The sequence below is a fragment of the Streptoalloteichus hindustanus genome, from assembly GCF_900129375.1.
GTDB lineage: Bacteria > Actinomycetota > Actinomycetes > Mycobacteriales > Pseudonocardiaceae > Streptoalloteichus > Streptoalloteichus hindustanus.
Genome location: NZ_FQVN01000002.1, coordinates 283768 through 399110, shown reverse-complemented (window position 1 = coordinate 399110; position 115343 = coordinate 283768). Strand labels below are relative to the sequence as shown.

Genomic DNA, 115343 nt, shown 5'->3' with positions numbered 1-115343 from the left:
GGGACGGTCGTGCTGCATGTCGGCACCCTCCTCCCGTGCTACGTACACCCACGGTACCGGCGATCACCGACTAGAGCGGGTTCGTACATGCCGAGCAAACGAGCGCTCACCCTAAACCGCTCACTTGGCGGGACGAACTACTCCGTCTCGGTGTCCTGTGGAACCGGCTACCCACTACCGTGCGTCCTAGCCCTCGGCCCTGCCGGCCACCGTCCGGGCAGTGTCCCCAACCGCTCCCTGGAGCCTCAAGGAGATCGTGATGTCCGTCCCCCCGCAGCAGCCAGGGCCGTTCGGCCAGCAGCCGGGCGAGTGGCCGCAGCAGCCCGGTCAGCCCCAGCCCGGCGGCTGGGGTCAGCAGCCGGCCCAGCCCGGCCAGCCGCACGGCACCCCGCCGGGCGGGTTCGGCCAGCCGGGCCAACCAGGCCAGTTCGGTCAGCCGGGTCAGCCCGGTCAGTTCGGGCAACCGGGCCAGTTCGACCCGTCGGCCCCGCAGGGCCAGCCCGGTCAGTTCGGGCAACCGGGTCAGTTCGGCCAGCCCGGCCAGTTCGGTCAGTTCGACCCCTCCGCGCAGGCGGGCCAGTTCGGCCAGCCGGGCGCGTTCCCCGGTCAGCCCGGCTTCCCGGGTCAGCCGGGCCAGTTCGGCCAGCAGCCCTTCGGCGCTCCCGCGCCCGCGCCCAAGAAGAAGGCCCTGCCCTGGATCCTGGCCGGCGGCGGTGTCGTGGTCGTCGGCGTGGCCGTCGCGTTGGTCCTCCTCCTCACCGGAGGCTCGTCGGCTCGCAGCGTCGCCGAGTCCTTCGCGAAGGAGGTCAGCAACAACGACTACGACGCCGCGTCCAAGTACACGTGCGCCGCCAAGCGCGACGACATCAAGAAGACCAAGGAGAACCAGGAGAAGCGGATCAGGGACCTGGAGGAGCGCCTGGCGAAGCTCCCGGCGGGAGAGGCGCGCAAGAAGGCCGAGGAGAAGGTGAACGAGGCCAAGAACACCAAGGTGAAGTTCACGGTCCTCGACGTGCAGGAGAACGGCGACAAGGCCACTGTCAAGCTCAAGGCGGAGAAGGTCACTCCCAGCAAGAGCGACAGTGACGATCTGAAGCTGGACATGACCAAGGAGGACGGCGAGTGGCGGGTCTGCGGCTGACCTGTCGCGTCCTTCGGTGATCGGCTCCGCTGACGTCCTCGCGGCACCGGCGGTCACCGCTCCGGAACTCTCCGCACCCGACCACCTCGCAGGTGGTCGGGTGCGCGTGTTTCTGATGCCGCGGGTTCGCCCGAACTCGACCCAAACGCCTGTCCGACCCCTTAGGTTGGGCAGGTCCGCGCGCGTTTTCCCAGATCCGAACCCGGAGCATCACCGTGACCTACCCGTCGCAGCCGGGGCCGTACGACCCGCAGCAGCCGGGCGGCTGGCCGCAGCAGCCCACCGGACCGCAGTCCGGTGGTTTCCCCCAGCCCGGCCAACCGCAGCCGGGGGGCTGGGGCCAGCAGCCGGGACAGCCCCACGGTGGCGCGCCCGGCGGGTTCGGCCAGCCGGACCCCTACGGCCAGCAGGGTCAGCCCGGCCAGTTCGGGCAACCGGGGCAGCCCGGCCAGTTCGACCCCTCCGCGCAGCAGGGCCAGTTCGGCCAGCAGGGCGCGTTCCCCGGTCAGCCGGGGCCGTACGGGCAGCCGGGCCAACCCGGTCAGTTCGGCCAGCAGCCGTTCGGCGCTCCGGGCTTCCCCGGCGGTGGTGGCACGCCTCCGCCGCCGAAGAAGCGGACCGGCCTGGTGATCGGCATCGTGGCCGCGGTGCTGGTGCTGGTCGGCGGTGGCGTCACCGCGGTGGTGCTGCTCACCGGCAAGAAGGACGAGCCGGCCGCGGCGAGTGGGCCCAGCGAGACCACGAGCTCGTCACCGGCCCCGACGTCCGGCAGCTCGCTGCCGAAGTCCAGCTCCACCCGGTCCGCGGTGCCCACGCCGAAGGGCGGCGGCGACTCGGCCGACCCGGCGGCCCGCGAGCTGGGCACGAAGGTCGCCTCGCTGCTGCAGACGGTCATCCACCGGGGCAAGAACTGGTCCGAGGACGAGCTCCGGCCGCTGGTCTGCGCCAAGACGTTCGAGGAGAGCAAGAACGCCGGCCTGCTCGGCAAGGCCGGCGACCCCGACCCCAGCGCCAAGGTGACCATGACGAGCGTCACCACGACCGGCGGCAGCGGGTCGTTCAAGCTGAAGATCGAGTCGACCAAGCAGCAGGGCGGCGAGCTCTCCAACCCGATCGTCAAGGAGTCGGGCGGCTGGGTCATCTGCGACAAGAAGTGAGTCGCTGACCACGAACCAGAACCAGGAGTGGCCGGTCACCGCGAACGGTGACCGGCCACTCCTTATATCTGTATGTCTGTCGCGCGGTCAGCCCCGGCTGGGCCGGCGCTGCGGCTTCGGCGGGACCACGCCCTCGGCGAGGCGACGCGCGGTCAGCAGGAACGCGGTGTGGGCGACCATGCGGTGCTCGGGGCGCACCGCCAGGCCCACGACGTGCCACGGGCGCAGCAACGTCTCCCACGCCTGCGGCTCGGTCCAGCACTGCTGCTCCCGCAGCGCCTCGGTGACCTTGGACAACTGGGTGGTCGTGGCGACGTAGACGACCAGCACACCGCCGGGCACCAGCGCCTTGGACACGCTGTCCAGCACGTCCCACGGCGCGAGCATGTCGAGCACGACCCGGTCGACCTCGCCGGTGTGCTCGGTGACGTCGCCGACGTGCAGCGTCCAGTTCGCCGGCCGCTCGCCGAAGAAGCGGTCCACGTTGCGGACGGCGTGCTCGGCGTGGTCCTCGCGCACCTCGTAGGAGGTGACGCTGCCGTGCTCGCCGACGGCCCGCAGCAGGGAGCAGGTCAGCGCGCCGGAGCCGGCTCCGGCCTCCAGCACGCGGGCCCCGGGGAAGATGTCGCCCCACATGACGATCTGGGCGGCGTCCTTGGGGTAGATGACCTGGGCACCGCGCGGCATCGACAGCACGTAGTCGGCCAGCAGCGGGCGCAGCGCGAGGAACTGGGTGCCGCCGGCGGAGGTCACCACGGAGCCCTCGGGCCGGCCGATCAGCTCGTCGTGGGCGAGCACGCCGCGGTGGGTGTGGTACTGGCCACCGGGTTCGAGCAGGACGGTGTAGCGCCGACCCTTCGGGTCGGTCAGCTGCACCCGGTCGCCCGCCCGGAAGGGGCCGCTGGCAGTGCTCACGCGCGTCGAACCTCCACGTTCACCATCGGTCGAACCAGCGGGCCATCGTCGCAGACGAGCCGGACCGGGGCGAAATCCCACCGGCCGGTCAGCGGCGGCTGAGCGCGGCCCGCAGGTCCTCCCTGCGCAGCACGCCCGCCGGTCGGCCCTCGGCGTCGACGACGAGGAACTGGAACGCCGGGGTGGTGCTCACCCGGTCGGCGACCTCCTCGCCGGGCTCGGAGTCCAGCAGCACGGTCTCCGGCCGGATCGGCTCGGCGGCGCGCTCGGCGGGGGCCAGCGGTGTGACGGCGGCCAGCTCGGCGGCGGCGTGCTGGTCGAGCAGGCCGGCGGCGACGCCGTCGGCGCGCACCAGCACCACGCCCCGGCCGGCGGAGGCGGCCAGCGCGTCGGCCACCGGGCTCTCGGCCGGGAGTTGCAGCACCGGCCGGACCAGTTCGGACAACGCCAGACCGTCCGGCCAGCGCCGGCGTTGCTCCGCCGCCAGCTCCGCACCGGCGCCGACCACGATGAACCAGGCCATGAGGGCGCACACGCCCAGCCGGAGCCACTGGTCCTCCACGCCCTCGGCCAGCCCGAGCACGGCCCACCAGACCAGCCCGACGGCCACGACGCCGGCGCCCACCACGCCGGCCCTGGTGCCCGCGCCCCTCCTGCCGGTGACGGCCCACACCGCCGCCCGCAACACCCGCCCCCCGTCCAGGGGCAGGCCGGGCAGCAGGTTGGACACGGCGACCAGCCCGTTGGCGACGGCGGTCTGCAGCACGAGCAGGCGCAGCGGCGTGAGGCCCGGTTCGATCAGGAAGAACAGGCCGAGCGGCACGGCGGCGAGCACGACGGACACCGCCGGCCCGGCGACCGCCACCACCCCCTCGTGCCGGGGCTGGGTCGGGGTTCGGGCGATCTCGGTGAGCCCGCCGAGCAGGTACAGCCGCACGCGGTGCACGGGCAGCCCGAGCCGGAGCGCCACCACGCAGTGCCCCAGCTCGTGCAGCAGCACCGAGGCGCCGAGGAGCAGCGCGAACGCGACGGCGAGGAACACCGCCGTCCACCACCCCGAGCCGGGCAGCAACCGCTCGACGAACGGGACGTACAGCAGGACGACCACCGCCGCGCCCAGCCACCAGGACGGCGCGAGCAGCACCGGAACGCCGGACACCCGGCACAGCACCAGTCCGCCGACCGGCTGAGTCGGTTGCTGCGAACGGCTGGCGCTGGGCACGTTCGAAAGCGTAGGCCGGCGGGTGTGGGATGGCCGTGACACGACGCCGCGGCGACCGCGGTGGACACTCCCGCCTCCACTTCTCACCCGAACGTGCTCGTCCGTGCCGCGCTCGTGGTTCCGGCCGGACGCGGGTGAGCTCTGGGCCACTGCGCGGGGTCGGCCACGCCTGGCGAGGGTCGGGAGTGTCGCCGGGGTGGCCTAGGGTGCCAGGCATGGCAGATGTGGTCGGGGAGGTCAGGTCGTCGGCGGGCAGCGCGAACGGCGACGCCGACGACGCGGGGAGGCGGCGTCCGCGCCGCCCGGCCCTCTCCCCCTCCCGGGCCAGCGACTTCAAGCAGTGCCCGCTGCTCTACCGCTTCCGGGCCGTGGACCGGCTGCCGGAGAAGCCCACCAGGGCGCAGGCGCGGGGCACCGTGGTGCACGCCGTGCTGGAGCGCCTCTTCACCCTGCCGGCCGTGCGGCGGGTGCCGGACGAGGCCAGGGCGCTGCTCGAACCGGCGTGGCGGGAGCTGCGCGACACCCGCCCCGAGCTGGCCGGGCTGTTCGACGACGCGGCGGACGCCGAGGCCGAGCTGGCCGAGTGGCTGTCCTCGGCGGGCCGGCTGCTGGACCACTACTTCGGGTTGGAGGACCCGCGCCGGCTGGAGCCGGAGGCGTGCGAGCTGCTGGTGGAGGCCGAGCTCGCCTCCGGCGTGCTGCTGCGCGGCTACATCGACCGGATCGACGTGGCCCCCACCGGCGAGATCAGGGTGGTGGACTACAAGACGGGCACGGCGCCGAGGGAGATCGGCGAGGCCAAGGCGCTGTTCCAGATGAAGTTCTACGCCCTGGTGCTGTGGCGCACGCGGGGCGTGGTGCCGCGCCAGCTCCGCCTGATGTACCTCGCGGACCGGCAGTCGCTGGCCTACGCCCCGGACGAGGGGGAGCTGCGTCGGTTCGAGCGCACGCTGGAGGCCGTGTGGCAGGCGATCCTGCGGGCCGGCCGCACCGGGGACTTCCGCCCCAACCCCAGCCGGTTGTGCGACTGGTGCGACCACAAGGCGTTCTGCCCGTCGTTCGGCGGGACGCCGCCGGAGTACCCGGGGTGGCCGGACCCGTCGGGCCTGGGCGTGGAGACCGCCCTGGACCGCGTGGACTGAACGGGCGGACCGAACGGGGCGGGCCCGAGCAGGAGGGACCCGAGCAGGACGGGCCGAGCGGGGTCACCGCGCGGCCGGGACGAGCCGGACCTGCCCGGCGCTCCGGTGCAGGGTGCTGACGAGCCACGCGTAGAGCGGCAGCATCAGGGCGTTGGTCGCGAACAGGTACCAGGGGGCGTCGCCGGCGGAGCCGTCGAGCCCGAGCTGGTCCGTGGCGGCGGCGAGCAGGAACACCATGAGGTTGCCCGTCGCGTGCAGCGCGATGCCGGCCTCCAGCCCGCCGGTGCGGACAGCGAGCCAGCCGAGCACGACGGCGTAGAGCATGAGGTCGGCGGCGCCCCACACCTGGCTGACGGAGTGCAACGCGACGAAGACCAGACCGCCGGCGAGGATGCCCGGCCACGGCGTGCCGAACCAGGCGCCGAACGCCTGGATGAACCACCCCCGCGCCAGGTACTCCTCACCCGCCGCCTGCAACGGCACCACGACGACCAGCAGGCACGCGCTCACCGCGAAGCGGGGCCACCCCGTCCAGCGCACCGCGGTCTGCTCCGCCGGTTCGGCCGTCACGAGGGCGGCCAGCACCACGAGCAGCAGCAGCGAGACGACCATCACCGGGATGGCGACCAGCAAGCACCGCCCGAACCAGCCCCAGCGCAGGTGGCCGACCACCGAGGACAGCGTGCCGGGTCGGCGGCGCTGCGCGATCCGGGCGGCGAGGAACACCACAGGGAGGACGGCCGCGATCGACAGCAGGCCGACGACGGTGTCCCAGAGCGGGTCGGCGAACAGGTGGCTGTCGACCAGTCGGACCGGCGCCGCGGCCAGCTCCGCCGCCACGACGCCCAGCACGACGACCACGACCATCGCGACGACCCAGCCGACCCCGATCACCACCGTGCCGACGACCGGCCGCCACCAGCAGTGGCACGCGGTGCGCGCCATCCGGTCGTAGCCGACGCCGGGCGGCGGGTCAGCCAGCCGCGCGGGGCCCCGGGTGGACGCCGACGCTGGTCGGAACGGCTGACCGTGGGGGTCCGTCATCGGTCGGAGTATCACGTGCCGCCCGGGTTCCCGCACGGGTGCGTCCGCTCCTGCCCGGTATCCCCAAGGACACGGCCTGTGGGCGCGCTCGCGGGAGGAGGCGGGGGGACGCTCCCGCGGAACCGCCGAACGCCGAGGGCCCCGCGCGGCGCCGCCGGAGGCGGCACGACGCGGGGCCCTGGTGACGACGAAGGGCCTCGTCTCCTCGACCGAGGGGTCAGAGGCGGCAGGACCGGATGTCGGAGGCGAGCACCGCCTTGGCGCCCAGGCTTGCCAGCCGGTCCATGACCACGTTGGCCTCCTTGCGCAGCACCATCGACCGCACGGCCACCCAGTCCGGGTCGGCCAGCGGGGCGACCGTCGGCGACTCCAGGCCGGGCGTGAGCTCGATCGCGGCGTCGAGCAGCCGGCGGGGGCAGTCGTAGTCGAGCATCAGGTACTGCTGGGCGAACACCACGCCCTGGAGGCGGGCGGTCATCTGCGCCCTCTCCGGCGAGTTCGGGGCGCCCTCGCGCTCGATCAGCACGGCCTCGGACCTGCAGATCGGGTCGCCGAAGGCGACCAGGCCGTGCTGGCGCAGCGTGCGGCCGGAGCCGACCACGTCGGCGATGGCGTCGGCCACGCCGAGCTGCACCGAGATCTCCACCGCGCCGTCGAGCCGGATGACCTCGGCGTCCACGCCGTGCCGGGCGAGGTCGCCGCGCACCAGGCGGGGGTACGCGGTGGCGACCCGCCGGCCCTCCAGGTCGCCGACCTTCCAGTCCTTGCCGCCGGGGGCGGCGTAGCGGAAGGTCGAGCCGCCGAAGCCGAGGGAGAGCCGGGCGCCGACCGGCGCGCCGGACTCCAGCGCGAGGTCGCGGCCGGTGATGCCCAGGTCCAGCTCGCCGGAGCCGACGTAGATCGCGATGTCCTTGGGCCGGAGGAAGAAGAACTCGACCTCGTTGGCGTCGTCGACCACGGTCAGGTCGCGCTGCTCATGGCGCTGCCGGTAGCCAGCCTCGACGAGCATCTCGGACGCCGGTTGGGCCAGCGTTCCCTTGTTCGGCACGGCGACACGCAGCATGGCAGTTCGCTCCAGGTCGGGGATGGTTCGTGTGGGCCGGGGGCTCACAGGTAGCGGTAGACGTCGTCCAGGGTCAGGCCGCGGCCGAGCATGAGGACCTGCACCCGGTAGAGGAGCTGGGAGATCTCCTCGGCGAGCTGCTCGTCGGTCTCGTGCTCGGCGGCCAGCCACACCTCGCCGGCCTCCTCCAGCACCTTCTTGCCCTGGGCGTGCACGCCGGCGTCGAGCGCGGCGACGGTGCCGGAGCCGGCGGGGCGGGTCCTGGCCCGCTCGGTGAGCTCGGCGAACAACTCGTCGAACGTCTTCACGGGCCGGAATCCTCCCATCCCGGCCCCGGCGGACCCCAGCCGGCCCACCCCGGGTCGCCACCCACCCCGCGCTCATCCATCCAGGTGAACGCCAGTCCACCGCGGACCAACCATCTCACTACGAAGCGTCATCAATCGCGCCGCGTGCGGCCGATATCCCCCAAAAATCACCAACCCCCCACATGCGACCAACCCGTTTGGCGGATTCCGACTACTGGGAGTTGATGCTTTGCCGCGCCGATCCTGATTGGATGGGCGCGTGCCACCAATGGCTGATGATGACCTCGCGGAGCGCCTGCTGGAGCTGTCCGACGTGATCACCCCCATGGCGATCCGCGTCGCGGCCACGCTGCGGCTGGCCGACCGGATCGCCGAGGGGCGGACCACGGTGCCCGCGCTGGCCGAGGCGACCGGGACCCAGCCCGACGCCCTCGGCCGGCTGATGCGGCACCTCGTCACGGCCGGCCTGCTCGTCGAGCGGCCCGACGGGGAGTTCGCGCTGACCGGGCTGGGCGCGAAACTGCGGGACGCCGTCGGGCTGCGGGCCTGGCTGGACGTCCGGGGCGCGGTCGGACGGGCGGACCTGTCCTTCGTGCGCCTGCTCGACGTGGTCACCACCGGGAAACCGGCCTACCCCGAGGTCTACGGGCGGGGCTTCTGGGACGACCTGGCCGGCGACCCGGCGCTCGCCGGGTCCTTCGACGCGCTGATGGCCGGCCAGATCCACGCCGAGGCCGCCGCGATCCTCGCCGGCTACGACTGGGGCTCGGTCGGGCACGTGGTGGACGTCGGCGGCGGCAACGGCGCGTTGCTCACCGCGCTGGCCACCGCGTACCCGGAACTGCGGGGCACGCTGGTCGACCTCCCGGGTCCGGCCCAGGCGGCGGCCAGGACGTTCGCCGAGGCCGGGGTCGCTGACCGGTGCCGGGTCGCGCCGGGCAACTTCTTCGACCCGTTGCCCGCCGGCGGCGACGTCTACGTCCTGTCGTCGATCATCCACGACTGGGACGACGAGCGGAGTGCGGCCATCCTGCGGCGCTGCGCGGCGGCGGCCGGGTCCGGCGGACGCGTGCTGCTGGTCGAGGGGCTCGTCGACGCCGGCCGGGACCAGCTCCCCCGCAGCCCGATGGACCTGCGGATGCTGACGTTCATCGGCGGCCGGGAGCGCAGCGCGGCCCAACTCGCGGCGCTGGGCGCGACCGCCGGCCTCACCCAGCGCTCGGTCCGCACCATCTCGCCCTACCGCTCCCTTGTGGAGTTCACCGTCGACTGAACGGGTTGGGCTGAGCAGGTTCGACTGAACAGGTTCGGCTGGGCAAGTTCGGTTGGGGCGGGGTGACGGGGCGCGACGGCGCAGCTCCGGGGCGCGTGCGGGGCGCGTCACCAGTGGGCGGGGTGGCGCAGCCCCTCGGGCAGCCTGGTCCGCGCGTCGCCCCTGGCCGCGTTGAGCTGGGCCTGCGTGAGGAAGACGGCCCCGGTGAGGTCGGCGCCGGACAGGTCGGCGTCCCGCAGGTCCGCGCCGATCAGGTCGGCTGAGCGGAGGTCGGCGTCCCTGAGGTCGGCGGCGATGAGGTAGGCCCCGCGCAGGCTCGCGCCCCGCAGGTTGGCCTTGCGGAGCTTCGCCCCGATGAGGTCGGCGCCCCGGTGGTTCTTCTTGCGGCCGGGCACCTCGGCCCGCACCAGCTCGCTGGCGCGCAGCAACACCGCGTTGACCTCGTGCCGGAGCTCCGCCACGTCCAGCTCCAGGATCGCCTCGGCGTTCTCCCAGCTCCGGCGCTCGACCTCGTCCCGCGCGCGGCGGAGGTCGGCGTGGACGGGGCGGGCGGCCGGCAGCGACAACGCCTCGCCCAGGTACCACAGCAGCTCGTGGAGCTGGCGCATCACGGGGAACACGGCGAACATCCGCCGCGCCTCGCCGGGTCGCTTCCGCCAGTCCTGGCCGCCGAAGGTGATCTGGGAGACCTTCTGGCCCGCGCCGAAGCAGTCGAAGACGGTGCAGCCGGAGAAGCCCTTCTCGCGGAGCTGGCTGTGGATGCCGCAGCGGAAGTCCGCCAACAGGTTCGAGCACGGCTTGCCGGCGTCCTTGTTGACCGCGAAGTCGGCCGACGCGGCGAAGGGCAGGGCCACGCAGCAGAGGCCGAAGCAGTTCGCGCAGTCGGCCCGGAGCTCCTGCTGATCACCGGCGGTGGACGGGGCTTCGCGCTTCTGGGACACCGTGCCTGATCTCCTGCTGCCAGCTGGGCACCGCCTCGCGGTCGGCACCGGGGTCGAACCTCCATTCTCCCCCAACCACGGGTGGCGAATGCCGTCCTTGTTGGACAGGCGGCGCGGAGGCCCCACCGCACGAGCGCGTCAGCGACGCCAACTGTGCCCCTTCTCACGGCTCTCCCCAGAGAAGCCCGGTGTCAGCACCGCAGCCACTGCCCCGCCCCCAACCGAATGTGACCCCACAAGCACAATCAGTACTCAGTGGACAGTCGGAGCGGGAGACGGGGCATGAAGCGATGGTCGACTCGTCGAAGTTCATGACGGACGCGGCGCAGCGGCCGATCACGCTCTCTCAGCCGGTCCCGGTCTCCGCGTCCCCTGGGCTGGCCCAGGACCTCTGGGCAACCTAGGCCAACAGGGTGGACAGCTCGTCCAGGTCGACACCGACGAGGGAGTCGCGCAGCACCCGGCGCTCGCCCGGCTCGACGGGCACCTCGCACGGCACGACCAGCACCGTGCAGCCCGCGGCGACGGCGGCGGCCGTCCCGGTCGGCGAGTCCTCGACCGCGACGCAGTCGGCCGCGGACACGCCGAGCAGGCGGGCGGCCTTCAGGTAGGGCTCCGGCAGCGGCTTGTTCCGGCCGTCCACCTCGTCGCCGCACACCGTGACGTCGAAGAAGTCCCGGCCGATGGTGTCCAGCGCCACCTCGGTCAACCGGCGCTCGGTGGAGGTCACCAACGCCATCGGCGCCCCGGCCGACCGGATCGCGCGCAGCGCCTCCGCCGCGCCGGGCCGCCACGGCAGGCCCGCCCGGAACAGCTCCGCGGTCCGCGCGGTGATCCACTCCGCCGCCTCCGCCATGGCCGCCGGCTCCGGCTCCCTGCCCACCTCGGTGAACAGCATGGTGAGCGTGGCGGTCATGTTGGAGCCGACCATGGCCTCGCGGGTGGCCGGGGACAGCGCGCCGCCCATGCGCTCGGCCAGCTCGTAGAGCGGCACGTCCCACAGCTTCTCGGAGTCGACCAGCGTGCCGTCCATGTCCCACAGCACCGCGGCCGGCGGCCTGCGTCCGTCCGAAGTGGACAGTCCAGGCAACGCGCTCTCCCCTCGTGTCCGGCCCGGTGGCGGGGCCGCGCGGCCCGCCCGCCACCGGCGGGCGCGGTCACGTGTTGAAGTACTTGGCCTCGGGGTGGTGGGCGATCAACGCGTCCGTCGACTGCTCGGGGTGGAGCTGGAACTCCTCGGAGAGCTTCACCCCGATCCGCTCCGGCTGGAGCAGGTCGACGACCTTCGCCCGGTCCTCCAGGTCAGGGCAGGCGCCGTAACCCAGCGAGTACCGCGCCCCACGGTAACCGAGCTTGAAGAACTCCTCGACGTCCTCCGGGTCCTCCTCGGCCACTGCCCGGCCGGAGGACCAGTGCAGCTCCTCGCGGACCCGCTTGTGCCAGTACTCGGCCAACGCCTCGGTGAGCTGCACGCCCAGGCCGTGAACCTCCAGGTAGTCGCGGTAGGCGTCGCCGGCGAACAGCTCGTTGGCGAAGTCGGCGATGGGCTGGCCCATGGTCACCAGGTGGAAGGCGACGACGTCGACCTCGCCGGTGGCGAGAGCGAGATCACGCGGCCGGAAGAAGTCCGCCAGGCAGAGCCGGCGGTCGCGCCGCTGCCGGGGGAAGGTGAACCGGCAGCGCTCCGCGGCGTCCGGGCGCGGCGCGTCCAGGATGACCAGCGACTCGCCCTCGGCCACGCACGGGAAGTAGCCGTAGACGACCGCGGCGTGGGCCAGCACGCCCTCGGTCGCCAGCCGGTCCAGCCAGTACCGCAGCCGCGGCCGGCCCTCGGTCTCCACCAGCTCCTCGTAGCTCGGGCCGGAGCCGCCCCTGGCGCCGCGCAGCCCCCACTGCCCCATGAAGGTCGCGCGCTCGTCCAGCAACGCGGAGTAGTCGGCGACCGGGATGCCCTTGACGACCCGCGTGCCCCAGAACGGCGGCGTCGGGACCGGCGCGTCGGTGGCGACGTCGGAGCGCGCCGGCGGCTCCTCCCGCACCTCCTCCTCGCCCCGCGCCCTGCAGGCCTCGGCGATGCGCAGCGAGCGCTCCCGGCGGGCCTTCCGCTCGGCGATCCTGGCCCGCTCGCGCTCGTCCAGCTCCACCGAGCCGCCCCGCTTGCGGGTCATGATCGCGTCCATCAGGCGCAGGCCCTCGAAGGCGTCCCTGGCGTAGCGGACGTCGCCCCGGTAGATGTCGGAGAGGTCGTTCTCCACATAGGAGCGGGTCAGCGCGGCGCCGCCGAGCAGCACCGGCCACCGGTCGGCCACCCCCCTGGAGTTCATCTCCTCCAGGTTCTCCTTCATGATCACCGTGGACTTGACCAGCAGGCCGGACATGCCGATCGCGTCGGCGTCGTGCTCGCCGGCGGCGTCCAGGATCGCGCCGATCGGCTGCTTGATCCCGAGGTTGACCACCTCGTACCCGTTGTTGGACAGGATGATGTCCACCAGGTTCTTGCCGATGTCGTGCACGTCGCCCTTGACGGTGGCCAGCACGATGCGGCCCTTGCCCGCCGTGTCCGCCTTGTCCATGTGCGGCTCCAGGTGGGCCACGGCCGTCTTCATGACCTCGGCCGACTGGAGCACGAACGGGAGCTGCATCTGGCCGGAGCCGAACAGGTCGCCGACGGTCTTCATGCCGGAGAGCAGCGTGTCGTTGATGATCGCGAGCGCGGACCGCTCGGTGAGCGCCGCGTCGAGGTCGGCCTCCAGGCCGTTGCGCTCGCCGTCGACGATGCGCCGCTCCAGCCGCTCGAACAGCGGCAGCGCGGCCAGCTCCTGGGCCCGGGACGCCTTCGACGCCTTGGCGGTGACGCCCTCGAAGAGCTGCATGAACCGCTGGAGCGGGTCGTAGCCCTCGCGGCGCCGGTCGTGCACCAGGTCGAGCGCGACCTCGCGCTGCTCGTCCGGGATGCGGGCCATCGGCAGGATCTTGCTCGCGTGCACGATGGCGGTGTCCAGCCCGGCCTCGACGCACTCGTGCAGGAACACCGAGTTGAGCACCTGCCGCGCCGCCGCGTTCAGGCCGAAGGAGATGTTGGAGACGCCGAGGGTGGTGTGCACCTCGGGGTGGCGGCGCTTGAGCTCCCTGATCGCCTCGATCGTCTCGATCCCGTCCCGCCGCACCTCCTCCTGGCCGGTGGAGATGGGGAAGGTCAGGCAGTCGATGATGATGTCGCTGGGGCGCAGGCCCCAGTTGGTGGTGATGTCCTCGATCAGCCGGCTGGCGACCCGGACCTTCCACTCGGCGGTCCTGGCCTGGCCCTCCTCGTCGATGCACATGCCGACGACGGACGCGCCGTGCTCGCGGACGAGCTCCATCGTGCGCCGGAACCGGGAGCCGGGGCCGTCGCCGTCCTCGTAGTTGACCGAGTTCACCGCGCACCGGCCGCCGAGCCGCTCCAGGCCGGCGCGCAGCACCTCCGGCTCGGTGGAGTCGAGCATGATCGGCAGGGTGGAGGCGGTGGCCAGCCGCTCGGCCAGCTCCGACATGTCGGCGGCGCCGTCCCGGCCGACGTAGTCCACGCACAGGTCGATGACGTGCGCGCCGTCCCTGGTCTGCTGGCGGGCGATCTCGACGCAGTCGTCGAGCCGGCCGGCGAGCATCGCCTCGCGGAACGCCTTCGAGCCGTTGGCGTTGGTCCGCTCGCCGATCATCAGCACGCTGGCGTCCTGGTGGAACGGCACCGCCTGGTAGAGGGAGGACACGCCCGGCTCGGGGTGGGGCCGGCGCGGGGTCGCCGGCAGGTCGCGCACGGCCGCGGCGAGCTGGCGGACGTGCTCGGCGGTGGTGCCGCAGCAGCCGCCGACCAGCCGGGCGCCGAACTCGGTGACGAAGCCGGCCAGCGCCTCCGCCAGCGCCTCGGGGCCCAGCGGGTAGACGGCGCCGTTCGGGCCGAGCTCGGGCAGGCCGGCGTTGGGCATCACCGAGATCGGCACCGCGGAGTGCTTGGCCAGGTGGCGCAGGTGCTCGCTCATCTCGGCCGGGCCGGTGGCGCAGTTGAGGCCCACCAGGTCGATGCCCAGCGGCTCCAGCGCGGTCAGCGCCGCGCCGATCTCGGTGCCGAGCAGCATCGTGCCGGTGGTCTCGACGGTGACCTGCGCGATGATCGGCACCCGGCGGCCCTCGGCCGCCATGGCGCGGTGCGCCGCGATGACGGCGGCCTTGGCCTGGAGCACGTCCTGGCAGGTCTCGATGATGACGGCGTCGACCCCGCCGGCGAGCATGCCCCGCACCTGTTCGACGTAGGCATCCCGCAACCGGGCGAACGGGACGTGACCCAGCGTGGGCAGCTTGGTGCCGGGGCCGACCGAGCCCAGCACGAACCGCGGGCGCCCCGGCTCGCCGAACTCGTCGGCGGCCTCCCTGGCCAGGCGGGCCCCGGCCTCGGCCAGCTCGTGGATGCGGTCGGCGATGTCGTACTCGGCCAGGTTGGCCAGGTTGGCGCCGAAGGTGTTGGTCTCGACGGCGTCGGCCCCGGCCTCCAGGTAGCCGCGGTGCACCGCGCGCACCACGTCGGGCCGCGTGACGTTGAGGATCTCGTTGCAGCCCTCCAGCCCGGCGAAGTCGTCCAGCGTCAACGGCCAGGACTGCAGCATGGTGCCCATCGCGCCATCGGCGACGACCACGCGCTCGGCGAGCGCTTCCAGCAGCGGCGACCCGGGACACTCGGACATGGCCCCAGGGTAGGGGCATCGCCCGGACCGGCCACGACGGTGACAGCCCGCCGTCCAGACACTGGGACGACGCACGAACGGCCGGTGGGGCGCCAGACCCGCCCGCCGGGTCGTAGGCTTGCGCGGTGACCGATCCCGACCTGCGCCCCGGACCCGATGACCTCCCGGCGGACCAGCCGAGGCTCACCAACCCGGTCATGGTGGCGGCGTTCGAGGGTTGGAACGACGCCGGCGACGCCGCCAGCACCGCCGTCGAGCACCTCCAGCTCACCTGGGACGCCACCCCGCTGGCGGAGATCGACCCCGACGACTACTACGACTTCCAGGTCAGCCGACCCACCGTTCGGATGGTGGACGGCGTCACCCGCCGCGTCGAGTGGCCCACCACCCGGCTCACCGTCTGCCGCCCGCCGGGCGCGGCGTTCGACGTCGTGCTCGTGCACGGTATCGAACCGAACATGCGGTGGCGGAAGTTCTGCGGTGAGCTGCTGGAGCACATCGAGCGACTGGGCGTGACCACCGTGGTCGTGCTCGGCGCGTTGCTCGCCGACACGCCGCACACCCGGCCGGTGCCGGTGACCGGAGCCGCCTTCGACGCCGACGCGGCCGCCAAGTTCGGGCTGGAGCACTCCCGCTACGAGGGGCCGACCGGCATCGTGGGCGTCTTCCAGGACGCCTGCGTCCAGGCCGGCGTGCCGGCCATCTCCTTCTGGGCCGCCGTGCCGCACTACGTCTCCAGTCCGCCCTCCCCCAAGGCCACGCTGGCCCTGCTGCACCGGGTCGAGGAGGTCCTCGACCTGGAGGTCCCGCTCGGCGCGCTGCCCGAGCAGGCCGAGGAGTGGGAGCAGACGGTCAGCGAGATGGCCGAGGAGGACGAGGACGTGCGCAACTACGTGCGCGCGTTGGAGGAGCGCGGCGACGCCGAGATCCGGCTCACCGAGGCCAGCGGGGACGCCATCGCCGCCGAGTTCGAGCGCTACCTGCGGCGGCGGGGCGGCCGGGGGCCGGGCGGCCCCGGGCCCACGGCGGGCCCGCCGGCGCGGTGACCGGCACGGCGGTGGCGGACGCCCCCGGCAGGTCCGGTTCCCGGCTGGCCGTCCTCGGCCTGTACGCCGGGGGCTTCCTGGGGCCGTTCGGGGGCGGGGTCGTCGCGTCGATGCTGCCCGAGCTGGGCACGGCGTTCGCGGTCTCGCCGGGCACGGCGTCGCTGTCGCTGACCAGCTACATGATCCCGTTCGCCGGGCTGATGCTGTTCTCCGGCACGCTCGGCGAACGCTGGGGCGCCCGGCGCACGGTGCGGGTCGCCTACCTGGTGTACGTGCTGGCCTCGGTGGTCTGCGCCGTGGCCGCCACCTCGACGGTCTTCCTGGCCGGTCGGGCGGTGCAGGGCGCGGCGAACGCGTTCACCACCCCGCTGCTGCTGGCCGCGCTCGCCGCGGTCACCCCGCGTGAGCGCCTGGGCCGCACCCTCGGCCTGTTCGCCTCGCTCCAGGCCGCGGGGCAGACCACGGCCCCGCTGGTCGGCGGGCTGGCCGCGGAGGCCGACTGGCGGTGGGCGTTCGCCGGCGTGGCGGTGGTCGCCGGCCTGCTCGCCGTCCTCGGGCTGCCGGACACCACGCGTCCGGCGCCGTCCGCCCACGGGGACCAGCGGGAGCGGGCCCCGGGGGCGACCGCGCGCCTGCGCACCGCGTGGCGACCGGCGGTACTGCGGGTCGGCCTGGTGGCGTTGACCGGCTGGGGATGCCTCGGCGGCCTGTCGTTCCTGGTCGCGATGCGACTGGACGACCACTTCGGGCTCGGCGCCGGCGAGCGCGGGCTGCTGTTGACCGGCTACGGCGTCGCCGCGCTGCTCACCGCGCGGGCGGTGGGACGCGCCGTGGACCGGGTGGGGCCGCGCCGGTGCGTGCTGCTCGGCACGGCGGCCGGGGCCGTCCTGCTCGTCGGTGTCGGCCTCGTGCCCTGGCTGCCGGTGGTGGCGGTGGGGTGGGCGGCGGCCGGGGTGGCGACCCAGCTCATCCTGGTCGGGCTCAACACCCTGGTGCTGTCGGCCGCGGCGGGCAACCGGGGTGGCGCGGTGTCGGTCGTGCAGGCGTTCCGCTTCCTCGGCGGCGCGCTCGCGCCCACCGCGTTCGTCCCCGCCTACGCCCTCCACCCGGCGGTGGCCTTCCTCGTGCCCGCCGTCGTCGTGGCCGTCACCGCTCCCGCGGCGCTTCCGCACCAGGAGAAGCTGCACCAGCGCTGAACCTCGTCGGGCAGCCGCTGGGCAGCCGCTGAACAGCGTCAACGCTCCCCGCAGCAGTCAGTGACCGCCACGGGGAGCGTCAGCACACCGCCTGGATCAACCGACGGGGATCAGCCGGCGGCGATCAGTTGGCGGGGATCAGCCGGCGGCGACCGCCGGCGCCCCGGCGAGCCCGTCCGGCAGCGAGGTGACGTCGACCACGTTCAGCGAGTCGGAGCGGTCCGCGAACTGCGTGCGGTGCAGCTCGGCGTACCGGCCGTCCAGGGCGAGCAGCTCGGCGTGCGTGCCGCGCTCGACGATCCGGCCGGCCTCCACCACGAGGATCTGGTCGGCCGCCCGGATCGTGGACAACCGGTGCGCGATGACCAGCGCCGTGCGGCCGGCCAACGCCTCGGTCAGCGCGGCCTGCACGGCGGCCTCGGACTCCGAGTCCAGGTGCGCGGTCGCCTCGTCGAGGATCACCACCCTGGGCTGGGCCAGCAGCAGCCGGGCGATGGTCAGCCGCTGCCGCTCGCCGCCGGACAGCCGGTAGCCCCGCTCCCCCACGACCGTGTCCAGCCCGTCGGGCAGCGAGCGGACCAGCGCCTCCAGCCGGGCCCGGCGCAGCGCGTCCCACAGCTCGTCGTCGCTGGCCTCCGGCCGCCCGTACCGCAGGTTTGCCGCGATGGTGTCGTGGAACAGGTGACCGTCCTGGGTGACCACGCCGACAGCCTGGCGCAGCGAGGCGAACCCCAGGTCCCGCACGTCCACGCCGGACAGTCGCACCGAGCCGGAGTCGACGTCGTACAGCCGGGGCACCAGCGAGGCCAGAGTGGACTTGCCGGCGCCCGAGGAGCCGACCAGCGCGACGAGCTGGCCCGGCTCGGCGTGGAAGTCGACGCCGCGCAGCACCTCCTCGCCGCCCCGGCCGTCGAGCACCGCGACCTCCTCCAGCGAGGCCAGCGACACCTTGTCCGCCGACGGGTAGCTGAACCGCACGTTCTCGAACCGCACCGAGACCGGCCCGTCCGGCACCGCCAGCGGCCGCTCCCGCTCCTGGATCATCGGCGGCAGGTCCAGCACCTCGAACACCCGCTCGAAGGAGACCAGGGCGGTCATCACGTCCACCCGGGCGTTGGCCAGCGCGGTGAGCGGGGTGTACAGCCGGGTGAGCAGCAGCGCCAGCGTGACGACGGTGCCGGCGGCGAGACCGCCGGTCAGCGCCAGCCAGCCGCCCAACCCGTAAACCAGGGCCAGCGCCAGCGCCGACACCAGGGTCAGCGAGGTCATGAAGATCCGGGTGGCCATCGCGTTGCGCACCCCGATGTCCCGCACCCGCTCGGCCCGCCCGCCGAACTCCTCGGCCTCCCGCTCCGGCTGGCCGAACAGCTTCACCAGGGTCGCCCCCGGCGCCGAGAACCGCTCGGTCATCTGCGTCGTCATCGCCGCGTTCAGCGTGGCCGCCTCGCGCTGCAGGTGCGCGATCCGACTCCCGACCCGCCGCGCGGGCAGCACGAACACCGGCAGCAGCACCATCGCCAGCAGGGTCACCTGCCAGGAGAGCGTGATCATCACGCCGACCGCCAGCGCGAGCTGGATCACGTTGGTGACCACACCGGACAGCGTGGAGGTGAACGCGCGCTGCGCGCCGATCACGTCGTTGTTCAGGCGGCTCACCAGCGCGCCGGTCCGCGTCCTGGTGAAGAAGGCGACCGGCATGCGCTGCACGTGCTCGAACACCGCGCGCCGAAGGTCGAGGATGAGCCCCTCGCCGATCCGCGCGGAGAACCAGCGCTCGGCGAGCCCGACGGCGGCGTCCACCACCGCCAGGGCGGCGATCACCACGGCGAGCGTGACGACCACGCCCACCTCCCGCCGGCCGATGATCGCGTCGACCACCCGGCCGGCGAGCAGCGGCGTGGCCACGCCGACGACCGCGGAGAACACGGTGAGCACGAGGAACACCACGAGCGCCGTGCGATGGGGGCGGGCGAAGGTCAACACCCGCCGCAGGGTGCCCCGTCGCACGCCACGCGGGGCGTCCGCCCGCCGCATGGCGCTGACCATGAGCATCCAGGTCGAATCCACGTCTTCCAGTCCTCCTCGCGCCCGCCCCGCGCACACTCCGGTGGCTTGGTCAACGCGGTGGTGTCGGTGTTGCTTCCCCGGCCGCGCTTCTCGTCGGCGACCACGTCGCGCGGGCCACCCGAGCCCGGTCGACGTCCGACCCCGGCCGTGTCCATTCAGGACCCGCCCCGAGGGACACGACCCCGGGAAGCGCACCCCGCGCCGACTCGGCCCGGTGTCCGACAGCGACCGAAGACCGATCATGCCGATTGACACCGACAGTCAGCGGGAAGCCCACCCCTGAGGGACGACGCGGAACACGCCGCGCGACCCGCGACAGGACCCGCGACAGGACAACGTCATGTCACGAGTGATGCTGGGACAGCGGAGCGACCCACGCCCGACGATCCTGCCCCGGGGACACCACCCGGGGCCGGCCGAGCGACAGCGGCACAGGCCGGAGCCGGGGCACTGGGGCGAGCCCGCCGCATGCCAGCACCTCACGCGACAGGGCACCGGGCGACAGAACACCGCACGACAGAACGCCGTGCGACAGAACACTGTGTGCGGGAACACAGCCCACGACGGCTCACCCGGCGACCAACGAGGACAACGGGACATGCCCGTGTCCCCACCGAGCACCCGCACCCGGCCCGGGACGAAGGGGAACCGCGAGCGTCCCAGTGGCACACGGGACACCCGCACCGGATCGCCGGCCGCGGGCAGGACGTCCACAGTCTCCCGTGGCCACCGGTCGTGGGAGCCAGAGGCGGGTGTGGACGTCGCGCTCGGATCAGCGGGTGATCATCGCGGCCAGGTCGGCCAGCCTCCTGGCCTGGGCCGCCCGTTCCGCCGCCATCTGCCGCTCCAGGGCCGAACCGCCCCCGCCCCCGCCGACGCCATTGACGCCGTCAGCGCGGTCGGCGGCGTCCGCGAGGAGGGCGAGCGTCTCGCGCACGGCTCCGGCCGGCGGCCGGAGCAGGTCCGCGACGAGGTCGTCGACCGCCCGGTCGAGCTCCTCGCCCGGCACCACGCGGTTCGCCAACCCGATCCGCAGCGCCTCCTCGGCGTCGACCCGGCGGCCGGTCACGCAGATCTCCGCCGCCCTGGCGTAGCCGACGCACCGCACCAGCGGGAGGGTGCCGCCCAGGTCCGGGACGATGCCCAGGCTGGTCTCGGCCATCGAGAACCGGGCGTCGTCGGCGAGGACGCGCAGGTCGCACGCGAGCGCGAGCTGGAAGCCCGCGCCGATCGCGTGGCCGCGCACCGCGGCGACCGTCACCCGCGCCGGATCGCGCAGCCAGGCGAAACCGCGCTGGAACTCGGCGATCGCCGCCTCGATCCGCTCCGACGGCTCGGTGGCCAGCGCGAACAGGCCGGGAACGCCGTCGAAGCCGTCCGGGGTGAACAACCGACGGTCCAGGCCGGCCGAGAACGATCGGCCGGCGCCGCGGACCACCACCACGCGCACCTCGGGGGCGAGCCCCTCCCCCACCGCTCGCAGCGCCTCCCACGTCAGCGGGGTCTGCGCGTTGAGCACCTCCTGGCGATCCAGCGTGATGGTCGCCCGGGCCCCCTCGACGTCCAGCCGGACGCCACCACGGGCCAACAGATCCGATTCGATTGTCGAACCCGGCAAGCCGGTCTCCGATTCGATGTCGTAAACGGTTACTTGTTCACTTCTTCTTGGTCCGGGTGGCGCCACCGCGGCCGCGGAGCTGCACCCCTGACTCCGTGAGCACGCGGTGCACGAACCCGTAGGACCGGCCGGTGGACTCCGCCAGCGAACGGATGCTCGCGCCCTTCTCGTACTTCTTCTTCAGGTCAGCGGCCAGCTTGTCCCGCGCGGCGCCGGTAATGCGGGCGCCCTTCTTCAGGTCAGCCACCATGTCCCGCCTTCCTTCCGAGCAGGTCGGGCCACACTCGCGGCCCCTGTCGCCGCAATGATCGAACACGAAAGCCGTAAACGCCAGGTGATCATGGAAAATCATCGGTGCGTGGTCATCGTGTTACCGCGTGCCGATCATCGGGGCAACAAGATCAACAAAACAGCAACCGGATGTGCGAACCCCGTGCACCAACCGGTTCAGGCGCTGCCCGTCGATCGGGTGGCCCGGTCAGGCCAGCTGGACCAGCTCCAGGTAGTCAGCCGACCAGTGGTCCTCCGTCCCGTCGGGCAGCAGGATCACCCGCTCCGGTTCCAGCGCCTCCACGGCGCCCGGGTCGTGGGTCACCAGCACGACGGCGCCCTGGTAGCCGCGCAGCGCGTCGAGCACCTGCTCCCGGCTGGCCGGGTCGAGGTTGTTGGTCGGCTCGTCCAGCAGCAGCACGTTGGCCGCGCTGGAGACCAGGCCGGCCAGCGCCAGCCGGGTCTTCTCACCGCCGGAGAGCGTTCCCGCCGGCTGGTCGAGCTGCTCGCCGGTGAACAGGAACGTGCCCAGCAGGTTGCGCAGCTGCTGCTCCGGGGCGTCCGGCGCGGCGTGCCGGATGTTGGCCCACACGCTCGCCGAGTGGTCGAGCGTCTCGTGCTCCTGCGCGTAGTAGCCCAGCCGCAGGCCGTGCCCGGCCACGACCTCGCCGGTGTCGGGCTGCTCCATGCCGGCCAGCAGGCGCAGCAGGGTGGTCTTGCCCGCGCCGTTGAGGCCCAGCACGACGACCCGGGAGCCCCGGTCGATCGCCAGGTCCACCCCGGTGAAGATCTCCAACGAGCCGTAGCTCTTGGCCAGCCCCTCGGCGGTGAGCGGGGTGCGCCCGCACGGGGCCGGGTCGGGGAACCGGATCCTGGCGACCCGGTCGGCGGTCCGCTCGGCGTCCAGGCCGGCGAGCAGCTTCTCGGCGCGCTTGGCCATGTTCTGCGCGGCGACCGCCTTGGTGGCCTTGGCCCGCATCTTGTCGGCCTGCGCCATCAGCGCCGACGCCTTCTTCTCGGCGTTGGCCCGCTCGCGGCGGCGGCGCTTCTCGTCGGCCGCGCGCGCCTCCAGGTAGCGCTGCCAGCCCATGTTGTAGACGTCGACCTCGCCGCGGGTGGCGTCGAGGAACCAGACCTTGTTGACCACGGCGGCCAGCAGCTCGACGTCGTGGCTGATCACGATGAGGCCGCCGGTGTGCGCCTTGAGGAAGCCGCGCAGCCAGGCGATCGAGTCGGCGTCGAGGTGGTTGGTCGGCTCGTCCAGCAGCAGCGTGGTGCCGGACTTGCCGCCGGCGCCGGCCTCGGCGGCCGCGAACAGGATGCGCGCCAGCTCCACGCGGCGGCGCTGACCGCCGGAGAGGGTGCCCACCTCCTGGGCGAGCACGCGCTCGGGGAGCCCCAGGTTCGCGCAGATCCGCGCCGCCTCGCTCTCCGCGGCGTAGCCGCCGAGGGCGGCGAACCGCTCCTCCAGCCGGCCGTAGCGGCGGACGGCGGACTCCCGCTCGCGGTCGTCGACCAGCTCGGCCATCGCCGTCTGGGCCTTCTCCATGTCCCGCAGCAGCTCGTCGAGGCCGCGGGCGGACAGCACGCGGTCCTTGGCGGTGATGTGGAGGTCGCCCTCCCTCGGGTCCTGGGGCAGGTAGCCCAGCTCGCCGGCGCGGCGCACCTCGCCGCCGTAGGGCTGGCCCTCGCCGGCCAGGACGCGCAGCGTCGTCGTCTTGCCGGCGCCGTTGCGGCCCACCAGGCCGATCCGGTCGCCGGGCTGGACGCGCAGGGTGGCGTCGGACAGCAGGATCCGGGATCCGGCCCGCAGTTCGAGGTCGGTCACAGTGATCAAGAGAAGACTCCGAGAGATCGTGGCGTCGGGCGGGTAGCGGCATGACCCCCACCGACCGTGACCGGTGGGCTCGACCCGGGCCTAGTCCGACAGCAGAACCACCAACGGGCCAGTGTACGGAGGGTGTTCAACGGATTTTGTGTGCCACCGGTCGCACCGATCCTGGCTACTGGACGGTAACCGGCTCTACAGTGCCGGGTATGACGCAGCCCACCCAGGACTTCTCCGGCCGGTCCGCGCTGGTCACCGGGGCCAGCAGGGGCATCGGCCACGCGATCGCCGCCGAGCTGCTCGCCAGGGGCGCGAGCGTGACCATCACCGCACGGAAGGCCGACGAGCTGCGGGCCGCCGCCGGGACACTCGCCGCGACCGTCCCGGACGGGGCGGAGCGGGTGCTCGCGGTCGCGGGCAACGCGGGGAGGGCGGAGGACCGCGCGGCGGCCGTGGAGCGCGTGGTCGAGCGGTTCGGCCGGCTCGACGTGCTGGTGAACAACACGGGCATCAACCCGGTGTTCGGGTTCCTGATGGAGGCCGACCTCGACGCGGTGCGCAAGATCTTCGACGTGAACGTGGTGGGCGCCCTGGGGTTCGTCCAGCTCGCGTGGCGGGCGTGGATGGCCGAGCACGGCGGCGCGGTGGTCAACGTCGCCTCGGTGGCCGGGCTGCGCTCCTCCGGGGTGCTCGGGGCCTACGGCGCGAGCAAGGCCGCGCTGGTGCGGCTCACCGAGGAGCTGGCGTGGCAGCTCGGGCCGAAGGTGCGGGTCAACGCGGTCGCGCCGGCGGTGGTGAAGACGCGGTTCGCGGAGGCGCTGTACACCGGGCGGGAGGAGGAAGCGAGCGCGGCCTACCCGATGAAGCGGCTGGGTTCGCCGGAGGACGTGGCGCGGCTGGTGGCCTTCCTGGCCTCCGACGGCGCCTCGTGGATCACCGGGGAGACCGTCCGGGTGGACGGCGGGCTGCTGGCCACCGGCTCCCTCGGCTGACCTCGCCGTCCCCGGTACAGCCCCCACCCGCCCTGGGGGGCGACCCCGCGTCCAGCCTATTCCCCCGACCCGAGCGCCCGCGACACCCGAACACCAACTTGTGGACAACCCGGGAGCCTGTGGACAACCTCCGCCACGAGCAGGTGATTTCCCCACCGCACCGGGTGGAACCACACCGCGAGGGGTTCACGGCTCGAAGACGACGACCTCGGCACAGCGGGCGCGTTCCGCGGCCTCGTCGAGGACGGCCCGGCGGGGCTCGGGCACGTCGAGCACCCGGGGCTCGGCGCGGGCGAACAGGGCGGCGAGGCGGCGGTCCTCGCGCAGCGCGGCCAGGGCGGTGCGGTCGCCGCCGAGCACCACCGCGTCCAGCTCCGCCGCGACCGGGAGCAGCACGCGGGCCGCGGTGTCGGCCGCCGCGCGCAGGGATTCCCTGGCCTGCCCCTCCCTGCGGCGCGCGAACCGCTGCTGGGACCAGCCACCGGCCTTGTTCCTGCCGTGGACCTGCCGGCGCTCGGTGGAGGACAGCGCCACCCGTCCGCCCTCCGCGACGCCGACGCTGCACCCACCCAGTCTGACCAGCACCAACCCGATCCGACGCGGGCGCAGCAGGTGCGCAACGAGCGGCTCGACCGCCAGGCCGTCCTCCTCGCGGGGCACCACGTCGAGCGGCCCGAACGGGACGTCGACCTCGACCCGCGCGCCGTCAGCCCCGTGCACCTCCACCCGCTCCGGGGCGAGAACGGTGCGGCGCACGCCGTCGTGCCGCTGCGCGAACCGGTCGAACCAGCTGGCCAGCCGCTCCGGAGCGACCTCCACCGCCCGGCCGCCCCCGGCGACCTGCCTGGTCCGGCTCATCGGGCGGCGACCGCGACCCACACGGGCAGCGGGTGGCCGCTCTCCCCGGGGGTGAGCCGCTGCACGGCGGCGAACCCGGCCTCGGTCAACGCCGAGGACACCTCGTCCGCGGTCAGCACCCGGTGCCGGGTGGAGACCGTCCGCGCGACCTCCCAGCCGCCCTGGTGGCGGACGAGCTGCACGACCTCCAGCCCGTAGCAGGAGCCGTCGTCGGTCCAGTCCCAGAGCTGGACGGTGACCTGCCGCTGCTCGCCGTGGCCGATCACCCGGGGCGGCGGCGCGGTGGGGCGCAGCCGGCGCAGGCCGCCCAGCTCGGGCACGGCCGCGACCAGCAGCCCGCCCGGCCGCAGGGCGCTCCTGGCCGCGCCCAGCGCCTCGGCCAACGCGCCCTCGTGGGCGAGCCGGGGCAGCAGGTCGTCGCCGGCCCGCACGACGTCGACCGGCGCCTCGACCGCGCCGTCGACGAGGTCGAGCAGGTCGACGGCGTGGAGGGGGCCGTCGCCGAGCACGCAGTGCGCGACCTCGACCAGCGCGTCGCCGGGCTCATCCACCGGCAGCACGTCGTCCCCCTGGCCGACGCCGCCGGCACCGAGGGTGTCGGGGGCGGGCCGTTGGTCGAGGGCGGACGCGGTCGCGGTCACACCCCACAGCGTATGGGCCCCCCTCGGCGGGGCGGGCGCGGCCCCGCGAACGCCCACGACTGTCCACTGTGGACTCCGATTCGGCGGCTGGGTCGGCGGCCGAACCACCCTAGGAGCGCGGTGACCGCGCCGGCAGCCGCTGTCCGGGTGATCACGGTGATCACGGTGATCAACACCGGCGGTCAGAGCACGAACGCGTCCGTCCAGAGCTGGCCGGTGCGGCCGGACAACGCCTCCATCATCGCCACGGCCTGCGTGTCGGTGAGCGAGGCGACGAAGTCCACCACCCCGCGGCCCCTGGCCAGAGCCCGCACGGCGTCCGCTCCCCTCGGCGCCTCGCCGGTCGCCCCGACCAGCAGGTCCGGCTCGGCGGCGGCCAGCCGCGCGTACTCGTCCCCCGCCAGCTCCACCAGGTCGTGCAGGCGGCGCGGCAGCCGGGACGCCTCGTGCCGGTCGGTGAGCCACTGGTCCAGCGCCTCCACCAACGCGGTGAGCAGCCGGGCCTGCCCCCGCTGGTGCAGCGCCAGGTCGGGCCGGGCGAGCACGAACCGGTGGTGGACGAACTTCAGCACCTGCACCTCGTGCCAGTGCTCGGTGGTGAGCACGACGTGCGCGGCCCGGGGATGCGGCTCGGCCAGCACGGCCACGCCCTCGCACAGGCGCGCGGTCCAGCGCGCCGAGAAGTCGGCCACGGCCTGCTCGGCCTCCACCGAGCCGTCGAACGGCACGGCGAGCAGCCCGTCGACCAGCTCCTTGCGCACCGTGGAGACGGCCGCGGCGAACGCCTCGTCGTCGACCAGCCACGAGTCCTTGCCGTGCAGCTTCCGCCGCAGCAGCTCCAGCGACCGGCCGGGCCGGCGGGACTGGGCCTCCAGGCCGGCGCGGTCGAGGCCGGCCAGCTCCAGCGCGCCCTCCTGCCACGCGCCCAGCTCGGCGGAGACGGTGGCGTGCTGGAGGACGCCGACCCGGTGGAAGTCCTCCAGGTCGTGGATCGCGTAGGCGACGTCGTCGGCGATGTCCATGACCGCCGCCTCCACCGTCTGCTGCCAGGGGTCGACCCGGCCGGCGAACGCGGCGCGGCACTGGACGAGGTCGTCCAGCTCGGTGACGTAGACCGAGAACTTCGCCGACCCGGTGCCCGGCAGGTCCGGCGGCTCGCCCGCGCCTCGGGGCGGGACGGGCATCGAGCGGGGGTGCGGCCGGGGGTGCGACAGCCGGGTCCAGGGGTACTTGAGCGTGGCGGCCCTGGTCGCCGCGGTCAGGTCGAGGCCGACGGCCGAGGGGCCGCGCACGTCGGTGGTGGTGATGATCCGGAAGGACTGGGCGTTGCCCTCGAAGCCGTCGGGCAGGCCGAACCGGTGCCGGGCCACCCGGTCGAGGACCTGCTCGCCGAGGTGGCCGAACGGCGGGTGGCCGAGGTCGTGCGCCAGGGCCGCGGCCTCCACGACGTCCGGGTGACAGCCGCCCAGTCCGCGCAGCAGGTCGGCGGTGCCCGGGTCGGCGGCGAGCCGCTCGGCGACCGCCCTGGCGACCTGCGCGACCTTGAGGCTGTGCGTGAGCCGGTTGTGCACCAGCAGGCCGGAGCCGGTTGGGCTGACCACCTGGGTCACCCCACCCAGCCGGGCGAAGAACGGCGAGCTGGCCACCCGGTCGCGGTCGACCCGGAACGGGCTCGCCACCAGGTCCGCCGGCGCGGAGGCGCGTGCGCGTCGCTCGCCCGTGGAGCGACGCACCACCCGCGGATCGACCCCGTGATCGCTCATGCCCCGACGTTAGTCCGCCAACCGGGCGAACGCGGGGCGGGGCCGCGCGGCGTCGGCCGTCTCACCGGGCGGGCCGCAGCGGCCCGGGACGACGTCCTGGATCGTCCTGGATCCCCGCGCGACGGGCAAACAGAACCGTCTCCGACGGCGAAAAAACATCCCATCATCGTTTGATTAACCGTCAGAAGGTCACACATCCGAGCGGCGGGCAGTTCCACGCCAAGCGGGGCCGCCCCAGAACGAGGCCACGACTCCTTTCGGATGTCGTATACGATGTGCGGCTAGTTTTTGTTGCAACCAACCCCAAAACCGGGGCATCGCGGGAAATGTCACCGCTTCCCCGGGCGCGACCGGACGGACAGATTTCGGAAACGTCACCAGGCCGACCGGGGAACGCCCGGAAGCGTCATCACCTGACGCCGACGGGTGGGGGCGCACCGTTTCGGTGAACGATGCCTCGTTCGGAGGACCGCTCCCCTACGCTCCTCGGATTTCCGGGTCGGGTCGGGGAAACACCCGCCCCGGCCACCGCCGGCGCCCGCCCCGCCCCCGTGATCTCATGCCGGGGTGGACGTGCTCGTCATCGGCGCCGGCCCCGCCGGCACCGCGCTCGCCGGGGCCTGCGCCCGGCAGGGTCTGCGCACCGGCCTGCTCGACCCCGCCCCCGACCGACCGTGGCGGGCCACCTACGCCGCCTGGCACGAGGAGCTGCCGCCCGAGCTGCCCGCCGACGCCATCGCGGTCACCGCGCACCGCACACGCGCCGTCGCGGTCGGCCCCCACGCCCTCCCGCCCTACGCCGTGTTGGACAACGAGCGGCTGCGTGCCCACCTCCGCCACCCGGGCATCACCGTCCACACCGGACGGGCGACCCGCGTGGTCCACTCCGCCACCGACAGCACCGTGCACATATCCAGCGGGCACCACCTCGTCGCCGCGGTCGTGGTCGACGCGACCGGGGCCGGCCGCTCGCTCACCGGCGGCCCGCCCCGCGGCGACGTCGCCGAGCAGACCGCCGTGGGCGTCACCGTGCCCCGGGAGTGGGCGGCTCCCCTGCTCGACGACGCCGACGCCCTGTTCATGGACTGGCGGCCCGCGCCGAACCAGAGCGGCGGCGCCCCCACCTTTCTCTACGCGTTGCCGATGCCGGGCGACCGCGTCCTCGTCGAGGAGACGTCCCTGGCCCGGCGGCCCGGCCTGCCGCTGTCCGTCCTGCGCCGGCGGCTGCGCGCCCGGTTCGCGGCGATGGGCCGGGACCTCGACCAGCTCGACGGCCCCGAGGAGCGGGTCCGGTTCCCGCTGGACCTGCCGGCGCCCGGCCCCAGCCGGGTGGTGGCCTTCGGCGCGGCCTCCGCCCTGGTGCACCCGGCGACCGGGTACAGCCTGGCCACGGCGCTGACGTTGGCGCCGAGGGTGGCGCGCGCGGTCGCGGAGGCGCTGCCATCGGGCCCCTCCGCCGCGGCCGCCGCCGCCCGGCGCGTCGTGTGGCCACCCGCCGCGCTCGCCGTGCACCTGCTGCGCCGGCGCGGGCTGGAGGTGGTGCTCGGGCTCCCGCCGTCCGGCCTGCCGCCCTTCTTCGAGGCGTTCTTCCGGTTGCGCCCCGACCACCGGCGGGCCTACCTGTCGCACCGGGAGGACCTCCAGGGGACGGTCGCGGCGATGGCCGGGCTGTTCGGGTCCGCCTCGTGGCGTCTGCGGGCGCACCTGGCGCTGGGCGTGCTCGGTCTGCGGCTGCCCGACCTTCCCGGGGTCCGCCCCTGAGAGTCCGCCCCTGAGCCCGAGCAGCTGGGCCGCGCCCGTTCACCAGGCAGATCAGGCCTCACGCCCACCACCGGTCACCCGGACAGAGCAGCGCCCGATGGGCCAACGGAACGCTTCGGTAAACAGATGGTGAAACCGCAGGCGGAGGGCTCGATACCCCCTGGTGGGTTGGGCAGCATGGGCACGTGCCTGCGGTGCTGGATCAGGTCCGCTTCGCCTTCCAGCCACTGGTCAACCTCAACACCGGCGGTGTCGTGGCCATGGAGGTCCTGGCCCGCCCGGCCAGCGGTCACGTCTACGACCTGCTGCGTGACGCGGCCGAGGATGACCGGTTGGCCGAGACCGACGTCGAGCTCGCCGTGCGCGCCCTGGCGGCCGCCGGCGAGCACGAGACACTGCTGCCCCTGCACCTCAACGTGCTCGCGGACACGGCGAGCCTGGGGGTGGTGGCGTTCGAGCCGCTGCGCGCGGCCGTGGCCGACCAGGGCCGGAGTCTGCGCGAGATCACGCTGGACATCGGCGGGGTGTTCGCGCACCTGCCGAGGAACCGGCTGCTCGACGGGCTGGCCGAGCTGCGGGAGGCCGGCTTCCGGCTGTCATGGGACGGGGTCGGCGAGGTGGACTGCCCGCTGAACCTGCTCGCCGAGGTCGCCCCCGACCTGGTCAAGATCGACCGGTTCCTGGTCGGCGGCCTGCCCCACGACCCGGCGCGGACGGCGCTCATCGAGGCGCTGCTGCACTTCACCCAGCGCACGCACGCCGGCCTGGTCGCCAAGGGTGTGGAGGCCGAGCACCAGCTCGCCAGTCTGCGCCGGCTGGGCGTGCACCTGGTGCAGGGCAGCCTGCTGGCCCCGGCCGCGCGTCGCCCGGTCGAGCGGGTGTCCATCGCCACGCCGGTGGTCGAGGCCACCGACACCGGACTCATCCGGGCGCCCGTGGTGATGGCCGGGCCGAGGGTGACCGAGTTCCTGCAGCCCGCGGTCGCGCTGCCCGTCTCGGCCACGGCCGAGGCGGTCCGGAAGGTGCTCGCCGACCGGCCGACGGTCACCGGCGTCGTGCTCGTCGACCCCGAAGACCGTCCACTGTGGACGATCGACCGGAACCGGTTCCTGCTCGCGGTGACCGGCCCGTACGGGCACGCCCTGCACGCCAAGCGCGGCGCGGAGCGCCTGGCCGACCGGCCCCGCGCCGTCGGCAGCGCCGCCACCGCGATGGAGTTGCTGGACGCGGTGGCCCGGAGCGAGCCGGACCGGCGCTACGACGACGTGGTGGTGGTCGACGACGCCGGGCGGTGCCTCGGCGTGGTGCGGATCAGCGACATCGTGCGCGGCGTGGCCGAGCTGAAGGTCGAGGAGGCCGCCGCGCTCAACCCGCTGACCCGGCTGCCGGGCAGTGACGCGATCAACCGCGACGTGCACCGGCGCATCGCCGCCGGCGAGGTGTTCGCGGCGTGCTGGCTGGACGTGGACGGCTTCAAGCGGGTCAACGACGGCGCGGGCTTCGCCGCCGGCGACGACCTGATCCGCTCGATCGGCAGGAGCCTCACCGACGCGGCCGCGCCGTTGCGGTCGGTGTTCGTCGGCCACGTGGGCGGCGACGACTTCCTGGTCGTGGCCGACCTGGACGACCTCGTGCCGTTCGCGACGGCCGTGCTCGACGTGCCGAGGTCGGTCGACGACATCGCGGTCTCGCTGTCGCTGGCGACCCTGGTGTGCGCGCCGGGCAGCGTGGCCGACCACCGGGAGGTCTCCCGGCTGCTCGCGCCCCTGAAGCACCAGGCGAAGGCGCTGCGCGGGTCGAGCTGGGTGCTGGGCCGCCCGGGGTCGCCGAGGGTCGACGTGCTGCGCGGAGCGCCCACCGGCACGCACGCCCGCCAATCCGCACGCGCCAGCCGGCCGGTCGGCGGCGTGGCCTGAGGGAGGCGCGGCTAGCGCCCGAGTGACTCGCGGAGCGCGCGGAACTCGGCGGCGAGGTCGTCGAGCTGGTAGTTGGCGTTGAGCCCGCTGGGGTTGGGCAGCACCCACACACCGGCGTCGGCGAGGTGTTCCGGCTGGGGGCCGGTGCGCGCCCTCCGGTTGCCGAAGGCGGTGCGGTAGGCGGTGATGCCCACCATCGCCACGATCTTGGGCCGGTACTGGCGCGCGAGCTCGGCGAGGCGGACCGCGCCCGCGCGCAGCTCGTCGTCGGACAGCTCGTCGGCGCGGGCGGTCGCCCGGTTGACCATGTTGGTGATGCCCAGCCCGCAGTCGAGCAGGAGGTGCTGCTCCTCGGGGCGCAGGAGGCGGGGCGTGAAGCCGGACCGGTGCAGGGTGGGCCAGAACCGGTTGCCGGGCCGGGCGAAGTGGTGGCCGGTGGCCCCGGAGTACAGGCTCGGGTTGATCCCGCAGAACACCACGTCCAGGCCGGGTGCGATGACCTCGGGGATCGCCCGGTCGCGGGCGGCCTCAAGCTGGTCACGTGTCGGACGGGTCACTGGAGGCAGTCTCGCACGACCCGCCCGCCGACGGGGCGCCGCCCGCCGGCCCGGTGCGAGCCCCCGCACATCACCGACCCGGGGACGGGTTTCACCCGGCCAGGGCTGCCCCCGAGCGCCCGAAATGTCAGACCCGCGCGCCATGATCTAAAAAGGGGGTTCCCCCCGCTTCAGGCCAGTAGATGGTCCCCCGGGCACGGCTGCGGGTCTCGGGGCACGGGCGGGTCGCGGTGGCGAACCGGCGCGAGCGACACTCCGCGCGGACCGGCCCACTGTCGACTGTGGACCGATTCAGCGGACTACCGCTCGCTCAGAAGGCGTCGCCGCCGGCGAACTGCTCCTCCAACTGGTCCGCGGTGCCGGCCACCAGGCTCATCGGGTCGACGAACTCGTTGAGGTCGAGGTTCTCCAGGGGCAGCGAGTGCCGGACCACGACGTGGTCCCCCATGATCGCCGCGCCGCCGGCCACCGTCGCGCTGCCGATCTCCTCCAGCAGCCCGACCAGGTCGACGTTGGCGACCAGACCGCACGGCGAGGCGATCTGCACCCACTCGTGCCGGCGGTCCAGCACCTCCCGGCTGAGCACGACGAGCTGGCTGCGCTCGTCCTCGAACTCGACCAGGACGCGCACCTCCCCCTCGGTCGCCGCGACCACCGTGTACTCCTCGTACACGAACCTGACCAGGTCGTCCCACGACGCCATGCCGCGTCCCCCTTGGCGCTCAATGATCAACAAAAGCCCCGGCGGCCCGAGAGTAGCCGCCATATCCGATCACGGAAAGCAACTGATGGGGCGGCACGCGGTGACCATGGTGTGACCAGTCCCACGCCACCGTCGGCGGCGCGCGTGACGTTGCGGACGGGGGCCACTGGCCAGCGCGGACGGGGACTAGCATCCCCGCCAAAAGCATCCCTTGAGGGGAAAGGAAGTCATGGCCAAGGCTCCTGTCAACGTCACCGTCACGGGTGCGGCCGGCCAGATCGGCTACGCCCTGCTGTTCCGCATCGCCTCGGGTCAGCTCCTCGGCCCCGACACGCCGGTGAAGCTGCGACTGCTGGAGATCCCGCAGGCGGTGAAGGCCGCCGAGGGGACCGCGATGGAGCTCGAGGACTGCGCGTTCCCGCTGCTTCAGGGCATCGACATCACCGACGACCTGGCGAAGGCGTTCGACGGCACCAACGTCGCGCTGCTCGTCGGCGCGCGCCCGCGCACCAAGGGCATGGAGCGCGGCGACCTGCTCCAGGCCAACGGCGGCATCTTCAAGCCGCAGGGCCGCGCGATCAACGACCACGCCGCCGACGACGTCCGCGTGCTGGTCGTGGGCAACCCGGCGAACACCAACGCGCTCATCGCGCAGGCCAACGCCCCGGACGTGCCGGCCGAGCGGTTCACCGCGATGACCCGGTTGGACCACAACCGCGCGCTGTCGCAGCTCGCCGGCAAGCTCCAGGTGCCGGTGTCCGAGATCCGGAAGATGACGATCTGGGGCAACCACTCGGCCACCCAGTACCCGGACCTCTTCCACACCGAGGTCAACGGCAAGACCGCCGCGGAGCAGGTCGAGCAGGAGTGGCTGCGCGACACCTTCATCCCGACGGTCGCCAAGCGCGGCGCGGCCATCATCGAGGCCCGGGGCGCGTCCTCGGCGGCGTCGGCGGCCAACGCGGCCATCGACCACGTCTTCGACTGGGTCAACGGCACCCCCGAGGGTGACTGGACCTCGGCCGCCATCCCGTCGGACGGCTCCTACGGCGTGCCGGAGGGCCTGATCTCCTCGTTCCCGGTCGTGTCCCGCGACGGCCGCTGGGAGATCGTCCAGGGCCTGGAGATCGACGCCTTCTCCCGCGAGAAGATCGACGCCTCGGTCGCGGAGCTGGCCGAGGAGCGCGACGCCGTCAAGGAGCTCGGCCTGGTCTGAGCCGCCCACCGGCGCAGCACGTCCGTGCCGCCGGCGAGGTCGTCCTCGCCGGCGGCACGTTCACGTCAGCCACCAGAAGCGCCGTGCCCCAACCCCTCTGACACCTCTGTCCACTGTGGACATCCGTCCACAGTGGAGGCTCGACGGTCAGAGCAGGGGACGCAGGACGGAGTAGGCCCACGACGCGAGAGTGGTCGGCGTCGTCGTGACGACGGTTCGCGACTGCTCGCGGACGAACCCGTCCCGCTGCCCGGTGGACATCCCCATGATCCCCTCGACGAGTCCGTCGCTCATGCCCGCTCCCCGCAGGGCGCGACGCATCTCGTCGTCAGGAATCTCCTGGGCGCGCAACGGAACACCCGTGGCCTCGGCGACGATGGCGGCGGCCTGCTCCCAGCTGAGGTCCTCGGGCCCCTGCACACCCTGCACCTGACGACCCGACCAGTCGGTGGCCAGCAGGCGCAGCGTGGCGACCTCGGCGATGTCACGCGGGTCGACCCACGCCATCGGGTGATCCACCGGCAGGACGATCGGGATCACCCCGGCGCGGATCGCGTCGAGCTGCATCAGCAGGTTGGTGAAGAAGAACCCGCAGCGCAAGTGCAGCACGGAAGCGCCCGTGTCGTCGAGCGCCTCCTCGGTCCGCGCGAGCCCGTCGATCTCGCCCATGCCGTGCCGCTTCTCGGCGCCGATGCTGCTGAGGAAGACCGTGCGGGCGATGCTGTTCTCCCGCACGGCCGCCGCCGCGTTCGCGCCGACGCGGGCGTACTCCCCCGCCGGGTCGTCGGAGCCGGCGGGCGGGTTGACCCAGAACAGGGCCTCCACACCCTCGGTCGCGGTCACGACCGCGTCGCGGTCCCGCTGGTCGACCACGGCGACGTCCACCCGCTCCCGGACCGCCGGGTCCAGCCGCGCGGGATCGCGCACCAGGACGGTGGGACGGAGGCCGCCACGCAACAACATCCGGACGACGTGCTGGCCGACGTTGCCGGTCGGTGTGGTGACCGCGATACGCATCAGTGCGACTCCTCACTGTTGGGATTCGGCCCGACGCTAGAAGGAGATCCGGTCACCACCTGTCCGCGACCGCATCCGCGCGCCGTGATTCGCACAACGCCCCGTCCGGCCCCACGTGACGATCTGTCCCCCCGATGTGCTGGGCCGTCCGTGCCACATCTCTGCGCCGTCTGACGGAAAACCGGGCTACGACAGGGGTTGCCCTCCCGAACTCGGAGGAAACTCACCTCACGCGCCTCCCGGCGCCCCTCACTGCACAAGGGGGTGATGCTCGTGCCCACAGTCACCGCGTCGAGCAACCAGGGAAGCATCGAGCACCCGCGAGGTGCGCGATGAGCGACAGAGTGGTCTCGCTCGTGCGCACCCTCGTCCCCAGCGTCTGGGGAACCGTCGTCGCCTGGCTCGTCGGCGTCGGCCTGCTGCCCACCAACCTGGCCGACGACGCCCGCGGCCTCGCCACCACCGTCCTCGTCCCGGTCGCCATCAGCGGCGTCTACGCGGGAGCCCGCTGGCTCGAATCCCGCCCCTGGATGCCGACCTGGCTCTCCCGCCTCCTCCTCGGCTCCACCCGCCAACCCACCTACGCGCCACCCGCCGCCTAGCCCACCACCCGACAACCCTGACAGAGACGGCAGAAGAACGAACCCCAAGAAGACGACGGCGGCGAGGACCACCGAGGTCCCCGCCGCCGAACTTCGAGTCAGCCCAGGTCCAACCGCCCGGACTTCACCTTGCCCACGAACGCCACGAACGCGGTCCGAGGGAAGAGCAACATGGGACCCGAGCGGTTCTTCGAGTCCCGCACCGCCACCTCTGCCGTCACCGGGGCCACCTCAACGCAGTTGCCCCCACCAGTGGTACGAGACGAAGTCCTCCACCTGGCCATCTCCATCTACTCCAGCTCCTTCAGGCGGCACTCGACTACCCGACGGGACTCGTCGACGTCCAAGGCACGGTCGGAGAGCTGCTCCGCAACCGTCTCGTACCTGGCGACGTCCGGTGCCTCGTCGACGTAGATTCCACCAGTCAGAGTGTCCATGTAGACGATCGGTGTCGAGATCGGAAACCTCAGCAGCGTGTACGGCGTAGCGAGAGCAGCATGAGCACCGACAGCGGTAGGAAGCACTTGTAGGACGATGTTCGGCGCTGTGGTCACGTCGAGCAGGTGACGAAGCTGCGCTTGCATCTGTTCGGGACCACCTATCGGCCGACTCAGCGCGTACTCGTCCAGAACCACGGTGAGGGCCATGCCTTCCAACAGGCGCGACTGTCTCTTCATGCGGACGGCGACGCGTGCGTCGAGAACAGCTGGGTCGAGGTCGGGAGCCCAAGCCGAGATGACCTGACGGGCGTACCGCTCCGTCTGGAGCAACCCAGGGATCGCGTCGATCTCGAACTCGAAGACGCTGGTGGCCTCCGCCTCCAAGGAGACGTAGTCGACGAACCAGCCAGTGAGGGCGCTGACGTAGCTGGACCACCAGCCGCGTCGAACGGCCGCACGCGCCAGCTCCAGGAGTTGTTCGCGGATCTCGGCTGGCGCCGAGTAGAGCTGGCACAGCGCGATGACATCGGGGAGGGAGACCTTGGTGGCGTCCTCCGTGTTCTCGATCCGGTACACCTTCGCCCTGCTCATGTTGAGCTCGTGCATCACGTCCTCGATGGACGCGCCTGCCTGCTCGCGGAGCTTCCGCAGTCCGAGCGCGAGACGACGTCGCCGTACTGAAGGTCGCTTGCCTTGGGGCACGTGCACACAGTACGGGCCCCGGCTTTTCACGAACGGGTGATGACCTGCGAAATCTCATGCGAAGACGTTGCACAGCAAGACTTCGCATGGGAGCTTACTCGCCATGAGACGCCGGACGCGGCTCCTCACCTTCTGTTGAGGCTTCTGCGGCTCCTCCAGCCGCGCACCCACTGCCATAGGGGCAACCTCATGGACCTCGATAGCTGGCACCTGCTTGAGTACTTCCACCTCAACCGCGGGGTGCGCGTGCTCGTGCACCGCGAGCGGATCAACGACAGCGGCTTCTACATCGGTCGCACAGCGGCGAGGCAGGCCGGCACCACCGCCAAGGACTACGCGCGGGATCTCGCCGAGGAGTTCTTCCAGAAGCACCCGCACCTCTGCGCCGACAAGCAGAGATGGCTGCTCGTCGTGTGGCGTCTGGACCGGAAGAACGACCAGCAGCGCGACAAGGTCTGCGAGGTGAGGGGCACCAGTGGGCAGGCACCACCCGAAACCGAGCTGGCTGGACCGGCGTTGGCGGGAGGAACCCCGCCGTGAGGGAATCTTCCACCTGGGCGGTATTCCGTGGGCGGAGGCTGACGCCCCCATGCCCGTCCACCACTGCCGTCCGCAGACCGTGGACCTTCCCCGCGACGTCCAGATCTGCGCGTGCGGCGGATTGTCCGATGTGGACGGATCACGCTGGCACGACGTGAACAGCCGCAGAAGGCGTTAGTATCCAACGACTTCAAGGGTAGAGCGGGTCATTCCCACCCTCGGCACTGCTCGCGCCGATGCTGCCACGTTGCCGATGTCGCAACCGCGGCTCAGACCTGCACATCCCTCGAATCGGTGACACGAGCAGCTTTGCCAGTCTGACATATGGATTAATGCGCTACACCCTTCGCGGGAATGTTCCTCGCGGGGAAACACCACAGCACGCGAGTGCGATAGACAGGAGACGTTTCCCGTGTCACCAGAGGTGTCACGCTGCCAGGCGGGACGGGACATGCGCGAAGCGAGCGGCGAGGGCGACGACGCGACCCTTGGGTCCACTGTGGACAACTTTGCGCGCGCTCGCCTGATCGGCACGAACGTCCAGACCGGCAACATCCAGGGTGGTTTCCACCTCCATCCTGGAACCACCCCACCGACGCCCCCGGTGCCGCGTCAGCTTCCCGCGCCCCCGTTGACGTTCACCAACCGGGACGAGGAACTCGACCAGCTCGACGAGTGGTTCCACCACTCCCCGACCGGGCCACTCCTGGTGGTGATCACCGGGATCGGGGGGATCGGCAAGACCGCTCTCGCCCTCCGATGGCTGAGCCTGCACAGGAACGGCCTGCGCGACGGACAGTTGTTCGTCGACCTGAACGGGTTCGCCCCGGTTGGCGTGGCCGCCAAACCGAGCGACGTACTCGGTGGTTTTCTTCGGGCGCTCGGGGTGTTTCCCGAGAACCTGCCCGCCACCCTGGCTGACCGGGCGTCGCTCTACCGCAGTCTCACCGCCGACAGCTCCCTCGCGATCTTCCTGGACAACGCCAGAACAGCGGCCCAGGTCCGTCCGTTGCTGCCCGCGTCGCCGCACAGCATCGCTCTCGTGACGAGCCGGTGGCGCCTGGGCGGTCTGGCGCTGGACGGAGCCCGCTTCCTCGACGTGGTCCCGCTGGAGGACGACGCCTCCGTCGACCTGTTGAGCAAGGCGGTCGGCGCCCGCGTCAACCAGGAGCCGGATCCGGCCCAGGAGCTGGCCCGGCTCTGTGCCGGCCTGCCGATCGCCCTGTCACTCCTGTCCGCCCGACTGTCGGACCGTCCCGGCTGGCCACTCTCACGCGTGGTACGGGAACTTCACGACGAACGACGTCGGCTCTCCTCCCTCGCGTCCGAGGACGACCTCTCCCTGAAGGCGGTGTTCGACCTGTCCTACCGCACGCTTCCGCCAGAACTGGCCCGTGCCGCCCGACTGCTCGCACTTCACCCCGGTCCCGCTTTCGGGCTGGAAGCGGCCACAGCCCTCCTCGGGACCGACAGGGACGACGCGCTGCACCAGGTCACGGAGCTCGTCCGCGTCAACCTGCTGCACGAGGACGTCCCCGAACGCTTCCGGTTCCACGACCTGGTGCGGATCGACGCCGCAGAGCGCGCAGAGGCCGAGGACCCGGTCGAGGAGCGGGACGAGGCTCACCGCCGCGTCCTGAACTGGTACCTGGAACGAACGATCGCCGCCGACCTCGTCGTGCGCCCAACGCGGGTTCGGGTCGGGCCCGGTTACCAGAACGCCCGCGACGCCGAACCCGGGTTCAACTCCCGCAACGAGGCGTTGGCCTGGTTGGGGCTTGAGCGCTCCGCTCTGTTCGCCGCCGTCCGGCTGGCCACGAGCAAAGGATGGGGCTCGCTGGTCTGGCAGTTCTGCGAGGCGCTGTGGAGCGTGTTCCTCCAGTACCGGCCCTACAGCGACTGGATCGCGTCCCACCGCTCCGCGATCGACGCCGCGAGGCGTGAGCGGGACCCGTTGGCCGAGGCCCGCATGCGCTGCCAACTCGCGGCCGCGTACCTCGACCTGGAGCGCTTCGGCGACGCCGAGGGCGAGGGCCGGGTCGCCCTGCGCCTCGCCCGTGAGATCGGGCATCCGCCCACCGAGTCGACGGCGCTGGAACAGCTCGGCGTGGCGGCGTGGGGGCGCGGCGACCTCCCGCTCGCCCTCGACCACCTACGGCGATCCGTCGTCATCTCCGAGGCGCGGAACCAGACTCGCGCCGTGGCGATGCGACGCCGCCAGATCGGACAGGTGCTCGTCGCACTGGATCGCTGCGAAGAGGCTGTCCAGGAGCTCACCACCGCGCGCGACATGCTCGTCGGAGTCGGGGACCAGTTGGGCGAGGCCCGGGTCCTCACCTCTCTCGGCGCTGCCCACTTCCGCGCCGGCGACACGGATCGCGCCACGGCCCTCCTCGAACGCGCCGTGGCCATCCTGACCGAGCACGGCACACCCTTCTTCGAGGCCGAGGCCCGAGTCGAGCTGGGTGAGGTCGCCGCGGCAACCGGCGACCTCACCACCGCTCACGAGCACTGGACGACGGCCGAGCGTTACTACCGCCGCTGGGGCAACCCGCTCGCCGAGCGTCTCCGACACCGGATGGGGTGGGAGACGGACGACGTGCGCCAGGACCCGAGCTGACAACCAGCCCCTTCCACGTCTCCCCAGGCCAAGGGAGCCTGGACGACATCGGACGGGCGAAGAGCCGCCAGGTGGTGCCCGGCCAGAAGCCAGGCGTAGGCGACCGCCCCTACTGCCGCGGCATCGAGCCGGCGCCCAGGCCCGCCACGCAGAACGGCACGCTGGCCGTCCCTGCTGTGTGTGATGACTCGGGCGCCCCCACAGGAGGTCGCGACAACCAGGCACCCCGGGTAGTTCGACAACGTCTCCCTTGCCGCGTGGTCGACCAGGGCCTCGTCAGGCTGAGGCGACAGGACGATGACGTCAGCCAGTTCTCCGTCGCCGGCGCTCGCGTGATCCAGGTACACCACGACGAATCCGGCCCGCTCGTCACCGACCACGTCGTCTTCCGAGAAGGCGCAGACCGCGCAGAGCGTTCCCCGCGCAGCTGGGGGAGGAGACAGCGAGGCCATCAGTGTCCTTCCTCCCCCCGAAGCGTCCCGCGCCGCGTCGAGGTGACACGTCGGCGCTGCGGCGGGCGGCTGGACGGACGCCCGCCCCGGGATCGTCGAAGGGACCGACGACAGCTCCGCGACGGGGGGACGTGCGGCCCGCAGGTTCCGGTCACCCAGTTCGCTTCGCCGTCGGCGATGTCCAGAACCGGCACCGGCAGGGAGCGGACCAAGGGCGCCACCTGGGTGTGCCTGGTCAACACGACCGCCACGTCAACACCTGCGACGTCGCTCAACGGAACGGAACGCAGCACGGCGCCGTCGGGCAACCGCAGCTCGGGAACGAAGGGGTCGTGGTAGCACACGGTCGCCTCGGTGCGCAGACTGACGAGCACCCGCACCGCGGCCGACTGCCGGGCCTCGGCCACGTCGGGCTTGTAGCTGACGCCGATCACGAGGATTCTCCCGTTCCGCAACGGGATTCCCCGGGAGTTCAGGGCCCCGCGCAGCCTTGCCACCACCCGCCCGGGCATCACCGCGTTGACCGCGAGGGCGGCGTCCACCACCTCGGTTCGCACTCCGCGCCGCCGCGCCCAGGCGCTCAGGAACCCGGGCACCACCGGGATGCAGACGCCGCCGGCGCCGATTCCCGGGCGGTGGGGGAGGAATCCGAACGGCTTGGTCGCCGCGGCGTCCAGCACCTCCGCCACCTCGACGTCGCAGGAGCGGCACAGGTCGGCCAGCTCGTTGACGAGCGAGATGTTGACCAGGCGGAACGTGTTCTCGAAGGTCTTGACGAACTCGGCGGTTCGGCAGGTGCTCACGGGCACCACGCGCTCGACGAGTTGGCACAGGAACTCGGCCGCGACCCGGGTGCACCGCGGGGTCAGGCCGCCGACCACGCGCGGGATGCGGGTGGCGGGCACGGACTGGTTGCCGGGGTCGATGCGGTCGGGCGCGTGGGCCAGGTGGAAGTCGACGCCGGGCGTGAGGCCCGAGGCGTCCGCCAGCCCTCGGGCGACCGGGCCCTCCACGGTCCCCGGCGGGCAGGTGCTCTGCACCACGACGAGCCCGCCTCGCCGCAACCCGCGCCCCACCGCGCGGGCGGCGCGGGCGAGCGGCGCGAGGTCCGCCCCGTCGTCGCCCCCCGGCGGCGTCGGGACGCACAACAGGTGCGCCCGGGCGGCCGGCGCCGCCGCTCCGGCCAAGCGAACGCGCACCCGGCGCGCGGACAGGCGCGCGCCCAGCTCGCGGACGCGGGCCGGGTCGGCGTCCACGCCGACGACGGCCATTCCCGCGTCGGCGGCCGCGAGCGCCATGGGCACGCCCGTAACGCCCAGGCCGATCACCACGACATCAACGTTGTTCACCCTGAACCTCCCCCTGCCGGTCGCGAGCCCCGTCGGGCATCGCCTCGGGAACACCCCGAGCACCGGTCGCGAGCGAGGATGAGGGCCGGCGCTTGCCACAGCGCCGGTCACGCCCTCGTCTGTTCGCTTGACGTCGCGCGTCACCTCGGGCGGGGGCGAGTTCACTGGTCAGGACTGCGAACGCACGCTCCGCTTGACGTGCGCTTGCCACGAGCTTGCCAGCGCTTGTGACGTTTCTCAGCCAAGTGCACTACTGGTTGTAACAGTGCCGTCACTTTGTGCATCCAAACGACATGGGTGAGGTGTGACGCAGGACACTTGCGAGCGACGTCGGTCGGGAGTCCGACAGGGGGCTCGCGTGAAGCTCGTCTTCAAGATCTTCGGACCTACACGACTACGCATGGGCGGACGATTCGTCGGGAACTGGGGCCGCGCCAAGGACCGCGCCCTGCTGGCGATACTCCTGCTCCGGCGGGGCGGTCCCGTCACCACGGAGGAGTTGATCCGGTGGTTGTGGGACGACCCGCCAGCCGCGGTGCGGAAGACGCTGCACAGCACTGTGACCAGGGTGCGCAAAGCCGTCGCCGCCCTGGTTCCGTCGCTCCAGCTGAGCCACGACAACGGGCGCTACCGACTGGAGATCGACGAGACCTGCGTCGACTACTGGCAGTTCCGCTCACTGGTCGGCGACGCGGAGCGGGCCGCGCGGCACGGGGAGTACGAGGACGCCCGCGTGCTGCTGCGCAGGGCGCTGGAGATGTGGGACGTCCCGCTGGCCGACCTCCGCACCCGTTGGGCGGACTTCCAGCGGCAGAGACTCACGGCGGAGGTCCTCCTCCCCACGCAGTACGCGCTCCTGGACAGCCACCACCGGCTGGGAGACCACCGCGCGGTGCTGGAACTCCTCGACGAGATCCAGGCTGACCACCTCCTCGACCAGAAGCTCGCGGCGCACCGGATCAGGGCGCTCCACGGGTTCGGGCGGTACGACGAGGCGAACCAGTACTACCGGGACTTCCGCCGACGGTTCGTGGCGGAGACGGGAAGGAATCCCTGCGCGGAACTCCAGGCCCTGCAACAGAAGTCCATCGAGGGCGATGACAGCCCGGCCCCCACGTCAACCGCGCGGAACACGCCGGCGGCCGAGGCCCCGGGGCCGCGTGACGGGGTCGAGCTGTGCCCGATGGGCGACCTGCCGCACGATCTCTGGAACTTCGTCGGGCGGGAGAACCTCCTCGCCGAGCTGGACGAGTGCCTGGACAGGTGGATCGCCAACCGAGGGGGCGGCGTGATCGCCCTGGACGGCTTCCCCGGCATCGGCAAGACGTCCCTGGTCATCCACTGGGCGCACCGGGTGCGGGACAGGTTCCCCGACGGGCAGCTCTACCTCGACCTGCGGGGGTTCGCGTCCGAGTCCCGGATCGAACCCGCCGACGCGGTGGTTCACCTGCTCGTCGCCCTCGGTGCGGCGGTGGAGTTGGTACCCGCGGGTGAAGCCAGGCGGAAGAAACTCCGTTCCCTGCTGGCCGGTCGCCGGGTGCTCCTCATCCTGGACAACGCCGCGAACGCCGCGCACGTTCGCCCGCTGCTGCCGCTGCTGACGAACTGCCTCATCCTGGTCACGAGCCGCAACCAGCTCACCGGCCTCGCTGTGTGGCACGGAGCCCAGCGGATGACGGTGCTCCCGCTCAGCGATGACCAGTCCACCGAGTGGTTGGGCAACCACCTGGGAACCCGAGCTCGGGGGGAGCCCAGGGCGCTCCACACACTGGCCTCCATGTGCGGTGGCCTCCCGCTCGCCATGCAGATCGTCGGTCAACACGTGAGCAGCCACCACGAGCGGCGCCTCGCCGATCTCGTCGCGGAGCTCCGCGACCAACGTTCCATGCTGTCCATTGGGGACGGACACGAGAACGCCATCCTGCGCACCGTCTTCTCCTGGAGCTACACGACACTCACCGACGACTCGAAGCGGCTCTTCCGCCTGCTGGGAATCCACCCCGGGCCCGAGTTCGGCGTCGAGGTCGCCGCCGCCCTCCTCGGCTCGTCCACACCGGACACCCGGGTTCAACTCGACGAGCTGGTCGGCGCGCACCTGGTCCACCAGACCGCCATCGACCGCTACCGGATGCACGATCTCCTGTGGGAGTACGCGAGGGGCCGCGTGCTCGACGAGAACACCGAGAGCCGGAGCGACGCGACGGCGCGGATGCTCGACTGGTACCTCCACACCTCGAACAACGCGGACGAGGCGATCGCACCGCTGATCGAGCGGGTCCCCGTGCCGCCTCCCCGCGCGGAAGTGCGCCCCGGCCGCTTCGATGACGACCGCAGCGCGATGCGCTGGTTCCGGCGGGAGAAGACGAACCTCATCGACGTGACCCACCTGGCGGCACGCCTGGGGTTCCACCGGCACGCCGCTCCCCTGCCGAGCACCTTCATCGACGCCTTCCGCCGGATGGGCTTCTGCGAGGATCTCGTCCCGGTGTTCGACATCGCCGTCCGCGCGGCCAAGGTCCTTCAGGACAAGGACAGGGAGGCGTCGTCGTTCAACAACCTGGGCAGCACACTGGAGTCGTTGCGGGAGTTCGACAGGGCGGGGCAGTGCTTCCAGACGGCGTACGACCTCTACGCCGAGCTCGGTGACCGGGCCGGGTGCTCCGCCGCGCTCCACAACCTGGGCACCCACCGCGTCAGGACCCGGCAGTACGATGAGGGAATCGAGTTCTACCGCCGGTCCTGGTCGCTGTCCACCGGGATCGGGTTGCCCGGCGAGGAAGTGCGGGCGTCGCGGCGGCTCGCCTGGGCGTACGTCCAAGCGGGACGCCACCTCGACGCCATGCCGCAGTACGAGCACGCGCTGGGCCTCAGCAGGACGATCGACGACCTCCGGATGCAGGGCACGATTCTGGCCGAGCTGGGCGAACTCCACTACACCACTGGTGACAGCGGCGCGGCGGCGCGCTGCTGCCGAGAGGCGCTCACCCTGTACCGCAAGTCCTTCCACCCGTCGGGCGCCGGGCTCGCCCACACCGTGCTCGCACTCGTCGCGGCCGACAGGAAGGAGTGGCGGGAAGCCAGACTGGACGCGCGCAAGGCGGTCGAGTTCTGGCAGCGGGCTCGGGATGACGAAGGCACGGCGCGTGCCCTGGACGTCCTCGGCCGTGCGCTCCTCGCGCTCGGACAACCCGAGGCCGCGATCGAGGAGTGGAGTCGAGCGCTGTCCCTGTTCCGCGCGCTCGACCATCCCCGCGCCGAAACGCTCCGGACCGAACTGGACCGGTTGATGGAGAGCATTCCCCGCCTGCGCTCGACGTGGACTGCGTGACGGGTCAACAGATCCGGGCTTCCCTCGCAGGTGACGCGGTGCTCACTTGCCGATATGGAAACCCTGGCCGCGGGGCACCTGAAACGCTCCAGTAACTTTCGGGAGCGTGCAATCCACACAAAGGTTGTCACGTCACCACATCGGGCCGCTCCCCATCAGGTCGCTGGTCCTCGTGGTCGCGCTGGCAGTCGCGCCCATCATCACAACGGACGTACCCGATCGTACGACCACCTCGTCGACCCGATCGGTCGCGGCGGAGGAAGACCCGGGCGACGCCGAAGGGAAGAACGACAGGACGAAGCAGCCCGGTAGGGGTTGATCGATCAGTTCGTGCCGCCGGTCGTGGTGGTGAGGAGGGTGAGGGCGGTGGCTGAGGGGGATCGCTGTTCGGCGTGGAACAGGACCAGGCGTTGGCCGTCCTCGTCGGGGAGGGTGAGCAGTTCGTCGGTGAGGGTGAGGGTGCCGACGAGGGGGTGCCGGTAGTCGCGCGTGTGGTGCGCGCAGCCGCGCACGGGGTGGGCGGACCACAGCGCGGCGAAGTCGGGGCTGTGCATCGTGAGTTCGCCGATCAGCTCCGCGAGGGAGGGATCGTGCGGGCGGCGGCCGGCGATCTGCCGGAGGTCGGCGACGGTGTCCCTGGCCTTGTCCTGCCAGGGGGAGAACAGCTCGCGGACGTGTGGGTCCAGGAAGAACAGGCGGGCCCAGTTCGGTCGGGTGGTGGCGCTCTCCGGCGCGCGGCGGTCGAGGTGTCCGGCGAGGAGCGCGTGGGCCATGCGGTTCCAGGCGAGGACGTCGGTCGTGCGGCCGAGCACCAGGGCGGGAACCGGGTCGAGGGCGTCGACGAGCGCCCGGACGCGGGGGCGCAGTCGCTCGGGTCGGGGGCGACGGCGGGTTTTGTGAGTGGGGCGCGCCAAAGCGCGGAGGTGCGCGCGTTCGTCGTCGTCCAGGCGCAGCGCGCGGGCGATCGCGTCGAGGACGGCGTCGGAGGCGTTCTGGCTCTGCCCCTGTTCGAGCCGGGTGTAGTAGCCGACGCTCACCCCGGCCAGGTGCGCCAGCTCCTCGCGGCGCAGACCGGGCACGCGGCGGCGCTCGCCGTAGTCGGTCAGGCCCACGTCGACGGGGAGGAGGGCGCCCCGGCGGGAGCGGAGGAACTCCCCCAGCTCGGATCGGTGATCCATCGCTCCAGGATGCGCGATCGCCGGCCGTGATGCCTACACCTGGCAGGGGCAGGCACGCGGGCGCGGGTGGACGCACGATCGATCTCGTCGAGTGACGACGAGTGTCGCGGAGTGATCAGGATGCGTGCGATCGTGGCCCACCGCTACGGCGGTCCCGAGGTTCTGGAGCTCACCACGCTGCCCCGACCTGCGCCGGGCCCCGGCGAGGTGTTGGTGCGCGTGGTGGCGGCGGGCACGAACCCGGTCGACGCCCACGCACGGTCCGGCGCGGTGCCGGGCTGGTTCGGGCCCGGCCCGCACGTGTGGGGCTGGGACGTCTCCGGTGTGGTCGAGGCAGTCGGGCCGGGCGTGACCGCCTTCGGCCCTGGCGAGGCGGTGTTCGGGATGCCGCGCTTCCCGGGGGTCGCCGGCGGCTACGCCGAGTACCTCTCGGCTCCGGTCGGGGAGTTGGCGGCCGTGCCGGACGGCGTCGACCACGTGGGCGCGGCGGCGCTGCCCCTGGCCGGGCTCACCGCTCTCCAGACCTGGGAACGCGCTGGGCTGGCCGAGGGACAACGGGTTCTCGTGCACGGCGCGGCCGGCGGGGTCGGGCATCTCGCGGTGCGGATCGCGAAGGCGCGGGGCGCGCGGGTGGTCGCGTCGGCCCGGCCGAAGCACCACGACTTCCTCCACCGTCTGGGGGCCGACGACGTGGTCAGCGTCCCGGAGAGCGGTGAGCCGGTGGACGTGGTGTTCGACTGCGTCGGAGACGACAGGCTGCTCTCGGTCGTCCGGCCGGGCGGCGTGATCGCCGTGGTGCCCGGCGCCGCGCGGGGCGCGATGGCACTGGAGGCGACGGCCGGCCAGGTGGGGGTACGCGTGGTGCGCCACGTCGTCCACCCCGACGGGCGCGGCCTCGCGCAGCTCGCGGCGCTGGTCGACGCGGGTCGGCTCGCGGCGGAGGTCTCCCGCGCGCTCCCCCTCGCGGAGGCTGCCGAGGCGCACCGGTTGCTGGAGGCCGGCCACGGTCGGGGCAAGCTCGTCCTGGTCGTCGACCCGGAGGGGGTCGGCCGGTGAAGATCGTGGTGATCGGCGCGAGCGGGACCATCGGCCGGGCGGTCTGCGCCGCGCTTCGCGCTCGGGGCCACGCGGTCGTCGCCGCGTCCCGCTCGGCGGCGGTGCGGGTCGACGTGGAGCGACCGGACACAGTGGACGCTCTTTTCGCGACTGTGTCAGGGATCGACGCGGTGGTGTGCTGCGCGGCCAGCGGCGGGCTGACCACGGTCGACGCGGGAAGCGACGAGGAGTTCACGTTGGGACTCCACGGAAAGCTGCTCGGCCAGGTCCTGCTGCTGCGCCGCGCGGTGCACCACCTCCGCGACAACGGCTCGGTCACCCTGACCGCCGGCACGTTCGAGACACCGATGCGCGGCAGCGCGTTCGGCGTCCTGGTCAACTCCGGCCTTGAGGCGTTCGTCGGCGCCGCGGCGCGCGAGATGCCGCGTGGCCTGAGGGTCAACGTCGTGAGCCCTGGGTGGGTGCGCGAGACACTGGCCGCCGTGGGGCGCGAGGGCGGGACTCCGGCCGCCGACGTGGCCCGCGCCTACGTGGACGCCGTCGAGAACAGCGGAATCACCGGAAGGACCCTGATCCCCACCGTCCACTGAGGACAGTGAGGGCAGTGGGGGCAGTGGGGGTCACGCGAGGAGGGCGGGGAAGCGGGGTTCGCCGAGCCGGGCTCCGTGGCGGGGGATCCACAGGCGCTTGGCGACGTCGAGGACGACCGAGACCTCCGCCTGCACCACTTCGTCCACACCGGACAGTTGCTCGTCCATGAAGTCGGCGAGGGCGGTCTCGTCCCGGAAGACGGCCTGGCACAACAGGCTCGCCGTGCCCGCGACCCTGGCCAGGTACCGGGTGCCCGGGTAGCGGGCGAGGGCGTCGGCCACGGCCGTGGTCCGGCCGAACCGGGTGTTCAGGCTGATGATCGCCTCGGTGCGGTAGCCGAGCACGCAGGGCTCGATGTCCACCCGGGGCCGGACCAGCCCCTCGTCGAACAGGCCCAGCACCAGCCGGCGCGCCCGCGGCTGGGTCATGTCCAGGGCGCGGGCCAGGTCGGCGAAGGCGAGCCGGGCGTCGGCCCGCAGGAGCTCCACGGCCCGGCGCTCCTCCGCCGACAGCGGGCGCGGCCGGAGCGCGAACTCCCCCTCCGGCCGGGCCAACTCCCGGCGCTGGGCGGCGGTGAGCCGGGGCAGGCTCCAGGACGACGCCTTGCGCAGCACCCGCAACTCGATCTCGCTGCGGGTGGACAGGATGCCGGGGACGGCGGGCAGCCGGGCGGTCAGGAACTCGGCGCGGGCGCCGCCGCCCGGCACCGCCGTGCAGTAGACGCTGGCCCGGCCCGCCGTCGTGCAGCAGAAGGCGACCTCGGGCATCTCGGCCAACGCCCGCGCGACGTCGTTGATGCGCTGCGGCTCGGTCCGGACGAAGCTGTGCACGCGGGTGCCCTCGGACAGCAGCGACCGGTGCACCTCGCCGACGAACCGCAGGATGCCGGCCTCGACCATCCGCTCGACCCGGCGGGCGACGGTGCGGCCCGACCCGCCGAGCACGTCGGCGATGCGGTCGAAGGGCGCGCGCGGGTCGAGCTGGAGCGCCGCGATGACGTCCAGGTCCACCTCGTCGAGGTCCACGGCGTTCCGGTCGATCCGCGCCGGGGCGAGCTCGACGGCCTCCGCGTCCCGCCGACGTGCCGCACCACCCATGCGCCGATCTTAGGACGCACCGATGCGATGTCGAAATCGAACGAATCGCGGATACCTATTGACGCTTCGGTACGCAGGTGCTTCCCTTCCCGTCCATATCGTACGTCGAGGGCTGTCACGAGGAGTGATGCATGGCTGACACCGGGCTACGACGGCGGGAGCCGGCGCTCCTCCGCTTCCTCGGCGCCGTCGAGCGCGCCGGCAACCGGCTGCCCGACGCGTTCTGGCTGTTCTGGATCCTCAGCGGCCTGCTGCTGGTGGTCAGCGCCCTGGCGGCGGGCGCGACGGCGCAGGCGCCCGGCCAGAGCAAGACGATCGTGGTGCGCAGCCTGCTCTCCGGCGAGGGCCTGCGCTCGATGGTGGGCGACGCGGTGGAGAACTTCGTGTCGTTCCCGCCGCTCGGGCTGATCCTCGTCGTGATGCTCGGCGTCGCACTGGCCACCGAGACCGGACTGCTGCACGCCCTGCTGCGGGCCAGCATCGTGCGGGTCCCCGCCGGCTGGCTCACCTTCGCGCTGGCGTTCACCGGCATGACGGCGCACGTGCTGGGCGACAGCGCCTACGTGGTGCTGGTCCCGCTGGGCGGCGTCGTGTTCGCGGTGCGCGGCCGCAACCCCCTGCTGGGCGTCGTGGTGGCCTTCGTGTCGCTGTCGGCCGGCTACGACGCGAGCCCGCTGGTGACGCCGACCGACACCCTGCTGGCCGGGCTGACCACCTCCGCCGCCCACCTCATCGACCCCGGGTACACGGTGTCGCCGCTGGCCAACTACTTCTTCGCACTGGCCTCCTCGGCCGTGCTGGCCGGGGTGATCACGCTGGTCACGGAGAAGGTCCTGGTGCGCAGGGCCGACGCGGTCGGCATCGACGAGGAGGCCGCCAGGACCGCGACCGCCGAGGCCGGCGAGGAGATCCGGCTGTCCCCGGTCGAGCGGCGCGGCCTGCGGTGGGCGGGCCTCGCGGCCGGGCTGGTGCTGCTGGCCTGCGTGGCGGCGCTGGTTCCCTCGGGCTCGCCGCTGCGGGGCAAGAACGGCGGCATCCTCGACTCCCCGCTGCTGAAGGACGTCGCCGTCGTCATCTTCGTGCTCTTCTTCCTGGCCGGTCTGGCCTACGGCCTCGCGGTCGGGAAGGTGCGGCGCGGCGGCGACGTGCCCCGGCTGATGGCCGAGGGCACCAAGCCGCTGGCCCCCGCGCTGGTGCTGTTCTTCTCCATCTCCCAGTTCCTCGCCTACTTCAAGTGGACGAACCTGGGCCCCTACGTGGCGGTGAAGGGCGCTGGCTTCCTGCACGGCGGCGCGATCCCCGCCCCGGTGCTGCTGCTGGGCATGATGGTCGTGGTCACCTTCATCAACCTCGTCGTGACCAGCGGCTCGGCCCAGTGGGCCCTGATCGGCCCGATCTTCGTCCCGATGTTCATGGTGCTCGGCGTCTCCCCGGAGCTCACCCAGGCGGCCTACCGGATCGCGGACTCCTGCACGAACGCGATCACTCCGATGAGCGCCTACTTCGTGATGACGTTGGGGTTCATGCGGCAGTACCGCAGGGACGTCGGGATCGGCACGCTGACCTCGATGACCCTGCCGGTCGTCGCCGCGATGTTCGCCGCATGGGTCGCGATCCTGATGGCCTGGTGGGGTCTGGGCCTGCCGCTGGGCCCCGGAGTGCCGATCCGCTGAGCAGCCGCCGCCCGTTCCCGAGACCGCACGCAGCCGCCGCCCCTTCCGCAACGCCGCCTTCCCCGAGCACGAGGAGGACTCCCATGACGTCGGCGACGCCGACGAACCAGCCGCTGGGCTGGCTGACCGCGCACACGGACGACCTGGTGGCCGACCTGGCGCTGCTGGTGGCGAGCGAGTCGCCCAGCACCGACCCCGACCGGCTCGACCGCACCGCCGACCTGCTGCACGACTGGCTGACCACCCGGCTGCCCGACGTGGCTGTCCGCCGCGTCCGCCCGCTCGGCGACGACCGGGGCGGGATCGTGGAGGCGGTGGTCGACAGCGACGCCGCCGAGAGCGCCGGCGAGGTCCTGGTGCTCGGCCACTACGACACCGTGTGGCCGGCGGGCACGTTGGCCGACTGGCCGTTCACCGTCACCGACGGGGTGGCCACCGGGCCGGGGGCCTTCGACATGAAGGCGGGCCTGGTCCAGGCGGTGTGGGCGGTCGCGGCCCTGCGCCGGTTCGGGATCGCGCGCCCGAGGGTGCGGTTCCTGTTCACCCCGGACGAGGAGGTCGGCAGCCACGGCTCCCGGCCGGTGATCGAGCACGCGGCCGCGGCGGCGGTCGCCACCCTGGTGCCGGAGCCCGGGGTCGACGGGCGGGTGAAGACCCGCCGCAAGGGCATCGGCCTGTTCCGGGTGGAGGCCAGGGGCGTGGAGGTGCACGCCGGCCTCGAACCGGAGAAGGGCGCGAGCGCGGTGACCGCGCTGGCCGAGGCGCTGCTCGCCCTGCGCGGCATCGCCAACCCCGCGGTGGGCACCACGCTGAACCCGGGCGTGGTCGAGGGCGGCACCCGGCCCAACGTCGTGGCCGGTCGCGCCCACGCCGAGGTCGACGTCCGGGTGAGCACCGACGCGGAGATGCGCCGGGTGGAGCGCGAGCTGTCCCGGCTGCGCGCCGGCGACGACCGGGTCGAGCTGCGGGTCACCGGCGGCTGGAACCGGCCGCCGATGACGCCCAACCTCGGCAGCATGGGGCTGCTGGGGATCGCCCGCGACGTCGCCGGGGAGCTCGGCGGCGTCCTGGACGAGGTCAGCGTGGGCGGCGCCAGCGACGGCAACTTCGTCTCGGCCCTCGGCCGGCCGGTGCTCGACGGCGTCGGCGCGGTCGGCGGCGGCGCGCACGCCAGGACGGAGCACGTCATCGTCGACCGGATGCCGTACCAGTCCGCGTTGGTCGCCGGCGTCATCGCCCGGCTCGCGGTCACCCAACCGCAGGACGTCATCACCAGCGCCGACGACAACTGAGCCAGCCGCGTCAGGTGCGGGCCGGGGCGGCGCTCCGGCCCGCACGGCGTTGTTCGGTTCCGATCGGCGCTGTCCGGCGCCCGACCGGCATCGCCCGGTCGCGGGAACGCGTCGGGTTTCCCGACCATGGCCGCCGGGTAGGCCCCTTCCGGCGCGCGTGGCGCCGCCGCGCGCGGACGCACGTTGCCGCCGTCCACCGGGGTGGTCGGCGTCGCGGGTCGCGGGTCGCGACCACGACGCCCTCCCCCGGTCCGACACGCGAGCTGCGTGACAACGGCCAGATCTCACGGGAGGCCCGCATGTCAACCTCGTCCGATCGACGGGACAACGGCCCTGGCGGCGCGGACGACAAACAACGCCAGCTCGACGCGGTCCGGGTCGACCTGACCGGCACCGAGCTGACCACCAACCAAGGGGTGAAGATCGACCACACCGACGACTCGCTGACCGTCGGTGAACGCGGTCCCACTCTCCTGGATGACTTCCACGCCCGGGAGAAGATCACCCACTTCGACCACGAGCGCATTCCGGAACGGGTCGTGCACGCGCGCGGCTCCGGCGCGTACGGGTACTTCCAGCCCTACGACGACTGGCTCGCCCCGTACACGGTCGCGGAGTTCCTCACCAACCCGTCCGTGCAGACCCCCACGTTCGTGCGGTTCTCCACCGTCGCCGGCTCGCGCGGCTCGGCCGACACGGTGCGCGACGTGCGCGGGTTCGCCACGAAGTTCTACACCCGTCAGGGGAACTACGACCTGGTCGGCAACAACATGCCGGTGTTCTTCATCCAGGACGGCATCAAGTTCCCCGACTTCGTGCACGCGGTGAAACCCGAACCGCACAACGAGATCCCGCAGGCGCAGTCGGCGCACGACACGTTGTGGGACTTCGTCGCGCAGCAGCCCGAGACGCTGCACATGATCATGTGGCTGATGTCGGACCGGGCGCTGCCCCGCAGCTTCCGGATGATGCAGGGCTTCGGCGTGCACACGTTCCGGCTGGTCAACGCCGAGGGGCGCGGCACCTTCGTGAAGTTCCACTGGAAGCCCATCCTCGGCGTGCACTCGCTGGTGTGGGACGAGTGCCAGAAGATCGCCGGCAAGGACCCGGACTTCAACCGGCGGGACCTGTGGGAGTCGATCGAGGCCGGGAACTTCCCGGAGTACGAGCTGGGCGTGCAGCTCGTGCCGGAGAGCGACGAGTTCGCGTTCGACTTCGACCTGCTGGACGCCACCAAGATCATCCCCGAGGAGCAGGTCCCGGTCCGGCCGGTGGGCCGGATGACGTTGAACCACAACCCGGACAACTTCTTCGCCGAGACCGAGCAGGTCGCCTTCCACACCGCGAACATCGTGCCCGGCATCGACTTCACCAACGACCCGCTGTTGCAGACGCGCAACTTCTCCTACCTGGACACCCAGCTCATCCGGCTGGGCGGCCCGAACTTCCCGTTCATCCCGGTGAACCAGGCGATCACGCCGGTGACCAACAACCAGCGCGACGGCTACCACCAGACGATGATCCACAAAGGACGGACGAGCTACTTCAAGAACACCCTCAGCGGCGGCTGCCCCGCGCTGGGCGGGCCGTGGCCGGACGTCTTCTCGCACTACCAGGAGAAGGTCGAGGGTCACAAGATCCGCAAGCGCAGCGAGAGCTTCAAGGACTTCTACAGCCAGGCCACGCTGTTCTGGAACAGCATGTCCGATCCGGAGAAAAAGCACATCGTCGCGGCGTTCCGGTTCGAGCTCGGGCACGTGGCGCACAAGCACGTGCGCCAGGCCGTCGTCGACCAGCTCAACCACGTCGACCACAACCTGGCGGTCATGGTGGCCGGCGGGATCGGGGTGAACCCGCCGGAGCGCGAGGTCCAGCCCAACCACGGGCGCAGCTCGCCGGCGTTGAGCCAGCTCAACACCGCCATGGACAGCGCGTTCAGCCGGAAGGTGGCGATCCTCGTCGCGGAGGGCGTCGACGGTGTCGCGGTGCGCGCGCTCGTGGACCAGCTCAAGGAGCACGGCGCGATTCCCGAGTTGCTGGCCCCGCACGACGGGGCGGTGCGCACGGCGGACGGCGACGAGCTCCAGGTCGACGCGGCCATCAACACGATGGCCTCGGTGCTCTACGACGGCGTGGTGGTGCCCTGCGGCCCGCAGAGCGTGCAGATGCTGGCCTCGGACGGCTACGCCGTGCACTTCGTGACCGAGGCGTACAAGCACCACAAGGCGGTCGCCGCGTTCGGGGCGGGCGTGGACCTGCTCGACCAGCCGTGGGCGAGCGTCCAGTTGGCGCGCGACGACGAGCCGGTGGTCGTCGACCAGGGTGTGGTGACGTCCGCGAAGGCCAGGAACGACCTGCCGGCCGAGTTCGCCACCGCGTTCTGCGACGCGCTCGCCAAGCACCGGGCCTGGGAGCGCAGCACCGACGGCGTGCCGGCCTGAGGAGAAGCGCCTCCGGTTCCCTGCCCCTGTGGCGCCTCTCGGCCACAGGGGCAGGGACCTTCTCGCCCTTCATCCAGTGCCCTTTGCGCACAGCCCTTCGTGTGCCGTCCTTCGTGTGCCGTCGTCCTTCGGGCGCCGTCCTTCGTGCGCCGTCCTTCGTGCGCCGTCCTTCGTGCACTGTCCTATGTTCACTGTCGTCTGGCTTCTTTCAGGCCGTTCGCCCGGCCGTCATCTGACCTGCCCATCGACTTCCGTCGCGCCACAGAGCTCTCCGTCACCGCCGTTCTGTCCGAAGTGGACTCCCTGTTCGGGTGAGCGCCACCTGCTCCAACACGGACGCCGTCCGCTCCGCCATGCGCTCGACAGCGAAGTCCCGCACCGCGCGTTCCCGCGCCCTGGCGCCCAACTCCGCGCGGAGCGCGGGTTCGCGAAGCAGGCGGGCGAGTGCCCGGACCAGCGCGGGCCGGTCCTCGGGCGGGATGATCAGCGCGGCGCCGGTCAGCGCGGCCCGGTGGTCCCCGACGTCGGTGGCGACCGACGGCACGCCCGCGGCCACCGCCTCCAGCAACGCCAACGACAACGCCTCACGGCGGGAGGGCAGGCAGAACACGTCGCACGAGGCGAGCAGGCCGGGCACGTCCCGACAGTGGCCGACGAACTCGACCGGCAGCCCGGCCGCACGCCGCCGGAGCGCCGCCGCGTCGCGGCCGTCTCCCGCGATCACGACCCGAAGTTCCTGCCCCTGGGAACACAGCTCGGCGACGGCGTCGAGCAACAGGTCGAACCCCTTCTGCGCCGTCAATCGGCCGACCGAGGCGACGACGGGCGGACTGTTGTCGACGGGTTTCCGGGGGTGGGGTGGAATCTCCACGCCGTGCCGAACTCTGACCACCCGGGCAGGTGAAACGCCCAGTGGGCCAACGAGTTGCTCCGCGATCGGCTCCGAAGGCGCGATGACGGCGGCGAGACGCCCGTAGGTCTCCCGGAGCCGGTCCCGGCCGATCCCGTTCCCGATGTGGCCCTCCAGGTGCAGGGTGGCGACCGTGGGCGCGGCGCGGAGCGCGGTGGTCACCGCCGCGTGGTCGCTGGCCGGGTCGACGAGGTTGACGTGCACGACGTCCGGCCGCAGCGCGGCCAACGCCTCCGCGGTCGCCGGCGCGGACCACCGGTGTCGCCGGAGGGGCACGACCACGACGTCCGAGAACGGCAGGCAGTCGACGAAGTGCTCGGCGACGTCCTTGCTGACCACCACCGAGCAACGGAGCCACGGCGGCGCGAACCGCACGACGCGGCGGACGTACACCTCCGCTCCGCCGAACGCATCGCTGTCGACGACGAACACCGCGTGGAGCCGGGGAAAGACGGAGGGCCGACCGAAGCTGTCCGGTCCACTGAGGACAGAGGCGTCACGGATCACCGGACATCACCTCGATCCGCGCCGTGCCGGTTCGTACTCCCGCACCACGCGCTGGTAGACGTCGAGCACCCGTTCGGCCAAGCTGTCCCAGGTGTAGCTGGCCGCGCGCCGGCGGGCCCGCGAGGCGAGCACGTCGGCCAGCACCGGGTCGTCGACCAGGCGTTGCAGCGCGCCGGCCAACGCCACGATGTCGCCCGGCGGGACGAGCAGGCCGTCGACCCCGTCGCGGACCACGTCCGGGATGCCGCCCACCCGCGTCGCGACGACCGGCACCCCGACGTGCCGGGCCTCCACCAGCGCCGTGCCCAACTCCTCGTACCGCGAGGGCATGACCAGCAGGTCCACGTCCCGCAGCAACGCCGGAACCTGGTCGTGCGGAACGAAACCGAGGAACCGCACCCGGTGCGCCAGGCCCAACACCCCGGCCAGCCGGGACAGCCGGGCGCGCTCGGGGCCGTCACCGGCCAGCACCAGGTGGGCCGATGGCACCAGGGCGAGCGCGCGGACCAGGTCGGCGACGCCCTTCTGCCGGTGCAGCCGGCCGAGGAAGAGCACGCGGGGCCGGGGCACGTCGACCAGGTGCGCGCCGTCGGCCGAGTGGAACAACGCGCGGCGCACCCCGGAGGGGATCACGTGGAGCCGGTCGGCGGGCACACCGTGCGCCGCGAGCAGCCGCGCGAGCCGGGTCGTCAGGGTGATCACGGCCTGCGCGCGGCGTTCCCCGTACCGCTCCAGGGTTCCGCCCAGGACCCGCAACACGGCGGAGCGCGCGCCGCTGATCGGCAGGGTGTGACGCATGCTGCTGTGGACGGTGAGCACCAGCGGTAGCCGGTGCCGCCACGCGGCCGACAGCGCCAGTGGCACGATCGCGATGTCCTCGCCCAGGTGCGCGTGCACGAGGTCGGCGCGGGCCGCGAGCCGGTGCACGACCCGCGCGGCCGGCACCGCGTAGCACTGGCGGAACACCGGGAAGCGGGCGCCGAGCCGGACGAGCGCCGCGTGCCGTCCGAAGGAGGAGCACCGCACGCCGCCCGGCGGCCCCGTGGTCACCACCGTCTGCCACACGCCCAGGGCATCGAGCGCACGGGTGAGCTCACCCGTGTGGGTCTGCATCCCGCCGACCGGGTCGAACCGGGGCGGGGGCAGGGCGCCGGCGGGCGCCGGCTCGAAGACCGAGGACAACCGCAGGACACGCATCGGGTCACGCATCGGGTCCCCCTTCCGGTCACCCGGACCGTCACGACGACGGGTGGCGCCCCGGGCTACGACCCGCCCCGACGGGGTGAGCCGTCCCACTGGCGGGACAGCGCCGGTTCTGGGTATCCCGCCCCTGCCGAACTACGCACGTCCTCACTCACCCGGGGCCGGCCGCCCCGGCGGACGGGGGATGTCGGTGCGGGGCGGCACCGCGGAACAACGATGGAGGGAAACCCACATGAGTGAGCTCCAGGGCCTGCCGCCGCAACAGCAGGAGCCGCCGGGCCACACCGGGGAGATGCGCCCCCAGCCGAGGGACTCCATGGCCGACTACGTGGGCAGGGGCCTGCTCGCCGGGCGCCGGGCCCTGATCACCGGGGGCGACTCCGGGATCGGCCGCGCCGTCGCCATCGCCTTCGCCAAGGAGGGCGCGGACGTCGCGGTCGCCTACCTCAACGAGCACGAGGACGCCCAGCACACCGCGGAGCTGGTCGGCGAGGCGGGGCGACGGTGCGTGCTCATCCCCGGCGACCTCGCGCACGCCGAGCAGTGCCAGCGCGCGGTGCGCCAGACCGTCGACGAGCTCGGCGGGCTCGACCTGCTGGTCAACAACATCGCCGTGCAGAGCCCGGTGTCGGCGCCCGAGGAGATCACCGAGGAGCAGTGGATGCGCACCTTCGACGTGAACATCCACAGCTTCTTCCGCACGACATGGGCGGCGCTCCCGCACCTGTCCGACGGCTCGTGCGTCATCAACACCGCCTCGGTCAACGGCCTGCGCGGCAACAAGTCGCTCATCGACTACTCCGCCACCAAGGGCGCGGTCATCGCGTTGACCTACGCGCTCGCGCAGGCGCTGGCCGACCGCGGAATTCGCGTGAACTGCGTGGCCCCCGGTCCGGTGTGGACACCGCTGATCCCGTCGACCTTCGACGAGGAGAAGGTGGAGAGCTTCGGCCAGAAGGTGCCCCTCGGCCGAGCCGCCCACCCCGACGAGATCGCGCCTTCCTACGTGTTCCTCGCCGCGAACCGGCTCTCCTCGTACTACACGGGCGAAGTGATGGCGCCGCTCGGCGGGGAGACCATGCCGGGCTGAGACACCTGACCCCCAGCTACCGTCCACAGTAGACAGACCTGGCACCTGACAACCGGTCCCCGCTGGGCGCCTGGTTCCCACCCACCTGAGGACAGCCCCCACCCGTCCCGGGGGGCGAGCCCCGCTCCAGCCTATCGATCAGCGAAGAACGGGGCCAACACACCGCCGAAAACCTGTGGACAACTCGGGAAATGGCATCGCCCGACCGGGTTAGATCGGCCCAACTGTGGACAACTCCCGCTTCTCGACTTGCGGGGATGCCCGACCGATGAGACAAGGAAGGGTTGCCAACATCCAGCGCCCGGCTCGCGATCGACATCACCGCGCCCAGGCTGATCCCGGTCGCCTCCGCGATCTCGACCTCGGGCAACCCGCCGCAGTAGCGCAAGCCCCCCCCCGCGCCTACCTGCGCGGCTCCGGAATGTGCCGCACCACCATCAGTCCGAAGCGCACGCACCGGACGGGCTGGACACCGTGCTGGCTGCCTCTCTGCTGGGCGCACAGGGCCGCGAGACCGCGGTGCGCCCCGGTCTGTCCACAGTGGTCCTGACCGAGGCACGGGAACTCCAGCCCGTTCTCCCCGCTGCCGACGGGAAGGAACGGGTGAGCGCCGGCGTGGCCGGGGAACCGCCCCGGACGGCACAGAGAGGCGGGCTCCTCGTCCGACCGACCCGACGCCAGCACGAGCCTCCCGGCGACCGGCCGGTCGTGGCGGTTTTCGCCGCGCCACCGGTCAACGCTCTCGGCCCACGCCAGGCGGCTCGCCGCCCGGTGCCACCCCCGCTCGGCCGCCAGTTTCCGCACCGCGGTCAGGCACCGCCGCTCCGCGTCGAACCAGGCGCGCGCCGCCGACGGGCTCGTGAGGCGTTCCGGCCACACGCCGGGCGCGAGCGGGTCGTCCTCGCCCCAAGGCTGACCCGGGGCGAGAAGGCGGACACCTGCCGTGGCGGCGTGCACGTAGTGGTCGACCACTCGCCGGAGGGCCGCGGTGCGGAGATCCGCGCGGAGGTCGTCCTGCGCTCGTTCGGCGGCGTAGAGGCGGACGAGATCGTGCACGCGGTAGCGGCCCGACGCGCTCTGCTGGACCAGGTGGGCGTTCGCCAGGTTCGCGAGCAGCGACCGGACTCGCCGAACGGGCAGGGCCGCGAGGCTCGCCACCGCCGGCAGGCCGATGTCCGGACCCGGTGCGAGGGCCACCAACCGGAGCAGGTCGGCGCTGTCCGGTTCGAGAGCGCGCCAGGAGGAGTCGAACACCGATCGGAGGTCGACGCCGAGCTCACCCGCGTCCAGGGCGTCGAGCCGGGTCGCGCCGTCGCGGAGTTCGGCGGCCAGCGCCGCCAACGGGAAGTCGGGGCGGGTTGCGGTGCGGGCGGCGACGATGCCGATGGCCAGGGGCAGACCGGCGCAGCGGTCGAGCAGTTCGGCGACCGCCTCGGGCTCGGCCAGCATCCGCGCCTGGTCGAGGTGGCCGGCCAGCAACGTCCGGGACTCGGCCGGAGTCAACGGGTCCAGCTCCAACAACCGCGCGCCCTGGGTCGTGGCCAGCGCGGTGAGCCGGCGGCGGCTGGTGACCAGCACGGCGCAGGAGGGGCTGCCCGGCAGCAGCGGGCGGACCTGCTCGCTGTCGGCGGCGTTGTCCAGCACGACCAACACGCGCCGCTCGGCGAGCAGACTCCGGTACAGCCCGACCTGACTGTCCACATCGGACGGAACGGCGGTGGGGGCGACGCCGAGGGCGTGGAGGAAGCTCCGCAACACCGCGGTCGGGGCCACCGGCCGCTCGCGCGCGTCGTACCCGCGCAGGTTGACGAACAACTGCCCGTCGGGGAACCGGTCGAGGTTCTCGTGCGCCCAGCGCAGGGCCAGCCAGGTCTTGCCCACGCCGCCGACACCGCCGACGACAGCGACCGCCACCGGGCCGCTCCCCCGCCCCGGCCCACTCCCCCACTCCGGCCCGCCCGACGCCCCACCCAGCACCGCGTCCAGCCGGCCGAGTTCGGCGGCCCGGCCGGTGAACCGCGCGGGCAGGCCCGGTAACTGGCGGGGCGCCGGTGGCGCGCTCGATTGCGGCGCGACGCGCGCGGGCGTGGCCAGTCTCGGATCGCCGTCGAGGATTCTCTGGTGCAGCCGCTGGAGGTCCGGCCGGGGATCGGCGCCGAGCTGCTCGGCCAGGCGACATCGGAACTGCCGGTAGTGGTCCAGCGCCTCGGCCGGACGGCCGCACCGGTGGAGCGCCAGCATGAGCTGCCCCGCCAGCCGCTCGTCCAGGTCGTGCCGGGCGGCCATGGCGGTCATCGCCGGCAGCAGCGCGTGGTGGTCGCCCAGCCGCAGCCCGATGTCGTTGCGGTCCAGCTCCGCGCACCAGCGCTCGCGCTCCAGCGTCCGGCGCTGGTCGTCGGCCCAGGGCGTGTCCAGTCCGGTGAAGGGGTCGCCCCGCCACAGCGCGAACGCCTCCGACAGCAGCACCAGGGCGTCGGCGTCGGCGGCCGAGCGCGCCTTCGCCACGAGGTGGCGGAAGCGGTGCAGGTCCACCGCCTGCTCCTCCACCGCGAGGGTGTAGCCGCCCGGCCCGCGCGTGATCACCACGTCCGCGGCGGCGAGCGCCCGCCGCAGCCGGTACAGGTAGCCGTACAGGGTGTCCCTGGCCTGCCGGGGCGGGTGCTCGGCCCACACCCGGTCGACCAGTCGGCCGACCGGCACCAGCCCGTTCGCCTCCGCCAGCAACACGGCCAACACGCTCCGCTGCCGCGCGTGCCCCAGCTGCACCGGCTCACCGTCGACCAGGGCCTCGACCGCGCCGAGCACCCGGAACTCCACCCGTCCGCCAACCCGCACCACCCGACCGTCCCAGAGCGGCCCCAGATTCGTCCCAGGTTTGACCCAACCCCGTTGATCACACTCCCGGGCGTCCCCCGTTCAGGGGTGTCCCCGTCGCCTGCCCTACGAGGAGTGATGAGATGCCGCGCACTCTGGCCCGCCGTCTTGTGACGACTGTCGCACTGGTGGTCACGGCCTCCGCCGCGCTGGTCGGCCCCGCGTTCGCCGACCCCGGCCAGCCGACCGAGGACGTCCAGCAGGTCCAGGAACTCGCCGGGCTGCTGGACGCGGCGGCAGCCGAGGACGACCAGGCCGCCGCGCCCGAGGCGACCGAGGACGACCAGGCCCCCGCCGCCGAGGTGGCCGAGGCCGACCTGGAGGCCCTCGCCGCCTCGTGCGGCAGCGGCAGCGACACCGCGAAGGTGGCCGACCCGACCAACTCCCGGTACAAGGTCACCCGGCGCATGTGCGTGGCCTACAAGGCCACCGAGAAGCACGCCAAGGACAAGAAGATCCGCTGGAGCAAGGGCCAGCACTGCTTCCGGAACAAGGACGGCAAGAACTACCACTACGACGGCGTGGCCTGCGACCTGATGTACGTCTCGGGCGGCGGCAAGGCGACCGGGTCGACCCTGACCAAGGGCAACAACCTGAAGAAGTGGCTCGTCGCCAACCACAAGCGCCTGAAGCTGGACCACGTGATGTGGCAGGGCCGCATCTACTCGCCGCGCACCAACTGGAGCCAGAGCGGTCGGCCGCAGCCCGGCTGCGCCGACGGCAAGGGCGGCAACACCGTCTGCCACCGCGACCACATCCACGTGGCCGTCAAGCGCTGACCCCCGCGCCGCACGGCACGCGCCGCGGCCCGGCCACCAGGTGTCCCCTGGTGGCCGGGCCGTGCCGTTCTCAGCCACCCGCAGATAACCGACCAGTTGGTATGCCGCGCCGGTGGCCCGAGACGGTAAGGCCGGCGTCCTGTCGTTGGGCAGGCCCGACAGAATCCGCGGCTCCGCCCTACCCGGTCGGCGACAAAAACCGGAGAAGCGGGCACCTTTTCGTGGTTCCGTCGCGTTAGGTGGTGCGCGGCGGTGGCACGCGCCGCGCCACCGCCGGCGAATTCGGGCGATCCGAGGACATCTGAGGGGACATGAAGCACTTCGCGTTCGTCAGCCCACCCGCCTACGGCCACGTCAACCCCACCCTGCCGCTGGTCGAGGAGCTCGTCGAGCGGGGCCACCGCGTCAGCTACGCGACCGGCGAGGCCCTGATCCGCACCGTGACCGACGCCGGGGCCGCACCCGTCCCGCTGCCCTCCGAGCCGCCGTCCAACGCTTTGAACGACATGCGGTTCACCGCCGACGGCCTGGCGGCGATCCTGCGCGACGTCGTCGCCGACACCCGGGCCGAGCTGCCGATCCTGCTCGACGTGTTCGGCGCGGACCGGCCCGACGCCGTGTGCCACGACCTGATGAGCCTGTCCGGCCCGATCCTGGCCGACAAGCTGGGGGTGCCGAACATCGCGCTGGTGCCCATGTTCGCCGGCAACGAGACGTTCTCCCTGTCCCGTGTGCTGATGCCGGAGACCTTCGACGCCAACCACCCCGACCTCGTCGAGGCGAGCCAGCGGATGGCCGCGTTGGCCACCGAGTTCGAGCTGGGGATCGACCCGCGCCCGCTGGAGGGCAGCGTTCCCGACCTGAACCTCGTCGCCATCCCCCGGGAGTTCCAGATCGCCGGGGACAGCTTCGACGAGCGGTTCGTGTTCGTCGGCCCGTCGCTGGGCTCCCGGGAGCAGGTCCGCGGCTGGGAGCCGCCGGCCGACGGCCGCCCGGTGCTGTTCGTCTCGCTCGGCACCGCCTTCAACGACCGCCCCGACTTCTTCCGGCTGTGCCTGGAGGCGTTCGGCGGGACCGAGTGGCACGTGGCGATGGCCGTCGGCGAGCACGTCACCCGGGACGACCTGGGGGACGTCCCGGCGAACGTCGACGTCCGGCCGTTCTTCCCCCAGCCGGCGGTGCTGCGCCACGCATCGGTGTTCCTCACCCACGCCGGGATGAACTCCACGATGGAGGCGCTGTACTTCGGCGTGCCGCTGGTGGCCGCGCCCCAGGTGCCCGAGCAGCGGGTCAACGCCCAGCGGGCGGAGGAACTGGGGCTGGGCCGCTGCCTCACCGCCGACGACATGACCGCGACCGGGCTGCGGTCGGTCGTGACGGAGATCCACCGCGACGACCGGGTTCGGGCCAACCTCGCCCGCATGCGCGAGATCGTCCGGAACTGCGGCGGCGCCCGCCTTGGCGCGGACCGCATCGAGGCGCACCTGGACGCCCGCACCGCTGGCAGTGAAAAGATTTCGCGTCATTCGGGAGTGAGTGGAGACTAACCGGTCCGAGTTGGCCTGAACAGCCAGCCACGTCCACGTGCCTGTCGCCCGCGTCCGCCGGACGCGGGCGACAGGCGTTTCTTTCCACAAATAACCGCATCATCGCCGCCCGATAGGCGTATTGCCCACTCCCACCCCAGCTGTCAAGGTGCTCCCGACGACACCGCCGTTTCTCGGGGAGGGAATTCATGGGGCGCCACGACAACAACCGCGACGGTGCCGGGGAGCTGCAAACCGACAAACTCGCCAGTTGGGCCGCCGACGACGACGGCAACGCGCACGAGGCACAGGACACCGGCGACAACACCGGCGACGAATAGGCAATCATTGATGACTCACTGGCGCGAACGGCTTCCCGTTCCGCGCGACCAGTTCGTTCCGCCCGTGGTGTGGGTTGACGACCTCATCACGGGCGGATACGTCTCCGTTTCGCGCGAGGACGACGAACCCGCATGGCGGAAACTGGTCGACGCGGACGAACCGATCATCACTCAGGTCGACGACGGGAAAACCCCGCCCGGCGGTGTCGGGCAACAGATCTCCAGCTCGTGCAGTGCGCCCTCGGTCGTGGCGGACATGCTCGACGCGCTGGACGCACGGCCCGGACACGACGTGCTCGAAATCGGCACCGGAACGGGATGGAACGCCGCCCTGTTGTCCCGGCGAGTAGGCGGGTCGGGGCGCGTCGTCACGGTCGAGGTGGACGCCGCCCTCGCCACCGCCGCCCGAGCCGCCCTGCACGAGGCGGGGTACGAGCCGCTCGTCGTCGCGGCCGACGGCACCGAGGGCTACCCGTCGGGCGCGCCCTATGACCGGGTGATCGCGACCGCGTCCGTGCGCGCCATCCCCCGGGCCTGGATCGAGCAGACCCGACCGGGCGGCGCGATCGTCGTTCCCTGGGGGTCGGACTACTGCAACGGCACCCTGATGCGGTTGGACGTCCGCTACGACGGGTCGGCTGTCGGCCGGTGCGGATCGCACGTCGAATTCATGCGGGTGCGATCCGCACGGCGCTACTACATGGAACCTGCGGCGGACGAACAGGCAGCGGCGGACACCACGACGACCACGCTCACGGTGCGGGACATGCGGGACATGACGGTGTACGGGCGTGGCGCGATGATCATCGGTCTCCGCGTTCCGCGCTGCTACCTCACCGTGGAGGACCCGGACGACGATCACCGACGCTACGAGCTGCACGACGTCGGGTCAGGCTCGTGGGCGGCCGTCGACCTCGTGCGCGGCGAGCACCCGTGGACGGTCCGCCAGCTCGGCCCACGCCGGCTGTGGGACGAGGTGACAGCGGCACACGCCTGGTGGACCAGCGAGGGGCGCCCAGGACCCGAACACCTCACCCTCACGATCGACACCGAGGGCGGACACTGGCTGTCACTGGACAACCCCGGCGGCACCAGATGGCTACTCACTCCGTGAGAGTTGTGCGGCGGACCGCACCTGAGCCCATCGATCGCCTGGAGCGCCGGCTGTACCGCAGCGAATCTGTCCACTGTGGACTTATCAGCGGCGGGTCGCGAATGTGGTGGAAGGTGGTGCCGACATGAACGACGCTCGGCCTCTTGTTCTCGCGCCACCTGGCTGGATCACGCCCACGGAGCGGTGGAGGTGTTGGCGCACCGCCCTCGTGGCCGCCGACACCGTGCTCCACGTCGCGGTGATCATTGATCCGGTTCCCGTCAAGGTCGGCGACGAACCGGAAGGTCAGTGGGCCGTCGAGTTCGAGTCCGACCAAACCCGGAGTGCAGCCCTCCCTTCCCCGGCCGAGATCGCCTCGTCGGTGCGGCTGGAGATCACCGATCCGGACGGTCGGACGGTCGCCGTGTTCGAACGGGCGACTCTGGTGGGAGAACGCCACGTCACGGTCAGCGGAACCGCCAACTACGCGCCGCACCCGGGCGAGTACCAGCTCCGCATCACCATTGGCGCTGTCCACGCCCAGTACAGCGGCGGCTTTCGCGTCCTCCCGTGACGGTCCGCGCATGAGTCCCGTGGCGCGGGGTACCTCTGGGGCGGGACGGAGCGGAGGCGGACATGGGCGCGGAACATCGGCTGGCTCGGGCGCACGGCGTGTTCAACGTCCTGGCCGGGCTGTGGCCGCTCGTGAGCATGCGCAGCTTCGAGTGGGTCTTCGGGCCCAAGGCGGACCGGTGGCTGGAGCACACCGTCGCCGGACTGCTGATCACGACCGGGTGCGCCCAGCTGCGCGCGGCCGACGGGGCTCCCGAGCTGGCCAGGGCGCTCGGGGTCGGCGCCGCGGGCACCCTGCTCGCCGTCGACCTGGTGTACGTGCCGCTGGGCCGGCTGCGGCCGACCTACCTACTCGACGCCGCGATGGAGATCGCGTGGATCGTGGCGTGGGCGCGAAGGCGCCGGGGGGTGACGGGCTACCGCTCGGCGGCGGGTCGGACCGGGGTCGGGTGCTGGCCGGCGATGCCGTGGACGATGCCCAGGGCGAGGAGGTCCTGGGGGCGCAGGCGGAGCTGGTCGGCCGTGCGGGCGACGTCCTCGGGCTCCCGCTTGAGGATCGCGGTCGCGGCCTCCGGCGCGATCACCGAGAAGTAGCCGTCCGGCGTGATCCACACCGTGTCCCTGGAGGCGAGGGCGAGCGCGCCGCCGGAGCCGCCCTCGCCGATGACCAGGGTGGTGACCGGCACGCGGGCCTCCGCGACGGCGACGAACACCTCGGCGATCGCCGGGCCGACCGCCGCGCGTTCCGCGCCGGCGTCGTTCGCCGCGCCGGGGGTGTCGACCAGGGTCAGCACCGGCAGGCGGAGCCGGTCGGCGAGGCGGATCACCCGGGCCGCGGTGCGGAAGCCCGCCGGGGTGTTGGCGGCGCCGCTCTGCGCGACGTAGACGACCGATTTCCCTTGCCTGCGCCCGATTCCGCACAGCATCCCCGCATCGGCGCCGCCGGCCCGGTCACCGCTGAGCGCGTATCGCAGGTCGAAGTAGTCGTCGAGATAGGCGCTGGCGCGCGGACGCGCCGGGTCACGGGCGTTGCGCACCGCGTCGGCGCCGGTTGCCGGAAGTTCTCTTCTCCCCAACGCGCGGGGCACGTCCGGCGGGGCTGGTTCCGGTGCGGTACGGGGTGGGAGAAGGCCGAGCGCGGTCCCGAGATCCGCCCCCAGCCGGTCGACCGGCACGATCCGGTCGACCTGTCCGTACTCGAACTTTCCCTTGCTGGCAAAGAAATCCGCCTCTTCTCGCCCACCACCGCGAACCCGTGCTCCGGCGAACGCGACCGTGGCGTCGGGCAGCGCGAGGACGACGTCCGCGCTCGCCGAGACCGACGCCCACGCGCCACCCGAGGTGGGATGGCGCAGCACGGTGATGTGGGGCAGCCCGGCGGCCCGCAGTCGGGTCGCCGCATGCGCGATGCGCTGCATCTGCACCAGGGAGCGCATGCCCTCCTGCATCCGGCTGCCGCCCGACGCGACCAACGAGACGACCGGCAGACGACGTCGGATTGCCACCTCGAAGGCATCGACGATCCGTTGCCCGGCAAGGGAACCGATCGACCCGCCGAAGTAGCCGAAGTCGAACGCGACGAGCACGCACTCGTACCCGCCGACCTCGGCTTCCCCGCAGCGAACCGACTCCGACTCCCCCGTCTCCGCACGTAGCCGGTCCTGACGCTCGCGGTAGCCGGGCCAGCCCAGCGGATCGGCCGGTCCGGCGTCGCAGTGCGGAAACTCGGTGAAGCGGCTGGCGACCACGCGGATGACGTCGAGCGCCCGACGTGCGTCCATGGCCGCTCCTTCCGACCGGGAACACCCCTCCCCACCTTGCCCACCCAGGGGTTGCCGACGAGCCCGGAATAACGCAGATCACGAAACTCGCGGCTGGCTCACCCGGTACATCGCGACGCCGTGGCCGGGCACGGACGCGCTGATGACGCCGGTGGTGGAGGTCTCCTCCCCGGTCCAGAGATCGCGCAGGGCACGGGGACCGCCGCCCGCCAGACCGATCTCCTCCGCGGTCGTGCTGATCGTCGTCGGGTCGGCCGCCCGGTTGAACAGCACGACAGCCGTGGAGCCGTCGGACATCGGCTTGCCCCAGACCTGGGCCCCGTCGCCGGAGTCGCGCAGCAGTCGCCCCTGGGAGCCGCCCCAGTCCTGGTTCACGGCGATCACGTCGCGGTTGGTGAGGATCGCCCTGGTCCCGTCGCTCATCGCCGTGAGGTCGTTGCCCGCGATGAGCGGCGCGTTGAGCAGCGCCCACAGGCTGAAGTGCGCCACGTACTCCGTGTCGGTCATGCCGCCGTTGCCGACCTCCAGCATGTCCGGGTCGTTCCAGTGGCCGGGCCGCGCGAAGTCCGCCAGCTCGCGCTGCCGGTCGAGGATGTTGACCACCCCCAGGAACCACGAGTCGGGCGGGGTCTCCCAGGCGTCGACGATGTCCGGCGTGGTGCGCCACAGGTTCCCGCCGACGACGGGGCCGAACGACCAGGGCGACTCCTCGCCCCAGTTGCAGATGCTGTAGACGATCTCGCGACCGCTGGCCCGCAGCGCCTCGCCCATCCTGCGGTACCGCTCGGCGGCGGGCCGGCCCTGGTGGTGGCAGTTGTCGTACTTCAGGTAGTCCACGCCCCACTCGGCGAACGCGCGGGCGTCGACCTCCTCGTGGTCGAGCGAGCCGGGCATGGTCCTCTGGCAGGTCATGGTGCCGGCGCTGCTGTAGATGCCGAGCTTCAGCCCCCTGGCGTGGACGAAGTCGGCCAGGGCTCCGATCCCGCCGGGGAACTTCGTCCGGTGCGGCCGGAGCCGGCCCGAGGCCGGGTCCCGGTCCGGTTCGGCCCAGCAGTCGTCGATGTTGACGTACTCGTACCCGGCGTCCCGCATGCCCGAGGACACCAACGCGTCGGCGGTCCTCCTGACCACGTCCTCGGTGACGTCGCAGCCGAACTTGTTCCAGCTGTTCCACCCCATCGGCGGGGTCCTGGCCAGCACGCCGGCCGGAACACCGGCGGCGGCCGCCGCCGGCAGGGCGGACTCGGGAGACGCGACGACAACGCCCCCGACGAAGACGCTGAGAAGGACGACGACCAGGGAAAACAGGCCACGGGTTCCTGCCCCTGCGCTCGGCGACGACCACGCGCGCCCCACGCCCACCACCTCCTGCGCCGTCCCCTGGTCATGATGCACGCGGCGCCTGCGGCCGGCCCGTCGCCGCCGTGCCCGGTGTCCGAGCCGGTGAACGACGAACGGGGGGGTGCGGCCGTGCTCGGCCGCACCCCCGTCGGAGGTCGTCAGCAGTAGAGGTTGCCGCCCGGGTCGACCCCGAGGATCCGGGTGAAGTTCCGGTAGGCGTTGACCCGGCTCTCCACCTGCGCGGGGTTGCGCCCGTTGCACTCCAGGGCGCCGTTGATGCTGCGGATGGTCTCGCCGAAGCCGCGGTTGTTGACCATCGCGTCGTGCGGGGTCATGGTGCCGGGGCCCCGCTGGGTGTTCCAGTACCACAGCGCGGTCTTCCAAGACACCGCCGCGTCCCGCTCGACCAGCCACGGGTTCCGGAGCAGGTCGATCCCGAGGGCGTCGCCGGCCGCCTTGTAGTTGAAGTTCCAGCTCAGCTGGATCGGCCCGCGGCCGTAGTAGGCGGCCTGACCGGCGGGACAGCCGTAGGGCTGGTTCCGGTCGCAGTAGTGCGGGTAGTTGCCGGTGTTCTGCTCGACGATGTGGACCAGGCCGCCGGTCTCGTGGTTGACGTTGGCCAGGAACGCCGCGGCCTCCCGCTTCCGGGTGGCGTCGTCACCCGTCCTGGCGAAGCCCGGGTACGCGCTCAGCGCCGCGGTGAGGCCCTGGTAGGTGTAGAAGGAGTTCCGCCGCGGGAACATCTGGTTGAACTGGCCCTCGCTGACCACGAACTTCGTGTTGCCGCCGCCGTCGTCGCAGCGGTGCGGCTCCCAGTACCAGGTGCTGATCACCGGGTCGTAGCCCGGGTTGGCGTGCTTGGCGCGGTAGTACTGGCCGTTGGTGTAGCGCACGATCGACCCGGCCTCGTACCACTTGCCGGCGACCCAGTTGGGGGCGTTGCACGCCGCGGCGACCGAGGGCTGCTCGGCGGCGGATGCGGCCACGGGGATGCCGATCGCCAGCGCGACCGCGACCGCCAGGGCGGACAACGACGCGAAGAGACGCCGTCTCAACACTTGACCACTCCTTGTGTCGGGGGCGGAGCCGCGCCACAGGGGGAGGCGCGACTGTCTGGCAGATCAGCAGTTTGGTCTGAACCAGTCAAGGGCTCCGGCGGGGTTGCCTCGCACATTGAGCCACATGGACCCGCGAACACCTGCCGCACGGACTCCCACTTCGCGTCCCCGACACCGACGAATGCCGAGAGACGGACAGAAATGTGTTATTTCACCCGACGTTGACCCGTTTTTCCCCAACGCGCCGGGCCCGGCCGACTCCGTCGGAAGCACCAGGAGAACCCCGTCACCAGGACTGATGGAGCCGCGAGCGGCGCGACGGCCCGGCACCTGCCAGAGAAGATCTCCACGCGCTCTGGCGGGACAAACGAGATTGAGGCCCGGCCGCCGACGTCGACGGTGATCCGACAGGATTTTCCGGAACTTTTCCGCGCGAGCGGGGTCCGGGGAGACGGGGTTTCGGCGCGAATACACCGCGAAAAGATGTGGAATCGGCGGGTCGAGCTCGTCGCCCGCCGGGACGGACGCGGCCGTGCTGCCCAACCGGAGCGACAGCACGACCGCGTCCCGGACCCGCCGCCGGGGCGGAAAACCCCGGCGGGTTCCGCGGCGTCAGGCGAGCAGGCTTAGCACGGCGTCCGCGAACGCCTCCGGCCACTCCTGCGGAGCGTTGTGGCCCACTCCGGGCAGAACGCGGTACTCGAACGGCCCGGTGAAGAACTCGCGGTCGTCGAGCACGTCCGGCCCGCCGATTCCGTCGTCCTCGCCCACCATCACGACGGACGGGACGGTGATGCGCGGCTGGCGCGCGATGCGGTCCTCCAGCTCCTGGTACCGGGGGTCTCCCTCCACCAGGCCGTACCGGTGCCGGTAGGAGTGGATCACGACGTCGACGAAGTCCGGGTTGTGCAGGCTCGGCGCGCTGGCGGGGAAGGCCTCCGACGCCTCCTCCCAGGTCGGCGACCAGGTGCGCCACAGCAGCTCGCAGAGCTGCTCGCGGTTGCGCTCCAGCCCGCGGCGCCCGCGCTCGGAGTGGAAGTAGTACTGGTACCAGTAGGTGCGCTCCCACTCCGGGTTGGTGGGCTCACCGGAGTGGGCGATGTCCTGGACGTTGTAGCCGTCGACGGTGACGAGACCGAGCACGCGCTCGGGGAACAGCGCGGACACGATGCACGCGGCCCGGCCACCCCAGTCGTAGCCCCCGACGACGGCCTTCTCGATGCCCAGCGCGTCCATGAAGTCGACCAGGTCCTGCGCCAACGCCGCCTGTTGCCCCGACCGGGGCGTGCTCTCGTCCCGGAACCGGGTCGCGCCGAAACCGCGCAGGTAGGGGGCGAGCACGTGGGCGCCCCGCTCGGCGAGGACCGGGGCGACGTCGTCGTACGCCCGCACGTCGTACGGGAAGCCGTGCAGGAGGATCACCGGCGTCCCGCCGCTCTCGCCCGCCTGCTCGTACGCGATGTCGAGCACCGGGGTCGTGACGTGGCCTGACGAGGAAAAACTCATGTCCGGATCATGTCACCGCGCACCGACAGCCTTCCCTGTGTTTCCCGACTCCCCACCCGGCCCCGCCGGGGAGGGCGCGTCGGCTTGGGCGGTGCGGGGGCCGGGTATCCGCAGGGCGTGGAACACGAGCGGCGTGAACAGCGGGAACAGGCCGACGAGGAGAAGTACGACCAGGACAGTCGCACGTCGCTGGCGGAGAACGCGCCCGAGGCGTTCGACGAGGGCGAGACCATTCCCGGGCGCAGCGACTCCACGTCGCGTCACGACGAGGCGAGCCCGACGGGCAACGTCGGGACGACGGACTTCGCGCCAGGGCGGGGGCGCGAGAAGCGTTAGGCGCCGCCCGGAAAGCCGCTGTCCGGAAAGCCGAGGCCGGCAGCCGTCAGTACCTGTCGTACCCCTCGGCGTCCTCGACGCGGTAGTCGTCCTCGTCCTCCTGGACGACGCGCTCCTGCTCGGCCAGGTCGGCCTCGTTGGCGTCGGAGCGGACGCCGGACGCCACGTCGCCCCCGACCCGGTCCCGGTCGTCGACGAGGTCGCGGCGCTGTTCCTCCCGGTCCGCCACGGGCTCCTCCAGGTCCAACCCGGTCCCCGGCGCGAGCCTGGTCTCCCGTCGGGCGTCCTCGGCGTCGTGCGCGTCCTCGGCCCGCACGTCGTCCGGAACGGTGGGTTCGGTCATCGCCGCCGTCCTCTCGGTGCCAGTTGTCGCCAGTTGTCGGTTGTCGCCGGTCGTCGCCGGTGATGGTTGGTCGGGGGCAGTCCCGCGCCGGCCTCCGTCGGATTTCCGACACCCGCCGCATACCTCCGCCCAGGGCGCGCCAAACCCGGACCGGCCGGGGGGTGCGCCCCGTTTGTCCCGGGGAGCGCCGGGGTAGGCCGGGACCGGGCGCGTCACCGGGCCGGTGCCCGCGTGCGCCGGGGCCGGGGGCCGCACGTCAGGTCGACACCGCATCGGATCCACAGGAGCGGGGAGGACTGCCATGCCGGACCCAGGCAGCCACAAGTACGACATCCAGCGGGCGCGGCTGCGCGCCCGGTACGACGACCAGGGCGTCCCCGACCAGAACGCCGACCGGGCCGCGAACGAGGAGTTGCAGCGCGAGCACCCGCCCCGCCGGGTGGGCTCGCCCGAGCGCGCGGCCGGGCCGCTGGGCACGAGGGGCACCAGCCGGGGAGACCCCTCGCTGGAGGACGTGGCGAAGGCCCCGGAGGGCGGCGGGATCGGGCTGCACAGCGCGGCCTTCAACGACCACACCATGATCCCGAACCACTACGCCCTCGACGGTGACAACGCCAGCCCGCCCCTCCAGTGGGACCACGTCCCGGACGGGGCCGAGGAGCTGGCGCTGGTGGTCGAGGACCCGGACGCCCCGGGCCGCACGTTCGTGCACTGGGTCGTCACCGGCATCGACCCCTCGGTCACCGAGGTCGGCGAGGGCGCGGTGCCGGAGGGCGCGTCCGCCGGGCGCAACGACTTCGGCGACGTCGGCTGGGACGGCCCCCGGCCACCGGTGGGCGAGACGCACCGCTACTTCTTCCACCTCTACGCGGCGGACCAGCCGCTCGGGCTCGGCGAGGGCTGCACGGCGGACGACGTGCGGACGGCGTTGGCGGGCCACGAGGTGGCCAGCGGCACGCTCGTCGGGCTGTTCGGCCGCTGACGCCGGGGACCGGCGCCGCCGATCCGCCGCTATCTCACCCGGTTGTGCCGCGACGACACCCACGCGAGCAAGGGCGTCGGGCCTAGCGTCTGGAGATGACGGCAGCGGCGTCGCGAACCGCTGCCGAGCACAGGGGTTCCACGGGGGACGAGCGGGAGGCCTCCTCCCGGCGCGACTCGTCCGTCGCGGGGCCTCGCCGGCTGGACCGACAGACCCGGTGGCCGCGCCGTCGCACCACGGCACGGCTGCCCGGACGCCCGCGAGGGCGTCCCGCCCGGCCGTCACGACGCGCGGAACCCCAAGCCAGGGGTGGTCGCCAGCGCCGGATCGGTCCAGCCGGCGCTGAGCTCTCCCCGGGGTCGCGCCGGCGCTTTCCCGGAGGGCGGCGCGGCACCTCCGGAGGCCAGAAGCCTCAGCCGGGCGGCGGGACCGGGTCCGCGTAGACCACGAGGTTGTCCGGGTATCCCGCGCCCACCTCGTCGAACGGCCCCGCGCAGGTCACCAGCGCGAGCCGGTGCGGGCCGTTCGGGTCGAACAGGGCACGCGGGAGCGCCCACTTCGGGTGGGTGCGGCGGGCGACGACCCGGTAGTGGTGCCGGCCCGCGGGGGTGTCGACCTCCACCGGTGCGCCGAGGGGGAGGTTCCTGAGCTGGAAGAACGCCCCTTCTCCCGTCCACACGTCGTCGACGTGGCCGGCGATCATCATCGTGCCGGTCGCGGACGTGGGCGCCGCCCCGCCGGTCCACCAGCCGACCTTCCTCGGGTCGCGGGGCACCGCGAGGGACCCGTCGGGGTGCACCCGCGCCGGTTCGACGAACGCGGTGATGCCGAGGGTGGGCAGGCGCAGCCAGGACGGAGCCACCCGGGTCGGGGGCGGGGGCGCGGACGTCGGCGGCGCGGACGCGGAGGTCCCGGTCGGGACCGGGAGGGAGGTCGGGGGCAGCGGCCCCACCATGGGGCGGGTCGATGTGGCCGGGGTGGGCCGCGCGACGGACAGCTCCCCGATGTCCTCGGTCCGGGCCGGGGACAGCACGAGAACCGTGCCGAGGGCGGCGAGCGCCGCCCCCAGCGCCGAGACGGTCGTGGCCGCCCCGGGGCGGCCACGACCGAGCAGGGCGTGGGTCACCGCACCGGTCACCGCACGACGCGGTCCCGACGGGAGAAGCCCCGACGCAGGACGACCCCGGCGACGACGAGGAGCAACCCCACCGCGAGCAGGACCACCCCCGGCCCCTGCCAGGCGGAGCCGGCGGCCAGGCCCGCGCTGCCCGCGTTGATCGTCGTCGGCGCGCCGACCTCCCCGGCCGCGCCGAGCAGCGCGTCGTGGTGGGCCTTGACCACCGGCGCGGCGTCGGCGGCGACCTTCCTGGCCTCCGGCGAGGACCCCTGCGCCAGCTCGGTCTCGCCGAGCCGCATCGCCTTGGTGTGGGCCTCGGTCTGGGTGCGCACGAAGAGGGCGTCGAACTCCTCCGCGGTGGCGTTCTGCAGGCGCTCGTGCGTCGCCTTCTGGTCCGCGTCGGGAGCGTCGGGCAGGGCCACGCCCAGGGCGACGGCGGTCTGCGTGAGCGCCTCGTCCAGGCGGGTGTGGTCCTCCTCGAAGCGGGCGCCGAGGTCGCGGACGAGGGGGCGGGAGCCCCGGCTGCGCGCCAGCCGCCCGGCGTCGATCTCGGCGAGGTTGGCCTGGTGCGCCTGCTGGAGGAACTGGCGGTCCTGCTCGGACACACCGGGATCGGCCTGGGCGACGCCGGCCGACGCGGCGAGAGCGATGACGACGGCGCTGACCAGCCGGCCGAGCCGTGGCAGGGTGAGCATCAGGAACGTGTCCTTTCTGGCAGGCGGATCGGCGTGCGTCCGGTCGGTCCACCCCCTCCGACTGCGAGCCCGGTCGGCGGGGAGCGGCCTACCTCGTCCCCCGTTGCCCTGGCTCCCGGCCGTCCCCGCCGCGGCGGACCAAACCCGCGCGCCGACGACCGGCCGGTGTCACCGGGATCATCCTTCTGGCCACCGACGACGAGACGGCGGGACGACACGCGCACCACACATCGCCCATTCCGGTCTTCTTGCCCCGCCGGACTCCTCCCCGGCGCGCTCGCCCGGCCTCCCGACCATGAAGGGACGGCCTGCTCACCGCTCGACCCACCGGTCGCGCGGAGCGGTTCTCCGTCCGATTTGGACTTCGATTCGGGCTCCGACTCGGACGCGGTGAACACTGTGGACACCCGCCGGACTTCCTTGATCAGCAAGGAATCCGAGCGGAGCGGCGCGGGGCCGCTCCCCGCCGGACCCGACTTGTCCGGCAGAGTGGGAAAAAGGCCCGGACCGGGTACCTCCACCCCATGGCGCTCAACACGAACACCCCCATCGCCCCGGTCTCCGCGGAGCTCGGCGACTTCCCGCGCACCGCGATCGTCACCGGCGCCGACTCCGGCATCGGGCGCGCCATCGCCAGCGCGCTGGCCCGCGACGGCGTGCGCGTCGGCATCACGTACAACACCGACGTCGAGGGGGCGAGGGGCACGGCCGAGGAGGTCACCGAACGCGGGGGCACGGCGGTGGTCCGGCACCTCGACCTCACCCGCCTGCCGGCGGCCGCCGACGTCGTCGACGACCTGGCCGAGGAACTGGGCGGCGTCGACGTGTTCGTGAACAACGCGGGCACCGGCAGCAGCGCCCTCGCGGTCGACACCGACTTCGACGCCTGGCGGCACGTGGTCTCGGTGAACCTCGACGGCGTCTTCCTGTGCTCGGTGCGCGCGGCGAGGCGGATGGTGGCGGCGGGCCGCGGCGGGCGCATCATCACCATCACGAGCGTCCACGAGCACACCCCGCTCGTCGGGTCCGCGCCCTACTGCGCGGCCAAGGCCGGAGCCGGGCTGCTCATGCGGACGCTCGCGCTGGAACTCGCCGAGCACGGCATCACGGTGAACTCGGTGGCGCCGGGGGAGATCTCCACGCCGATGACCGGGCAGACCGACGTCGACCCGCGCACGCGGTCCCGGCCCGGCATCCCGTTGGGTCGGCCCGGCGACGCGCGCGAGGTCGCCTCGGTGGTGGCGTTCCTGGCCTCACCGGCGGCCAGTTACGTCACCGGCGCGTCCTGGCCGGTCGACGGCGGCCTGTTGTTGATGGGCGCCGTGGGGGCGCACCACCTGAAGAGCACCGACTGGCGACAACCCTGAGCCGGAATCCCCGGCAGGGAAGGGGAAAACGCGAGCCAGGGCCGTGGGTGGACGCGTCCCCCGCGCGCGTCCACCCACGGCCCCACCTCACCTCGGCTCCCCCGCGGCCCGGTCACGTGCCGGCCGGCGGGGAAGCGTCCTCCGGCATGGCCTCCCGCAGTTTCGCCAGCGTTCGGCTCAGCAGCCGGGAGACGTGCATCTGCGAGACCCCCACCCGCTCGGCGATCTGCGTCTGGGTCATCCCCTCGAAGAACCTCAGCACGAGGATCGTCCGCTCCCGCTCGGGCAACGAGGCGAGCAGCGGCCCGACGGTCTGCTGGGCCTCCACGTGGTCGAAACCGGTGTCGTGCTCGCCCAGCCGGTCGGCCAGCGCCATCCCGTCGCCGTCGGCGCCGACCAGCTCGGCGTCCAACGAGTCCGCGCGGTAGGCCACGGCCGCGCGCAGCCCCTCGAAGATCTCCTCCTTGGGCACCCCGAGGTGCTCGGCCAGCTCGCTCGGCCGGGCCGCGCGCCCCAGCCGCTGGGACAGCTCCCGGTTGGCCTTGTTCAGCGACAGCGACAGCTCCTTGAGCCGCCGGGGCATCCGGACCGCCCAGGTCCCGTCCCGGAAGTGCCGACGCAGCTCGCCGCTGATCGTGGGGATCGCGAAGCTGAGGAAGTCCGAGCCGCGGTCGGGCTCGAACCGGTCCACCGCGTGGATCAGGCCCACGGTGGCGACCTGCGCCAGGTCCTCCTCGGGCTCGCCGCGCCGGGCGAAGCGCCGGGCCAGGTTGCGCGCGACCGGCAGGAAGCCGGTGACCAGGTGGTCGCGCAGCTCCGCCCGGCGCGGGTCGTCCGGGTCCAGCGCGGCCAGCTCCCGCAGCGCCGGGACGAGGTGCTCGTACTCCCCCCGGCCCGCGCCGCCGGTCGACTCGGCCCCGTCCGCCGCCGGCTCGGCGTCGTCCAGCGGCGCGCCGGTCGGGTCGGCGGCCGTCGCGTCGGTCCTGTCGACCGTGTCCGCCGCGTTGACGTCCGCCGTGTCGATGTCCCCTGTGCGGATGTCCGCCGCGTTGATCTCGTCGGTCGCACCTGTCGTGTTGGTCGTGTTCTCGGATGTGCCAGTGACGGTCACGGCGCCTCCGAACCGGCCGGGGTCCTGGTGAACTCGACGCACACCCGGTGCCCGCCCCCGGCGGCGGCCGTCACCGAGACCCGGACCACGTCGACCAGCGCGGTCAGCAGCCGCCAGCCCAGCGAGTCCTGGTCCGGCCCCGCCGGGGCCGCCGACCACGCCTCCAGCGACACCCGGACCGCGTCCGGGGCCGCCTCGAACCGGCAGCACAGGGTGTCCGAGCCGACGATCACCTCCAGCAGCGCGGCGGCGGCCTCGTCGACCGCCATCTGCACGTCGGAGATCGTGTCCAGGTCGTGGTCGCGCCGCATCGCCAGGTCGCCGGCGACCAGGCGGAGCAGCGGCAGGTTCTCCACCGCCGCGTCCAGTCGCAGCTCGACCCTGGTCACCGGGTCCGTGCGCCAGGCCCGCCCGTTGGTCACCGCGGTGTGGCCGCCGTCGCCGTGCCCGTTCGTCGCCGCGCGCCCGGAGTCCGTCGCCGTGCCCGGACGGCCATCGCCCCGCCTCACGACGCCCGCACCTGCCCCTCGATCGCGAACACCGCGTCCAGGCCGGTCAGCTCCAGGATGCGCAGCGCGTACCGGTTGACGTCGCTGAGCACGACCCGGCCGCCCCGCTCGACCACCGCCTCCCTGGCCCGCACCAGCGCGGCCAGGCAGGCGGAGTCGAAGAAGGTGACCGAGCCGAACGACACCGCGACCTCGGTCACGCCGGCCGCGAGGACCTTCGCCACGTGGGCGTCCAGCTCGCCGACGGAGGCGTGGTCGATCTCCCCGTGCAACACGATGACGCCCCGGGAGCCGTCGACCCGCGATGTGGCCGACGCCCCCGCGCCGCTCGATCCGGCGCCGCTCGATCCAACGCTGCCCGGTCCGACGCCGTTGGACCCCACGCCTGTCGGCGCGGCGCCGTTCGTCCCGATGCGGTCGTCCCTCGTCATCCGGTCGTCTCCCCGGTCACGTCCGGCCGCGCCCGGCCTCGGGCGCGGCGGCTCCCGTGGCCGGGAGCCCCCCGCCCTACTTCCCGGGCGGGGGTGCCCGCTAAACCCGATGGGCGGAACGAGACGCACGTCTCACTCCACGCGCGTTTGCCCGGGCCCCGCGCGGGCCACCTCCTAGCCCAGAAGCGTGGGAGGGCGAGTGGGGATGAGAACGGGGGAACGTCGATGTCCGGACACCGCCGACAGCCGGGGCGGGGACGGGGAAGACACCGGTCACGGGCCGGTGGCCGGCGGACCGGGACGGGGCGCGGCGGAGGGCGGACAAGCGCGCGCCCTTCTGCGTACCCTGACGCGCGATCGTGTGGTCCCGCCCCGGGTCCGCGGCGGCGACCGCCCCGAACCGCGCGCCACCGCGTGCGTGGCACGCGCCGCGCGCCGGCCGAAGGAGCCATGACGGAACTGCGACGCCCCGCGCCGGCCCTGGCACGGATTCCGCTGGTGGACGGAATTCCGCCGTTGCGGCAACTCCGCGAGTTCGCCACCGTGCGGCTGGCGGGCGCTCCACCCGAGCTGGTGCAGGACGTGCACCTCGTGTTGACCGAACTGGTCACCAACGCCTACCTGCACGCGAGCGCGCCCCGCTCGGTGGGTCTCGGCCGTCTGGGGGACGGGGCGGGGGTGCGCGTCGAGGTGAGCGACGGGAGCGCCGCGCCGCCCAGTGTCCAGCCGTTCTCGTCCACCCGCCTGGGCGGGCGCGGGATGCGGATCGTCGACCAGCTCGCCGACGAGTGGGGCGTGCTGCACAGCGACGGCGGCGGCAAGACCGTGTGGGCCGTGATCCGGGGCGCCGCCTCCGCCCGCGGCCGCGTGGGCGGGGCGTCCGACTCGTCCCGTCCGGGCGATCCGCCCGCCCCCGGCGCACCACTGTCCACAGAGGAATGAGGAACCCGGTGAGCGGCGGAGTCCTCGGCGCTCACCGGGTTCCTGGCGTTGAGCGCCCGTCAACCGATGCCCTAGATTTGCCGCGCGGCAAACAAATGCCCGCCCACCAGGCGGGCGGCGAACACCGCGACGAACACCGAGCCCACCCCCGACCCGCCGGAGCTGTGCACACGATGGCCATGACGTTCGACCAGAACGCCAACGACGACGTCGCGGACTTCCTTCTGGAGCACGAGGAACGCATCACCGAGGACTGGTTGCGGGCGGGGTTCTTCGCACAGCACGGCGGTCAGGAGCCGGAGCAGGCCAGAGCCGACTGCCGCGCCGTGCTGGCCGCCGTGGCCGACGCCGCGCGCACCGGCCGGGCGCACGACCCCGCCGCGCCCGGGTTCCTCCAGGTGCGCGCGCTGCTCGGCGACCTCGTCGCGATGCGCACCCGGCACGGCGAGTCGCCCAGCCAGACCGCGCTGGAGCTGAGCCGGCTCAAGCAGCCGGTGCTCGACCTGTGGACGCGGCACCGGCGGGGCGACGACGACCTCACCGCGCACGCCGTGCTGCTGAGCACGGCGCTCGACACGCTGCGGCTGGCCGTGGTGGAGACCGCGCTGAGCGCGGGCGCCGACATCATCGCCTACCAACAGCAACAGCTCATGGAGCTGTCCACGCCGGTGATCAAGCTGTGGGACAACGTGCTCGCGGTCCCGCTGATCGGCACCCTGGACAGCGCGCGCAGCCAGGTCGCCATGGAGAGCCTGCTGCAGGCCATCGTCGACCACCAGGCCGCGGTGGCGATCCTGGACATCACCGGTGTGCCCACCATCGACACCATGGTCGCCCAGCACCTGCTCAAGACCGCGATGGCCGCCCGGCTGATGGGCGCCGAGTGCGTGATCAGCGGCATCCGCCCGCAGATCGCCCAGACGATGGTGCAGCTCGGCATCGAGCTGGGCGAGGTGAACACCCAGGGCACCCTCGCCGACGCCCTCGCCTACGCGCTGCGCCGCATCGGCCTGTTGGTGGCCAGGGCGGAGAACGCGTAGTGCGGCCAACGGGAGCGGTTCCCGTCCTCACCCTCGGCGACGTGGTGCTGGTCAGCATCCAGGTCGAGCTGCACGACGAGCTGGCGCTGCGGCTCCAGCAGGACCTGGCCGAGCGGGTGGCGGCGACCGGAGCGCGGGGCGTGGTGATCGACGTGTCGGCGATCGACATCGTCGACTCGTTCCTGGCCAAGGTGCTGCACGACATCAGCGCGACGGCGGCGATGCTCGCCTCGACCGCGGTCGTCGTCGGCATCCGGCCCGCCGTGGCGATCACCCTGGTGGAGTTGGGGTTGCCGCTGCGCGGGCTGCGCACCGCGCCGTCGGTGGACGTCGCCTTCACCATGCTGGGTGTGCGACAGTCCGCGGGATCGCCCGCGTCGACGGTCCCGCCGCCCGCCGCGGAGCACCCGTCGTCGGACGTCGGCCGTGGGCGGAGGGAGAACGTGGGCGCCCACGAGCAACTCCCGCCGAGCCCCCGGGTGCGGGAGATGGGGTGAGCACCGCGATGGAGGCCAGGGTGGTGACGATCGCCACCGAGCTGGACATCGTGCGGGTGCGACAGACGGTGCGGGACATCGCGGTGCGGGGGCGGTTCTCCCTCGTGGAGCAGACGAAGCTGGTCACCGCGGCGAGCGAGCTGGCCCGCAACGCCCTGGTGCACGGCGGGGGCGGCGAGGTCTCGGTGAGCGCCGAGCCGGCCGGCCCCGGCGTGCGCGTGCGGCTGGTGTTCGTCGACCACGGCCCGGGCATCGCCGACCTCGACCAGGCCCTGACCGACGGGTTCACCACCGGCTCCGGGCTGGGCCTCGGGCTGGGCGGCGCGCGGCGGCTGGTCGACGAGTTCCACATCGAGTCCACGCCGGGCCGGGGCACCACGGTGACGATCAGCTCGACCTCCGGCGGCGTCGTCCGATGAGCCGACCCGACCTGCGGATCGACCAGCCGGGCCACGTGGGCCCGGCCAGGGCGCTGGCGGTGCGGGCCGCGCACGTCGCCGGGCTGCCGCAGGCCGTGGTCGACCGGGTGGCGCTGGCCGCCACCGAGCTGGCCAGCAACCTGGTCCGGCACGCCGGCGGCGGCAGCCTGCTGGCGCAGCAGGGCCCGGCCGGGCTGGAGCTGCTGGCGCTCGACCTCGGCCCGGGCATCGCCCGGGTCAGCGACAGCATGCGGGACGGCTTCTCCACGGCGGGCACGCTCGGGGCCGGCCTGGGCACCGTGCGCAGGGCGGCCGACGAGTTCGACCTGTTCTCGCTGCCCGGCGCCGGCACGGTCGTGCTCGCCCGGTGGCGGCGCGCCGAGCGGCTCGGTCCGGTCGTGGGCGCGGTGGGCGTGCCCGCGCCGGGCGAGGACGTCTCCGGCGACGCCTGGACCGCGGTCCGGGGCTCGGGCGTGCTCACCGTGCTCGTCAGCGACGGGCTCGGGCACGGCCCGGCCGCGGCCGCGGCGAGCCGGCGGGCGGTCGCCCTGGTCCGGGAGCACCCCGACGCCGACCCCGCCGCCCTGCTCGGCACGCTGCGGTCCGGGCTGGCCGGCACCAGGGGGGCCGCGGTCGCGGTGGCCCAGGTGCACCACGGCACCGGCCGGCTCCGGTTCGTCGGGATGGGCAACGTCGCGGCGCGGCTGCACGCCGACCGGTCGGCCGGCGCGCGGCGCCTGGTCTCCCGGCCCGGCATCGTCGGGGTCGGCCAGAACCGGCCGGCGCTGATCGACACGGTGCACCCGTGGGGTCCGGAGAGCCTGCTCGTGCTGTCCACCGACGGGGTCAGCGACCGCTGGTCGCTGGCCGACTGGCCGGGGCTGACGCGCCACGACCCCACGACCGTGGCAGCGTGGGTGCTGTGGCACGCGAACCGACGGCGCGACGACGTGTGCGTGCTGGCGCTGGCCGGGGCCCGGTGGTAGCGCCGTGACCGATCTCCACTACCGGGTGACCGGCGCGGCCGAGGCGGACCGCGCCCGCGAGGGGCTGGCCCAGACCGCGGCCCGGCTCCCGCTGGACGCCGCGCACCGGGCCCGGCTGCTGGCCGAGACGGCGCCCTGGCTGCGCCGGCTGGCCAGGGAGGGCGGCACCGTCCGGGTGCGCGTGGAGGGCGACGCGCCGGAGGCGCGGCGGCAGCTCGCCGAGATCGCCGCCGGCGCCCCGGTGGACGACCGGGTGCTGCGCCCGCTGCTGGACCTGCTCGACCAGCAGACCGACGCGCTGGCCTGGCACCAGACCGAGCTGGAGCAGACCAACGCCGGCCTGCTGGCGCTGCACGCCCAACTGGAGGAGCAGCGCCGGCGGCTGGCGTTCCTCGACCGGATCAGCCGGGAGCTCGCGGTGTCGCTGGACCCCGAGCAGGTGCTGGGCACGCTGGTCCGCCTGCTGCGGCAGCAGGAGTTCGCCGACGAGGTGCACATCTGGACCGTCGACGAGCGGGGACGGCTGCACCAGCCGCTGGCCGACCCGACGACCGACGGGCAGGCCGCCGGCGTCGACACCGCGCAGGTGCTGCGGTCCGACGCGGCGCGCCTGGACCACGCCGACCGGCGGCTGTGCCTGCCGCTGCGCGTGGGGCCGCAGCCGCTGGGCGTGCTCGCGCTGTGCCGCACCGCGACGCCGTTCCGCCCCGACGAGCAGGACCTGGCCGCGCACATCGCGAGCCGGGCCGCGTTGGCCCTGCGCAACGCGCGGGAGTACGAGCGGGAGCGCGAGCTGGCCGAGACGCTCCAGCGCGCCATGCTCCCGACGCTGCCGCCCCGCGACCGCGCGCACGTGTGGGCCGAGTACCGCCCGGCGACGCGCGGCGTGAACATCGGCGGCGACTGGTACGACGCCTTCTTCCGCGCGGACGGCTCGTTGGTGCTGGCCATCGGCGACGTGACCGGCCACGGCCTGGAGGCGGCGGTGCTGATGGGCGAGCTGCAGAACGCGCTGCGCGCCTACGCCGTGGAGGGGCACGGGCCCGGCATGACGCTCCGGCTCGTGCACGACCTGCTCCGCCAGCAGCGGACCGGGCTGTTCGCCACCGCCCAGGTCGCCGTGCTCGACCCCGGGGCGTCTGTCGTGCGGTGGGCCAGCGCGGGGCACCTGCCGTTGCTGCTGCGCGGCCCGGACGGCCGGGTGACGTCGGTGGAGCGGCCCCAGGCGCCCCTGCTGGGCGTGCCGGTCGACGTGTCGGTGCCCGAGCACGAGACCGAGCTGCCGCCCGGCGGGGAGGTGCTGCTCTACACCGACGGGCTGGTGGAGCGGCGCGACAGCGACCTGGACGCCGGGCTCGCCCGGCTCGTCGCGGCCTGGAGCGCCGCCCCGTGCGGGCCGGCGGAGCGGACCACCCAGCACCTGCTGGACGCGCTGCTCGGCGCCGGCCGGCACGAGGACGACGTCTGCCTGCTGCTGTACCGCCACCCGGACCCGTCCGGCCAGTCCGATCGGCCCGGCCAGTCCGGCCGGTCCGACGCGGCCTGACGGCTCCCCCGCCGCCGCGCCGGGCCGGGTCAGTTCGCCGAGGGCGGCGGGTCGGCCAACGCGGCCGGCAGGTCGGGGTAGAGCGCGAGGGCCGTGGTCAGCCCGGTGAGCGCGAGCGGCCGGGACACCGCCCGGTTGCGCACCACCAGGCGGAGCTGCGCGCCGCGCGCGGCCAGCTCGCTGTGCGCGGTGACGAGGACCGCCAGGCCGCTGGAGGCGAGGAACCCGACACCGCCGAGGTCCACCACCACGACCCGGGCGCCGGCGGACTGGTGGCCGGCCAGCTCGTCCCGCAGCGTCGGCGCGGTCAGCATGTCGATCTCGCCGTCGGCGGCGACCACCACCACGTCCGCGCCGCGCCACTGGCTGCGCAGTCTCAGCAGCGAGCCGGCCGTGGCGTCCTGGTCCGGTGACGTGCCCGGCGACGCCGGGGGCGCGGCGCCCGGTGGCTCCTGCGTCCCGCTTCCGTCCTGGCGGCTGGTCGGCTCCATGGAATCGCCTCACGTGTCCTTTCGCACGGCAGCTTGATCGGGTGCGCCCGTCGCGGGCAACCGACCGTAACGCCGATTCTTGCCCAGGGACAACAAAGCCTGGTCGGGGCGGTCACGCACCGTGGTGGGCGGGTCGGTCGCCGGCCGGTCGTCCGCTACGCTTTTGCCGCACGACAAAGACCGTGGCCGAGGAGGTGACGGATGCGGGGCCCGCGTTCCGCCGCGTCCACCCTGGCCGAACCGCCCGCCCCCTGGGACGGCGGCGTCGGGCGCGCCCGCGGCGCGGGGCGCCGTGGCGGCAACGCCGTTCTCGTCGCGGTGGCGGAGCTAACCGGGGTCCTGGCGGACCAGTCCCAGCTCGACCGCGACCGCCCGGAACTCCTCCAGCCCCGCCAGCAGCGCGGACCGGCCGACGAGGGTCATCGCGTCGAGGACCCGGCCCAGCTCGGCGCGTCGAGCGGTGCGCAGGTGGTTGAGCACGCGTTGGCCGTCCCCGGTCAACGTCAGCGTGACCTCCCGCCGGTCGGCCCGCCCGCCCCGTCTGGCCAGCAGGCCGGCCGCCTGGAGCCGGTCGCACAGCCGGCTCGCCGAGGACGGGATCGCACCCAGCTCCTCCGCGAGGCCGCCGAGGTTGATGTCGTGGTGTCTCTCCACCACCAGCAGGGCGCGCAGCTGGGACGGCGAGACCTTCGGGTGAGTGGTCTCCGTCCCGTGCCCCCAGGCGGTCACCAGCGCCTCGGCCGCGGCGGCCACCGCGGCGGGCAGGTCGGCGGGAAGAGGATGGGGATCTCGAACCTGCGCCATTCTCCGCTCAAACACGTCAGCTGATCACGGGCTCGCCGGTGCGCCGGAGGACGCGGACGTCGACGTGGGGGGCAGCCCCCGCGCCCCCGGCGCCCGCCGCCGGCCGGTGTCGCGGTCGCCCGACCCCGACCCACCGGCGACCTCGCCCGCTCCGCGCACCGCTGGCCTCCTTTCGGGGCACATTGTCCACGCCCGCGATCTCGGCATCGACAACAGCGCTCACCAGCCCGTTCCGTGCCCGGTCCGCCGGGGCGACCCGTGCGGCCCGGCTCGTCGGCGGCGCTGGCGGCAGCCCGCGCGGACCGACCGGGACGGCCTCCGCCACCTGCCGCGTCGACCAGTCGTGCGACTCCTCGCCAGTGGCGCGACCGCGTGCGGCCGGACCGCCCTCATCGTCCACAGTGGACAGAACGGCGGGGGCGCGCGGCCGCCGGGCGCGTCGGGAAGCGGCCGGACGGACCACGCCCCCGGTCCGCCAGGAGCAGGACGGTGCTGTCACCGATCCAACACAGGGAGTAGTGTCAGGAGCGATGGAGGACGTGGGGACCGGAACCCGCGACGCCGTGCGGCTGGACCCGCTCCAGCCAGGTGATCACGTGGGTTGGATCGTGGGCTCTGCCGAGGAGTACGAACGCCTCTCCCGCTGGTGCCTGGCCGACGGCGCCCGGGCCGGGGACAAGCTGTTCGTCCTCGGCTCACGGGCCGGTGGAGCGGCGCGCGCGACGCACCTGCCCGAGCTGCCCGAGCACACGAGACTGTCCCCCCTCCGGTCCGACGCGCTCGACCCGGACGCGATGGGTCAGGTGTTCGCCAGGGAGACGGCCGCCGCCTGCCACGAGGGCTACCGCGGCGTCCGGGTGCTGGCCGACATGGAGTGGCTGCTGGACCACCCGCCCGCCCCGACCCTGGAGACCCTGGTCGACTTCGAGCTGCGCCTGGGCCGCATGGTGGCCGAGATGGGCGCGATCGTGGTCTGCGCCTACCGCGCCCGCCGGTTCGACCCCGGCACGGTGGCGCAGGTGATGTGCGTGCACGGGCTGGAGATCGGGGAGAACCGGCCCGACCGCGGTTTCCGCATGTGGAGCAACGGGCAGAATGTCTGGGAGGTGCACGGCGAGGTTGACCTGTCCAACGCGGCGGCCTTCCGGGCCGCTCTGGAGACGGCGTTGTCCGACGGCGACTCGCCCGACGGGCCGGCGCGGGAGCCCAACGGTGACGCGGCGGCCACGGTGCGGTTGCGGTTGTCCGGGTTGCGGTTCATCGACGTGACCGGGATGCGCACACTGGCGCTGGCCGCCCAGTCACGTCGTCCCGGCGTGCGCCTGGTGGTGCAGGCCGCGCCGAGGAAGTTCCGTAGGTGGTGGGAACTCCTCGGCTACGACCAGGACGGCGACTGTGGAGTGGAGATCCAGGCATGACCGGCCCGCGCGTGAGGGCCCGGTCCCCGCGTGTCCACCCGCGTCCGGCGCGGCGGGCTCCAGGAGGTGGCGCATGACCACGACCACCGGCCCGGGGGCTCCGCCCACGCCGACCGAGTTCCGCCACGAGGCGTACCTCTACCGGGGCGAGGCCGAGTTCCTCGCCGGCATCGTGCCGTTCGTCAGGGACGCCGTGGCCGCCGCCGAGCCGATCCTGGTCGTCGTGCCGCGACCGAAGATCGACATGCTGCGCGCCGCGCTGGGCGGCGACGCCGAGCGGGTGTGCTTCGCCGACATGGCGGAGCTGGGCCGCAACCCGGGGCGGATCATCTCCGCCTGGCAGGACTTCCTCGCCGAGCAGGCTCCGGACGGCCGCCGGGTCCGGGGCATCGGCGAGCCCGCCTACGCCGGCCGCAGCGAGGACGAGTTCGTCGAGTGCGAGCGGCACGAGTTCCTGCTCAACCTCGCGTTCCACGACTCGCCCGCCTGGTGGCTGCTGTGCCCCTACGACATGTCCGCGCTGGACGCCGGGGTGGTCGACCGGTCCCGGCAGACCCACCCCTACGTGCTGCAGGACGGCGAGCACCGGCCCAGCCTGGGCTGGGTGGGCCTGGCGGAGGCGGCCGGGCAGCTGCTCGACCACCCGCTGCCGCCGGCCCCCGACGACGCGGCCGAGCTCACCTTCCGCGACGGCGGCCTGCGGGCCGTCCGGGAGCTGGTGACGCGGCGGGCGGCCAGCGCGGGCCTGCCCGTCGACCGCGCCGGCGACCTGGTCCTGGCGGCCAACGAGGTGGCCGCCAACAGCGTGCGGCACGGCGGGGGCCGGGGCCGGCTGCGCCTGTGGGTGGCGGCGCACGCCGCCGGCCCGGTGCTCGTGTGCGAGGTCAGCGACCGGGGCCGGATCGCGGACCCGCTGGTGGGCCGGCGCCGCCCGACGCTGGTCCAGGACGGCGGCCGCGGCATGTGGATGGTCAACCAGCTCTGCGACCTCGTCCAGGTCCGCACGTCGGGCCGGGGCACGGTGGTCCGCCTGCACATGGCGGTGGACTGACCGCCTCGCCGCCGTCGAGCGGCGAGGCGGGCCACGCGTCCCGTCGCGTCCCGTCCTCAGCCCCCGCTCGTCCGGCCGCGCCTGAACGAGTGGTTCCGAAGTCGAAGCGGTGACCGGAAGCAGCCAGAAGGCCGCTCAAGACCAGCTCGTGCCGACCCGCCCGATCACCCTTCCCACCGCACTCCGCGTCGACATCGACAACTCCCCGAAGGGCGGCCCCGGGAAGCTCAACCACCCAAGCTGTCCCCACGCGGAGCTGGTCACTCCCACGGTGGCGTAAGCACTTTTGGGGTCCGGGCCCGCTGGTTGCGGTTTCCACCCGCCCGGATGCCCGGCGCGATCCGAACATCTGCCGGGCCGGCCCAACGACAACCGTCGCCCGCCCGCCGCCTCGTCGCCCCACCGCCGGCCAAGCAGGTCACACGCCTGTCCGCCCGCCGACCCCACCCCGTGAACCGGCCACCGTCTGGATCACCGACTCCGCACCGGCAGAGCGCGCCCGGCCCCGCCCGAGGTGAAGCGCCCGCAGTGGGCCGACTGAGCGAAACAAGACGCTCCCCCGGCACTCACGCTGGTTGTGGGGACCGCGGCCACACCTGGTCCGCACCTCCGCCGGGCTCCCAGCCACCTGAACACCGGCCGACGTCAGGACCGACGAGCGACAGGACTCATGGCGGCCCGCGACCGCCAGCCCTGCCCGCTCACCGACCGCCTCGGCCTGCTGACCACCGCCGACAAGGGCTACGTCTCCCACGAAGTCGACCGCTACCCCGCGAGGCGTCCGGAGTGCTCCGCACGACGGGCGTTCGAGATCAGTTCGGGATGATTTTCTGACCGCACTCCACGACAGGACCGACAACTACCGGCAGGCAGACCCCGACGAGGTCGACCGTCGACAGCACACCGACGCGGAGCCGGTCGCCCTCGCGGTCGCCCAGGCGTTGTTGGGCTTCGCCTCCAGGCTCGCTGGCCGCGGTTCCCGCCGGTCCGCGTGCCCACGGCGTTCCGCTCTCCGCCAGGCCGGTCCGGCGACAACAACGCCTGCGCGCCGCGCTGCCTCTGATCGAGGTGACGCGGCTGATGGCGCCTGACACCCACCCGTGACCCGACCCGGACGGAACCACCGACTGCACGCCGGCAGAGCCCGTTCGTCGCCCGAGGTGAAGCGCCCGCAGTGGGCCGACTGAGCGAAACAAGACGCTCCCCCGGCACTCACGCTGGTTGTGGGGACTGCGGCCACACCTGGTCCGCACCTCCGCCGGGCTCCCGACCACCTGAGCACCGACCGACGTCAGGACCGACGAGCGACAGGACTCATGGCCACCCAGCTCAACGAGGCATCCGGCGAAGGCGTCGCAGTCCTTACCGCCCAACGTCTCCTGGCCCTGACCTCCGACCACTGACGACGCGTTCGGCCGCATTGCGGGAAAACCCGGACGCGCCAGGCATTTCGCCCCTGCGGCGAGAGCGCCGGTCAGGAGCGGTGGGGACCGCTGAAGGTCTGCTCCCGGCGTTCGCCGTCGGCGGTCTCGCCGAACACCCGCGCGTCGCCGTCGGAGCCCGACGCCGCGGCCGGCGGGGTCGGCGCGGCGGCCGAGTCGGACCGCGACGGCCGGTCGGGCGCGGCCACCCGGACGCGCGGCAGGGAGTCGGGGTGCTCGCGGCGGAGCCAGTCCACCAGGCCCTCCCGCACCAGGCAGCGCAGGTCCCACAGGGTGGGGCCGTCCGCGGCGCTGACCAGGGCGCGCACCCGCACCAGCGCGTGCGTCGCCTCGGTCACCTGGAGCACGCACACCCGGCCGTCCCACAGGTCGGTGCCCTCCGCCACGCGGCGCAGCTCGTCCCGCATCGCGGCGACCGGGGCCGTCCAGTCCAGGTCGATCTCGACGGTGCCCAGCAACGCCGACTCGCGGCGGGTCCAGTTCTCGAAGGGCGTCTTCATGAAGTACGACGTCGGCAGGATCAGCCGTCGGTCGTCCCACACGTGCACCACGACGTAGGTGAGCGTGATGTCCTCGATCCGCCCCCACTGCCCCTCGACGACCACGACGTCGTCGAGCCGGATCGCGTCGCTGAAGGCGATCTGCATGCCGGCGAACACGTTGCCCAGCAACGACTGCGCGGCCAGCGCGGCGATGGCGCCGATGACGCTGGCCGAGGCGAGCAGGGTGGTGCCGGCGGCGCGCGCCGAGGGGAAGGTCACCAGCATCGTCCCGCCGGCCAGCACCGCGACCACGACCACGGTGACCCTGCGGATCAGGGTGATCTGGGTGTGCATGCGCCGCGCGTGCCTGTTGTCCCGGACGTCGGTGCGGATGCGGGCCAGCGCGACGTCCTCGACGACCATCAGCAGCGCGGCCACCAGCCACGCGGTCGCCCCGATCGACACCAGGAGCAGGGCGTGCAGCAGGGGGTCGCGCCAGGCTCCGGTGGTGGTGCCGCCCAGCAGCACGAGGTGGACGGCCAGCGCCACGGCCAGGACCTGCCCGGGGCGGTAGGCGCGGGCGGCCAGCTCGGCGACCAGCTCCGCCCGCCGGCCGATCCGGCGGAGCACCCGGTGCAGCAGGGCGACCGCGGCGAGCGCGACGAGCGCGCTGGCCACCACCAACGCCACCAGCACGACCAGGTCCTGCCACCGCGCGGACAAACCGGGGACTCCTTCCGCTCACCGAAGCCGATCGGGGCGGCGGCCAGCGGTCGGCCGGCCGTCAGTCGGCCAGCAGCGGGCCAGCACCGCCACCCTTCGGTGAGCCCTACCCGTTCGGGGCGGACCGGTCACACGGTCGGCCCGCCGCGCCCCGCCCCCGGGAGATCCATACCCCGCCTGACCTGGAATTCACCCGCGACGGTGAAGTACGCCACGCCCACCCGCGACCAACCTCCTGCGGCCGCCGGCGGGGTTCCCCCGGTGTTGGGTGGAACCGCGTCACCCGGACCGGCGGTGCTGCAGCGGCGGCCTTGCGTCGCGGAATCGGACGTTTCGACACTGATCCGGCCCTCGGGCGACCCCGCCAGGGGGCGCCCTCCGGCCACCGGGTGAGGAGAGACATGGGCAAGGCGCTCGTCACGCTCGTCAACCCGAACAAGGTGCACCCGCCGATCGCGCCCTACGCCCTGGACATCCTGAGCACCTCGCTGGAGGCGGACGGGTTCTCGGTGGAGGTGCTCGACCTGACCTTCGACCGAGACGACTGGCGGCCGCTGGTGCGGGCCTACTTCGCGACCCGGCGCCCGCTGCTGGTCGGCATCACCATCCGCAACACCGACACCGTCTACGCGCAGCAGCAACGCGGGTTCGTCGACGAGCACCGCGAGATCGTCGACGAGATCCGGGCGGCCACGGCGGCGCCGGTCGTCGGCGGCGGCGTGGGGTTCTCCTCCCTGCCGTTCGCCCTGGTGGACCACCTGGACCTCGACTTCGGGATCAAGGGGCCCGGCGAGGTCCCCCTGGTCCTGCTGGCCAACGCCGTGCTGCGGGGCGACCCGCCCGACCGGGTGCCCGGGCTGATCATCAACGAGGGCGGCGCGGTGCGCCAGGCGCGACCGGACCTCGACGACGCCGGCCGCGTGGGACAGGTGAACCGGGGCGCCGCCTACACCCGGACCTCCGGCCAGCCGTGGCGGGTCGACAACCTCCGGTACTACCAGCGCGGCGGGCTCGGCGTCGTGCTGACCAAGAACGGCTGCCCGTTCGCCTGCTCCTACTGCGTGGAGCCGGACGCCAAGGGCAACCGGTTCGCCCGCCGCGAGGTCGGCGCGGTGGTCGACGAGATGGAGGCGCTGCTCCGCCAGGGCGTGCTCGACCTGCACACCGCCGACAGCGAGTTCAACCTCAACATCGCGCACAGCAAGGCGGTGCTGCGGGAGGTCGTCCGGCGCAGACGCGCCGACCCCGGGTCCCCGCTGCGCGACATGCGGTTGTGGGTCTACATCCAGCCCGCGCCGTTCGACGAGGAGTTCGCCGACCTGCTGCTGGCGGCCGGGTGCGCCGGCATCAACGTCGCGCCCGACCATGTGCGGGACGAGCTGCTGGACGTCTGGAAGGTCACCAGGGGCGGCGCGCGCTACCACACCTGGGCTGACCTGGAGCGGGTCTGCGCGCTGGGCGCGGAGCGGGGGATCGCCACCATGGTGGAGGTCCTGCTCGGGATGCCCGGCGAGACCGCGGAGACCATGGCGGACTGCGTGCGCCGCACGCTGGCCCTGGACGCCACGGTGGTCGGCTACACCCTCGGCATCCGGATCTTCCCCTACGCCCCGCTGGGAATGCAGCTCGCCGAGCAGTGCGGCGGCCTGCGAACCGTGCCCGGCCTCCAGTCCAACACCGCCCTGGACCCGATCGTGCTCACCCCGCTCGCCGCCTGCCCCGACCGGGTCTCGTACGAGCGCCAGTTCCTCTTCGACGCCCGCGGCCGGTTCCGGCCGGTGTGCTACTTCTCCCCCGAGCTGCCGGAGGACGACGCGACCCTGCGCGCCCCGGCCGGGCGGTGGCGCAACAGTCTGCGGCTCCTGCGGTCGCTCGTCCCGCCCGACGAGCACCACCGGGTCATGCTCCCCACCGAGCCGGGGCTGACCGAGGAGGACAACAACTACGCCGACAACCCGTTCCTGCTGCACCTGACCGCGCTGGAGTACCGGGGGGCGTACTGGTCCCACTGGCGTGACCGGGACCGGATCATGCGGGAAGCCGCCGCGCCCACGGTCCCGGTGTCCGGGACGTGACCCACCGGGTGGCCGGGCCGGTCGCCGCCGTGGTGAGCAACGCGACCAGCACCAGCACGGTGAACCCGAAGGTGTCGACGAGGTGGAACCGCAACCCGATGCTGGCCACGACCAGCTCGGTGACGCCCCGGCAGTTCAGCAGCACCCCGAGGCACACCGCCTCGCCCCTCGGCGCTCCGGCCAGGCCGGCCGCCACGCCCGCGCCGACGAACTTCGTCGCGCTGGCCACCACGAGCACCGCGACGAACACCAGCCAGTGCGCGGGGGAGCTCCCGAACGCCCCGAGCGAGACGCCCAGCCCGACGCCGGCGAAGAACAGCGGGAGCAGGACCGTCACGGTGAAGCCCCGCAGCAGCTCGTCCACCCGATCCACGACCCCGGAGTGGCGGGGAACGACCGTGCCGAACAGGAACGCGCCGATCACCGGGTGCAGGCCGATGAGCTGGGTCGCGGCGGCCGCGCCGAGCGCCCCCGCAGCCAGCAGCGGCAGGAGCAGGTGCCGCGAGGACGGACGGGACACCACCCGCCGGACGACGGCGTCCAGCGCCGGCCGCACGCACCCGACGACGAACGCCACGAACGCGACGGTCAACACCACCGTCGTCGTCCAGGAGCCGTGGTCGGCCGTCGTCGCGGCGAGCAGGACCGTGAGCGCGCCCCACGCGAGCGCGTCGCCGACGGCGGCGCAGCCCAGGGCGAGCGTGCCGACCGGGGTCCCGGCCAGGTCCACGTCGGTCAGGATGCGGGCGAGCACCGGGAGCGCGGTGATCGACAGCGCCACCCCGAGGAACACGGCCGAGGCCGGCCCGCGCGTGCCCAGGACGTCGTCGGCGAGCACCGAGAGGGCCACGCCCGCGACGAAGGGCAGTCCGGTCGCGCCCGCGACGACGGCGCCCAGAGCCCGGCGACGCGCTCGCACCTGGTCGACGCGCAGTTCGCAGCCGACGAGGAACACGAAGGTCACCAGGCCGAGTTGGGCGGCGAGCCCGACCGCGGGCAGCACGGTCGGCGGGAACAGCCAGTCCCGCGCCGCCGGCCAGGCCAGTCCGAGCCCGGACGGGCCGAGCGCCACCCCGCCCAGGATCTCCCCGATCACCGGCGGGTGCCCCAGCCGGGCGCACAGCGCGCCGAGGAGGTGGCAGACGACCAGGACGACGGTCACCGCCAGCAGCAGCCGGGCGACCGGATCACTGTCCACTGTGGACTTTTCCTCGGGCGCGAGCGACCACGGGACGAGCGCGACCAGGAGCGCCCCGACCGCCAGCGCGGGCGCGACCAGCCGCGGCCACAGGGCCCTTCGCCCGCCAGCCACCGCGCCTACCGCGTTCTCCTGTCCGCTGTCCACGCCGCCCCCTCCTCCTCGCCACCCGACGCCGGGTTCTCCCAGGAGGCGCCCACGGCCGTGCCCTCCCCGTCCGGGGCCGGGGCCGGGTCCGGACGGGGAGGCGGGGAGTCCGTCAACCAGGAGGCGAAGGACCGCAACCCGTAGAGCAGCGGCACGTCGGAGGTCTGCGTCACGTGGACCACCTCGCCCAGCACCAACGTGTGGTCCCCGACCTCGACGGTGCCGGTCAGCCGGCACTCGGCCAGCGCGAAGGCGTCATGCGCCAGCCACGGCAGCCGGGCCAACCCGGCGGGCCGCCAGCACACCTCGGCGAACCGGTCCAGGCCGGGCGAGGAGAACACCTCGGCGGCGCGCCGTCCCCGGTCGTGCAACAGGTTCACCGCGAAGCCGCGCCGTCCGCACAACGCGCGCAGCGTGCCGCTCGCGCTGTGCAGGCTGACCAGCAGAGTGGGCGGAACCAGGGTGACGCTCGACAACGACGTGCAGGTCAGCCCCCGAGGACGGTCGTTCTCGTCCCGGGTCGTCACCACGGCGACCCCGGTCGGGAAGGCGCTCATCAACCGGCGGAAGGCGTCCGCGGCCACCGCCGGCGCGGTGTTGGACGGAACGGTGCTGGACGGAACGGTGCCGGACAGAACGGTGTTGGACGGAATGGTGGCCGGTCGGGGCGGACGCGGCGCGACACCCACGGTTTCCCCCTGCTCCCCACCGGTTCGGCGGCGGCCACCGGTGGCAACGTGGGAGGCTCGTGCCGTCCAGGGTAGGGATCACCGTGCCGGACGGACCCGAACCGTTCGGATTCCAGTCTCACCAACCCGCGCGCGACGGGCGATCCGCGCCCGGAAAACCCCTGTCCGCCCTCACTTCGCGTGGAGGCGACGCAGGTAGTCGTAGTTGGAGGGCAGCGTCGCGACGAGCTCCCGCTGCCGGTCGCGGACCGTCGAGAACCGGCTCTCCACCGAGTCGAGCGACCGGGGCCGGTGGAGCAGCAGCGGCAGCGGGCGGTCGGGCAGCACTCCGAGTCCGGCGAGGACGCAGTAGTAGTTGCCGTTCGTCCACACCTTCCGGAAGTCCAGGTCGACGCTGCCGTAGACCGTGCTCTCGTCGTCGCTCGCCGGCGGGTTGACGACCATGCCCGCCCGGTACATCGCCACCTTCTCCTGGATGCCCTCGGCCAGCCGCAGTTCCTTGTTGGCCTTCCAGAACGGGGTGTCCACGCGCGGGGAGAAGTAGAAGTGCGCCTGGATGAAGTCCCGGGTGTCGTCGAACATCGTCTCGATCTCGTGGTTGAACCGGTCGATCAGCGCCTGGTCGAAGCGCCGGTCCGGGAAGTGCGTGACCAGCCGGTGGATCGCGGCGGTGATGAAGTAGATCCCGGTGGACTCCAGGGGTTCCAGGAAGCACGACGACAGGCCGATGCCGACGCAGTTGCGCACCCACGCGCGCCGGTTCCTGCCGACCCGGAACCTGATCCGGTTGAGGCGCGCGGTCTCCGGGTCGAGCCCCCACAGCGCGCAGAAGTCCCGCACCGCCTCGTCGGGCTCGGCGAACCGGCTGGAGTAGACGTACCCGGTGCCGAACCGGCCGAGCATCGGGATCCGCCACGTCCAGCCGGACTTCATGGCGATCGCCGAGGTGTAGGGCTCCACGCCCTCGCGCGCGCTGTCCTGGGGCACGGCCGCGGCGACGGCGCTGTCGCACAGCAGGTGGTCGCTCATGTCGACGAACGGCTCGCCCATCGCCTGGTTGATCAACAGGCCGCGGAACCCGGAGCAGTCCACGAACAGGTCGCCGTCCAGCCGCCGCCCCTGCCGGGTCCGCAGCGCGGTGATGAAGCCCCGCTCGTCGAACTCCACGTCCACCAGCTCGTCCTGCACGTGCTCGACGCCCTGCCGAGCGGTGGCGAAGCGCCGCAGGAAGTCGGCGACGAGGTGGGCGTCGAAGTGCCACGCGTAGGGCATCGCCCGGTTGCCGTCGAACCAGCGGGGCGCGCGCTTCGCGTCCATCGCCGGTGTCTCGCGCAGACAGGCGTAGTCGAACGGGTCGTCCGTGCGCCCCCGCAGTCGGTCGTGGACCCAGTAGTGCGACAGCGGGATGCCGTCGTGGCTCGGCAGCGTCCCGAAGGAGTGGTAGAAGTGGTCGGGGCGGCCGTCCACCCACCGCGCGGTCGGCTCCCCCTCCCCCGGGGTGCGCCAGTTCACGAACTTCACGGCCATCTTGAAGCTCGCGTTGCACTCGGGCATCCACTCCTCCTCGGGCAGGCCAAGGAAGTCGAACAGCAGCTTCTGCAGGTTCGGCACGGTCGCCTCGCCGACGCCGATCTTCGGGATGGTCGGGGCCTCCAGCACCGTCACGGACACCGTGCCGTGCAACGCCTTCCCGAGGTACGCGGCGGTCATCCAGCCCGCGGTGCCACCGCCGAGCACGACGACCTTTCTGATCCGGTGGTCCATCTGCCTCCCGTCTCCGCGTGGGTGGTTCACCAGCGCTCCGCGTCGCCGGTGCGGTTCCGCACCCGCACGGGGAGTTCGCGCAGGTGGTTGGCGAACACGCTCCACCCCCTGCGGGGCGGGCCGGCCAGCTCCAGCCGGGGTCCGGCGGTGAACAGCTCCGTCAGCAGGACCCGCGCCTCCAGCCGGGCCAGGTGGCTGCCGAGGCAGTAGTGCGGACCGCCGCCGCCGAACGTCACGTGCGGACGACGGCGGGTGCTGTCGAAGCGGTGCGGGTCCGGGAAGACCTCCGGGTCGCGGTTCGCCGCGACGTACCACAGCAGCACCATGTCGCCCGCGGCGATCACACGGTCCCCGATCCGCACGTCGCGCCGCGCGTGGCGCGCCATGTGCATCACCGGCGAGACGTGCCGCAGCAGCTCCTCGACCACGCCCTCCATGCGGCCCGCTCCGGCCGCGGCGCGGAGCTGCCGCTCGACCGCGGGCTCCTCCAGCGCCAGCCGCACCGCCTGCCCGAGCAGGGTGTGCGTGCTCTCGATGCCGGCCGTGACCAGCAGCAGGAAGTACGCGTTGTAGTCGGCGGAGCGCAACCGCTCCCCGTCGACGTCGGCCCAGGCCAGCTCGGTCATCACGTCCGCGGCCGGCTGGCGCAGCTTCTGCTCGCGCAGCCAGTCCGCGTACTCGAACGCCTCCAACGCCGCCTGGAGCGAGGCGTCGACGCCGTTCTCGTCCACCCCGCCGAAGACCATCGCGTGCGCCCAGCGCACCATGTGGTCCAAATCGGCGTCGGGCACGCCGAGCAGGGCCGCGATCACCTGCGCCGGCAGGGCGGCGGCGACCTCGGCGACGAAGTCGAGCACGCCCGGTCGGCGCAGCCCGGCGACCAGCGGCGCGGCCAGGTCGCGGACCCACCCCTCCAGGCGGGCGACGCCGCGGCGGCCGAAGCCCCTGGCGGTCAGCAGCCGCAGCCGGGTGTGCTCCGGCGGGTCGTGCAGGATCATCGCGCCCTTCTGCAGGGCGACCGTCTCCGGGCAGCTCGGGTACATCGCGCCGAGCGCGGAGGTGAAGTTCTCCTGGTCCTGGGAGACCGCGACGACGTCGGCGTGCCGGGTGAGGGACCAGAAGCCGCCGGTGGGGGCGCCCCAGTCGGTCCCGGTCCAGTGCACCGGGTCGTCGGCGCGCAGGCGGTCGAACACCGCGTGCGGGACACCGTCCGCGAAGGACCGGGGATCGGACAGGTCGACGAGCGTGTCCTGGAGGCCACCGCCCACGAGGTGCTCCCGTTCGGCCGTAGGGTGTGGTTCCGGCATGGGGCGTCAGGCCGACGCCGTGGGGACGGACTCCGTGACGAACTCGGTGAGCAGGCAGACGCCGGCGACGACCTGGGTGGAGGCCGGCGCCAGCCCCACCGTCGCGGCCAGGCGCACCAGGTCCTCGGCGCTGCGCAGCCGGCCGGCGAACAACGCCAGCACCATGAGGTCGAGCCGGGTGGTGAGCTCCCGTTCGACCGGGGCGTCCAGCGGCAGGCCGGAGACCAGGACCCGGCCCCGGCGCCCCGCCGCCTCCGCGCAGCGCCGCAGGATGCGCTCCGCCTCCAGGTCGTCCCAGTCGTGCAGGATGTTCGACAGGACGTAGACGTCGGCGCCCGAGGGCAGCGGGTCGAAGAAGCTGCCCGGCACGACGACGCAGCGGTCGGCGACCCCGGCCCGGACGAGGTTGGCGCGGGCCGCGGACGCGGTGTGCGGGAGGTCCACCAGCGTGCCCAACAGGTGCGGGTGGGCCCGCAGGAGCTCGATGAGCAGGGTGCCGTCGCCGCCGCCCACGTCCACCACCTGGCCGACCTGCGACCAGTCGTGGCAGGCGGCCAGCCGGGGCGCGACCACCGAGGTCGACGCGCCCATGACCGCGTTGAAGCCGTCGCCGAGGTCGGGCTCGGTCGCCAGGTCCTTCCAGAACGACCGGCCGAACAGCAGCGGGTAGACCGCCTCCCCGGTGCGGATCGAGTGCGTCATGGCCAGCAGCGCCTGGTCCATCCGGGAGCTGATCCCCTCCGGGTCGATCCAGTCCATCCGGCTGCCCCGGTGCTCGTCCCGCAGCAGCCGGCCGACGTCGGTGAGCGCGAAGACCCGCGGGGAGGGCTCGGCGAACACCCCGCAGCCGACGAGGTGCCGCAGCAGCCGCTCCAGGGCGCCGGCGTCCGCGCCGGACCGCTCGGCCAGGTCGGCCAGCCGGGTCGGGCCGCCGGCCGCCAGCTCCACCACGCCCAGCCGGACCACCGCGCGCACCGCGGCGGGCGTGACGAGGTCGGTGAGCCGGCGCAGCGCGGGCGCCCCGCCGAAGACCCTCGCCGCGTCCTCGGCCACCACCTCCACGAGCAGGCCGGCCGGGTCCACGACCACGAAGGACCGGCGGACGCCCTCGGTCACCAGCGGCCGGGCCAGCCGCATGCCCTGCCGGACCACCTCGGCGTGCGCCCGGTCCAGGTCCAGCACCTCGACGGTGAGCTGGAACCCCTTCCGCTCCGCGCCGGCGCCGTCGACCCGCTGGAAGTCGAGCCGGAGCCGGGGGTCCACCGGTGAGGCCAGGCGCAGCACCGACTCGCTCTGGGTGGTGGCGGTGAACCCGAGCACGTCGACGTAGAAGGCGCGGAGCTGGCGCAGCGCGTCGGGGCGGTCCACGGGGATGGTGGGGCACAGGGCGGTGGTGGTCACGAAAACTCCAGTGGGGGCGAGGGAGTGGGCGGGGAATTCCGGGGGCGCGACCTTCCCGGAATCCACCGGTTCCCGGGAGGAACGTTTCCTCCCCGATCCCGGCAAACACCGTCGGCGGGATCGGGGAGGAATGGTTGTTCGAACGGGTTCGGCGAGCGGAACGGCATTCCTCGGGCCTTCCAGACAATCAGTCGGGCGTCAATCTCGCCGACCCCGGTCGGGCACTTCACCAAGAGCGGCCCGCCCCTCGGTCGATTCGTCGGTCGGCGTCGAGCACGGCGGCGGCGTGCACGGCGGCGCCGGGCGCGGCCGCGCCGCCCGCGCGGCTCAGATCCGGCCGATCAGCTCGTTGCCGATGGCCTTGGCGTCGGTGCCGGCGAAGAAGTCGTACATGTTGCGCGCGAACTCGTTCCTGGACAGCTCGCCGTCACCGTCGACGTCCATCCGCTGGAACACGTTGCCGGCCTCGTCGGCCGGGACGCCCAGCGCCCTGCCGTACCGCACGAACTCGTCCTTGGAGATCTTGTTGTTCCGGTCCGAGTCGACGACCTCGAACAACGCCTCGGAGTACTGCGTCATCGCCTTCCGGATCTCCTGCTGCCGGATGCTCGTGACGCCCTGCACGTACTCGTCCAGGGTGAGCTCCTGCTCTGGGCTCTTGCCCACGGCCTTGACCAGCTCCTGCCATGCGCGGCGGTCCGCGTCGAACAGCTTCACGGACTGCGGCGCGTCGACGGGCACACCGAACTCGGCCGCGATCCGCCGGACCTGGTCCTCCAGGTCGCTGAGCGACACCGTGCCCCGACCGGTCACGTCGAGGGCCTCGAAACTCTTGGCGATCTTGCGCTGCCGCAGGTCGCCCGATGCCACTGCCATGATTTCCTCCCTGTGTCCCGAAACGGAGCGCATCGGCCCTCGGCGGGCCGGCGTCTCCGCCATCACCCCGGCGCCAACACAACCACGGTGTTCGGGGCCGGGCAAGCGACGACGGAGTGCACCGCTGCCGGTCGTCGGAAAATGCCGCTCGTGGGTGAACTAATCACCGAACATCGCACCGAGGGACACGGAGAATCCCGCGAAAGTGCCGTCGTCGCCATTCCTGATCTCGGTTCGCCGCCCCGAAGGTGGGCGGGGCGGCCCCGGTGCGTCGTGGCGGGGGACGGCGGGGTTCCTGTGGGTGACGCCCCGAGATCGGCCCACCCCGCGCCGGCCCTCAGGCCAACCCCCCGGTCGCCCGCAGGTTCTGGCCGGTCATCCAGCGCGCGTCCGGGCCGGCGAGGAAGGCGACGACGTCGGCGATGTCACCGGGCCGGCCGAGCCGGGCCAGCGGCGTCATCCGCACCGCCGCGGCCAGGACCTCCTCCGGGTTCCCCGACCGCAGCAGGTCGGTGTCGGTGGCCCCCGGCGAGACGGTGTTGACCGTGATCCGCCTGCCGGCCAGCTCCCACGCGGCGACCCGGGTGAACTGCTCGACCGCCGCCTTGCTCGCGGCGTAGACGGCCACGCCCGGCTCCGGCATCACGGTGTTCGCCGTGGAGATGTTGATGATCGCGCCCTCGTCGCGCAGCCGCTGGGCCGCCTGTTGGATGGCGAAGAAGGTTCCCCTGGCGTTGACGGCCATCAGCCGGTCGTAGATCTGCTCGGTGGTCTCGGTGATCGGCGCCGCCACGACCTCGCCGGCGTTGTTCACCAGCACGTCCACCCCGCCGAACGCCTGCTCCGCGGTGTCGAAGAGCCGCGCCACGTCGCCCGGGTTCGCCAGGTCGGCGCGCACCGCGCGCACCCGGCCGCCGGCGGCGCCCGCGTCGGCGACGGCCCGGCGGGCCAGGTCCTCGTTGCGCAGGTAGCTGAGCACGACGGCCGCGCCGTCCCTGGCGAACCGCTGCACCACCGCCCGCCCGATCCCGCGCGAGCCGCCCGTCACCACCGCCACTTTTCCGTCAAGGACACGCATTCCGACCTGCCCTCCCGCGACGTCTCAGGTTGTCGGGTCCGGTTCGGCGCCGACGCCGGGGGCGACGTAGACGGCCACCCGCGCCGGCCGGCCGCGCTGGTCCGCCGGCCGGCAGGAGACGAGCGTCTGGGTCCTGGTCACCACCCACGGCCGGTCGGTGATCGCGCCGAGCGCCGTCGAGTAGGGGTGCGGGTCGACCCCCTGCGTGATCATCAGTCGGGAGACCCTGCCGTGCGCCCACGCGTCGTTGTGCGCGGCGAGCGGGATGTCCACCGCCGCCGAGTCGGGCACCGGGTCGCCGGGCGCGAGGGTGAACCACAGCGTCGGCGGGCTCGCCCAGCCCGGCCCGCGCCCGCCGGTGGCCACCCGGAGCGCCGAGGAGATCCGGCCCGGGACGTGACCCCTGGCGATCCCCGCGTGCGCGTCCAGGGCCGCGGCGTCGCAGCCGGTCGCGACGTACACCCGGACCCGCCCCCGGTCGGGGCCGGACAGCCGCAGGGCGAGGCCGACCGGCTCCCCGCGGGGCGCGTCCAGTCGCTCCAGGTGGGTCAGCACCGCACGCCACGCCCGCGCCACGCCCAGCCGGGCCAGCGCCTCGGCCGTCACCTCCCCGGCCAGGCGCGGACCGTGGACCCCGGGGTTGAGGTAGACGTGGAACACCGGCGCGCCCTCGGCCAGCCAGGAGACGCCCTGCCACAACGGGAAGAGCCCCTGCGGCCAGTCGGTGGCGAACAGCTCCTCCACCCGCAGGTAGGCGTCCAGCGCGGTGCCGGGCCAGCCGGTGAGGCGGCGGAGGAACTCCCGGCCGGCGTCCTGGTTGGCCGGCGGCGACGGCCGGTCCGCCTGCGTCTCGAAGTCCACCAGGACCTCGGCCACCCGGCCCCGCCAGACCAGGGCCAGCTCGAACGGGACGCCCTCGGGCGAGATCGCCGAGCGGTAGCGGGTCCGCTGCCGCACCGGGACGTCGCCCCACGACGCCCACAACCGCCGCAGCTCCCCCACCACGGCCGAGCACCGGGCCGGCGGCCAGCCCAGGGCGCGGCAGGCCCGGCGCAGCTTGTCGCACGCGAGGTCCGTGACGCTGGTGTCCGCCCGCGCGGCGCCCGGTCGAGGCGCCGGCGCCTCGGCCTCGGCTTCCGCGGCGGGGTCCGCGGTCGGGTCGGGCGGGCTCACCCCGCGCCCCGATCCGCCCCGACGGCCGCCGCCGCCCGCTCGCCACCGCCCCAGGTGACCGGCAGCCGGAGCGGGCTGCGCGCCTGCATGCCGCGCGTCCACGGCACCTCGTCGGGCGGCGCCGCCAGCGCCAGGTCGGGGAAGCGGCCCAGCAGCATGGTCAGCGCCACCTCCATCTGCACCCGGACCAGGGAGGCGCCCAGGCAGTGGTGCAGGCCGTGGCCGAACGCCAGGTGCGGGTTGTGCCGCCGGGTGAGGTCCAGCCGGTCCGGCTCGTCGAACACCTCGGCGTCCCGGTTGGCCGACGGCACCGCCGGCAACACCGCCTCACCCGCCCTGACCAGCGTCCCGCCCAGCCACACGTCCTCGGTCGCGTAGCGGGCGAACGTCACGTGCGCGATCAGCGGCACGTACCGCAACAACTCCTCCACCGCGCGCGGCGCCAGCTCCGGCCGGGACCGCAGCAGCTCCGCGTGCTCCGGCTGGGTCAACAACACGAACAGCGAGGAGGCGAGCTGGGAGGCGGTGGTGTGGTAGCCGGCGAGGAGCAGCACGTTCGCCAGGTCCACGAGCTCCTCCTCGGAGCAGCTCCCGTCCCGGTCGCGGGCGCGGACGAGCCCGCCGAGGAGGTCCTCGGTCGGCTCCGCGCGGCGCAGCGCGACGAGCTCGGCGATGTAGCCGTACATCGCCTCGATCCGGACGGCCACCTCGTCGGCCGGCAGCGCCGTGATGCTGAAGAACGCCTCCAGCCAGTGCCGGAACCGGCTCCGGTCGGCGTAGGGGACCCCGAGCAGGTCGCAGATCACCAGGCCGGACAACGGGGTGACGAACGACCGGACCAGGTCGACCGGCGGCCCCTGCCCGACCATGTCGTCGGTGAGCCGGCGGACCAGCGCGGTGATCCCCGGCCGCAGGTGCTCCACGCCGCGCCGGGAGAAGGCGGTGGCCACCAGCCGGCGCAGGCGGGTGTGGTCCGGCGGGTCGACGCCCATGACGCTGGTCCTGATCACCAGCGGCGTCAGCCGGGCCTCGTCGCGGCCGGCGGCCGCGGCCCGGCTGAACCGGGGGTCGGTCAGCACGGTCCGCACGTCCTCGTGCCGGGTGACCAGCCAGGCGTCGTCGCCGTGCGGGACGCGGACCCGCAGCAGGGTGCGGCGCTCGCGCAGCTCCGCGTAGGTCGGGTGCAGGTCCAGCCGGACGGCCTCGCCGAACGGGTAGCGGACCGGCGCGGGGGTCCCGGTCATCGGCCGTTCCCCCTCCCCCAGGTCACGGGCAGGCGGTCCACCGTCCTGGCCTGGATGCCGGTGGCCCACGTGATCTCCTCGGCGGGCACCGCCAGCTCCAGGTCGGGTAGGCGGGACAGCACCGCCGGCACCGCCACCCGCATCTCCATCCGCACCAGCGCCGCCCCCAGGCAGCGGTGCGGGCCGAACCCGAAGCCGAGGTGCGGGTTGGACTCCCGGTGGAAGTCGAGCTCGTCGGGACGGGCGAACACCTCGGCGTCCCGGTTGGCCGACGGCACCGCCGGCAGCACCGCCTCACCCGCCCTGACCAGCGTCCCGCCCAGGTACAGGTCCTCGGTCGCGTAGCGAGCGAACGTCACGTGCGCGATCAGCGGCACGTACCGCAACAGCTCCTCGACGGCGTTGGACGCCAGCTCCGGCCGCCGCCGCAACGCCTCCGCGTGCTCCGGCTGGGTCAACAGCACGTACATCGACGCGGACAGCTGGGCGGCGGTCGTGTCGTGGCCGGCGATGAGCAGGATGCTGACCAGCCCGACCAGCTCCTCCTCGGTGCACCGGCGTTCCTCGTCGCACGCCCGGACCAGCGCGGTCACCAGGTCCTCGCCCGGCTCCCGCCGCCGGCGCTCGACCAGCTCGGCGAGGTAGCCGCGCAACGCCGCCATCCGGGCCGCCACCTCGTCGGCCGGCAGCGCGGTGGTGCTGAAGTAGGCGTGCAGCCAGACCTGGAACTTCGCCCGGTCCTGGAAGGGGATGCCGAGCAGCGCGCAGACGACCCGGCCGGCCAGTGGCACGCAGAAGGCGCCCACCAGGTCCTGGGGCGGGCCCTGCTCGACCATCCGGTCGAGCAGTTGGTCGGCCAAGGCGTGCACCCAGGGCCGCAGGTTCTCCACCCGGCGCATGGTGAAGGCGTGGGCGATCACCGCGCGCAGTCGCGTGTGGTCGGGTGGGTCCAGGCCCATGACGCTGGTCCGCAGCGGCAACGGCGTCAGCCGCGGCTCGTCGTCGGGGTCTCCGGCCGCCCGGCTGAACCGGGGGTCGCCGAGCACGATCCGGACGTCCTCGTGCCGGGTGGCCAGCCAGGCGTCCTGCCCGTGGGGCAGGCTCACCCGGACCAGCGGTCGCCGCGCCCGCAACTCGGCGTAGGCCGGGTCGAGCTCCAGGCCGATCAGGTCGCTGAACGGGAACGGGACGGGGTCGGCGGCAGCCACTCCGTCGGGGGCCCACGACAGTTCGCTCATCCGGTCCCTCTCCCTCTCGTGTCCCCCCGCGTGTCCCCTCGTGCGTCACTGCTCCGCGTGCTTCCCGACCCTGGCGCGGGCGGCAGGAACCCGGTCTCGCCGAACCAGCGGAGGTAGCGGCCGACCAGGGCCGCGTCGAGGTCGGGGAACCGGACCGGCGAGCCGGCCAGGCCCCGCTCGGTGTTCGTCCGGTCGAAGCGGAGCCGGGCCAGGCCGACCAGGCGGGGCAGCGCCTCGCCGAGCAGCGCGCCCGCGCCCAGCGCCTCGCCGCCGGGCTCGTGGGCGCGCTCCTCCAGCAGGCGCACCCACCGGTGGTAGGGCGTCGGGGTCAGCTCGTGGCCGAGGGCCCGGAGCTGGTCGAGGACCACGCCGAGCGCGAGCGGCCGGGGGCAGGTGAGGTGGTGCGCCCGGCCGAGGGAACCCGGCGACCGGGCGAGGTGGACAACGGCGGCGGCCACGTGGTCGACGGGCACGAGGTCGACCACCGGCTCGTCGACGTGCGGCAGGTCCGGCGCCGCGCCCAGGAGCACCATCGCCCGGACGAGGTGCCAGAACGCGTCGTCGGCCCCGCCGACCCCGGTGCCGGAGTGCCCGCTGACGCGGCCCGGCCGGTGCACGGTGACCGGAATCCCCCTGGCGTGGGCGTTCCACACGTGCTGCTCGGCCATCCACTTGCTCGTCACGTAGCCGTGCGGCAGCAGGGATCGCGGCGGGACGTGGTGATCCTCGCGGACGACGTCCTGCTCCCCGTCGACGGCGACGACCACCGCCGCGGTGGAGACGTGGTGCACGGGCGTGACCCGGTGGCGGGCCGCGAGCCGCAGGACCTCCTGGGTGCCCAGCACGTTCGCCGGCCGCAGGCGGGAGTGCGGCTCGACCCCGCTGACCCACGCCCCGTTGTGGTAGATCGCGTCCAGGTCGGCGGCCAGCTCGTCGAACGCCGCGCTCGACAGGCCGAGCAGGGGTTGGGCGAGGTCGCCCACCAGGGGCGTGATCCGGGCCGTCGCGGCGTCGTCCCCGAGCCGGTACCGCGCCAGCGTCGCCCGCAGCCGGGCCGCCGCCTCCGCCTCGCCGGCCGCGCGGACCAGGCAGACCACCTCGGCGCTGGTGCGGTCGAGGAGCTCCCGCAGCAGGAACGCGCCGAGGAAGCCGGTCGCGCCGGTGAGCAGCACCCGGCGGGGGTCGCGGTTGCGGTCCAGGTCGGCGGGGGCGCCGCGGGCGACGGCGATGTCCGGGGCGAGGGGCGGCTCCGCCGCGAGGTCGGCCACCGGGCCGCTCCGCTCGGGGCCGGCGGTGTCCGCGCCGGGCGGCGTCCACACCGGCGGACGGGCGCGGCCCGCCTCCGGCGTCCTGCCGGTGGCCCGCACCGCCTCGACGGCGGCGACCAGCTCGGCGACGGTGGGCCGCTCGAAGACCACGCGCACCGGCAGTCGGACGCCGAGCTGGCGGTGGACGCGGCCGACCAGCCGGGTCGCCAGCAACGAGTGGCCGCCCAGGTCGAAGAAGTTGTCGTCGACCGTGACCGACGCCCGGCCCAGCAACTCGGCGAAGACCGCGCAGAGGATGCGTTCCGCCGGCGTCCTCGGCGCGCGCCCGCCGACCGAGCGTCCGAAGTCCGGAGTGGACAGTCGGCCGTGGTCGACCTTCCCGTTGGCGGTCAGCGGAAGCGCGTCCAGGACGACCACGGCCGAGGGCACGAGGTACTCCGGCAGCGCGGCGGCGGCGTGCGCGCGCAACGCGGTCTCGTCGACGGCGCGGTCGGTTCCGCCGCGCACCACGTAGGCGACCAGGCGTTTCTCCCCGGAGCGGTCCTCCCGCGCCAGCACGACGGCCTGCGCGACGCCGGGGTGCCCGGTGAGCACCGACTCGATCTCCCCTGGCTCGACCCGGAAGCCCCGGATCTTGACCTGGCCGTCGGCGCGGCCGACGAACTCCAGCTCGCCGTCCGGCCGCCACCGCACGAGGTCGCCGGTGCGGTACATCCGGGTGCCGGGAGCACCGAACGGGTTGGCCACGAACCGGCCGGCGGTGAGCCCCGGCTGGCGCAGGTACCCCCGCGCCAGGCACGGTCCGGTCACGTACAGCTCGCCGGCCACGCCGGGCGGCACCGGCCGCAGGCGGTCGTCGAGGACGTGCGCGCCGGCGTTCACCGTGGGCCGTCCGATCGGCGGGACCCGGTCGCCGGACAGCGGCCGGCTGAGCGCGGCGCACACCGTGGTCTCGGTCGGCCCGTACCCGTTGAGCAGGGCGCGTCCGGCCGCCCACCGCCGGGCCAGGCCGCCCGGCAGCGGCTCGCCGGAGACGATCAGCCAGCCCGGCCCCGGCAGGTCCTCGGGCGCCATCACCGCGAGCGCGGCCGGGGGCAGGGTCGCGTGCGTGATCCGCCGCTCCCCGACCAGCTCGGCCAGCGCCGCGCCCGGCACCAGCCGGGCGGCCGGGGCGGTCACCAGCGCGGCCCCGGTCAGCAGGCTGCCGCACAGCTCCCAGACGGTGCCGTCGAAGCTGGGGGAGGCGAACAGCAGGACCCGGCTGTCCGGGGTGACGCCGAACCGCTCCACCTGGACCGCGGCCACCCCCGCGAGCCCGGCGTGGGTGACCACGACCCCCTTGGGCCGCCCGGTCGATCCGGAGGTGTAGATGACGTACGCGGGGTTCGCCGGCGAGAGCGGGGCGCGTCTGTCCACATCGGACAGATTTTCGTCCACACAGGACTCGATGTCGGCCGCCGTCTCCGGGCCGTCCAGGACGATCCAGCGGAGATCCCGCCCGCCGTCGCGCGCCCGGCCCGGGCGGGGCATCCGGTCCAGCGCCGCCCTGGTCGTCACGCCGAGCGCGATCCCGGCGTCCTCGACGATCAGGGCGAGCCGCGCGGCCGGGCAGTCCGGGTCCAGCGGCACGTAGGCCGCGCCGGCCTTGAGCACGGCCAGGATCGCCACGACCAGCTCGGCCGAGCGCGGCAGCGCGACGGCCACCAGCCGCTCCGGGCCGACGCCGTGCCGGACCAGGTGCCGCGCGAGGCGGTTCGCCCGGCGGTTCAGCTCCCGGTAGGACAGCGACTCGCCCGCGGGCGCCGCCACCGACTCCACCGCGAGCGCGTCGGGAGTGCGCTCGACCTGGGCTTCGAACAGCGCGGGGAAGGGCAGTTCGGGCAGGGCGCGCGCGGTGTCGTTCCACTCGACGAGGCGACGCCGCTCCCGCGCGCCGAGGACGTCCAGCTCGCTGACCCGTTGGTCGGGGTCGGCCACCACGGCCCGCAGCACCCGCAGGAACCGGGCCACCACGGACTCGGCCGTGCCGTGGTCGAACAGCTCCGCGTCGTACTCCAGCACTCCACTGACACCGCCCGGACCGCCGTCCGGCGCCGGCCGCTCCGCGAGGCTGAACACGAGATCGAGCCGACACGTGCCCAGGTGCGCGCGCTCGGGCCGGGCCCGCAGCCCCGGCAGCCGGAACTCGCCGGCGGGGGCGTTCTGCACCGCGAGCATGACCTGGATCAGCGGGTGGCGGGCCAGCGACCGGGTCGGCATCAGCGCCTCCACCAGCCGCTCGAACGGCAGGTCCTGGTGCGCGTACGCCGCCAGGTCCAGTTCGCGCACCTTGGCGAGCAGGTCGCGGAACCGGGGGTCGCCCGAGGTGTCCGTGCGCAGCACGAGGTTGTTGACGAAGAACCCGACGAGTTGCTCCAGCGCGTCGTCGGTGCGCCCGGCGATCGGGGTGCCGATCGGCAGGTCCGTGCCCGCGCCCATCCTGGTCAGCAGGGCGGCGAGCCCGGCGTGCAGCACCATGAACAGGCTGGTCCCCGTGCGCTGGGCGAGGTCGAGCAGACCGGCGTGCAGCGCGGGGTCGATCTCGACCGGCGCGGCGCCGCCCCGGTACGACGAGACCGCCGGCCGGGGCCGGTCGGTGGGCAGGGTGACCTCCTCCGGCAGCCCGGCGAGCTTGTCGGTCCAGTACGCGAGCTGACCGGAGGCCTGGCCGCGCGGGTCCTGGTGATCACCGTCGACCCCGAGCAGATCCCGTTGCCACGCCGTGAAGTCCGCGTACTGCACCGGCAACGGCTCCCAGTCGGGCGCGACGCCGACCACGCGCGCCGCGTAGGCGGTGGCCAGGTCCCTCCACAGTGGACCAAGCGACCATCCGTCGCACGCGATGTGGTGCAGGGTCAACAACAACACGTGCTCGGATTCGCTGCCGGGCGGCCGGTCGTCCAACTCGAACAGCGCGGCGCGAATCGGGATCTCGGCGCGCAGGTCGAAGCCCCGGCGTCCCTCGTCCCGCACCAGTCGCGCCAACGTCGCCTCGGTCGCACGCCGCACCACGACCTCGGGGCGCGCGTCGGCCAGCACCACCTGCCGAGGGTTTCCCCCGTCGTCGCTGAGGATCGTCCGCAGGCTCTCGTGCCGATCGAGGACATCCCGCAGCGCGGCGGTGAGCGCGGCGCGGTCCAGCCGGCCGGACAACCGCATCGCCAGCGGGACGTTGTAGGTCGCGCTCGGGCCTTCGAGGCAGTGCAGGAACCACAACCGTCGCTGGGCGAAGGACAGCGGCACGACGTCCGGGCGGGGTCGGCGCGCGAGCGGCGGGCGGAGCGGGCGGTCGCCCAGCCGGTCCACCAGGGCGGCGACCGTCGGCGCCTCGAACACGGCGCGGACGGGCAGCTCCGCGCCCAGCACCGCGCGGATGCGGCTGACCAGCCGGGTCGCGGACAGCGAGTGCCCGCCCAGGTCGGTGAAGCTGTCGTCGATCGTCACCCCGGGCACGCCGAGGATCTCGGCGAACAGGGCGCAGAGCCGGGCCTCGACCGGCGTCCGGGGCGCCCGGCCGCCGACGGTCGCCGGAATCCCGGGTGCCGGCAACGACTTCCGGTCCACCTTGCCGCTGACCGTCAGCGGCAGCGCGTCCAGCACGACCACGGTGGCCGGCACCATGTGCTCGGGAAGGCACTCGCGCAGGTGGGCGCGCAGCCGCGCGGGCAGTCCCCTCGCGTGGCGGGCCGCCGAAGGATTGTTGGTGTAGCGGGAGAACCAGCGCGCCGACATTCGTCCAATCGGGACAATCGATCCGTTGTCCCTGCCTCCGGGGTCGGCGCCCGCCGTCCGGTCCACCGGGAACCAGGACATGTCCAGGCACAACGAGGACGCGCGGGTGTCGGCCTCCATGAGGACGTCCAGCCGCCCCTCGTCGTCCGCCGGAGCCCAGGTCGTGGCCACCCGGTAGCCCAGGGCCGCGCCGAGGTCGTGGAACGCCTCGGGGTCCACGGCGTCCACGGTGCCCACCGGGTCAACCATGTCCACTTTGGACATCTCGTCGGCGGAGAGGTGGGCCGGTCTCGCCAGGTCCGGGAACTCCCCGCGGGCCAGGGCCCGCACCGCGTCGAGCGCCGGCCGGAGCCGGGCGTTGGGCACACCGGTGAGCCACAGCCGCGTGGGTCGGAGCCGGATGAGCCGGTCGGACAGCGCCCGCAGGTCGCCGACCTCCCGTTCCCAGCACAGCTTCTCGCCCTCCCAACACCGCTCGTGCTCCGCCGGCGCCGGCTTCCGGCGCAGCACGACGTCGTAGCGGTAGCGCGACATCTCGTTGTGGTGCCGTCCGCGCCGCACCCGCAGGTCGACCCCGGCGACCAGGGAGTTCCGCGCCGCGAACGCGGCGAAGAAGTCCGGGTCGACCAGCAGTTCCCGGTCCGTCGCCACGGCCCGGTCGACGGCGGCGCGCAGGGCGGCGGGGTCGGACCGCTCGCCCCCGGCGTGCCGCCGGAGCTGGACCTCGGTGTGGAAACACCGGTGCAGCCGCCGGTTCCGCACGTCTCCCACGAAGACCGCGCCGCCCTCGGCCACCAGGCCGAGGACCCGGCCCAGGACGTCGACCAGGTAGTCGCCGTGCGGGAAGTACTGGGCCACCGAGTTGAGGACGACCGTGTCGAAGTGGCCGGCGGGCAGTCCGTCGAGCACGTCGGCGGGTTGGGCCCGCAGTTCCACGCGAGCGGCGAGCTCCGGGTCCCCGGCGACCTGCCGTCGCAGGTTCTCGATGACGGCGGCGGAGAAGTCGGTTCCCCAGTACGACTCACAACGCGGCGCGAGGTGCGCCAACAGCAGGCCAGCGCCGACGCCGATCTCCAGCACCCTCCGGGGCCGCAGCCGCGCGATCCGTTCCACGGTGACCGCGCGCCACTCCCGCATCTGCTCCAGCGGGATGGGCTCGCCGTCGTAGCTGCTGCGCCACCCGGAGAAGTCCTCACCGAGCGGGCTGTCCGTGCCGTCGACGCCGTATGTGCTGTTGACGCCGTATGTGCTGCTGGTGCTCGCTGGCCCCCGCGCGTACAACGCCTCGTAGACCTCGCGCCACTCCGCCACGTGCTCGTCGGCCGCGGCGGCCAGGCCGGCGACCGCGGCCCGGTCGGGGACGACGTAGCCCACGAGCCGGGGGTCGCCCGCCGCGTCCTCCCGCAGCACCACCGCGGCGCGCGCGACAGCGGGGTGGTCGACGAGCGCCGCCTCCACCTCGCCGGGCTCGACCCGGAACCCGCGCACCTTCACCTGGTCGTCCGCCCGGCCGACGAACTCCAGCTCGCCGTCCGCCCGACGCCGGACCAGATCTCCCGTGCGGTACATCCGCGTTCCCCGCGGTCCGAACGGATCGGCGACGAAGCGCTCCGCCGTGCGGGCCGGCCGTCCCCGGTACCCCCGCGCCAGGCCGGGACCCGCCACGTACAGCTCCCCGGTCTCGCCGGGGGCCACCGGGGTCAGGTCCGGGCCGAGCACCCGGACGCGGGTGCCGCGCACCGGCCGCCCGATCGGTGGGTTCTCCTTACCCGACAAGGGATCGCTCATCGTCGCGCAGACCGTGGTCTCGCTCGGTCCGTACGCGTTGACGACCCGGCGGCCGGGCGCCCAGCGGCGGGCGAGGTCGGCGGGGAACGCCTCGCCGGCGACGACCACGGTGGCGTCGGCCAGCACGTCGTCGTGGGGCGACAGCTCGGCGAGCGCCGAGGGCGGCAGCGTGAGGTGCGTGATCCGGTGCTCGGTGAGCGTCCTGGCGAGGGGACGGCCCGGCAGCGTCCGGTCGGCCGGCGCGAGGACGAGGGCCGCCCCGGTCAGCAAACCCATGCAGATCTCCCAGAACGCCGCGTCGACGCTCACCGGGGCGAACTGCAGAACGCGACTTCCCGGACCGACGCCCAGTCGCTCGCGCTGGCTCGCCACCAGCGCGCCCACCCCGGTGTGGCTGACGACCACGCCCTTCGGCTCGCCCGTCGAACCGGAGGTGTGCACGACGTAGGCCGCGTGCCACGGGCTCAGCGGCGCCCGCCGCTCGGACTCGGCCAGGTCGGTGGCCGGAAGCCCGCGCAGTTCTCCGACGACGCCCGGGTCGTCCAGCGACCAACAGGGGGCCGCCTGGTCCGGCAGGGCCTGGGCGGTGCGCCCGGTGGCGAGAACGAGGGCGGGCGCGCCGTCCTCGACCAGGTGCGCCAGCCGGCGGGCGGGCAGGTCCGGGTCCAACGGGAGGTACGCGCCGCCCGCCTTGAGCACCGCGAGCAGGGAGACCACCAGCTCGACCGACCGGGGCAGGGCGAGCCCGACGGTCCACTCCGGACCCACGCCCCTGGCGACCAGCCAGCGGGCGAGCCGGTTGGCCCGACCGTTGAGGTCCACATAGGACAATGAAGTCAGCTCGGCCAGACCAGTTGGTTCGCCGGTTGGTTTCTCGGCCCCGAGGACGACGAGCGCCGGCGCGTCCGGTGTCCGGATCACCTGTTCCTCGAACAGGTTCGACACCGTCCGCGACGCCGTCCCCGGCGTCGCGTCCGCCCCTCCGGTCGACGTCGCCAAGCCGGAGGGCGACACCTGGCCTTCGACCACCCGCATCCCGGGTTCCTCCCCCGCTCGTCCGGCCGGGTCAGGCGGCGGAAACCCGCGACGGGGAACAGGAACGGCAGGACCGGCATCGCTCGCGCATGGCTACCAGGGTCGCACCGCGCGCGGGGAACTCCGCGTCTCCCGCCGGGACTTCACCCCCTGAACAGGGAACCAACCCCGTGGGGGTGTACTGGCGTGCCGGCGGGCCACGGGCCGCGACAAGACGTTCACCCGCTCACGCCGGCGCCACACCTCCGCAGTCTGAATCATCCTCGCGTGTCGCGCACCCCGACCGGTTCTCCGACGGTCTGCTCGAAGACCTCCGCCACCGGGCGCCGGGGCGTGACCAGGGGCGGCAGGCTCCCCGCCGGCCGGACGCCCACCCGCAGCACGAGCTGCGGGAAACCCTTGCCGTCCAAGACCTCCCAGCGCACGACGTCCCGCGTCCTGGGCACCTCCAACGCCTGGCTCAGCGGGGACGCGGCCAGCCCGTGCAGTTCCGCGGTCAGCAGGGCCGCGCTGACCGCCTCGCCCGCCCGCAGCCGGGACGACCGGTCGTCGGCCACGGTGCCGACGACCACGAGCTGCCCCAGCTCCTCCGGCGAGGCCCACCGCCGGTGCAGCCGGGCCGGCGCGCCGAAGTCCCGCATGACCATCTCGCCGTAGCGCAGCCCGGACGAGGGCGCGCTCACCTCGGGAATGCCGTCCCTGGCGTGGATTCCGCGTCCGGTCCAGGCCGCGAGCTCCGCCCGGTAGGCGTCGTCCCCGCTCTGGATCGCCGCCGCGGCGGCGAAGGCGGCCGTCAGGACGTCGCGGTGCTCACCGACCACCACCCACGCCTCGGCGCCGTGCTCCCTGGCCACCGCGGCCATCGCCGCGAGCGAGCCGGGCGGCGCCGGACGGCCGCTGTACGGGCGTCGATCCGTTGCCCTGGCGTCGATCGCGGCGAGGACGGCGTCGTCGTACTCGCCCGGCGCCCGCCGCCCGGTGAACCGGATCGCCGCGAGGTGGTCCGGGTCGGCGGACGAGGGCAGCCGGTGCACGGCGGTGTTCCAGCCGAGCACCGCCAGCGCCGTGGTCATGTGGTGCAGCGTCGCGCCGCACCCGAGCAGCAGCTCGCGGTCGCCGGGGTCGGCCGACCGCAGCGAGCGCGACCGGTCGGCGTGGAGGTGCAGCGCGTCGTGGTCGGCCCGCCAGCGCCAGGGTTGGGCGTTGTACGCGGAAGGCGCCCGGCACGCGAGCGCGACCGCGGCGCGCAGCACGCCGCGGTCCGGTGTCATCGTGTTCATGAATGTGGTTACTCCCGATCTTGCCCGCCGACGATCGCACCGGGCCGCGGGGGTCACCAGGGTCGAAGGACCTCAAGGTTGGTCAGGAGCGAGTCGGGCCGAGGTGGCCACCACTGCCGAGCTGGTCGGACCGACTCGCGACACACCGCCATCTTGGGCTGGCTGGCGTTATCCGGCACTACATGTAGTATCCCGTCCGCCGATGGTTCATCGGGCTCCTTCGGGAGCGCGGTGAGGCAAGAGGGAACCCGGTGCGAGTCCGGGACTGCCCCGCAGCGGTGAGCGGGAACGACCGCCGTCATGAAGCACTGGGCGCCGCCAGGCGCCTGGGAAGCGACGGCCAGTAGGTCCGCCGGTGGAGACCGGCGGGTGCCCGCGAGTCCGAAGACCTGCCATCGGCACGCGCACCGACGGTGCGCGTCGGTCCGGGACCTCGTGGGTGGGTGGGCGGACGACTCGGCGCACCGCGCCCCGAACGGGGTCGCGCCGCCGGCTCGTGCTCCCGCTCCGCGTCGGCCCCGGCCACGTCATCGAGCTCGCGAGGAGAGAGCCGTGATCGTGTTCGGCATCGGTCTGGTCTGTGCTGCCCTGGTCAGCGCGGTTGTGCCCGCGCCGCCGGGGGCCGTCGCCCGCTCCGCAGCACGCGCGGTCTGACCGGCCGGCGCCCCTCTCGTCGCCGCGTCGCCGCCTCGCCGCTCGACGCGCGAATTCCCTTCCACCACGGCGTGTCCGCCGCGCTCTGCCGCCGGCGACCGCGCCCACCCCTCGCCACCCACGGAGTCCCAGCATGTCCGAGCCGCCCCTGCGTTCCGCCCAGCTCCTGGCCGACCGGGCCGACGAGCAGCCCGCCCCCGCACTCACCGTGCGCCACCCCGACGGGCGCACCACACCACTCGACGTCGCCCGGCTGTCGCTGGTCGTCGAGGAGGCGTGCGCCGGCCTGTCCGGGGTCAGCGCCGCCACCGTGCTGGCCGAGACCCTGCGCAACCTCTACGACGGCATCAGCCCGGCCGAGCTGGCCGTCGCCCCGGTGATGGCCGCCCGCCCCCTGGTGGAGACCGACCCGCACTACTCGCTGGTGTGCGCCCGGCTCCTGCTCGACAAGCTGCGCGGGGAGGCGTTGGGCTTCCTCGCCGGACGCGACGAGCAGGCGAGCCACGCCGAGATGGCCCGGCGCTACCCCGCCTACTTCCCCGCGTTCGTGGCCAGCGGCGTGGAGCTGGGCCAGCTCGACCCCGAGCTGGCGCGGTTCGACCTCGCGCGGCTGGGCGCGGCGCTGGTGCCCGACCGCGACCTGGACTTCCAGTTCCTCGGGTTGCAGACGCTCTACGACCGGTACCTGCTGCACTCCGACGGCCACCGCTACGAGCTGCCGCAGGCGTTCTTCATGCGCGTCGCGATGGGCCTGGCGCTGCGGGAGGACGACCGCGAGGCCAGGGCGATCGAGTTCTACCACCTGCTGTCGTCGTTCGACTTCATGTGCTCGACGCCGACGCTGTTCAACTCGGGCACCACCCGGCCGCAGCTCTCCTCGTGCTTCCTGACCACTGTGGAGGATGATCTGGAGAGCATCTTCCACGGCATCAGCAACAACGCGCTGCTGTCGAAGTACGCCGGTGGTCTGGGCAACGACTGGACGCCGGTGCGCGGCATCGGCGCGCACATCCGGGGCACCAACGGGAGGTCCCAGGGCGTCGTGCCGTTCCTGAAGATCGCCAACGACACGGCGGTCGCGGTCAACCAGGGCGGCAAGCGCAAGGGCGCGGTGTGCGCCTACCTGGAGACCTGGCACATCGACGTCGAGGAGTTCCTCGACCTGCGCAAGAACACCGGCGACGACCGGCGGCGCACCCACGACATGAACACCGCGAACTGGGTGCCCGACGAGTTCCTGCGCCGGGTGCGCGCCGACGCGGAGTGGACCCTGTTCTCCCCCGACGAGGTGCCCGACCTGCACGACCTGTACGGCGTGGCGTTCACCGAGCGGTACCACGCCTACGAGCAGGCGGCCGACCGGGGCGAGATCCGGGTGTTCCGCCGCGTGCGCGCGCGGGACCTGTGGCGGCGGATGCTGACCATGCTGTTCGAGACCGGCCACCCGTGGATCACCTTCAAGGACCCGTGCAACCTCCGCTCACCGCAACAGCACTCGGGCGTGGTGCACTCCTCCAACCTGTGCACCGAGATCACGCTGAACACCGCGGCGGACGAGGTCGCGGTGTGCAACCTCGGCTCGGTCAACCTCGCCCGGCACGTGACCGCCGACGGCATCGACCACGACCGGCTCCGGAACACGGTGCGCACCGCCGTCCGGATGCTCGACAACGTGATCGACGTGAACTTCTACACGATCCCGGAGGCGCGCCGGTCCAACCTCCGGCACCGGCCGGTCGGTCTCGGCCTGATGGGCTTCCAGGACGCGTTGTTCGCCCTGCGGCTGCCGATGGCCTCCTGGGCGGCCGTGGAGTTCGCCGACCGCAGCATGGAGGAGATCAGCTACTACGCCATCGAGGCGTCCTCGGAGCTGGCCGCCGAGCGCGGCCGGTACGAGACGTTCGAGGGATCGCTGTGGAGCAGGGGAATCCTGCCCATCGACTCGCTGGACCTGCTGGCCGCCCACCGGGGAGCGGACCTCGAGGTCGACCGTTCGTCCACTCTGGACTGGGACGCGCTGCGGGAGCGGGTGCGCGCCGTGGGCATGCGCAACTCCAACGTCATGGCCATCGCCCCGACCGCGACCATCGCCAACATCTGCGGCGTCGGCCAGTCGATCGAGCCGCTGTACCGCAACCTGTACGTGAAGGCCAACATGTCCGGCGACTTCACCGTCGTCAACCCGGACCTGGTCCGGGAGCTGAAGGACCGGGGGCTGTGGGACGAGGCGATGGTCGCGGACCTGAAGTACTTCGACGGCGTCCTCGGCCCGATCGACCGGGTTCCCGCCGAGCTGAAGGCCCTGTACG

The 115343-nt window shown here is 73.3% G+C and carries 91 protein-coding genes and 1 riboswitch (2 of these 92 only partly in view); of the genes, 39 read left to right on the top strand and 52 right to left on the bottom strand.

Translation table 11 applies throughout. The features are described from left to right. Positions 1-18, bottom strand: the 5' end (the start) of a protein-coding gene (gene arc / locus BUE43_RS07275; RefSeq protein ID WP_073480610.1) for a proteasome ATPase. The gene continues 1779 nt to the left of window position 1, outside the view; the window shows 18 of its 1797 coding nt (coding positions 1-18); the start codon lies at positions 16-18; its stop codon lies off the left edge, out of view. A gap of 241 nt (positions 19-259) precedes the next feature. On the opposite strand from arc, the gene BUE43_RS07270 reads away from it, so the two are divergent. Continuing rightward, complete coding sequence (locus BUE43_RS07270; protein WP_073480609.1) at positions 260-1141, top strand: Rv0361 family membrane protein; 882 nt, start codon at positions 260-262, stop codon at positions 1139-1141. A 215-nt stretch (positions 1142-1356) separates the two neighbouring features. Beyond that, a complete protein-coding gene (locus tag BUE43_RS34615; RefSeq protein ID WP_073480608.1) occupies positions 1357-2298 on the top strand; it encodes a flagellar basal body-associated FliL family protein in 942 nt (313 codons plus the stop codon). An 87-nt stretch (positions 2299-2385) separates the two neighbouring features. Here the strand turns inward: BUE43_RS34615 and BUE43_RS07260 are convergent, their stop codons facing one another. Further along, entirely contained in the window at positions 2386-3213 is an 828-nt protein-coding gene (locus tag BUE43_RS07260) for a tRNA (adenine-N1)-methyltransferase (RefSeq protein WP_073480607.1), read from the bottom strand. A gap of 88 nt (positions 3214-3301) precedes the next feature. Then, positions 3302-4435 carry a site-2 protease family protein gene (locus BUE43_RS07255; protein ID WP_073480606.1) on the bottom strand — a complete coding sequence of 378 codons (1134 nt, stop codon included), beginning with the start codon at positions 4433-4435 and terminating at the stop codon, positions 3302-3304. Positions 4436-4650: 215 nt separating this feature from the next. Here BUE43_RS07255 and BUE43_RS07250 point away from each other — a divergent pair, with 215 nt between their 5' ends. Continuing rightward, on the top strand, positions 4651-5577 hold the full coding sequence (locus BUE43_RS07250; protein WP_073480605.1) for a RecB family exonuclease: 927 nt from the start codon (positions 4651-4653) through the stop codon (positions 5575-5577). Positions 5578-5640: 63 nt separating this feature from the next. Here the strand turns inward: BUE43_RS07250 and BUE43_RS07245 are convergent, their stop codons facing one another. The 3 genes from BUE43_RS07245 to BUE43_RS07235 form a co-directional block, all read right to left on the bottom strand. After that, positions 5641-6621 (bottom strand): CPBP family intramembrane glutamic endopeptidase, encoded by a 981-nt coding sequence (locus tag BUE43_RS07245; RefSeq protein WP_073480604.1) that lies wholly within the window; start codon positions 6619-6621, stop codon positions 5641-5643. A gap of 217 nt (positions 6622-6838) precedes the next feature. Next, the gene (gene hisG / locus BUE43_RS07240; protein WP_073480603.1) at positions 6839-7684 is read right to left on the bottom strand and encodes an ATP phosphoribosyltransferase; all 846 of its coding nucleotides are present in this window, start codon (positions 7682-7684) and stop codon (positions 6839-6841) included. Positions 7685-7728: 44 nt separating this feature from the next. Further along, entirely contained in the window at positions 7729-7992 is a 264-nt protein-coding gene (locus BUE43_RS07235; RefSeq protein WP_073480602.1) for a phosphoribosyl-ATP diphosphatase, read from the bottom strand. Between the two features lie 268 nt (positions 7993-8260). On the opposite strand from BUE43_RS07235, the gene BUE43_RS07230 reads away from it, so the two are divergent. After that, entirely contained in the window at positions 8261-9265 is a 1005-nt protein-coding gene (locus BUE43_RS07230; RefSeq protein ID WP_073480601.1) for a methyltransferase, read from the top strand. 107 nt (positions 9266-9372) lie between these two features. On the opposite strand, the gene BUE43_RS07225 is transcribed toward BUE43_RS07230, so the two are convergent. The 3 genes from BUE43_RS07225 to metH form a co-directional block, all read right to left on the bottom strand. Then, on the bottom strand, positions 9373-10206 hold the full coding sequence (locus BUE43_RS07225) for a pentapeptide repeat-containing protein (protein WP_073480600.1): 834 nt from the start codon (positions 10204-10206) through the stop codon (positions 9373-9375). A 400-nt stretch (positions 10207-10606) separates the two neighbouring features. Beyond that, positions 10607-11287, bottom strand: coding sequence for an HAD family hydrolase (locus BUE43_RS07220; protein ID WP_268844419.1), 681 nt, complete (start codon positions 11285-11287; stop codon positions 10607-10609). A gap of 76 nt (positions 11288-11363) precedes the next feature. Further along, entirely contained in the window at positions 11364-14924 is a 3561-nt protein-coding gene (gene metH, locus BUE43_RS07215) for a methionine synthase (RefSeq protein ID WP_073480599.1), read from the bottom strand. Between the two features lie 197 nt (positions 14925-15121). Between metH and BUE43_RS07210 the strand changes: the two genes are divergently transcribed. Both BUE43_RS07210 and BUE43_RS07205 read left to right on the top strand, forming a co-directional pair. Then, positions 15122-15970 (top strand): PAC2 family protein, encoded by an 849-nt coding sequence (locus tag BUE43_RS07210; protein ID WP_234995628.1) that lies wholly within the window; start codon positions 15122-15124, stop codon positions 15968-15970. Next, positions 15967-17166 (top strand): MFS transporter, encoded by a 1200-nt coding sequence (locus BUE43_RS07205; protein ID WP_234995586.1) that lies wholly within the window; start codon positions 15967-15969, stop codon positions 17164-17166. Before BUE43_RS07210 ends, BUE43_RS07205 begins: the two co-directional genes overlap by 4 nt. A 138-nt stretch (positions 17167-17304) precedes the next feature. On the opposite strand, the gene BUE43_RS07200 is transcribed toward BUE43_RS07205, so the two are convergent. The 4 genes from BUE43_RS07200 to BUE43_RS07185 all read right to left on the bottom strand — a co-directional run bounded on the left by BUE43_RS07200 (position 17305) and on the right by BUE43_RS07185 (position 22958). Further along, positions 17305-19233: an ABC transporter ATP-binding protein gene (locus BUE43_RS07200; protein ID WP_073480596.1), complete on the bottom strand. Its 1929-nt coding sequence runs from the start codon at positions 19231-19233 to the stop codon at positions 17305-17307. A 772-nt stretch (positions 19234-20005) separates the two neighbouring features. Continuing rightward, positions 20006-20821: an enoyl-CoA hydratase/isomerase family protein gene (locus tag BUE43_RS07195; RefSeq protein ID WP_234995585.1), complete on the bottom strand. Its 816-nt coding sequence runs from the start codon at positions 20819-20821 to the stop codon at positions 20006-20008. A gap of 67 nt (positions 20822-20888) precedes the next feature. Next, positions 20889-21098 carry a helix-turn-helix domain-containing protein gene (locus BUE43_RS07190; RefSeq protein WP_073480963.1) on the bottom strand — a complete coding sequence of 70 codons (210 nt, stop codon included), beginning with the start codon at positions 21096-21098 and terminating at the stop codon, positions 20889-20891. Between the two features lie 231 nt (positions 21099-21329). Beyond that, positions 21330-22958, bottom strand: a complete 1629-nt coding sequence (locus BUE43_RS07185) for an ABC-F family ATP-binding cassette domain-containing protein (RefSeq protein ID WP_073480595.1) — start codon at positions 22956-22958, stop codon at positions 21330-21332. Positions 22959-23158: 200 nt separating this feature from the next. Between BUE43_RS07185 and BUE43_RS07180 the strand changes: the two genes are divergently transcribed. After that, the gene (locus BUE43_RS07180) at positions 23159-23941 is read left to right on the top strand and encodes an SDR family oxidoreductase (RefSeq protein WP_073480594.1); all 783 of its coding nucleotides are present in this window, start codon (positions 23159-23161) and stop codon (positions 23939-23941) included. A 186-nt stretch (positions 23942-24127) separates the two neighbouring features. Here the strand turns inward: BUE43_RS07180 and BUE43_RS07175 are convergent, their stop codons facing one another. From BUE43_RS07175 to BUE43_RS07165, 3 genes are all read right to left on the bottom strand, one after another. Further along, on the bottom strand, positions 24128-24799 hold the full coding sequence (locus tag BUE43_RS07175) for an acVLRF1 family peptidyl-tRNA hydrolase (protein WP_073480962.1): 672 nt from the start codon (positions 24797-24799) through the stop codon (positions 24128-24130). Beyond that, complete coding sequence (locus tag BUE43_RS07170; protein ID WP_234995584.1) at positions 24796-25440, bottom strand: hypothetical protein; 645 nt, start codon at positions 25438-25440, stop codon at positions 24796-24798. The genes BUE43_RS07175 and BUE43_RS07170 overlap by 4 nt, the downstream gene beginning before the upstream one ends. A 182-nt stretch (positions 25441-25622) precedes the next feature. After that, a complete protein-coding gene (locus BUE43_RS07165) occupies positions 25623-27203 on the bottom strand; it encodes a deoxyguanosinetriphosphate triphosphohydrolase family protein (RefSeq protein ID WP_073480593.1) in 1581 nt (526 codons plus the stop codon). A 567-nt stretch (positions 27204-27770) separates the two neighbouring features. On the opposite strand from BUE43_RS07165, the gene BUE43_RS07160 reads away from it, so the two are divergent. Continuing rightward, positions 27771-28964 (top strand): lycopene cyclase family protein, encoded by a 1194-nt coding sequence (locus BUE43_RS07160; RefSeq protein ID WP_143174006.1) that lies wholly within the window; start codon positions 27771-27773, stop codon positions 28962-28964. A gap of 185 nt (positions 28965-29149) precedes the next feature. Next, positions 29150-30880 carry a GGDEF domain-containing protein gene (locus BUE43_RS07155; RefSeq protein ID WP_073480592.1) on the top strand — a complete coding sequence of 577 codons (1731 nt, stop codon included), beginning with the start codon at positions 29150-29152 and terminating at the stop codon, positions 30878-30880. An 11-nt stretch (positions 30881-30891) separates the two neighbouring features. Here BUE43_RS07155 and mug read toward each other — a convergent pair whose 3' ends face one another. Further along, positions 30892-31437 carry a G/U mismatch-specific DNA glycosylase gene (gene mug / locus BUE43_RS07150; RefSeq protein ID WP_073480591.1) on the bottom strand — a complete coding sequence of 182 codons (546 nt, stop codon included), beginning with the start codon at positions 31435-31437 and terminating at the stop codon, positions 30892-30894. Positions 31438-31747: 310 nt separating this feature from the next. Next, the gene (locus BUE43_RS07145) at positions 31748-32140 is read right to left on the bottom strand and encodes a type III secretion system chaperone family protein (protein ID WP_073480590.1); all 393 of its coding nucleotides are present in this window, start codon (positions 32138-32140) and stop codon (positions 31748-31750) included. A 229-nt stretch (positions 32141-32369) separates the two neighbouring features. Here BUE43_RS07145 and BUE43_RS07140 point away from each other — a divergent pair, with 229 nt between their 5' ends. Beyond that, positions 32370-33356, top strand: a complete 987-nt coding sequence (locus tag BUE43_RS07140; protein WP_073480589.1) for a malate dehydrogenase — start codon at positions 32370-32372, stop codon at positions 33354-33356. Positions 33357-33503: 147 nt separating this feature from the next. On the opposite strand, the gene BUE43_RS07135 is transcribed toward BUE43_RS07140, so the two are convergent. Next, positions 33504-34373, bottom strand: coding sequence for an NAD(P)H-binding protein (locus tag BUE43_RS07135; RefSeq protein ID WP_073480588.1), 870 nt, complete (start codon positions 34371-34373; stop codon positions 33504-33506). A 332-nt stretch (positions 34374-34705) separates the two neighbouring features. Here BUE43_RS07135 and BUE43_RS07130 point away from each other — a divergent pair, with 332 nt between their 5' ends. Beyond that, on the top strand, positions 34706-34975 hold the full coding sequence (locus tag BUE43_RS07130; RefSeq protein WP_073480587.1) for a hypothetical protein: 270 nt from the start codon (positions 34706-34708) through the stop codon (positions 34973-34975). 98 nt (positions 34976-35073) lie between these two features. Here the strand turns inward: BUE43_RS07130 and BUE43_RS07125 are convergent, their stop codons facing one another. Continuing rightward, positions 35074-35259, bottom strand: a complete 186-nt coding sequence (locus BUE43_RS07125; RefSeq protein ID WP_200797401.1) for a DUF397 domain-containing protein — start codon at positions 35257-35259, stop codon at positions 35074-35076. Positions 35260-35265: 6 nt separating this feature from the next. After that, positions 35266-36117, bottom strand: a complete 852-nt coding sequence (locus tag BUE43_RS07120) for a helix-turn-helix domain-containing protein (RefSeq protein ID WP_073480585.1) — start codon at positions 36115-36117, stop codon at positions 35266-35268. A 189-nt stretch (positions 36118-36306) separates the two neighbouring features. Between BUE43_RS07120 and BUE43_RS07115 the strand changes: the two genes are divergently transcribed. Together BUE43_RS07115 and BUE43_RS07110 are read left to right on the top strand one after the other, a co-directional pair. After that, positions 36307-36657, top strand: a complete 351-nt coding sequence (locus BUE43_RS07115) for a hypothetical protein (protein WP_143174005.1) — start codon at positions 36307-36309, stop codon at positions 36655-36657. A gap of 451 nt (positions 36658-37108) precedes the next feature. Beyond that, entirely contained in the window at positions 37109-39277 is a 2169-nt protein-coding gene (locus tag BUE43_RS07110) for a tetratricopeptide repeat protein (RefSeq protein WP_143174004.1), read from the top strand. Between the two features lie 451 nt (positions 39278-39728). Here BUE43_RS07110 and BUE43_RS07100 read toward each other — a convergent pair whose 3' ends face one another. Continuing rightward, complete coding sequence (locus tag BUE43_RS07100) at positions 39729-41078, bottom strand: nucleotide sugar dehydrogenase (RefSeq protein WP_143174003.1); 1350 nt, start codon at positions 41076-41078, stop codon at positions 39729-39731. Between the two features lie 400 nt (positions 41079-41478). Between BUE43_RS07100 and BUE43_RS07095 the strand changes: the two genes are divergently transcribed. Further along, a complete protein-coding gene (locus BUE43_RS07095) occupies positions 41479-44406 on the top strand; it encodes an ATP-binding protein (RefSeq protein ID WP_073480580.1) in 2928 nt (975 codons plus the stop codon). A gap of 323 nt (positions 44407-44729) precedes the next feature. On the opposite strand, the gene BUE43_RS07090 is transcribed toward BUE43_RS07095, so the two are convergent. Continuing rightward, positions 44730-45584, bottom strand: a complete 855-nt coding sequence (locus BUE43_RS07090; protein WP_073480579.1) for a helix-turn-helix domain-containing protein — start codon at positions 45582-45584, stop codon at positions 44730-44732. Between the two features lie 120 nt (positions 45585-45704). Between BUE43_RS07090 and BUE43_RS07085 the strand changes: the two genes are divergently transcribed. After that, positions 45705-46640: an NADP-dependent oxidoreductase gene (locus BUE43_RS07085; protein ID WP_073480959.1), complete on the top strand. Its 936-nt coding sequence runs from the start codon at positions 45705-45707 to the stop codon at positions 46638-46640. Beyond that, complete coding sequence (locus BUE43_RS07080; RefSeq protein ID WP_073480578.1) at positions 46637-47230, top strand: short chain dehydrogenase; 594 nt, start codon at positions 46637-46639, stop codon at positions 47228-47230. The genes BUE43_RS07085 and BUE43_RS07080 overlap by 4 nt, the downstream gene beginning before the upstream one ends. Before the next feature lie 30 nt (positions 47231-47260). Here BUE43_RS07080 and BUE43_RS07075 read toward each other — a convergent pair whose 3' ends face one another. Beyond that, entirely contained in the window at positions 47261-48328 is a 1068-nt protein-coding gene (locus tag BUE43_RS07075) for an Lrp/AsnC family transcriptional regulator (RefSeq protein ID WP_083959421.1), read from the bottom strand. A gap of 131 nt (positions 48329-48459) precedes the next feature. Here BUE43_RS07075 and BUE43_RS07070 point away from each other — a divergent pair, with 131 nt between their 5' ends. The 3 genes from BUE43_RS07070 (at position 48460) to BUE43_RS07060 (ending at position 53734) form a co-directional block, all read left to right on the top strand. Continuing rightward, on the top strand, positions 48460-50001 hold the full coding sequence (locus tag BUE43_RS07070; protein ID WP_073480577.1) for an AbgT family transporter: 1542 nt from the start codon (positions 48460-48462) through the stop codon (positions 49999-50001). An 83-nt stretch (positions 50002-50084) separates the two neighbouring features. After that, positions 50085-51293 (top strand): M20/M25/M40 family metallo-hydrolase, encoded by a 1209-nt coding sequence (locus BUE43_RS07065; protein ID WP_073480576.1) that lies wholly within the window; start codon positions 50085-50087, stop codon positions 51291-51293. A gap of 299 nt (positions 51294-51592) precedes the next feature. Next, a complete protein-coding gene (locus BUE43_RS07060; RefSeq protein ID WP_073480575.1) occupies positions 51593-53734 on the top strand; it encodes a catalase in 2142 nt (713 codons plus the stop codon). 274 nt (positions 53735-54008) lie between these two features. On the opposite strand, the gene BUE43_RS07055 is transcribed toward BUE43_RS07060, so the two are convergent. Continuing rightward, positions 54009-55151, bottom strand: coding sequence for a glycosyltransferase family 4 protein (locus BUE43_RS07055; RefSeq protein WP_234995583.1), 1143 nt, complete (start codon positions 55149-55151; stop codon positions 54009-54011). Positions 55152-55157: 6 nt separating this feature from the next. Next, positions 55158-56360, bottom strand: coding sequence for a glycosyltransferase (locus BUE43_RS07050; protein WP_073480574.1), 1203 nt, complete (start codon positions 56358-56360; stop codon positions 55158-55160). Positions 56361-56586: 226 nt separating this feature from the next. Here BUE43_RS07050 and BUE43_RS07045 point away from each other — a divergent pair, with 226 nt between their 5' ends. Further along, a complete protein-coding gene (locus tag BUE43_RS07045) occupies positions 56587-57444 on the top strand; it encodes an SDR family oxidoreductase (protein ID WP_073480573.1) in 858 nt (285 codons plus the stop codon). A 402-nt stretch (positions 57445-57846) separates the two neighbouring features. Here the strand turns inward: BUE43_RS07045 and BUE43_RS07040 are convergent, their stop codons facing one another. Beyond that, on the bottom strand, positions 57847-60279 hold the full coding sequence (locus BUE43_RS07040; RefSeq protein ID WP_234995582.1) for an AfsR/SARP family transcriptional regulator: 2433 nt from the start codon (positions 60277-60279) through the stop codon (positions 57847-57849). A gap of 122 nt (positions 60280-60401) precedes the next feature. On the opposite strand from BUE43_RS07040, the gene BUE43_RS07035 reads away from it, so the two are divergent. The 5 genes from BUE43_RS07035 to BUE43_RS07020 all read left to right on the top strand — a co-directional run bounded on the left by BUE43_RS07035 (position 60402) and on the right by BUE43_RS07020 (position 64631). Then, a complete protein-coding gene (locus BUE43_RS07035; RefSeq protein WP_143174002.1) occupies positions 60402-61097 on the top strand; it encodes a VldE C-terminal domain-containing protein in 696 nt (231 codons plus the stop codon). 311 nt (positions 61098-61408) lie between these two features. Beyond that, positions 61409-62644 (top strand): macrolide family glycosyltransferase, encoded by a 1236-nt coding sequence (locus BUE43_RS07030; RefSeq protein ID WP_073480570.1) that lies wholly within the window; start codon positions 61409-61411, stop codon positions 62642-62644. A gap of 188 nt (positions 62645-62832) precedes the next feature. Continuing rightward, positions 62833-62964: a hypothetical protein gene (locus tag BUE43_RS35580; protein ID WP_268844414.1), complete on the top strand. Its 132-nt coding sequence runs from the start codon at positions 62833-62835 to the stop codon at positions 62962-62964. Positions 62965-62974: 10 nt separating this feature from the next. Next, positions 62975-64078, top strand: a complete 1104-nt coding sequence (locus BUE43_RS07025; protein ID WP_073480569.1) for a methyltransferase domain-containing protein — start codon at positions 62975-62977, stop codon at positions 64076-64078. A 124-nt stretch (positions 64079-64202) separates the two neighbouring features. After that, positions 64203-64631 (top strand): hypothetical protein, encoded by a 429-nt coding sequence (locus tag BUE43_RS07020; RefSeq protein WP_143174001.1) that lies wholly within the window; start codon positions 64203-64205, stop codon positions 64629-64631. A gap of 415 nt (positions 64632-65046) precedes the next feature. Here BUE43_RS07020 and BUE43_RS07015 read toward each other — a convergent pair whose 3' ends face one another. The 4 genes from BUE43_RS07015 to BUE43_RS07000 all read right to left on the bottom strand — a co-directional run bounded on the left by BUE43_RS07015 (position 65047) and on the right by BUE43_RS07000 (position 70316). Continuing rightward, positions 65047-66411 (bottom strand): carboxyl transferase domain-containing protein, encoded by a 1365-nt coding sequence (locus tag BUE43_RS07015; protein WP_073480567.1) that lies wholly within the window; start codon positions 66409-66411, stop codon positions 65047-65049. Between the two features lie 78 nt (positions 66412-66489). Then, positions 66490-67767 carry a glycoside hydrolase family 27 protein gene (locus BUE43_RS07010; protein WP_234995581.1) on the bottom strand — a complete coding sequence of 426 codons (1278 nt, stop codon included), beginning with the start codon at positions 67765-67767 and terminating at the stop codon, positions 66490-66492. Positions 67768-67910: 143 nt separating this feature from the next. Further along, entirely contained in the window at positions 67911-68750 is an 840-nt protein-coding gene (locus tag BUE43_RS07005; RefSeq protein WP_143174051.1) for a glycoside hydrolase family 19 protein, read from the bottom strand. 672 nt (positions 68751-69422) lie between these two features. Further along, on the bottom strand, positions 69423-70316 hold the full coding sequence (locus BUE43_RS07000) for an alpha/beta fold hydrolase (RefSeq protein WP_073480564.1): 894 nt from the start codon (positions 70314-70316) through the stop codon (positions 69423-69425). Between the two features lie 117 nt (positions 70317-70433). Here BUE43_RS07000 and BUE43_RS06995 point away from each other — a divergent pair, with 117 nt between their 5' ends. After that, a complete protein-coding gene (locus BUE43_RS06995) occupies positions 70434-70652 on the top strand; it encodes a hypothetical protein (RefSeq protein WP_073480563.1) in 219 nt (72 codons plus the stop codon). 46 nt (positions 70653-70698) lie between these two features. Here the strand turns inward: BUE43_RS06995 and BUE43_RS06990 are convergent, their stop codons facing one another. Beyond that, positions 70699-70995 carry a hypothetical protein gene (locus BUE43_RS06990; RefSeq protein WP_200797400.1) on the bottom strand — a complete coding sequence of 99 codons (297 nt, stop codon included), beginning with the start codon at positions 70993-70995 and terminating at the stop codon, positions 70699-70701. Positions 70996-71296: 301 nt separating this feature from the next. Between BUE43_RS06990 and BUE43_RS06985 the strand changes: the two genes are divergently transcribed. Continuing rightward, positions 71297-71977, top strand: coding sequence for a YbhB/YbcL family Raf kinase inhibitor-like protein (locus BUE43_RS06985; protein ID WP_083959420.1), 681 nt, complete (start codon positions 71297-71299; stop codon positions 71975-71977). A gap of 412 nt (positions 71978-72389) precedes the next feature. On the opposite strand, the gene BUE43_RS06980 is transcribed toward BUE43_RS06985, so the two are convergent. Continuing rightward, positions 72390-73115 carry a class F sortase gene (locus BUE43_RS06980; RefSeq protein ID WP_083959419.1) on the bottom strand — a complete coding sequence of 242 codons (726 nt, stop codon included), beginning with the start codon at positions 73113-73115 and terminating at the stop codon, positions 72390-72392. Continuing rightward, positions 73112-73789, bottom strand: a complete 678-nt coding sequence (locus tag BUE43_RS06975; RefSeq protein ID WP_073480562.1) for a DUF4142 domain-containing protein — start codon at positions 73787-73789, stop codon at positions 73112-73114. Before BUE43_RS06975 ends, BUE43_RS06980 begins: the two co-directional genes overlap by 4 nt. 524 nt (positions 73790-74313) lie before the next feature. On the opposite strand from BUE43_RS06975, the gene BUE43_RS06970 reads away from it, so the two are divergent. Then, entirely contained in the window at positions 74314-75156 is an 843-nt protein-coding gene (locus BUE43_RS06970) for an SDR family oxidoreductase (RefSeq protein WP_073480561.1), read from the top strand. A 112-nt stretch (positions 75157-75268) separates the two neighbouring features. Here BUE43_RS06970 and BUE43_RS06965 read toward each other — a convergent pair whose 3' ends face one another. The 3 genes from BUE43_RS06965 to BUE43_RS32575 form a co-directional block, all read right to left on the bottom strand. Beyond that, positions 75269-76102 (bottom strand): SigB/SigF/SigG family RNA polymerase sigma factor, encoded by an 834-nt coding sequence (locus BUE43_RS06965; RefSeq protein WP_073480953.1) that lies wholly within the window; start codon positions 76100-76102, stop codon positions 75269-75271. A gap of 161 nt (positions 76103-76263) precedes the next feature. Next, complete coding sequence (locus tag BUE43_RS06960; protein ID WP_083959418.1) at positions 76264-76776, bottom strand: hypothetical protein; 513 nt, start codon at positions 76774-76776, stop codon at positions 76264-76266. Continuing rightward, positions 76773-77207 carry an STAS domain-containing protein gene (locus BUE43_RS32575; protein ID WP_083959417.1) on the bottom strand — a complete coding sequence of 145 codons (435 nt, stop codon included), beginning with the start codon at positions 77205-77207 and terminating at the stop codon, positions 76773-76775. The genes BUE43_RS06960 and BUE43_RS32575 overlap by 4 nt, the downstream gene beginning before the upstream one ends. A gap of 450 nt (positions 77208-77657) precedes the next feature. Between BUE43_RS32575 and BUE43_RS06950 the strand changes: the two genes are divergently transcribed. From BUE43_RS06950 to BUE43_RS06925, 6 genes are all read left to right on the top strand, one after another. Beyond that, positions 77658-78149, top strand: a complete 492-nt coding sequence (locus tag BUE43_RS06950; protein WP_073480560.1) for an ATP-binding protein — start codon at positions 77658-77660, stop codon at positions 78147-78149. Positions 78150-78328: 179 nt separating this feature from the next. Next, positions 78329-79189 (top strand): STAS domain-containing protein, encoded by an 861-nt coding sequence (locus tag BUE43_RS06945; protein ID WP_143174000.1) that lies wholly within the window; start codon positions 78329-78331, stop codon positions 79187-79189. Continuing rightward, on the top strand, positions 79189-79686 hold the full coding sequence (locus BUE43_RS06940; protein WP_073480559.1) for an STAS domain-containing protein: 498 nt from the start codon (positions 79189-79191) through the stop codon (positions 79684-79686). Before BUE43_RS06945 ends, BUE43_RS06940 begins: the two co-directional genes overlap by 1 nt. After that, a complete protein-coding gene (locus BUE43_RS06935) occupies positions 79683-80105 on the top strand; it encodes an anti-sigma regulatory factor (protein ID WP_407697095.1) in 423 nt (140 codons plus the stop codon). The genes BUE43_RS06940 and BUE43_RS06935 overlap by 4 nt, the downstream gene beginning before the upstream one ends. Continuing rightward, positions 80102-81091, top strand: coding sequence for an ATP-binding SpoIIE family protein phosphatase (locus tag BUE43_RS06930; RefSeq protein ID WP_073480558.1), 990 nt, complete (start codon positions 80102-80104; stop codon positions 81089-81091). Before BUE43_RS06935 ends, BUE43_RS06930 begins: the two co-directional genes overlap by 4 nt. 4 nt (positions 81092-81095) lie before the next feature. After that, entirely contained in the window at positions 81096-82637 is a 1542-nt protein-coding gene (locus BUE43_RS06925; protein WP_143173999.1) for a PP2C family protein-serine/threonine phosphatase, read from the top strand. Positions 82638-82666: 29 nt separating this feature from the next. Here BUE43_RS06925 and BUE43_RS06920 read toward each other — a convergent pair whose 3' ends face one another. Together BUE43_RS06920 and BUE43_RS06915 are read right to left on the bottom strand one after the other, a co-directional pair. After that, positions 82667-83128: an STAS domain-containing protein gene (locus BUE43_RS06920; RefSeq protein ID WP_083959415.1), complete on the bottom strand. Its 462-nt coding sequence runs from the start codon at positions 83126-83128 to the stop codon at positions 82667-82669. Positions 83129-83455: 327 nt separating this feature from the next. After that, positions 83456-83932, bottom strand: a complete 477-nt coding sequence (locus BUE43_RS06915) for a MarR family winged helix-turn-helix transcriptional regulator (RefSeq protein ID WP_073480557.1) — start codon at positions 83930-83932, stop codon at positions 83456-83458. Positions 83933-84462: 530 nt separating this feature from the next. On the opposite strand from BUE43_RS06915, the gene BUE43_RS06910 reads away from it, so the two are divergent. The 3 genes from BUE43_RS06910 (at position 84463) to BUE43_RS34085 (ending at position 87227) form a co-directional block, all read left to right on the top strand. Then, entirely contained in the window at positions 84463-85350 is an 888-nt protein-coding gene (locus BUE43_RS06910; protein ID WP_073480556.1) for an MEDS domain-containing protein, read from the top strand. A 73-nt stretch (positions 85351-85423) separates the two neighbouring features. Beyond that, on the top strand, positions 85424-86401 hold the full coding sequence (locus BUE43_RS06905; RefSeq protein WP_073480555.1) for a sensor histidine kinase: 978 nt from the start codon (positions 85424-85426) through the stop codon (positions 86399-86401). Positions 86402-87071: 670 nt separating this feature from the next. Continuing rightward, positions 87072-87227 (top strand): hypothetical protein, encoded by a 156-nt coding sequence (locus tag BUE43_RS34085; protein WP_159447702.1) that lies wholly within the window; start codon positions 87072-87074, stop codon positions 87225-87227. A 648-nt stretch (positions 87228-87875) separates the two neighbouring features. Here BUE43_RS34085 and BUE43_RS06900 read toward each other — a convergent pair. Next, positions 87876-89048: a mechanosensitive ion channel family protein gene (locus tag BUE43_RS06900; RefSeq protein ID WP_073480554.1), complete on the bottom strand. Its 1173-nt coding sequence runs from the start codon at positions 89046-89048 to the stop codon at positions 87876-87878. A 401-nt stretch (positions 89049-89449) separates the two neighbouring features. Between BUE43_RS06900 and tsrT the strand changes: the two genes are divergently transcribed. Then, on the top strand, positions 89450-91123 hold the full coding sequence (gene tsrT / locus BUE43_RS06895) for a tryptophan 2-C-methyltransferase (RefSeq protein ID WP_073480553.1): 1674 nt from the start codon (positions 89450-89452) through the stop codon (positions 91121-91123). Here the strand turns inward: tsrT and BUE43_RS06890 are convergent. The 12 genes from BUE43_RS06890 to BUE43_RS06835 all read right to left on the bottom strand — a co-directional run bounded on the left by BUE43_RS06890 (position 91077) and on the right by BUE43_RS06835 (position 112380). Continuing rightward, entirely contained in the window at positions 91077-92468 is a 1392-nt protein-coding gene (locus tag BUE43_RS06890; protein WP_073480552.1) for a cation:proton antiporter, read from the bottom strand. The genes tsrT and BUE43_RS06890 overlap by 47 nt on opposite strands. Continuing rightward, the gene (locus BUE43_RS06885; RefSeq protein WP_073480551.1) at positions 92441-93157 is read right to left on the bottom strand and encodes a flavin reductase family protein; all 717 of its coding nucleotides are present in this window, start codon (positions 93155-93157) and stop codon (positions 92441-92443) included. The genes BUE43_RS06890 and BUE43_RS06885 overlap by 28 nt, the downstream gene beginning before the upstream one ends. Positions 93158-93328: 171 nt before the next feature. Next, a complete protein-coding gene (locus BUE43_RS06880) occupies positions 93329-94921 on the bottom strand; it encodes a tryptophan halogenase family protein (protein ID WP_073480550.1) in 1593 nt (530 codons plus the stop codon). Positions 94922-94947: 26 nt separating this feature from the next. Further along, positions 94948-96189 carry a cytochrome P450 gene (locus tag BUE43_RS06875; protein ID WP_083959413.1) on the bottom strand — a complete coding sequence of 414 codons (1242 nt, stop codon included), beginning with the start codon at positions 96187-96189 and terminating at the stop codon, positions 94948-94950. A gap of 45 nt (positions 96190-96234) precedes the next feature. After that, complete coding sequence (locus BUE43_RS06870; RefSeq protein WP_083959412.1) at positions 96235-97629, bottom strand: methyltransferase; 1395 nt, start codon at positions 97627-97629, stop codon at positions 96235-96237. A 327-nt stretch (positions 97630-97956) separates the two neighbouring features. Then, a complete protein-coding gene (locus tag BUE43_RS06865; protein ID WP_143173998.1) occupies positions 97957-98505 on the bottom strand; it encodes an EF-hand domain-containing protein in 549 nt (182 codons plus the stop codon). Positions 98506-98842: 337 nt separating this feature from the next. Further along, positions 98843-99583, bottom strand: coding sequence for a glucose 1-dehydrogenase (locus BUE43_RS06860; RefSeq protein ID WP_073480547.1), 741 nt, complete (start codon positions 99581-99583; stop codon positions 98843-98845). Positions 99584-99607: 24 nt separating this feature from the next. Further along, on the bottom strand, positions 99608-100756 hold the full coding sequence (locus BUE43_RS06855) for a hypothetical protein (protein WP_073480546.1): 1149 nt from the start codon (positions 100754-100756) through the stop codon (positions 99608-99610). Next, positions 100753-102000 carry a cytochrome P450 gene (locus BUE43_RS06850; protein ID WP_073480545.1) on the bottom strand — a complete coding sequence of 416 codons (1248 nt, stop codon included), beginning with the start codon at positions 101998-102000 and terminating at the stop codon, positions 100753-100755. Before BUE43_RS06850 ends, BUE43_RS06855 begins: the two co-directional genes overlap by 4 nt. Further along, positions 101997-103238, bottom strand: a complete 1242-nt coding sequence (locus tag BUE43_RS06845; RefSeq protein WP_073480544.1) for a cytochrome P450 — start codon at positions 103236-103238, stop codon at positions 101997-101999. The genes BUE43_RS06850 and BUE43_RS06845 overlap by 4 nt, the downstream gene beginning before the upstream one ends. Next, a complete protein-coding gene (locus BUE43_RS06840; protein ID WP_073480543.1) occupies positions 103235-111100 on the bottom strand; it encodes a non-ribosomal peptide synthetase in 7866 nt (2621 codons plus the stop codon). Before BUE43_RS06840 ends, BUE43_RS06845 begins: the two co-directional genes overlap by 4 nt. 257 nt (positions 111101-111357) lie before the next feature. Further along, on the bottom strand, positions 111358-112380 hold the full coding sequence (locus BUE43_RS06835) for an Acg family FMN-binding oxidoreductase (protein ID WP_073480542.1): 1023 nt from the start codon (positions 112378-112380) through the stop codon (positions 111358-111360). 186 nt (positions 112381-112566) lie between these two features. Beyond that, positions 112567-112791, top strand: a riboswitch (cobalamin riboswitch). Positions 112792-113167: 376 nt separating this feature from the next. Here BUE43_RS06835 and BUE43_RS06830 point away from each other — a divergent pair. Further along, positions 113168-115343: the 5' portion of a ribonucleoside-diphosphate reductase subunit alpha gene (locus tag BUE43_RS06830; protein ID WP_073480541.1), read on the top strand. Its footprint extends 317 nt past the window's final position; 2176 of the gene's 2493 nt are visible here — the first part of the coding sequence; its start codon is at positions 113168-113170; its stop codon lies beyond the right edge, outside the window.

Coding starts and splice junctions, on each gene's coding strand:
- BUE43_RS06970 (WP_073480561.1), top strand. CDS start 74,314: ATGGCGCTCAACACGAACACCCCCATCGCCCCGGTCTCCGCGGAGCTC.
- BUE43_RS07130 (WP_073480587.1), top strand. CDS start 34,706: ATGAGCGACAGAGTGGTCTCGCTCGTGCGCACCCTCGTCCCCAGCGTC.
- BUE43_RS07165 (WP_073480593.1), bottom strand. CDS start 27,203: ATGAGCGATCACGGGGTCGATCCGCGGGTGGTGCGTCGCTCCACGGGC.
- BUE43_RS06850 (WP_073480545.1), bottom strand. CDS start 102,000: ATGACCGGGACCCCCGCGCCGGTCCGCTACCCGTTCGGCGAGGCCGTC.
- BUE43_RS07135 (WP_073480588.1), bottom strand. CDS start 34,373: ATGCGTATCGCGGTCACCACACCGACCGGCAACGTCGGCCAGCACGTC.
- BUE43_RS06915 (WP_073480557.1), bottom strand. CDS start 83,932: ATGGCGCAGGTTCGAGATCCCCATCCTCTTCCCGCCGACCTGCCCGCC.
- BUE43_RS07270 (WP_073480609.1), top strand. CDS start 260: ATGTCCGTCCCCCCGCAGCAGCCAGGGCCGTTCGGCCAGCAGCCGGGC.
- BUE43_RS07030 (WP_073480570.1), top strand. CDS start 61,409: ATGAAGCACTTCGCGTTCGTCAGCCCACCCGCCTACGGCCACGTCAAC.
- BUE43_RS06910 (WP_073480556.1), top strand. CDS start 84,463: ATGGAGGACGTGGGGACCGGAACCCGCGACGCCGTGCGGCTGGACCCG.
- BUE43_RS06905 (WP_073480555.1), top strand. CDS start 85,424: ATGACCACGACCACCGGCCCGGGGGCTCCGCCCACGCCGACCGAGTTC.
- BUE43_RS07095 (WP_073480580.1), top strand. CDS start 41,479: ATGGGCGGACGATTCGTCGGGAACTGGGGCCGCGCCAAGGACCGCGCC.
- BUE43_RS07115 (WP_143174005.1), top strand. CDS start 36,307: ATGGACCTCGATAGCTGGCACCTGCTTGAGTACTTCCACCTCAACCGC.
- BUE43_RS06950 (WP_073480560.1), top strand. CDS start 77,658: ATGACGGAACTGCGACGCCCCGCGCCGGCCCTGGCACGGATTCCGCTG.
- BUE43_RS06835 (WP_073480542.1), bottom strand. CDS start 112,380: ATGAACACGATGACACCGGACCGCGGCGTGCTGCGCGCCGCGGTCGCG.
- hisG (WP_073480603.1), bottom strand. CDS start 7,684: ATGCTGCGTGTCGCCGTGCCGAACAAGGGAACGCTGGCCCAACCGGCG.
- BUE43_RS07145 (WP_073480590.1), bottom strand. CDS start 32,140: ATGGCGTCGTGGGACGACCTGGTCAGGTTCGTGTACGAGGAGTACACG.
- BUE43_RS07125 (WP_200797401.1), bottom strand. CDS start 35,259: ATGGCCAGGTGGAGGACTTCGTCTCGTACCACTGGTGGGGGCAACTGC.
- BUE43_RS07140 (WP_073480589.1), top strand. CDS start 32,370: ATGGCCAAGGCTCCTGTCAACGTCACCGTCACGGGTGCGGCCGGCCAG.
- BUE43_RS06845 (WP_073480544.1), bottom strand. CDS start 103,238: ATGAGCGAACTGTCGTGGGCCCCCGACGGAGTGGCTGCCGCCGACCCC.
- BUE43_RS34085 (WP_159447702.1), top strand. CDS start 87,072: ATGGCGGCCCGCGACCGCCAGCCCTGCCCGCTCACCGACCGCCTCGGC.
- metH (WP_073480599.1), bottom strand. CDS start 14,924: ATGTCCGAGTGTCCCGGGTCGCCGCTGCTGGAAGCGCTCGCCGAGCGC.
- BUE43_RS06860 (WP_073480547.1), bottom strand. CDS start 99,583: ATGCGTGTCCTTGACGGAAAAGTGGCGGTGGTGACGGGCGGCTCGCGC.
- BUE43_RS07230 (WP_073480601.1), top strand. CDS start 8,261: ATGGCTGATGATGACCTCGCGGAGCGCCTGCTGGAGCTGTCCGACGTG.
- BUE43_RS07065 (WP_073480576.1), top strand. CDS start 50,085: ATGACGTCGGCGACGCCGACGAACCAGCCGCTGGGCTGGCTGACCGCG.
- BUE43_RS07050 (WP_073480574.1), bottom strand. CDS start 56,360: ATGCGTGACCCGATGCGTGTCCTGCGGTTGTCCTCGGTCTTCGAGCCG.
- BUE43_RS07175 (WP_073480962.1), bottom strand. CDS start 24,799: ATGAGCCGGACCAGGCAGGTCGCCGGGGGCGGCCGGGCGGTGGAGGTC.
- BUE43_RS06985 (WP_083959420.1), top strand. CDS start 71,297: ATGCCGGACCCAGGCAGCCACAAGTACGACATCCAGCGGGCGCGGCTG.
- BUE43_RS06920 (WP_083959415.1), bottom strand. CDS start 83,128: ATGGAGCCGACCAGCCGCCAGGACGGAAGCGGGACGCAGGAGCCACCG.
- BUE43_RS07085 (WP_073480959.1), top strand. CDS start 45,705: ATGCGTGCGATCGTGGCCCACCGCTACGGCGGTCCCGAGGTTCTGGAG.
- BUE43_RS07245 (WP_073480604.1), bottom strand. CDS start 6,621: ATGACGGACCCCCACGGTCAGCCGTTCCGACCAGCGTCGGCGTCCACC.
- BUE43_RS07090 (WP_073480579.1), bottom strand. CDS start 45,584: ATGGATCACCGATCCGAGCTGGGGGAGTTCCTCCGCTCCCGCCGGGGC.
- BUE43_RS32575 (WP_083959417.1), bottom strand. CDS start 77,207: ATGACGAGGGACGACCGCATCGGGACGAACGGCGCCGCGCCGACAGGC.
- BUE43_RS07020 (WP_143174001.1), top strand. CDS start 64,203: ATGAACGACGCTCGGCCTCTTGTTCTCGCGCCACCTGGCTGGATCACG.
- BUE43_RS07070 (WP_073480577.1), top strand. CDS start 48,460: ATGGCTGACACCGGGCTACGACGGCGGGAGCCGGCGCTCCTCCGCTTC.
- BUE43_RS06840 (WP_073480543.1), bottom strand. CDS start 111,100: ATGCGGGTGGTCGAAGGCCAGGTGTCGCCCTCCGGCTTGGCGACGTCG.
- BUE43_RS07045 (WP_073480573.1), top strand. CDS start 56,587: ATGAGTGAGCTCCAGGGCCTGCCGCCGCAACAGCAGGAGCCGCCGGGC.
- BUE43_RS07015 (WP_073480567.1), bottom strand. CDS start 66,411: ATGGACGCACGTCGGGCGCTCGACGTCATCCGCGTGGTCGCCAGCCGC.
- BUE43_RS06990 (WP_200797400.1), bottom strand. CDS start 70,995: ATGACCGAACCCACCGTTCCGGACGACGTGCGGGCCGAGGACGCGCAC.
- BUE43_RS07110 (WP_143174004.1), top strand. CDS start 37,109: ATGCGCGAAGCGAGCGGCGAGGGCGACGACGCGACCCTTGGGTCCACT.
- BUE43_RS07075 (WP_083959421.1), bottom strand. CDS start 48,328: ATGGGTGGTGCGGCACGTCGGCGGGACGCGGAGGCCGTCGAGCTCGCC.
- BUE43_RS06930 (WP_073480558.1), top strand. CDS start 80,102: ATGAGCCGACCCGACCTGCGGATCGACCAGCCGGGCCACGTGGGCCCG.
- BUE43_RS06975 (WP_073480562.1), bottom strand. CDS start 73,789: ATGCTCACCCTGCCACGGCTCGGCCGGCTGGTCAGCGCCGTCGTCATC.
- BUE43_RS07060 (WP_073480575.1), top strand. CDS start 51,593: ATGTCAACCTCGTCCGATCGACGGGACAACGGCCCTGGCGGCGCGGAC.
- BUE43_RS06945 (WP_143174000.1), top strand. CDS start 78,329: ATGACGTTCGACCAGAACGCCAACGACGACGTCGCGGACTTCCTTCTG.
- BUE43_RS06865 (WP_143173998.1), bottom strand. CDS start 98,505: ATGGCAGTGGCATCGGGCGACCTGCGGCAGCGCAAGATCGCCAAGAGT.
- tsrT (WP_073480553.1), top strand. CDS start 89,450: ATGGGCAAGGCGCTCGTCACGCTCGTCAACCCGAACAAGGTGCACCCG.
- BUE43_RS07180 (WP_073480594.1), top strand. CDS start 23,159: ATGACGCAGCCCACCCAGGACTTCTCCGGCCGGTCCGCGCTGGTCACC.
- BUE43_RS07210 (WP_234995628.1), top strand. CDS start 15,122: ATGGTGGCGGCGTTCGAGGGTTGGAACGACGCCGGCGACGCCGCCAGC.
- BUE43_RS35580 (WP_268844414.1), top strand. CDS start 62,833: ATGGGGCGCCACGACAACAACCGCGACGGTGCCGGGGAGCTGCAAACC.
- BUE43_RS06880 (WP_073480550.1), bottom strand. CDS start 94,921: ATGGACCACCGGATCAGAAAGGTCGTCGTGCTCGGCGGTGGCACCGCG.
- BUE43_RS07000 (WP_073480564.1), bottom strand. CDS start 70,316: ATGAGTTTTTCCTCGTCAGGCCACGTCACGACCCCGGTGCTCGACATC.
- BUE43_RS07035 (WP_143174002.1), top strand. CDS start 60,402: ATGCCGCGCACTCTGGCCCGCCGTCTTGTGACGACTGTCGCACTGGTG.
- BUE43_RS07025 (WP_073480569.1), top strand. CDS start 62,975: ATGACTCACTGGCGCGAACGGCTTCCCGTTCCGCGCGACCAGTTCGTT.
- BUE43_RS07250 (WP_073480605.1), top strand. CDS start 4,651: ATGGCAGATGTGGTCGGGGAGGTCAGGTCGTCGGCGGGCAGCGCGAAC.